We start from the raw sequence: 115343 nt of genomic DNA, 5'->3' as shown, positions 1-115343 counted from the left end.
TTCTAAATCATTTTTCTAACATTCCAATTTTTAATTTTCTATGTATCAACTACGTCCAGCAAAGTAATGCTCAAAAAGTAAAAACGAGTATATTATAATCGATTAATCAACCGTTAGTTTTCAGTTGATGGATGGTAAATTTTTACTTTTTTTTAGAGCATTAGGCTACCTAAAAGTGCTTTTAAAATTTATATTTTTTTAAAAGAAATTGTTTTATACTATATTACAGCAACAATTAAATCTCAAATTTTTCTACGATTCCAATCATCCTATGAAAGTCATTATAATTGATGATGAAGAAAGAGGGCGGCGTGTTTTAAAAAACTTAATTACTACCTTCTTCTCTGATTTGCAAATTGTTGCAGTATGTTCTAACGTACCCGATGCCGTTTTGCAAATTAACAAATTAGAGCCACATGTTGTCTTTTGTGACATCGAAATGCCCCAATATTCAGGGCTAGAATTGCTTTCTTTTTTTAAAGAAGTAAATTTTGAATTGATCTTTGCAACAGCGCATAATGAATACGCCATACAAGCGTTTGAGCTCTCTGCTATTGATTATTTACTCAAGCCTATTGAATTAGAAAAATTAGAAATAGCCGTTGAGAAACTCAGACAAAAAGTTCAAACTTCGACTATGTATGAAAGACTTCAGGCTTTAAAATCTAATTTAACAAAAAATATTATTCACAATATTGCCTTGCCTGTTGCTGAAGGCTTAATTTTTATTGAAACAAAGAAAATTATCTTGATAGAAGCCGATGGCGCTTACACCAAAGTATGGCAAACCAACTCTAAACCAATTTTAATCAGCAAAAGCATTAAGTTTTTTGAAAAACTCACACAAAACCATTTACAATTCTACAAAGTTCATCGCTCCTCTATTGTCAATATCAATCATATAAAAAAATACTTCAAAGGTGAGGGACAACTCACGTTATCCGAAAATATTAATGCGAAAGTTGCTAGAGAAAAAAAGAAAAGTTTTGAAGAACACATCTCTTATCTAAATCTTTTCTAATGCCTTTCCTATGTCCTAACTTAGTCCCCTTATGAAACAATATTACGTCCGTTTATTCTATATTTTTTGCCTATTTTTCTTTATACAACCGTCTACTTCTAAAGCACAAGTTGCCATACTAGATTCTCTCGAAATCGCTTTAGAAACAAGTCCTCATGACACACTTAAATTGGAAATTTTACTTGAATTAAGTACGAAGACGATTCGAAAGGATGCAGAAAAGAGTATTGTCTATATTCTTGAAGGTATTCGACTGGCAAAAGAGTACAAACAATACCATCATTTAATAGGTTTATGTATCTACTACAGCTATTACCTAACCTCTACCAATACCATTGATTCAGCCCTTACGGTTATTGAAGAAGCTTATAGCTATTTGCCTCATGTGTCCGATAAAAAAAAACACTTAGGTGTTTTAACCGAACATGCCTCATTATTACAAATGAAGGGCGACCTATCTGAGGCCACTCAAAAGTATCTAAATGCTTTAAAAATTGCTAAAGAAAACCAATTGACAGAGATTGTAGCTTCTTGTTACATTGGTCTAAGCGGTCTTTTTTATAGTCAAAAAATGTACGCCAAAGCTATTCAGTACAATCAAAAATGTGCGGGTATTTGCGATGACTTACCCTCTTCTAGAACACCTTATTGTTTTGGATTAGTTTATAGTAATTTAGCTACTTTTTTTCTGAAACAAAAGCAAATAGATAGTACGATTTATTATGGATTAAAAGCCATTGAGTTTAAAAAACAAGTGAACAATCTTCACGGCTTGTCTCTTTCTTATAGTGTCGTTGCCAATGCCTACCTCAAGAAAAAAGATACTCTAACAGCCATTCCGTTTTATGAAAAAGCGTTAGAAATAGCTAAGAAGGTAAAAGACATTAAGGTTTTAAGTCAAACACTTACGCTTATAGGAAAAATACATGTTGCTAGGAAAAATGTACTTGAACTGCAAAAAATTGTTGCTGAACTAGATGCCATTGCTCCTAAATTCAAGAACCCCTCCCTTTTGATCAATTATTATCAAGTTAAAAGAAACTTTTTTGAACTAAAAAAAGACTACAAAGGAGCATTGGAACTATTAAAAAACCAATTTAACATGGTAGATAGCCTCCGAAAAGGTAAAAATGCTACCTTGATTGCCTCTCTAGAAACCAAATATAGAACCAATCAGCACAAACTTGAAAAGGAATTAACTCAAAAAGAATTATTACTATCCAACGAAAGGGCTATTCAGAGCAAAAGAAACTTAATGGGAGTGGTTATCTTTACGCTGCTAGTCCTGCTATTATTGCTCTATATCTCATCTCGGCTTAGAATTATTAGGCAACAAAAAATAGCTTTAAATGTTGCTTATGAACAACTTGAACGGCAAAAACAAGATGAAGTAGCCTTGCTTAGTTTAAAAGCCCTTCAAGCACAAATGAATCCTCACTTTATCTTCAATGCACTCAATTCCATTCAGGATTTGGTGCTAATGAAAGACATTAAAAACTCAACCATTTATATAGGAAAATTTAGTGCCTTAATCCGAAAAATTCTCTTGTCTTCCAAAGAACAATTCATTTCTTTGAACAACGAATTGGAAATTTTAAGCCTTTATCTTGATCTTGAAAAATTACGTTTTGGCGAACAATTAAATGTCACCTTTAATTGCCTCGTCTCCCTTGAACAACAAACAGAGATTCAAATACCTGCCATGTTTATTCAACCTTATATCGAGAATGCCATCAAACATGGATTGTTTCACAAAAAAGGGTTAAAAAAGCTCTTGGTTGAGTTTCGTATTGAGGGGGATTTTTTGGTTTGTGTAATTGAGGACAATGGAATTGGACAAGAAAAAGCCAATGAAATGAAAGAAAAAACACTGCATCTTCATACAGGTTTTTCAACAGAAGCTATTCAACATAGAATTCAATTTTTGAATCAAACCATGCAGAAAGAAATTCGGATACAAACAGATGACCTAGGACCAGAACCATCTACAGGAACAAGAATTACCTTATATTTTTCTATTTAGCAAAAACGCCCTATTCTCTTTTGGGATTTTAATTTTTTTTGCCTTAAAAATACGCACACCATGTTGGAATGTTAAGGAATAGCTATTTTTTATAATTCTAAGGTTTTCACTAAACTCTTTTCTAGCAAAATCATTTTAATTGTAGTAAATTTAAAAACGACACCACAAAGCACCGAACGACTAAGCATCCTATTCTGATAGATAGTCGTATTGATTGATAAATTAGCCTTAACAAACAATGCAAGTTAACTATAAACTCTTCTGCTTCTTTCTATTATTGAGCACATCTCTATTCGCCCAAAAACGAGTTACTATGAGCGGCTACATCAAGGACGCTGTAAGTGGAGAAGATTTAATTTATGCCAACATTTATGACGAGAACAACACCTTGGACGGTGTTACATCTAATGTTTATGGTTTTTACTCTTTATCCCTCAAACCGGGTCAATACACTATCGTAGCAAGTTATATTGGTTATGAGGATAAAAAAATAACCATTAATCTAACGCAAGATACGACGTTCAATATTGAACTATCTAGTGGTGCTGTTTTTGATTCTGTTATTGTTGTAACAGACGAACGTGGAAATACCAATGTGGAAAGTACTCAAATGGGAACTGTAGAATTGGAGATGAGCGAGATAAAAAAACTTCCTGCTTTGATGGGAGAAGTGGATTTGCTAAAAACCATCCAACTATTGCCTGGCGTACAATCTGCTGGAGAAGGAACCGCAGGATTTTTTGTTCGTGGCGGTGGTATTGACCAAAACTTAGTTTTGCTAGATGAAGCAGTTGTCTACAATGCGGGGCATTTGTTAGGTTTTTTCTCTGTTTTTAATTCAGATGCAATTAAAAAAGCAACGCTTATCAAAGGAGGAATGCCTGCCAACTATGGAGGAAGATTATCTTCTGTTCTTGACATCCAAATGAAAGATGGTTATGATGATAAATTTGGTATAGAAGGAGGTATTGGAATTATTTCTTCAAGGTTAACCGTTCAAGGTCCTATTGTTCCTAAAAAAGGCTCATTTATTGTTTCAGGTAGACGCACGTATGCTTTTGATGTTGCCCAACCTTTTATTCAAGGAACCGCTTTTGAGGGAACCAACTATTATTTTTATGATTTGAATATCAAAGCAAAGTACCAAATCACCGACAAAGATCGATTGTTTTTAAGTGGTTATTTTGGACGAGATGTTCTAAATTTAAAAAATCCAGATCGAGGTTTTGTATTTGATATGCCTTATGGAAATGCCACGGCAACCCTACGTTGGAATCATATTTTTGATGACAAACTCTTTATGAACTTTATTTTTGTTTACAACGATTATGATTTTTCTGTATCGGGAGGACAAGAACAATTCTCATTTAAGCTAAATTCTGGCATTAGAGATTTTGGAGGAAAAGTTAGCTTTGACTATTATCCCAATCCTCGCCATCAAATCAAATTTGGGGTAGATTATACCTATCATACATTTACTCCCAATAGAGCAGAGGCTTTTTCTGGGGAAGAAGCTTTTATCATTGATCCAGACCGCAAACGCTCGCATGAAGCAGGGCTTTATATTACAGACAATTGGAAAATTAGTAAAATCTTTAGTGTTAATGTAGGAATGCGTTTTTCTATGTTTCAACAGGTGGGTCCTTATACGGGCAAAGTAGATACTACACGTACGTATGGCATGTTAGAGCCCGTCAAAACCTACTTTGGGGTAGAACCTAGATTTAGTGGCAAAGCAACAGTTTCTCCTTTTTCATCCATTAAAGCAGGAGTAACATTGGGACGGCAATATGTCCATTTGGTTAGCAATTCTACAAGTACACTGCCGACTGATTTGTGGGTGCCTAGTACAGAAAAAGTACGTCCTCAATGGGGGCTTCAATATGCCTTAGGATATTTCCACAACTTCTTAGACAATACTTTTGAGGCTTCTATTGAGGTCTTTTATAAAGATTTATTCAATCAGCTGGATTATGCCGAAGATTATACACCTACGCCAGACACAGACCTAGAAGATCAGTTTATCTCTGGGCGTGGTCGAGCTTATGGTTTAGAGTTGTTTTTGCGCAAACAAAAAGGGCGTTTTACAGGTTGGATATCGTATACGCTTTCTCGTTCTGAGCGCACTTTTGATAATATCCGAGGCAAAACATTTCTAGCAGGCTTTGATCGAACCCATGATTTGTCTGTTGTTTTAAGTTATGATATTTTTGACTGGTTTACAGTTAGTTCTACTTTTGTCTATGGCTCTGGTGCTCCGTACACTCCAATCAAGTCTGTGTATATGGTTAATTTTACCCCAACGTTAGAATATGGATTACGCAACTCCGCTCGTTTGCCAGCTTATCATCGAATGGATTTGAGTTTATCTTTCCGATTAACAAAAAAGCAAAAACCGTTTCAAGCCGATATGGTACTATCTGTTTACAACGTCTACAATCGTCAGAATGTATTTTTCACCTATACCACTCCCGAAACAGATGCCCTTTCGGGACAGGTAGAATTAAAGTCTTATCAAGTTTCTCTATTTCCTGTTATTCCTGCGATTACACTTAATTTCAAATGGAAACAGCCTAAGAAAGGTTATTATAAAGAACAAAGGGCAAATAGACAAGCTAAACGCGCTGCCAAGCAACAAGGTTAAACCAATTACAATTGAACTAGCGTAGTTTTTGTTGATAACTAGGCAAGTCTTTGTGATAATAATAATGATACAAATTATACAACAACATATAATCTAACCCTGGCAGTTCGCTATAAATACCATAGGGATTTCCATTTTTAAAATGTGGATGAATCCATCGGTTAAACGACTTCCATCCATTAGGTGCCGTACAATCTTCTAAACCAAAACAGGGACCATCATAGGGCGCAGCGTTTAAGATCAACTCAAAATCGCTGCGTTTTATTTTTTTGAATAACTTTTGATCAAATAAGACAGATCGAATTAAAGGGTAAATAATAACATCGTGCTTGATACTCTTTCGTCCTAATGCTTTGTAACTTCTTTTGGGCAATAGGCTCATACTTGCTAATGCTAAAACGACATTGGTGGGATGTTGAAAAGCCAAAGAAAGTTGTAACAAATCATAAATGGGTCTACCTAAAAGTAAAGCGCCTTTTTTGTGGTAATTTTTTTCATATTCTCCTTTGGTCAACTGATTGGCAATGGTACTAATTGGAAAGCTCAATCCAATTGCATTTCCTCCCCATTTATCAGGAATTGGGGTACCATCGGGCATTTTTAGTTTCCAACGGTCTTTCATCATATAACTAACAATTCGATCAACATTAACACGAACTTTCTCGCCAAAAGTTGGCAAATTATGCCGATATCTTTGATTGGGAATTAATTGATCGATCATACAAAATCCAATAAATAGTCCAATCACTTGATCTTGACTAATAAAAGAACCCGATTCTGCCGAAGGCTGACCGCAACTAATCGCAGAAGACATACAATTGTAGCTCTCATTTTCATTCGAAAAACGCTTATTGGTCGCTGTATTTTTTTTAAAATAAAAATCACCGTCTATATCATCTCGCACAAAAAAACCATCTTTTTTACCAGGCAACCCTAGGACTACTTCTGCCATCGAGTCCAGTCGTTCAAAAGCTTCTAAAGCATACCACAATTCCTGAGCCACAGCATCTGTATTTTGTTTCGCAATTTCTAAGTTCTTATATTCTAATGCCAATATTGCCAAATAAAGTCCATGATAAAGACTTGCATCTCCCCAATGCATTCGCCCTGATCCTTTTGAAAGGTGGCAATCATTGTTTTTGAGATGATGGTTCGTCGCACAATCGGCATCAGGAAACCGCTCAGAAGCTGCCAAGCTCATTCCTCGACCTAAACCAATGTCCAAAAAACCACATTCATTGTTTGTACCAATTAAGCGAGCTCGATAATGCCAATATTTTTCTAAATTTTCATCAACAGTTTGCGCAAAAGAACAATTTATAGCTAAAAAAAATCCAATCATCAATCGAAAGAAGAACATAGAGTTGTTGTTTTAGATTTGAGTTGCGATATGAGGCTGCTACTTATGATTTTTGCTATCCACTTACCAATACATAACTGAATAATATAAGAGCATGTTTAAAAGTAAGCTTTCTTCTTCTGTTTCTAAGTAATCGTTCAAAAAAAACCACAACTAAAATTTAGCTGTGGTGTGCAACAAATCTAGCTTTCCCCCGAAAGCTATCTCTATCTTTCTATATTGTATAATAATGCTTGATGATATAACATTTTGTCTTTCTGCATTTACTGTTTAATAACCTGTTTTTGTTGTGTAAATTGATTGCTACGCAACACTACGGTATAACATCCAGTTTGCCAATCGTCTGCTGTTGCAATATGAATGCGTTCTTGCCCTCCTTGCAATACTTTTTCAGCGGCATATACCTGTTGCCCTAGGGCGTTGTAAACTAGAATAGAAGTTGGTGTCACTTCTGACGAATTGGTATATACCTCTATTCTTAAGGCATCTCCAAAAGGGTTCGGTGCCACACGCATCGTATAAGGTGTTACATCCTCTAGGGATACGACTCTTACGTCCGAATATCTTACCTCCCCTCCTATTTCAACCATTCCTAGACGATAGTAATTTCGTCCTAAATAAGGCACTTCATCTTTCCATGTATAATGATTGGCTTGTCCTTTTGCTTGAGCAGAAGTATGCGCAATTGTTTCAAAATGAACTCCATCAAGGCTACGTTGCAGCTCAAAATGACTCATATTGTATTCATCTTTGGTCTGCCAAGTTAAATCCACACTCTGCGCAACTCGTTTAGCCGAAAAATCCAATAATTTTAAATCCAATAGAATTGCTGTTCCTGTCGTTGTCCCTCCTACTGGCACTACTCCTGTAATTAAACCACCTCCCGAAAAACTATTGATATCATGAATTTCAACATAGTTAGTTCCATTACTAGCAGCTTGATTATCTACAAAATTCGTCAATTCCAAACTATTGTATACACCTTCTGAATGCAAAGATGAAGCAATGCTAAATGGTGCGCCATTGGTTTTAAAGAAGTAAACTGGACTTTGAACACCTCCATTGGTTCCCTGCCAAGCTGCCGCCGCCGCATTCATAGCTGTACGCTCTGCTGCTTGGTAATAAAAACGAACCCAAACAGGATCCACAATATTTCCAGACAGCACATCCACATTCCAATAACGCCCCATTACAAAACGAGCAAGTTGTTGAGGAATATTTTCTCTTGTATAACAATTGGTTGTCGAGTTGTTTCGTACTTGGATATGCGCTTGTGCTGTAAAATTATTATTCCCTAAATTCATAGGATCATGCGCAATCGCAAATAATAAATCATTGGGATTGGCTGTATTGTAATAATAGGTCCAATCAACGCCCGACTCCGTTACAGTACAACTCGCATTAGAACTAGTCAACATATTTGTTGGAGCGTATGTGGGCTCTTTCACATTTGCAGTAACCAATGTCCGAGGGCTAGAACAAGAACCTCCGCCTGTTGAGTAATGAATGGTTCCATTAAAATTTCGAACTGCAAATGTTAATCCAAAAGGATACGATTTGCCAACACCCTCATAAATTGTCAAATTGGCATCTGATGCTAAAAAATTGCCCACAGCAGTCCCATCTGTATAAGATGTACCTCCTCCAAAATCATTCGTAATATAAAAAGAGTACGTTTGCCCTGCGGGGATAGTCACCCCAACAGGAATTGGCAAGGATGTAGGTAGATTATTTCCAGCAGATGTAATTCCTGTTGCTCCACCAAGCAATGTCCAAGCGCCTGCGTTATTCTCGGAACCTACATGTGTGCCTGCTCTATAATATATTTCATAATTGGCGGTCGTTCCTGCATATAAATTAGCATCAAAGCTATTGATGGTAACCGTATTGGCAGCTGTCAAATCAAACATACAGCCTCGCTGCCCATTGTTGGAGTTGTAAGGAGCAACCAAGTTATTGCTTCCTCCTGCCCCTCCTCCAACAACTTCTTCTACCCAATAGTTAGAAGTTGACGTAACCACAGGATTAAATGTTGCCCCTGTTCCTATAGAGGTGCCACCAGAAGCAACGTTATACCAATTAAGAGTACCGCCCGAAGATGCTGTTGCTGTCAAGGTAGCCGTCATTCCTGGGGCGCATAAATTATCCCCCGTAGCAGCAGGGGCGGGAGGTGCTGTTCTTGCATGATTAGGTTGATGCGTATTGACTTGCTGAAGAATGGATAAATCTGTTGCTTGTTGATTGTAGTTTTTTTCTGCTAAATCGTCTATTGTTTGCCCTACTAAATGGGTGCTTATCAAGAAGCTTAAACACACAATGGGGAATGTAAATAAATATTTCATTGGAGTAAATTTGTGTTATTTGAAATAATAAATATTTGGGACGAAAACGGATATTATTTTCATACTCACAAAGTAACAGTACTTCAGACATTCAAAACGGACAATTTTACATTCAAAACGGACAAATGGCTGTTTAAGGCTATTTTGAGCTATTTTAGTCCGTTTTGGAAGCCCCTTTTTCCTCCTTTTTATACTCTATAAGTTTTTATGCGACCATATTTCACTCAAATATCATGGCACAAATTTTGACCAACGAAAGCGTATACTTCTACCTTAAGCCAATCATCTAAATAGGCGTTGGTAGACTTAGTACTTTATAAATTAGCATTCATTTAAAACATACTTATCTATCACAACTAGTAGTTTGTTCATAACTTTCAGTTGCAACGACCACGAAGTAGCAGCGCAGCTAACTATTATCAAATCAAAACATTCCATTTAATGAAACAATTATTTTTAGCAATGACTGTGCTATTGTTTGCCAATAGCAGTTTTGCACAACAGGTTTTTAATGTAAAAGACAAAAATGCCATTCAAATTGACATTCCAAATAGCAACTTTTCTATTCAGCAAAGCAAAACCAAAAACATTGTAGTTGATGTAGAAATTAGTGTCAATTACCCCAAAACCGTTATAGAGCAGCTTCAAAAAGTAAATCGCTATCAGTTGACTACAAAATCACAAGAGGGAACCTTTGTTCTTGAAGCTCCTAACTTAAAACAAGGGGTCACAATTGGCGGTAACGCACTAAAGGAAACCATTAAAGTGACCGTAAAAATACCAACTAGCCTTACATCAAAAGGTAATGTCATTTTAAAAGGAGAACAGTTAAAAGCTATCAACCAAACCATTCAAGTCAACGTTCAGTTTGTTTATCCACGTAAGCACGTTGCAGCTACGGCACCTAAAACATCTAGTAAGCTGGGAGCTGTTCAAAATTCTTCTAAAACCAAAGTGCCTACTGATACCAAGGAGGTTCAAGCCTTGTACGGAGATATTATCATTGGTAATATGCCTATTGATGATTTTTATGATTAAAACACCTTTTCAGTTATATTGATACCGTAAACTATTCGTCTGTTAAAGCAAAATTCTGTTATCTTTGAAATTTTAATAGCCATCATTTTACCAAAAATCAATCCTCACACAATGAAATATTTATTTTTATTCCTAATCTCTAGTTTTTTAATCACTTCATCTGCTTTCGCGCAACAAGAAAAAATTGGCTTTTTTAGTTCTTCTAAATTAGTTTCTCTTTTTCCTGAAGCAAAGACCATCCAAGCTGAAATCGAAAAGATGAGTACCGAAAAACAAGGTGTCGGCACTGCTTTAGAAAATGAACTCAAAGCTAAAGTTGCCGCATTTGAGAAGGAAAAAGCTGGGATGGCTCAAATTCTGCAAGAAACCAGAGTCGAAGAAATTAGAAATCTTGAAGCAAAAATCCAAAATTACTATGCAACGGCTCGCAAAGAGATTGATGGCAAACGACAAGAATTGTTAAAGCCTGTGTTCGAAAAGGTAAATGCTGGTATAAAAAAAGTAGCCGAAAAGCACAAATTTACCGCTATTATAGATTTAGATACAGGGGGACAATTTCTTTTGTACATTGATGAATCTAGAAATATCTTGGACTTGATGAAAACTGAATTGGGTCTTCAATAAAACTACAACTATTCTAAAAAAGCCATGTTTGTTTATATCATCTTAGACGAACATGGCTTTTTTTTGTTTATACCTTAACGTTATCGTTCATCTAATTTCAAGAATAGATGAAAAATCCATCAAAACCTAACCTAACATTATTCAAAATTTAAGTTCATAGTACACTTGGTTTACTTTAACTTAACATTACTTCTGTTTTCTTATTGAGCTTAGGACAATTTGAGTATATTTGCCGTGAAAATATCAATTGTAGTATTTTATTACTATCCTTTATAATCTTATCGGTTTTTTAAACAACTCCAATCATACTATTATTTAATCCTAAAAAATAGGTCCATGGAGCTTAAAACCTTTGCCATTTAACTTAACTAATAGCTCAGTTATTCAAACATGAACATAGAACAACTTGTAGAGAACTTCAACAATTCTATTAACATTTATGCATTTTTGCTCAACCTAATTGTTGCAACTATTTTAAGTATATTACTAGGTCAATTTTACATGCGATTTGGTAACGCTGTGGCTAATCGTAAAAAATTTGCTACCAACTTTATTCCTTTGGCATTGACCACTGTACTTATCATCACAATTATCAAAACATCTATTGCCCTTTCGCTGGGATTGGTTGGAGCATTATCTATCGTTCGTTTTAGAGCTGCCATCAAAGACCCAGAAGAGTTAATTTATTTATTTCTAGTGATTGGTATTGGGTTGGCAACAGGAGCTAACTACCCTATTTTGGCTAGTATTGCAGTCTTATTCATTTTGGTTTTATTATTTATTAATTACAAAATTCAAGATCGCAGCCGATACTCTAAAGAAAATATGCTGTATGTTAATATTGCCTCTGAAACAACCAATATTGACGCTTTTGTAAGTGTGTTAAAAGAAAAAATGGATTATGTAGAATTAAAAAGAATGGATCGTATGTCTACTGGAGTAGATATTACATTTATTTGTAAAGCTTCTAGCTTAGAGTCTATTACTGCTATGCAAGAACAAATTATTACTTCTACACCCAATACAACCGTTTCTATTGTTGATCAACCAGACTTAATTGTCTAAACACATCAACATACCTGTGTTGTAAAGTATTTTAGGTTGGCTTACGAATTCATACAGTTATGCGTTTTGAACGAAAATATAGGGTGGAAAACTTATCCATGCCACACATTAGACAGATTATAAAATCGCATCCCGCTTCTTTTTATAAACTGTATCCCAATAGAACCGTTAACAACATTTATTTTGACACTCCTAATATGGTTTGTCTAAATGAAAATTTAATGGGGATTAATGTTCGCAAAAAATACCGTGCCCGTTGGTATGGAGATGATATTAGAACCATCATTGCTCCTAAACTAGAAATAAAATATAAGGAAAATGAGCTGGGAGGTAAAACTACCTTTCCACTTTCTCCTTTTGAATTATCTGGTATCAAAGGATTGCAAAAAGAGGTTAACAACTTGGTTCCGCAACAATTCGCACTACAAGCTACTTTATTAAATTCTTACGAACGCTCGTATTGGGGAACCAATGATGGTAAATTTAGGATTACAATTGATTCTAATTTGCGATTCCACTCTTTGCTACACTCTCCCAATTTTAAACAGTACTTGCATAGAGATCACGTTGTTATTGTAGAACTCAAGTACGAACGAGAAGATGAAAAAGATTTACGACGTATTACACGTTTCTTGCCATTTCGCTTGTCCAAAAATAGCAAGTACGTCAATGGTATTTTATTAACACAATAAGATAACGTATTACAGTTGTATTACCAGTACTAGTCTGTCAAAAATCGTATTAGATTACGTTGTGAGTGCTTCGCAGTTCATAATCAATACTACAGCCTACAAACACACTAAAACCTAATTATCAACTTAATCTAAGATACTTTTTAGCAAAAAACTAAAAAATTAGCGGACTATTAACCACTATAGCTATGATTATAAAAACAAATTCTGCTAAAAAAAGACAGCAAAGACAAAGCATTCTACTCAGAAAACTAGTCTCTTTATCAATAGTCGTTTTATTGATACTTGGAATAGTAGTGGTTGCTCCTTATGCGTGGAATGCATTTAACAAAAAAGAAATCAAAGGAACCCTTCTAGCAAATGCAGAAAAAAAGGAAGGAGATTTTTTTGTTTTGGATGGGTACAAAGTAGGTGGTGCGGCTGCACAAACTAAGGCAGAAGCATACGAAGGCAGTTATTCTATTGAATTGAGTAAAAACAAAATCACATATGGTTTTTCGACCCAGCTGAATGATGTCTATGTTGGCGATGAAATTACAGTAAAAGTCTGGATGCGTTCTCCTTCTAAACAAGCTGGTCGATTAGTACTAACCAGTCTTGACGGCAAGGCAGTTTATCTTCAAAGTGAGCAATTCGAATTTACAGATCAATGGCAACAAGTAGAAGTGTTTTTGGATGTTACAGAACCATTGCAAGAAAACACACTCAAAATTTACTGTTTTAACTTTAATGAAGATCCTGTCTATTTTGACAACCTTTCGTATTCTAAAAACAGTTCTTATGAAGCGTCTATTGTCAAAAGTTGGCAGCCTGACGATATCCATATTTTTGTCAAAGAAGGAGAATACAACAAACTAAAGCAAAAACGCCATGAAGCCATAGAGCAGGGTATGCTGATTAGTTCTGATGATTCTTGGGTAAAAGGAGCAATCTTTCCCAAAGAGCAAAAGGATGCAAAAATTAGCATCAAAATGCGTTTAAAAGGGGATTGGACAGATCACCTAATGGGAGACAAATGGTCGTTTCGGGTGTCCACTCAAACCGATAAATCTTGGAATCGCTTAAAAACGTTTTCTCTACAAAACCCTTCTACAAGGGGCTATTTGTTTGAATGGGTTTTGCATGAGTTTTTCAAATATGAGGACATCTTAACCACTCGTTACGACTTTGTCAACATGAAACTCAATCACAAAGATTTGGGGTTGTATGTTTATGAAGAACATTTTTTGAAACAATTGCCTGAATTTTCGAAGAAAAAAGAAGGACCCATTATTCGATTTGTAGAAAGTGGTTTTTGGGAAGCTCAATTACAACAATTCAATTTAGATGCGGATTTGGATGGCGAACTTGTTGTTGGTAGCCCTGATATCAAACCATTTTCAGAAGGAAAAACGTTCAAAACGCCCGTATTGGCAGAACAATACAAAATTGCACAAAAATTACTTTACCAATATCAATATGGTTTAAAGCCAGCAGAGGAAATTTTTGATATAGATTTACTTGCCAAGTATTATGCTATTATGGATATTACGGCAGGCTATCATGGTATTGCATGGCACAACCAACGTTATTACTACAATCCAGTTACAGGAAAACTAGAGCCTGTAGGCTTTGATGGCTTTACAGAAATTGGCTTGGATCACACACCAGAAAAGCCATTTTTGGGCATTGATTTATCTGCCATCAAAGGGAATAAAGAATTGCATCGCAAGTTATTTAGAGACAATGGTTTTTTAAGAAAATACCATCAATATTTAGAAAAATTTGCCGAAGAGACTTACTTAAAGGGATTCACAAAATCTATTGCTACGCCTCTTTATGCTCGTTTAAAAGTCGTTCAACAAGAGAAACCAGATTATACGTTTTCTATTAACTATATGTATAAACGAGCTAGCAATATTTTAAACGCCTTATACCCCAATAGCGCCTCTCTTCAAAGCAAAACAGTAGCTCCAGGGCTAATTGCTGTCTGCAATCGCCATCAAATTCCTATTGAAATAGTAGGTACTATGAGTCAATCAGGAGGTGTTATTAATTACTTGGATACAGCTCAAATTCTTTATACGACTAGATTTAGAGATTTGCCAGACTATAGCGTTCGAATCAAGGTTCCTGACAATGCTAAATTTTTCGTATACCGAGTGCTTGGTCTTGATAAAGACTTTTATGTTAGCATCAATCCTTGGCCTATTCCTGAGGGCTTGAGTCCAGTACAAGAACTAAAAAGTACCTTGAGAGAAAATCATCCAGCCTATGTTTATACACCAGGGCAACCTCACATCATCTTTAACAAGAGTGTTGTCATTGATGAGCCCATTGTTATTCCTGCTGGTCATAACATCACATTTAAGCCTGGTATTAAGATTGATATTGTCAATAGCGCTTTTATCCTCTCCTATTCCCCAGTACAGTTCTTAGGAACAGAGTCGGCTCCTATTGTGGTTGAGTCGAGTGATAAATCTGCTCGTGCTTTTTCTGTCATACAAGCAGGTGGGCAATCTCAGGTTAACCATACGCTATTCTCTAAATTAGGAGCATTCTCTTACAAAGGCTGGAACTTGCCTGGCGCAGTTAATTTTTATGAGTCTAATGTCGATATTTATCACACTACATTTACTCAAAATAGTTGCGAGGATATTTTAAACATTGTGCGCTCTGACTTTGATTTTCAATATAACACGATTAGCAATACTTTTGGAGATGGTTTTGATGCTGATTTTTGTCAAGGAACGGTTGCTCATTGTCATTTTAATAATACAGGAAACGATGCCATTGATTTTTCTACCAGTATTGTCACCATTCGAGATTGTACCATTAAAAAGGCAGGAGATAAAGGAATTTCTATGGGAGAGCAAGGAACAGCACGAGTTATCAATACAACCATAGAAGATGCTGTGATAGGGATTGCCTCCAAAGATTTGTCTAAAACAATTATTAGCAACGTTTCGCTCAAAAACTGCAAAACAGGTTTTTCTGCCTATCAAAAGAAACCTGAGTACGGTCATGGATTTATCCGTGTGCATTCTTATACTAGCGAAAACTTAGGCACTTTGCATAAAATTCTCCCTGGTTCTAAACTTATTCTAATTGACCAAGAAATTTTGGGTGATTAATGTTAGGTTGACTAATACGTACTCAAAAAACGATAATGAAGTGGATTCATTATCGTTTTTTATTTTGCTCTATCCTTCCAGAGATGCTTTAAATGCTTGCTTGAGCCTCTTGTTGGTAAATAAAGTATCTAACAAATAGAAATTCTCTATATCAGAGGTATAATAATAAGCAAACTTCACCCATTCCAATCGAATATACTCCACTTCAAACACACGTGCCAGTTTCAACACTTGCATTGTTTTTAAGCAACGATTTTGCACTGTTTTCATAGCAAAGTCATAACGAGCTTGCTCGGTTTCCAAATCGTTTAATCGTTCTTCTATCCTGCTGACCTCTACTTCTGTAATTGCTGTATAAGGACAATCATGATCACTTACATTATTCGTAGGGATGTCTTGTACAATTGGTTGGGGAGTCTCTTTATTATCTACATTAAGTTGTTGTTGTTGACGAGGACTAGGCTTAGCATTGGAGTTTTCTAATACAACGACATTCCCTCCAAAATAATTAGAGACATAAATATATTTGTTATCGGCACTAAAACTAGCCCTATAAGGCGTAGCAATTTGAGGATAATTTTTCTTATGAAATGTTTGAATAAAAGTTAGTGCACCTGTATGAGCGTCTCGCTTAAAAATATGAATACCAGAGTCATCTCCACCTGTTAATACATATAGATATCCCCCACTACCATCCAAACAAATATTTTTGATATTTTCCAATTGGTATTTTACAGCCAACTCATAATAAGCATTTTGCAAAACTAGTTTTCCATTTACCCATCTATAATGCATTATGGCACCACGTCCGCCATTAGAATAACTTTCCGTGCCATCCATATAAACATCTTTTCCATCAGGAGAAAAATTCATATATTCCAAATTTGCGGACACCGTATATTGTTTTTGTTTTCTCCCAAAATAATAGTAAGAACCAGGAATAGGATAATCTTCTCTTAAGTCTCCCACAACATACAATTCTCCAGTTTCGTCATTGAATTTCAGTATTGTTCGACCAAAGTAACTATTATCGCCATAATATGCGATAAAAGCATACTCTCCATCTGTACTAAAATAGATTGTCCCATGAGGACTACCTTTCGAATCATGTTGCCTCAGATAAGTTGCCGTACCATCTTGGAAACGAAGTGTCATTAGGGTTTTATTACCCGCTAAAAATAAATAGCGTCCACTTGGTGACAAAGCAATATCCATCGGCTTGTTGATAGATCCTTTTCCGTCAATGGTTTGTTCATATTTTTTATGTAATGATAATTTTCCATTGGAAGGATCTCGTTTGTATATTAATAATACTCCATCTGAAAAATTGGTTGTGATAACAAACCGATTATCCTTCGTCAAAAGTAATTCACTGGAGCTGCCCGATATTTTTAGCTCTTGAATATTTTCTAACAACTTGGTGGTAGGATTTATACGATATACTCCAACGCCTTTCCCATTTCTAAGATAAAAGTATTTTCCATCATCACTAATAACAGAAGCGCTAGGACTACTAATATACTTTGTTGCTTTGATTTTAAATTGAGCAGAACTACTATCTATTGTTCCTATCAGAAATAATATAAAAAAAAATAATCTCATAAATCTTGGTTTTAAAACAAGAAGCGGCGGATACATCTCCAACTGCTTCTATGAATAAATACAGGCTTTCTCATTTTTTGATTTGTTGAACCAAAAAGACCAAAAGCTATCGCACCAAGAAATACAAAAAATAATCCGAGTTGGTCTCCTATAAATTTACAGAAGTTTCATATTTACCCTACCAAGGGCATATTTTTTTAATGTCATTTCCTACCACACTAAAAATCAATTCATTAAAAAACAAATTAGGCAACTCACACAATTCATCATTTAGCTTGCCTATCTACAAAAAAAGGTTCTCAACAAAATGCTGAGAACCTTTTTGAGCGTAAAGTAACGCACTATACATTCAACGTATTAAGCTGGAGTATCAGAATCTGTAGTATCTGGTTTATCTACTTCAATCTTAATCGTTTCTTCTGCTTTTTCTTTAATTTCAATTTTTTCTTCTGCTGGCAACAACCCCATTTCACGTTTTAAATCGTCCAATGCAGCACTTGAAGTGTAAGATGTATCTCCCAAAGCAGCATCAATTTCCTCATCGATTGTTTTGCTTTCAGCAGCCATATCGCCATAAGCATCAGATAAAGCCTCTTGCTCCTCTACTTTTTCTTTCATTTTTTCTAGCATTGATAATGTTCCACTAGAATCGATGTTGGCCAATTGTTTGTTCAATTTACCAGTTGCTTTACTCACTTTATCACGAGCAATCAATGTTTTCAATTCATTTTCCCACTTAGCAACTTGACCTTTCAGCATACGGATTTTATTTTCCATTTTAGCTACCAAACCTTCAAATTTATCTTGATTGGTTTTAGCCACTTGATACAATTTTAGAGATTCCTCTCTACGAGCCATTGCCTCTGCTGCCAAGCGGTTTGCTTCTGCTTCATCTTTTCGACCATCTAAAGCCATTTGAAGCAAAGCTTTTGCTTTTTTCTTATAATCCTCAGCAGCTTCCTTGTGGTTATTTGCCTCTCGCTTAGAGCGGATAGCAGTTGCCTTTACTTCTGCCAAACTTTTTAAGCTTTCGTCCAAATCTTTTTTCAAATCACGAATACCTTGTTTGGTCATAGTAATTGGACGTTCTAATTTATCTACCGCAGAATTTGCTTCTGCTTTTCCTATTCTAAATAATCGTTTGATAAATTCCCACATAATTTATATTAAGAGTTTACTTGTTTACAAATGAATGATTGAGTTCTAAATAAAAAAGCAATTAAGCTACTGGCTCATGCGCAGCCCACCCTAAAAGCTCGTCTGTATTTTCGACCAATGCAATGGTCAACGCGTTTAGAGAACCTTCTAACTCATTAGAGTCTAAATTGGCCAACTGCAAAGTATCTCTAAACAAAAGTTTGGTTGCATCTTCATTTAACACAAATGCTCCATGAACAACCTCTCTATTAATTTGAAGTAAGCGTTTGTAAGCTTCTGTTTGGTTAGAATCTAGGTTAATAATATGTTGCTCAATTACTAAAATTTCGCCCTCACAATCTAACATTGTGTTCATTAATCCTTTGCTTTCATCTGTCACCACCAACATGCCATCTTGAGCATTTTCATCTACGATTTCGTGTCCCAAATCTAACAGATAGCCTTTTACTTTTTCAAAGTAGTTCAACATCATAATTTTAATTGGATTTTTGTTTATTTTATTATAATAAATATTAATACTCCGTTGATTTGTTTACGGAGTAATTAAATATCGGACTATTGAATGACAACACTTCGCTAGTAGTTTTATCTACTTTAGAGACACCATTTATTTTATAAAACTGCTAACGTTTTCTTATCGCACGCAAAATGAATGGCTAGTAATTTTGTTGAGAAGTGTTGCAATAAAAGTCTACAAATGTATTTAGATGATTAATTAGGTCCAAACCAATTTTTGTTGTCTCAAAATACATACTCCCGAAATTTACAATTTTTTTATTATTAATAGATAGGATAAGACCTCTTTTTTTATTCCACTATAAAAACTTATTGTTGTGAACTTGTTAATAGGTAATAAAACTGCTAATTTCGCCTTCATAGAACAGTCAACTAACATTTATTTGCTTGGCTTTGTTCCATTGTTTTAATAAAAAGTAGAAAAAAGTATACCTTATTTTGGATAATATAACATTGCATATAGAAGCCTTGATTTTTGCTAGCGATAGCCCTATGTCCTTAAAAGAAATCAAACAGTGCTTGGAATCTGTTTTGGACGAAGAGCTAGACAAAACGGTCTTGCAAAATAAAATTACTGCTTTACAGCAAAAATACATGACCAACAATTTTTCTTTTAGTATCATAGAAATTGCCAATGGATATCAATTTCTAAGCAAACCAGCATTTAACGACACTCTCAGCGTACTCATTCAACAAAGAAGCAACAAAAAGTTGAGTAAATCTGCCTTAGAAACGCTTTCTGTTATCGCTTATCGCCAGCCTATTACTAGAGGAGAAATGGAAAAGATAAGAGGTGTAAACTGTGATTATGCTATCCGAAAATTGCTAGAAAAAGAACTCATTACCATAACAGGTCGTTCTACTGATGTAGGGCGCCCCTTGCTCTATGCTACCAGCGAAAAGTTTATGCAGCACTTTGGTCTTAAGTCCATCAAAGAGCTTCCAAAACTCAAAGAATTTAAACATGAAGACAATGAAATTGGAGATGTTGTTGAGGAATAAATAATCAAAAACAATTATAAAATCATGGCAAAAGAAACTTCTCCTACACGACATTATAGCATTGTTAATGCTATTGTTGTTGGTCTTGTTTGTGGCACACTCGCTTTATTAATTGGCTACCTGATTTACGAAGGCAAGATTAAACATGATTTTGATGTTTTGTTTCCATATGCAGCTGTAGGTGTTATGATTAGCTTACTCAATTTCAAACCATTATCTAAATTGGCACTTATCTTACTGCCTCCTGTTTATGCATTAAGTGGCTTTGGAATTGTTTTGGGACCTATTTTGATGGCTTATTTAGGTTGGGAAAAAGACAGTGTTAGCGATGCCTTGGCTTTAATCATTGAAAATGTTCCATTTTTTATCGTTGCCTCCATTTTATACAACTGGTATAGCTCCTTAGCTGGCAAGAAAAAATTCCTAGTTTATGCTGCCTTTGCTACAACAACCGTTGTTGTTAGTATGCTTATTTTTGGAGATAAGTATCCTGTATGGATTGTGCAGGGCTGCTACTTAGGTTGGGGGGCTTTCTTATTCAGCTTATTGCACTTGAAACACCCCATTTAAGCGAATTGGTTACAAGCAAGAAGTGCCTCCAGTCCCTTTTAGACACTGAACGCACTTCTTATTTATAATAGAATTTTATTTTACTCTACAGTGTATTCTATTTCCTCAACTTTAGGCTTACGAAAAACAACCGTACCATCAAATACATCTAAGATCGCTTTGCTATTGGGCGTTATATCTCCTAACAAAAGAGCATCAGAAAGCTTGTTTAATACCCTACGTTGAATGACTCTTTTTAGAGGACGAGCTCCAAATTCGGGATGGAAACCTTCTTTTGCCAACCAATCCATTACATGTTCTGTAAAGTCCAATTGAATTCCTTGTTCTACCATCAATTCTCGCAAATGATTCAATTGTAATTTAGTGATGGTCAGAATATCTTTTCTAGACAATGGTCGGAACATGACCACTTCATCAATTCGGTTAAGAAACTCTGGGCGAACAGATTGCTTTAACACTTCAAAAACCATATTTTGAGTTTTTTCAATGTTTTCCTCCTTATTCTCTTCCGTCATTTTTTCAAAATTCTCTTGAATAATATCCGATCCAATGTTGGAAGTCATAATGATAATCGAATTTTTAAAATTGACAACCCGTCCTTTATTATCTGTCAATCGACCATCTTCCAACACCTGCAACAAGATGTTAAACACGTCGGGATGAGCTTTTTCAATTTCATCCAACAAAACAACAGAATAAGGCTTGCGGCGTACGGCTTCTGTCAATTGCCCCCCTTCATCATAACCTACATATCCTGGAGGCGCACCAACTAGACGACTAACAGAGTGTCTTTCTTGATATTCACTCATATCAATACGCGTCATTAGGTTTTCATCATCAAATAGATACTCTGCCAATGCTTTGGCCAACTCCGTTTTTCCGACCCCTGTTGTACCAAGGAAAAGAAACGAACCAATTGGGCGATTCTTATTAGACAATCCTGTGCGGCTTCTGCGAATAGCATAAGCCACAGCCTCTACCGCTTCATCTTGCCCAACGACACGTTGGTGCAGTTCTTTCTCCAAATGAATTAATTTCTCTTTTTCACTTTGCAACATTCTCGTCACAGGGATTCCTGTCCATTTTGCTACAATGGCAGCAATGTCTTCTGCATCTACTTCTTCCTTGACAAGGAGATTGCCTTTTTCTTGCATTTTTTGCATTTGCTCATTCATAGCTCCCAATTGTTGTTCCAATTCAGGAATACGCCCGTATCGAATTTCCGCAGCCTTACCATAATCACTTTCTCGCTCTGCACGACTACCAGCTAGTTTGAGCTCCTCAATTTCCTCCTTCAACTTTTGGACACCCAATACCACTTCTTTTTCAGCTTCCCACTGCGCTTTTATTTGATTACGTTGATCTTCCAAGTTTGCCAATTGCTCATTGATGAGTTTGACTTTTTCCTTATCTTTTTCTCTCTTCATCGCCTCTCGTTCAATTTCCAATTGGCGAATTTTTCGTTCGGCTTCATCCAATTCTTCTGGCATAGAGTTCATTTCTAAACGCAATCTTGCTGCCGCCTCATCAATCAAATCAATCGCCTTATCAGGCAAATGACGATCGGTAATATATCGGTTAGATAACTGAACCGCCGATACAATTGCCCCATCCGTAATATTGATTTTGTGGTACGTTTCGTAACGCTCTTTCAACCCACGAAGAATTGATATAGCATTTTCCTCGCTAGGCTCATCCACCACCACCATTTGGAAACGACGCTCTAGTGCTTTATCTTTCTCAAAATACTTTTGATATTCATCCAAAGTAGTTGCTCCGATAGCTCTCAACTCCCCTCGTGCCAATGCAGGTTTCAAAATATTGGCGGCATCCATAGCCCCCTGAGTTTTACCAGCGCCAATTAGTGTGTGAATTTCATCAATGAATAAAAAGATATCTCCTTCAGCACTAATTACCTCGTTAACAACGGCTTTAAGCCTTTCTTCAAACTCTCCCTGGTACTTCGCACCAGCAATCAAAGCTCCCATATCCAGTGCATATATTTCTTTGCTGCGCAAATCTTCAGGAACATCACCTTCTACAATTCTATGCGCCAATCCTTCTATAATAGCCGTCTTACCAACTCCAGGTGCCCCAACTAAAATGGGATTATTTTTGGTTCGGCGAGCTAAAATATGCAAAACTCTACGAATTTCTTCATCTCGACCAATGACTGGATCTAGCTTGCCACCCCGAGCTCGTTCATTCAAATTAATCGCATATTTGCCCAAGGCATTATAACTATTTTCAGCACTAGAAGTTGTTACCTTGCTTCCTTTTCTCAAATCTTTGATAGCAGCAATCATACCTTTTTCGGTGACACCATTATCTTTGAGCAATTGAGATACTTGATCTTTAGTTTTTAAAATACTCAGTAAAATATGCTCTATAGAGACATATTCATCTCCAAATTCTTTGAGAAATGAATGCGCTTTTTGAAGCACCTCACTTGCCCCACGAGATAAATACTGGTTCCCACCACTAACTTTTGGATACGATTGTATAACGCTTCCTATTGCTTGCTTAATTAAGTTTAGATTACTCCCTAATTTATTAAAAACATAAGGCGTAACGTTTTCGTCAGTCTCCAAGATTGCTTTCATCAAGTGAGCAGGCTCAATTGCCTGATGTTCATACTCTGTAGCAAGTTGTTGTGCTCGTTGTATAGCTTCCTGAGACTTTATAGTGAATTTTTCTAGATTCATTGTTTTCTAATTTTCATTTTAAAGTTATTGCTTCAAGTATTTTATTAATGTGTTGGCTCTATGTTATTAACATTAAAAATCTTGAGAAGGTTGATCGAAAATATTTTTCATGAGTATTGATACATTAACCTTCGCCTTAGACTATTCAAGTCGTGTGCCACTCAAAAACAACAGACATTTTGTCACAAAAGCACAAACAAATAATGACATTTTGTCTAAAAAATTACATTTACTGTCTCATGCTACTATATTTCCTAATAAATCCCACTTTCTAGCTAGTCTATAAAACATAGGAGTTAGCTACGCTGCTAACTATTGTAAAACAGCAATAGCCCACTAAATACTTTAGTGAGCTATTGCCATACAAATCGTCCATTGACGATGTCTATTATAAAATGATTGCTTTAATCAATTCTTATAGTGCCTGTTCTAAGATAGATAACTTGGTTTTCCCTAATTTAGACGCAGCATAATCCTCTGTTATCTCAAAGGTCTCCACTCCTTCTTGAGAAGGCATTTCAAACATTGCATCCGTCATAATTGCCTCGCATATAGAACGCAACCCTCTTGCTCCTAAACTATATTCTACTGTTTTGTTGACAATCAAGTCCAACGCTTCATCCGAGAACACCAAATCAATGCCTTCCATATCAAACAGTCGCTTATATTGCTTCATCAACGCATTTTTAGGTTCTGTCAAAATTCGACGCAATGCCGATTTATCCAAAGGATCTAAATGTGTCAACACAGGCATACGACCCAACAATTCTGGGATCAAACCAAAAGATTTCAAATCTTGATGAGACACATATTGCAATAGATTCTCTGTATCGACTTCCTCTTCTGCATTACCTCTAAATCCAATTACTTGCGTGTTAATACGCTTTGCAATTTGTTTTTCGATACCAGCAAAAGCTCCTCCACAAATAAACAGAATATTTTTGGTATTTACTTTTACTAATTTTTGTTCGGGGTGTTTGCGTCCCCCTTGTGGCGGTACTAAAATATCGGTTCCTTCCAACATTTTAAGCAAAGCTTGTTGTACTCCTTCTCCAGAAACATCTCTGGTAATCGAAGGATTGTCATTTTTACGAGCAACTTTATCAATTTCGTCAATATACACAATACCTCGTTCTGCTGCGGCAACATCATAGTCACAAGCTTGCAAAAGGCGAGTCAGCATACTCTCTACATCTTCACCAACGTAACCAGCCTCTGTAAATACAGTAGCATCTACAATCGTAAAAGGAACGTTTAATAAACGGGCTATGGTGCGAGCCAACAACGTCTTTCCCGTTCCTGTTCGTCCAACCATTACTACATTTGATTTTTCAATCTCTACATCGTCCTCTTCTTTTTCTTCTATTTGCTGCATAATTCGTTTATAATGATTATAAACAGCAACAGCTAAAATCTTTTTGCTATCGTCCTGACCAATAACATACTCGTCTAAACGCTCTTTAATTTGCATTGGCTTCAGCATCGTAATGTCTTTGCCATCAATAGGATTCACTTGTGCCAAATCTCCATCTTGTTCAAACGGCATAATTTCATCCTCAATGATTGCCTTTGCTTGTTCTACACAAGATTCACAAATATAGGCATCTACACCCGAAATTAAAATTAGTGCTTGGTCTTTGGGCTTGTGACAAAAAGAACATTTTGCTCCTGGCTTCGTCATTCTTAATTGGTTTTATTCTACTTGTAATGATGGACTTACAATTGCACCTTTTTAACAATCTGTCTAATCCATTCTAATTTTCAATTGAGCTGCAAATATACATTTATTCTAAAAAAGAACCAAGTTGAACGAGCAAAACCCATTCAACTTGGTCGTATACTGATCATCTTAAGTTATTTTGGTTCTTTTTTTTACATTTTATATGAAAAATGTAAAAAAAAGAGAGCAACAAAGTTTTATTTTTTGCGAGCCAAAACCTCATCGACTAGCCCATAGGCTTTTGCTTCTTCAGAAGTCATCCAGTTGTCACGCTCACAATCTTCTTGAATTTTATCATAAGGTTGTCCAGTGTGATGTGCCAAAATATCGTACAACTCTTTTTGAAGTTTTTTGATCAACTTGTAAGAGATTTCCATATCTGTCACTTGCCCTTGCATTCCACCCAATGGCTGGTGAATCATAACGCGGCTATGTGGCAAACAGCTACGTTTTCCTTCTGCTCCTGCACAAAGCAATACCGCTCCCATAGAAGCAGCCAAACCAGTACAAATAGTTCCAACATCAGGCGTAACGTATTGCATTGTATCATAAATACCTTGACCAGCAATAACAGAACCACCAGGACTATTAACAAAAATTTGAATATCACGCTTAGGATCTGTAGACTCTAAGAACAACAATTGAGCTTGTACAATATTAGCTACGTAATCATTAATTCCTTGTCCCAAGAAAATAATTCTATCCATCATCAAGCGAGAAAATACATCCATAGAGGCTACATTCAACTGACGCTCTTCAATGATATAAGGTGTTAAACCAGTTATGTTAGGCATTCCCATATTCATTGCTTGCTGTGCTGTTTTCTCAGCATATGTATCTACGTGCATTCCCGTCATTCCCATATGCTTAACAGCATACTTTCTAAATTCACTTTTATTAAACATGTTCGTTTTATTTTGGTTTTATTAATTGTATAAGAGTAGGCACAAGGCTGCTCTAATATATACGGTTTTATTTTGGTTTCCTAATTTTTAAAGCTTGTATTTTACATCAATTTTCATCAAGCAAGTGCCTTAAAAAATCATTAGAAAAACCATTTTCATTTTGATAATTTTCCAAAAGAGTTACCAACTCTAAATGCCCTAGTTTTGTCAATCGGTGATTCAAGCAATATGCACCAACTAAGCTCCACAGCCTTCTTTTATCAAACGCAATTTTTAATACTTTCATGCTTCTAATCAATCAAATGCTTGGACATATCTATAAAATCAGGCTTGTCAAAATCAATATCTCTCAACAAGGTAGCCAATTCATTGTATGAGATTGCCAAGTTTTTGGTTTGAAGTACCATAGGTGTTCCTTGTAGTATTGTTTTGAGGCGCTGAAAAGCTCTCTTTATCAATCTTTTTTCTTTTTGAACAACTGCATGAGGATTTTTTAAAAAGATAGCAATTGTCTTCACCAACAACAACCGTTTGGTTTTAATAGAATCTATCTCATCCCAAGTAACACGCCCTAGACTATACCAATGAATATTATCTACGATTCCACTTTTGTCAATAATTAGAGCAGGTCTTTTTCCCGTTAGTTCTTGCCATCCCCTTCGAGCATTGATTAACAATACAATTCCAATTGGTAATGATATGATTAAGATGCTTGCATCCAACCAAAAGGGCCAACTACTGATAATTATTAAATAAAACAGGTTAATAAAAACTACCAGACCTGAACGCCATTTGCCAAAGTTAACAGTAATTGTTTCCATTTTGTTTATAGTAGTTTAACAACAGTCAATTTTATGCCAGTCTATCTAAAATGCCAATATAGCGCAAAACAGGTAATTCTGGCAGTTACTGATAACATTAGCCCTTTCAAACCACGCAGTAGCAGCGAACCGAGCGATGTGAGCTCACGACCGTAGGGAGCTACCACGAAGTAGCACCACAGATAGCTAACTACTATTATATAGTATAGCGATTTTACTCTCGAAGCAATTTGCGCAAGTAATTTTTAAACGTGATCTGCTCATATTTCTTCATCTCAAATGCCTTGGTCTTATATTCAGGGATTATTTGTTTTAATTCTTTTAAATCCTGCTCTAGTTCTCGATAAGCTTTTTGAACTTTGGGGTGTTTGCTCTTCTTATTATAAGTATGCAATTTAGCTTCCAAATCCTTTATATCTCTAGTAACTTTATCCGCTCTATATTCACAATCTTTGATAATAGACTCATACAAAGCCTTATAATCTTTTAACACCTCTTCCTCTTCTTGTTCATAAGCTGTCTCCAATTCGGTCACATATTCAGTAACCGTTTCATATTGCTCTTGTAGATTGGCAAAGGGCTGTCCCAACACGATCTTTTGAGTTTCAATTTTCACTTTTTCTAACTCACCCCGTTTAAAACGATCTAAGTTTTTTAACTCTATTCGTTTTTTTTCTTCCAAAGCTTTTACCTTTTGTCGGTACTCTTTTTTCAAAAGCGCTTTTTCTTGGTCTAAGATGCTCAACTGATGCTTCGTTTCATCATGCCAATGCTTCAAATTATTTAAAATCAATTTAGAATCTCTAAAATATTTAATATTAAATTTCTGACCATTTTTGAGTGTTATTTCACCTGTCCTAGAATTGATGTTATAAATTTGCAAAATAGAAGATAGCTTAAGTTCTTCAAATTCTTCTTTCAATTCGTCCTTAACCCCTTCTGCAACATTTCGTTTGCCTTTCCACAATCGAGACCAATGATTTTCAATAAAAGTATCTTCCCGAATGTCTTGATACAATAATTTTATTTTTGCCTCTTGTTCATTGTACAAAGCCGTTAATTTAGCGCCAATCAAATCACTAATTTTCAACTTCTTATCCTTTACCAAATTATCCACAGCTATTTTTCCTTCTTTCATAAAAGGATGATTCTCTTGAATAGGTTGATCCTTCACCAATTCATCGACTGCCTTTTTGTGCGCATTATGAATAGCGATTCTAATTTTAGCCAAATTATTATAATGTCCATCTTCTACTCGAGCAATGGCACGATGTTCTTTGGCTTTAGAGACATATTTTTCATTTAAATAATGATACTGCTCTAATGCTTTTTGTTCTAATTCCTTTACTTGGGTATCTTTTTCTTTTAAATAAGTTTTTAAACCCTCTATTTTTGTTTTGACCTCTTCTACCAAACGCTCTATCTTAGGAATAACCCAACGCACACTTTTCTTAAATTTTTTCCGACTTTGACGCAATCGCAGGTTTTGTCGATAGTATTTACGTTGTACTTGCGCTAAATTCTCCTTGATGCGTTGTGCCTGACGAAAAGCACCATCCGTTTTGAAATTTTTCTTAGTTCGATGCAACAAATAAAGACAAAATAGAAACCCTCCAAAAGGAGTTGTAATAATTGAAATCATTACAATCGCAATCATAAATGCTATCTTTTCTCCTTTTTTAAGGCTCTGCACTTGAAAATCTTTCAATTCATGTTGCTGAGGAGTTCGCACTTTAGGATTGGGCAATCTATTATTTTTATGCAACTCCACTAGTTTCGCTGCTGGTGTTGCATATCCAGGCACATCGATTCTCGAAGAAGGCAAAGGAAATCTTGGTTTGGAAGCATAAAAACCTCCTCCTAAAATATGCCCATAGCGCTTGTAAGCCGTTTCATCGTCCAAAGACAACAAAATAGCAGCGCACCACTCCTCTGCACTAGGACGCATTTCTGGATTCTCATGCCCATCAACAAAACAACGGAAAAACAAGTCTTGCAAGCTTTGATCTAATTTGTAAAAAGCCTTATGTGGAGGTGGAATGATTTTAAACGAAGACTTTTTAGCAGGATGATGGACAAATAAGCCATGCTTAATTTTGTCGTGCAAGGTTGTTAATTGCTCATAAGGTGCGCCAGAACTTGCTGCAAAAGGATGAATCCCAAAAAGCAATTTATATAAAATTACTCCCAACCCAAATCGATCCCATGCTTCTCTTTCTGTGGCATCATAATCCAATAATTTATAATGCTCAGGGGGTGTATATTCTGGCGTGGCGACAGGAGCATCAAACAGACTTTTGCCTGACTCTACTACCTCTACCGAATCGGTATCCACAATAGAAACCAAACCATTCGTTTGAATAACGATGTTATCAGGTTTCATATCTACCAAAACATAGCGTTCTATAGAATGCACTTGATGAATAGCAGCACAGATATTAAAGGATAATTTCAAGCGCATTTCCAAAGCTTTGGGCGATTGTTTAAAGTCAAAACGCTTCCACTCTTGCCGCAATTTTCGAGGTATCTTAGGAGTACAAAGTATTTCTAATTTTTCTCCCTCGGTGTAGGGCATTATAAAACCTACAAACTTTTTTTTATCGTACAAAGCATCTTTAACCCAAATAACCGAATTGTGCGCTCCTGCATTCTCTTTGGATTGTATTGGGGGATAGGTTGCTAAGTAATTAATTTTTTCCTCTCGTATGGACGTTAGTTTGTGTAGATGGTACAGCTTGGCAACGTACTTTCTGAATTCTTTGGGCGCTGTTATATTGTATAAATTCCCCTCTCCTCCTCCTGCAAAAGGTTTTGTCGAAAGAGTAATCCAAACACCGCTTTTTTCTAATTTATATCGTTTTGCCACAAAAAAAAGAAATTAATTAATAATGATCGTTTGTTGCATGAGTTAGCGGTCGCTAAGTAATCGTTCAGAATATTGCAAAAACAACATTACTCGATAAGGAACCAGCAACTTCTATGTAAAAGCAGCATCCGCATCACCATCTTGAATTACAAAATCTGGAGTTGCCGCCAATTGCTCTCCCAGAACTTTGCCTATAATATAGTGTCGTTTGAAAGTTCTTTTCTTAAAAAAGGGAGATTGCTTTTCTTGAATCGCCTTAACCAAAGCAGGATGAAAAACGGTTAACATATCCAACTTGGCTGCCAACATGTGCTCATAAACAACGCTTAAAACTTGTTCCTCTGCGCCATTTAGCAAGTAAGCATAAGGTATCTTCATATTTCCACCCCGAATACTTACAATCAAAAAACCAAGCATATTAAAAGCTCGATCATATACCTTTATGTTTAAAAATGCAAAGGAACTATCTGTCGCAGAAAAGTGATACCGTTTGGCGTTGTGATCCTTTAAGTTAGACGATAACAACCAAGGGTTCTTAACCAACCATGTCAAATCGGTTCGACTTCGATTCATTAATTCATTGGCTTTATTTTTTTGAATAAACGCCCAAGCTTCATCATCTATTTCTGATAGATATTCAAACGAAATTCCTTGAGATGCTAAAGTAGTATTTTGATACCACTTTAAACGCAAAGCATTAAACAGATTAAACACACCATCCATACAACTCAAAAAAGGTTTCCATTTGTTCCATTTGTGCTCTTTTTTTGGAAGAAGGTAGGCTAAATTTAGACGAAGATAGCCCCGTACTCCTTGAGGCTTTGCCAAATCTAAGAACTGTTCTGTTCGATTGTACAACCCATGTGCTGCTGGCGTAAACTCTGTCACCAATATCTTGTAATCCCAAGCTTCAAAAACAGTTTGAATTAATTTTTTAGCAATGCCCTTTCCCCTCATGATTGGGTTCACCCACATACAACTCAACCAGCCTACATGTTCTATACCTGTAGAAAAATGCAAATCATCTGCAAAAACGCCCAAGTAAGCGACCATTTCACCTTTCTCATAAATCAAAACCAACACCAAATCATTGGGCTTAACACGAGGATTTCGGATATGCGATAGCGCTCTGTGTTTGCTAATCGCAATATATTTTGCTGCTTTATATTCTGGTGAATCTATATAGCTTTGCAATTGATGTTGTCGAATTTCTCGTATTTCCATAGTTTTTTACCTCCAAATGGTTTGTTCAAATATAAACTATAACTTACAAAAATCAAGTATTTAAATGTTTATTTTAGTTTTTGAAAAACAAAGATGCCCCTTTGAGATATGATTTTCGTGGCAAGTACTTTTTTTTTAGTTTACAACTAAAACTTAGTCTTATTTGCGAGCAATTATTCAAAGAGATTTTTTAACTTTATTTAGCTTATTGATCGATTAATTTTTCTTTAAGTTATTCCCTATTCCATTGAGCTATTGACACTCTGAACATCAATATACTAAGTCTTATTTTTTTATTAACCTGCTTTAACAATACTGTTGATAATCAACAGTATACCCAAAACACAACTAATCACAAAACAATGATTATCAAACAAATGAAAGACATTTTTTTACTAAAAAATTAAAAATAAGTGGGCGATTATAAGTAATAAGAATACAGCTAAATTCATTTTGTAAATAATTTGTTAAAAGACTTGACTTAATATAACTTTTTTGATACATTTGACAAAAATTAAACGCATACTAAAAATATATTCATCACCTAATTAAACACATCATGACATTTTCAAGAAATGCATTTTACTTTAACAAGAAAAAAGTAGTGGATTTTGATATAGAAAAAGGTATCGAAAATCCAGATTTAGCGTATCGTTTTCGTACAGAATATGATGGTCCAGAAGATGAGGTCAAAAATATGCTAACCGCTTTTTTGAATGACCCTAAACTGGGAGAAATAGACAGCTTTGTCATTGGATATTGGGGACCTGAGCACGATGACTCTCCCAAATCTATTCTTCAATTATTGGTTGACAATAAAGATAAATTGCAGCACATCAAAGGCATCTTTACAGGAGACATTACCTATGAAGAAAATGAAGTTTCTTGGATTGAAAACTGTAATCATGGCCCTCTTTTAGCTGCCTTACCTAACTTAGAGTTTTATCAAGTTCGTGGTGGCAACGGCTTGAGTTTTGGAGACATCAATCATCCCAACTTAAAGAAATTAGTCATTCAAACAGGGGGATTAGACAAATCTGTTTATGCTGAGTTATCAAAAGCTAATTTGCCGGCTTTAGAACATTTAGAATTATGGCTAGGTTCTGATTATTATGGCTTCAATGCTACTCCCGAAGAAGTTGCAATTGCTTATCGAGGAGCTGAAGGCAAAACCAACCACCTACCTTCTCTAAAATATCTAGGTCTTAGAAATAGTGAAATTGCGAACGAATTGGCTCAACTCATGAAAGGAGATCCTATTTTAGATCGTATTGAGACATTGGATTTTTCTAGAGGAATAATTGATGATAGAGGTGCAGAAGCATTGGTGGATAATCCTGCTATCAAAAACCTAAAAAAACTAGATTTGCATCACAACTTTATTTCGGATGAATGGGCAGAAAAATTAGAAGATTTGGGAATTAAGGTAGACCTAAAAGAAAGGGAACCTGACGCAGACGAGGACGATCGCTATATTTCTGTATCAGAGTAATTGGATCCATTATACACATGCAATTTACGCTAATCGGGAATCCTGAAAATAGACGTTGTCAATACTTCTTAGAGGCAGTAAAATCCCAAGGTTTTACTGCCCCTTTTGTTGTCTCTTATTTAGATGTTTTACAACAAAAGGTAGATTTACATCCTATACTCGCTCAGACCAACTATTTGAGAATTGAATCCCCTGGTGAAAATTGGGCGGTTCACTGTGCTTTTTTAAAGCTAGGTGCCCATCATCCTGATTTAAGAAATGCCGATTCTATTGATTTGGAATCTGTTGATCAATTGCCTTTTGAAAAAGGACGCATACAGTTTTTGAAACAACACCATCTTGGTTTTGTCACTTTTCTAAATCAATTGCAACAAAAAATTGATCTATATCCTACGGTTCAATTAATTAACAGCATTGAAGGCATTCAACTGATGTTTGATAAAACAAGTTGTCACCAACATTTTGTAGAACATAACATTACTGTTGCGCCAGCTTTATACCATATTAAAAATTATGATGATTTGCTTACTCAAATGCGACAACAACAATGGAGAAGCGTGTTTATCAAACCGATTCATGGTTCTTCTGCATCAGGAGTCATTGCCTTTAGAATTAAAGGAAGTAAAGTACAAGCAATCACTTCTGTAGAGCTGGTTCAAAATGCCACTTCTGCCAAATTATTTAATTCACTAAAAATTCGCACCTACAACAACTCTAAAGAAATTGCCTATTTGGTCAATACTTTAGCCAAAGAAGGGATACTCGTTGAACAATGGATTCCCAAAGCATCTGTAGAAGGAGGCACCTTTGATTTAAGAATGGTTGTTATCGGTGGGAAAACCAAACAAGTAGTAGTGCGACAAAGTCAATCTCCTATGACCAATTTACATTTGGGCAATCAGAGAGGCAGCATTCAAGAAGTCAAGCGCATTATTGGCTTCGATAAATGGCAACAAATGAGCCATTTAGCAGAGAAAGCGGTTGCTACTTTACCCAACACAACTTATGCAGGAATGGATGTCATGATTTCTAATACCTTAAAAAAAAGTTATATCTTAGAAGCCAATGCATTTGGAGATTTATTACCCAATGTATTGATCAACAATATGGATACCTACACAAGTACTATAAACTATATAAAAGAAAAAGAGTATGCTTGATGGGATAAGCACAATATACTTTGACCTAGACAATACTTTAATTGATCGAAATGCTGCTTTTTTGGCTTGTATGCAACAGTTTTTTGATGAAAACATGCCCAACTACTATTTCAATAATGAAGCTTTTGAAATAGAAAATGTCGATCAATCTGGATATACACCTCGAGAAGAATTCGTCGAATGGTTCATTCATTATTACCAGCCTCAAGGTTGGGACGAAACAAGTTTTTGGAACTATGTACACGCTAATATCAGCAGTTATGTGCCACCAATAACTCCAGCTTTAAGAGAATTGCTATACAAGTTAAAACAACAGTATAGAATCGGAATCTTAACCAATGGCTCCATCAGTAATCAAAGCCGAAAAATTCGCAATGCTCAATTAGATTCTATTTTTTCTACAGAAACCATTCACATTGCTCAACAATATCATTTATCTAAACCAGATACACAGTTATTTGAATTAATATTAGAACAATGGAAACTGGAACCGCAACATCTATTATATGTAGGTGATGATCCTATTAATGATATAAAGGGTGCCGCAAAAGTAGGCATCAAAACGGCTTGGGTCAGCCACAAAAGAGAATGGATATACAAGATAAAACCAGATATAACGATAGAGCATATTCTTGAGTTTAATACTCTGTAAACCCAATTAATTATCTGCTAGTTACTACTAAAAAACAGTACACTAACAATCAATTGTACAATACTCGTAAAGTAATGTGCATTGGCATAAATTTCCAAAGTTTAATCTTAAAATTTTTCCTGCATGCTGCATAATATGAACGAAATTATCACCGACAGTGATCTCGTTTTTATAACTTTAGATACTCTACGCTATGATGTTGCTCAAACGCTTTGGGTGCAAGGCAAATTGCCTAATTTTTCTAAGTGGCTTTCTCCCAAAGGCTGGGAACAACGGCATACGCCAGGAAGTTTTACTTATGCTGCTCACCATGCCTTTTTTGCTGGTTTTTTGCCAACTCCTATTGAAACTCCTAAGCAACCTCGTCTCTTTGCAACAAGATTTGAAGGTAGCGAAACGGCTGTTGCAGAGACTTGCACCTTTGATGCCCCTAATATTGTTAAAGGACTACAACAAAAAGGATTTAAGACGATTTGCATAGGTGGCGTTGGCTTTTTCAACAAACAAACTCCATTAAGTAATGTTTTTCCAGACTTATTTGAAGAGAGCTATTGGGAAGAATCATTCGGAGTAACCAACAAGGATTCTACGCAAGTTCAATTTGAAAAAGCAGCTGACTTGCTTAATCAGACGGTTAGCCCTGTTTTCTTATTTATTAATATTTCTGCCATTCATCAGCCCAATTGCTTTTATTTGGATGATAACTTGCAAGACACCATTGAAAGTCATGCGGCTGCTTTGGAATATGTAGATAGCCAATTACCAATATTAATGAACGCACTCCATAAACGCCGCCAACAAAGTTTTGTCATTTGTTCTGCGGATCATGGCACTACTTATGGAGAAGACGGCTACATAGGGCATCGAATTGGGCACTCTAACGTTTGGACTGTTCCTTACTTAGAGGTTTTGTTAAAAAAATAATACTTCATTAGACATTATCACCTATATATTCATACCACACAATGGCAAAATTACAATCTATCATAAATGATAATTTTTTTCAAGGTTATGCTTATTCCTACCCTCACAAATCTAGTTATAGACCTTTTGAGAATCCACTTTCTTTAAAGGAGGTTTGGAGTGAAGAAAACAAAGAGCGACTTTTTTTGTATGTGCACGTTCCATTTTGTGAAATGCGTTGTGGTTTTTGCAACTTGTTCACTATTGCCAATCCCAAAGAGACCCACGAAAGTCCTTTTATACAAAGCTTAGAACGCCAAGCTACAGAAGTAAAGGCAGCCTTGGGAGATGCCAATTTTAATCGATTGGCTATTGGTGGGGGCACACCTACCTTTTTGAGTACAACAGACTTAGAGCGTTTGTTTTTTATCCTTGAAGACATCATGGGAGCAGATCTACTTTCTATTCCTAGTTCTGTGGAAATGTCTCCCAAAACTGCCAGTGTCGAAAAATTAGCTTTATTAAAAGAAAAAGGGACTACTAGAGCTAGTATTGGTGTTCAAAGTTTTTTGCTAGAAGAAACAAAAGCATTGGGTCGCCCACAACAAACGGCTGAAGTACAACAAGCACTACAAACCATCAAAGATTCGGGAATACCTGAAATGAATATTGATTTAATTTACGGGATGGCAGGACAAACACTTTCTTCGTGGCAATATTCTCTGGAACAAAGCATTGCTTTTCAGCCTGAGGAAATTTTCTTATACCCTTTATATGTACGCCCTCTGACAGGTTTAGGACTCAAAGAAAAAGCTTGGAACGATCACCGTTTAAACTTGTATCGTTTTGGTCGGGATTTTTTATTGTCAAAAGGATACGAACAAGTGACCATGCGTATTTTTAGAAATACGAAAGCCCCTACGATGCCCGCTCCTCCTTACAATAGTCCTGAAGATGGCATGGTAGGTTTGGGAGTTGGTGCCCGTTCTTACACCAAAAAGTTACATTATAGCTCGGAATATGCTGTTGGACGAAAAGGGATCAAAAATATTATCCATAATTACAACGAAAAAACAACAGAAGATTTTCAAAAGGTACTTTATGGCACTCGTCTCTCTTTAGAAGAACAACAGCGACGATATGTAATCAAATCCATTTTAGAAGGGCAACACTTAGATTTTGCAGCATACTATCAATTTTTTGGAACCAATGCCTTGGATGATTTGCCAGAGTTACAGGAATTGTATGCGCTTAATTTGGCTCCAAAAGAAAACCATAAACTGCAACTCAACCAAACTGGCTTAGAACTCTCTGATGTCATTGGTCCTTGGCTGTATTCTGATCAAGTTTGTACGATGATGCAAGGATTTGAATTGGCTTAACCTTAAGCAAAAGCCCTACATTCGGTTCAAAATATAATTAAAACGAACGCTGCTTTTTTATCTAAGTAAGTGGGCATAAAAAGTTATAGCAAAAAAATAGCCTTATTTTTATAGAATTTTTTTCTGAACGATTACTTAATATATATTAGACTACTTACTAAACTCTTGCCTTAAATATTATTATTATGAATCATTGGTCGATTTTATACCGTGGTCCCCTATCGAGCTGCAACTATGGGTGCAGCTACTGCCCATTTGCAAAAACTAAAAACACTAGAGCAGAACTAGCAGATGATGCGCAACGTTTACAAAATTTTGTCCAGTGGGTCAAAGGGCGTTCGGAACAAATAAGCATCTTATTTACTCCTTGGGGAGAAGGTTTGATTCGAAAATATTACCAAGAGGCAATGACCGAACTAAGTCATTTGCCACACGTAAAAAAAGTAAGTATTCAAACCAATTTATCTTGTACGACCAATTGGATGGATGCTGTTCGTAGAGACTCTTTTGCCTTATGGACGACTTTCCACCCAACTCAAATTAGCCTAGAAAAATTTGTTAACAAATGCAAACAACTAGATGCTTTAAACATTCAATATAGTGTTGGTTTTGTTGCTTTTAAAGAGGATATTGATATTTTGGAACGCTTGAGAGCGAGTATTAACCCTAATCGTTATGTTTGGGCTAATGCCTACAAACGAATTCCTAACTATTATACAGAAGAAGATATTCTTAGAATCGAAAGAACAGACCCACTGTTTCGCTACAATACTATGCATCACCAAAGTTTAGGAAAATCTTGCCAAGCAGGGTGCACTTCTTTTACAGTAGATGGAAATGGAGATGTTCGCAGTTGCCATTTTATTGATACTGTCTTAGGAAATATTTATACACATGAAATAAGAGATTGCCTAACTCCTAAATCTTGTATCAATGCAACTTGTGGCTGCCATATTGGTTATGTGCATTTGGATGAGTTGAATCTATATCATACATATGCTGATGGAATTCTTGAACGAATTCCATCAACATATCGAGAGTAAACTATTCTTCAATAGTTAGGTGGGCTGCTACAAAGTTATTCTATTATTAGAACACAACCGAAACCTGTCGTAGTAAGGTTACGACTTCTTTTCGACCACGCACAACTTCAATTCCATACTGGCGACCAATAGGCGTATCTCCTAGTCCAATTTCTTTGAAGTTTGGCAATTCGATCAACCGAGTAGGTAATTTTTCAATCGGATTATTAAATAAGCGTATTTCTCGTAGAGCGATCAAGTCCCCCAACGATTCTGGCAACAACTGAATATTATTTTCATCTAAATCAATATAATTTAAACTTGATAATTGTCCAATATCATCGGGTAATGTGGTAAGGTGATTGTTGTGCAAATACAAGCGTTTTAGGTTGGATAAAGCCGTAATTACCGAAGGTAAATGCTTGAGTTGATTGTTGGACAGATGCAATTTTCTCAATTTTTTAAAGGCACTCACCCAATTCGGCAAATCTGCCAGTTGATTGTTGGACAACCACAAAATTTCGAGTTTGGTCAACTGTTGCAAACTTGAAGGCAAACTTTCCAACTGATTATTCCTAGCATCCAATTCAACCAAATTGCTAAAAGCACCAATTTCTTCAGGTAAATGTGTAAGATTATTATCCGAAATATCTAGTTTTACCAATCGCTGAATTTGACCTATTGAAACTGGGATAGCGGTCAATTGATTGTACTCCAAACTCAATTCCTCTAAGCCTATTAATTGCCCTATAGAATCGGGCAATACCTGAAAACTATTCTTCCGCAATTCTAGTGTTTTTAGAGCCGTCAAGTTCCCGATATTTTGAGGTAATGTTTCTAGAACATTTTCTTGTAAATCTAGATGCTCCAAACGAGTCAAATTACAAATAGAATCGGGCAGTACCTTCAATACATTTCTACTGAGGATTAATGTTTTTAATTGAGTTAAATAACCCATCCAGTCAGGTAAACGACTAAAGCAACGATCTCGCAAATTTAAGGTTTGAACAGGAAGTGTTGCCATAATTTCCTTGTCATTTGCGGTTGGTTGCCAACCAGAAGGTCTGTATAAGTAATAACTCTGAAAAGCATCTACCACAGAAACCAGCGTTGTCAACTTGTTGCTGTTATGAGTCAATGTACTTACCAAATGCAGCAAAGAAGCATAGCGTTTTTTTAAAGTAGCTTTTGCCGCAGGAGTATCTTCCGCAGCCCTCAGAACGCCTTGGATTGTTCTCAAATGCCACGATTGTTCTATAATCATATAAGCATCTTGAACAAAAGCTCGCTGCAAAGCAACATCGCCTTTCATAATTTGAATAGCAATATCTACGTTGTTTTCATCTCCAGATTGAATTAATGCAAATAAGCTTGCTTTCTCTTGTTTAAATTCGTCAGTCAAAATGATTTTTTTTAGTTTTTAATTAGGTCAATACTCTAGGTACTTTTTTTGAATAGAAGCCAATTCATTATAATTGAGAATGATGAACTAGTTTTGCTCTTTTCAAAGCAGTTTATAGAGTATAGGATAAGATATTCTTATACTCTTTTTATGACAATTTGTTCCATTCTGATGACAAAAACCAAGCCTCTCCTGTCAAAATAACACAAGCCGAGTCTAACAAACTGCACAAATATGACAGAACGACACAAATATAGACTTGGCACAAGACATGATTATAGTGTGCTATAACTTTTAATCTTATTAATCTAAATAAAACAAAACATTTATTATGAGACCAATTAATGATAGAGTCTTGGTAAAACCTGCAGCAGCAGAAGAAACAACTAAAGGTGGTATCATTATACCAGATACTGCTAAAGAAAAGCCACAACGTGGAACTGTGATAGCTGTTGGACCTGGTAAAGAAGACCGAGCAATGACTGTAAAGGTAAACGATGTTGTACTTTATGGCAAATATGCAGGTCAAGAGGTTTCTCACCAAGGAGAAGATTTCTTGATTATGAAAGAAGATGACATCCTTTTGATTCTAGATTAATGCCTCTCGAATCACTTTATAATTTAACATTCAATTATTTCATTACTTCGTAATAACGTCATCAAATTGCTTATCAGCTAAATTATTAACACCCAAAACTTAAAACTGATAATCCATTTGATATTTATTTTACAATTTTGATTTAAGTTCAAAATTATCAACGAAGTATTATTCTTTAAATAAAAAAACTTCATATAAAAATGGCTAAAAATATTAGCTTCAGCACAGACGCTCGCAACAAATTACAAGAAGGAGTAAATGCTCTTGCAGATGCCGTAAAAGTAACTTTGGGACCTAAAGGTCGTAACGTTGTTCTTCAAAAAAGCTTTGGCGCACCACACATCACTAAAGATGGTGTTTCTGTTGCTAGAGAAATCGAATTGGAGGATCCTATTGCCAACATGGGCGCTCAAATGGTAAAAGAGGTAGCTGCTAAAACTGCTGATTTGGCAGGAGACGGTACGACTACAGCTACTGTTTTGGCTCAAGCTATTGTTAATGCTGGATTAAAAAGTGTTGCTGCGGGTGCCAACCCAATGGATTTGAAACGTGGTATTGACAAAGCTGTCAATAAAGTAATCGAGCACTTAAAAGAAAGTTCTGAGATTATTGGTAGTGATATTGAAAAAATCAAACAAGTAGCTACTATTTCTGCTAATGGTGATGCTGAAATTGGATCATTGATCGCAGAAGCAATGGAAGCTGTAACGATCAACGGTGTTATCACAGTAGAAGAGGCAAAAGGTCGTGAAACTTATGTAGAAAAAGTAATTGGTATGCAATTCGATAGAGGCTATTTGTCTCCTTACTTTGTTACCAATCCTGAGTCAATGGATGTAGAATTTGAAAGTCCATATATCTTGATTCACGATAAAAAAATATCTAACATTCAATCTATTGTTCCTGTTCTTGAAAAAGCACATCAAGCAGGTCGCCCATTGTTGATTATCGCAGAAGATGTAGATAGCCAAGCATTGAGCACATTGGTTGTTAACCGTTTGCGTTTGGGCTTAAAAGTAGCTGCTGTTAAAGCTCCTGGTTTTGGTGATCGTCGCAAAGCAATGCTTCAAGATATTGCAATCCTAACAGGTGGTACTCTAATTGCAGAAGAAACAGGACATAGCTTAGAAGCTGTCGAGTTGGAGCACTTAGGAAGCTGTGAGCGTGTCACAATCGACAAAGACAATACGATTATTGTAAATGGTATTGGTGCAAAAGAAAAAGTAGATTCTCGCATTGCAGAGATTACCAACCAAATTAAAACAACTTCTTCTGATTACGATAAAGAAAAGCTTCAAGAGCGTTTGGCTAAATTGTCAGGTGGTGTTGCTGTTCTTTATGTTGGTGCTTCTACTGAAGTAGAGATGAAAGAAAAGAAAGACCGTGTAGACGATGCATTACATGCTACTCGTGCGGCTGTTGAAGAAGGTATTGTTGCAGGTGGTGGTGTTGCGATGGTTCGTGCCATCAAAACATTGGAAAGCTTTAGTGGTGCTAATGATGATGAAAATACTGGTATCAACATTGTACGTATGTCTCTAGAATTACCACTAAGAACAATCGTTAACAATGCAGGATTAGAAGGTTCTGTTGTTGTCATGAAAGTTCGTGAAGGAGAAGGTTCTTTTGGTTTCAATGCTCGTACAGAAAAATTTGAAGACTTGAAAGAAGCTGGTGTTATTGATCCTACTAAAGTATCTCGTGTAGCGATCGAAAATGCAGGTTCTATTGCTAGCTTGATTTTAACGACAGAGTGTGTTGTTAATGATATCCCTTCTGAAAATGCTGCTCCTGCTGGAATGCCAGGTGGGATGCCAGGTGGAATGCCAGGAATGATGTAAAATTGATTTCTTCGGAAATTCATTTAAAATATGCCCTTTCAGCTCTGCTGAAGGGGCTTTTTTTTGTATTGTGTTGTTCTTTCTAATTAGTCATTATTGTTTTTGCTTGTATATCTCAAAAATTAATTGTAATTTGATTTGATTTTTTCTATCAATGCATATCCCCGTTATGTCCAACTTACTGTTACACACACTATAAAAACCATTATTAATATGAATTTCATTGAGGAACTTGGTCAATTGCAAAAAGATATTGCAAAGTATTTAACCATTCACAACAACCCCCATGACACATCCAAACATGATCCTTATGCCAAAAAGCTAATTGCAGCGAATCCTGTTTTAGAAAAAGCAGCTCCCCCTCCTCCCCGAAAGACAATTAATAACTCGGTAGGTAAAAATGGCAAAAACGAATACAATGATGTTAAACTTGTACAAGAACTATTAGGCATCAAAGCCGATGGACATGCAGGACCTAAAACCAATTTAGCCATACGAAAATTTCAACGTAGCTTAGGTTTCAAAAAAACAGATGGTCGCATTGATCCCAAGGGAATTACTTGGCAAAACTTGAGTAAGAGAATTACTTCTAACCCTTCTGAAGAAACTACAACAGATACTGATTCCAATACAGCTCTAGCATCTAAAGCAACCGAAATTAAAGCTTCAGTTGGTAAAAAAGGAACCAATCAACTGGACGATGTTATCCTCGTTCAACAGTTACTGAAGTTAACACCAGATGGTAAATGTGGTCTTAAAACAATCCGTGCCATCAAAGAATTTCAACAAAGTATTGGTCTCCCAAAACCTGATGGTCGAATTGATCCCAATGGTTTTACTTGGAAAAAGTTAAATGCTCAATCCGTACCACCAGACCAAACAACCTCTGGCTCTGCTAAGTCATTAACAGGCTCTGTTGGAAAGAATGGAGACAACCACGTTAATGATGTGAAATTAGTACAACAATTATTGCACGAAAAAGGAGCTCATCTCGATATTGATGGCGATGCTGGTCCTGGAACTATTGAAGCGATTGAAGCTTTTCAAGCTAAACTAGGTGTCGCTAATCCTGATGGTCGAGTTGATCCTAATGGTTTTACTTGGAAAGAATTAAATAAAGTAACTCCTCATGACAATCCTCATGATGAAAAAATGGTTGTTACGACAGGTGATGCTCCACTTCCAGAAGAATTAAGTGTTACCAGTAAAATAAAAAAATCTGTTGGACACAAAGGTACAAACCTTCCAGAAGATGTTCTTCTTGTCAGAAAACTATTGATTAAATTTAATTACAACTTAAAAGAGGATACCACTGTAGATATTCCTCTAGTAAGTGCTATCAAACGATTCCAAAAGGAGTTTGTGGGTAGCTCTAAACCTGATGGCCGCATTGATGCCAATGGCAAAACATGGAATACACTATTAGGCATCGGTCGTATCAGAGGAGGGATCTATGATGTTGCTAAAAAATATGGTATTGAGGTAGCGGTTATCTTAGCAATTCAGGCTGTAGAATCTGGGGGGAATGGATTTTTGCCCGATGGACGTCCTAAGATTTTGTTTGAAGGGCATATCTTTTGGCGAGAACTAAAAAAAGCAGGCAAGAATCCTGCTGCTCTCCAAAAAGGCAACGAGAATATCATTTATCCAAAATGGGTAAAAACAAACTATAAATGGAACGAGAGAGAATATGACCGCCTAGAATTGGCTAAGAAAATTGATAAAACGGCTGCTCTAAAATCTACTTCTTGGGGAGAGTTCCAAATCATGGGCTTTAATTATGCTAGTGCTGGCTACTCAAATGTGGAGTCATTTGTAGAAGCAATGTACCAACCTGGTATTAATCAATTGGGTGGTTTAATGGGATTCTTGAAAGATAACAACTTAATTAGACACGTTCAAGGTCCGTCTAAAAATTGGGCTGCTTTAGCTAAAGGTTACAATGGGCCTGCTTATGCCAAAAATAAATACGACATAAAACTAGCCAATGCTTACAAACGTTTTTCTCAAATCGTTTAAATTGCTCTCTTAAAAAATTCAAAGCCTGCCTAAATCTTTAATGATATTAGGCGGGCTTTAGTTAGTAACTAACAAGTCACTAAACTCCTTCTTTCCTTAGTCAATTAGGAACTCTACTTCGTTTCTTCATCTTTAATTACTTCAAATATGCCTTTATTATTTTTACTCTGTATTTTAATTATTTCCTGTAATAACAAGAGTAATACATCTTCCCCTCCTACAGCATTGCCAACAGCAACTAAAACACCTGTCGTTTTGACTATTGATTCATTTGTTTTGGATAATCATAGTATCCTTAGTCAAGCAACAACCGACTTTAATGCGGATGGATTTGAGGATGCTGTTCTTATTTTGAAAAAAAACAAAGAAGAAGAAACATCTGACTATGCCAACAACAAACCAACATTGCGCCCTTTATTACTTTTGGCAGCAGACTCCACGGGTTCCTTCCATCTCATTGCAAGAAATGACAAAGCTGTCTATTGCGTTGACTGTGGAGGGCAAATGGGAGATCCTTTTAGTGCCTTAATAGCACATGAACAATATGTCTCTATACAGCATTATGGAGGTAGTCAAAACCGTTGGGCTAGACACCTTACCTTCAAATATGACCGTGAAAAAAAGCAGTGGTTTCTTTATAAAGATGCGGAAGAAACATTCAATGCCTCAACGCCTGTAGATACGTCAAACTTATCTGATAAAAATTATTTTAATACGCCTTTGGACTCTTTTAATATTTATCAATAAAATTAAGAACAAATTTCTTTAAATGCAGCTTGAATGGTCGGATATTCAAATTGAAATCCTTCTTCTTCTAAACGTTTGGAGACAACTTTTCGACTTTTAAGCACCAACTCCGTTTGAGTTTGTAAAAATACAGCGCCAATCTCCAACAACGTTTTGGGGATAGGAAGTCCCCACGAACGCCCCAGCTGTTGACGCAATTCTTTCATGAAGGACTTGTTTGTTACAGGATTTGGGGCAGCACAATTAATCACTCCATCAATATGCGCTTGTTCAATTAAAAATTCTACCACACGACTAAAATCATATAGATGCACCCAACTAATAAACTGATTGCCACCTCCTTGGGTTCCTCCTAACCAGAACTTGGAAAGATTTATTAAATATTCCATGGCTCCTCCTGGCTCTTTTCCTATAACAATAGCTGTTCGAAGTGCAATTCTTCGCACCGAATCAACTGGTGCTGCTCTAAACTCTTTTTCCCAAGCCTTACAGATATTCATAGAAAAATCGGTTCCAATCGTTCCATTGTACTCATCGTTGGCAGGTGCCTGCCCTCTCGTATCTTCATAAATCGTAGCAGAGCTAGAGTTAATCCATACTTTTGGTTTTGTTTGAGCTTGTGCAATGGCTTCTCCTAAAATTCTTGTAGAATTTATTCGAGAATCTAAAATCTGTTTTCTGTTAAGCGCATTGTAACGACAATTAACTGTCCGACCAGCCATATTTACAACGACATCAGCTCCATCTATTACCTTTGTCCAATCTCCCAATGTCTTTCCATCCCATTGTTCAAATTGAATACGTCCTATAGCTGCTTTTTTTTGACGAGAGAGCACACACACGTCCCAACCTTTAGCATCAAAATGTCGTGCTAATTCCAAACCTAAAAAACCAGATCCTCCAGGTATAATTAATTGGGGCATTTGTTAGACTTTATCGTTTACAAAAAAACTACTAATCAACAACTTCAATAGTTGGCTGCGCTGCTACTACAACTTAATAGTCGATTATAAATATTGTGGTAATAAATTTTCGTCATTAATCATCGCCAGTAATTTAAGCAGGTTTTCACGCGGTTTAATGCCTTGTTTGATCGCCAATTCAATTTCTTGTTTGATCAATTTTTTCTTTCCCTTTTCAAATAACAAACGTACCAAAACATATAGTTTTATCTCATCGTTGAGACAATAATAATGTTTTTTATAAAACTGGATAGCTTTGGAATAATCAGAAAAATTGGCATGCAAACGATAAATCAATTCTACCAAGTTGTTGTGTCTCTGTTCTTGTTCGTATTCTTCTTCTTCTGTCCATTTTTGCTCAATTGGACTATCACTTCGATTAAACCCATTTGTTTGTAATAAATGAGTAGCCACTTCGAGAGCTTTTTTATAGTTCCGTTCTGTTTTGATGCTCTTAACAAACTGAATAATCAAATCAGAATACAACGTGTATGTATTTAAGGGATTTTCGATGATTAGAGAAATACCTTTGTTAAGCATCTGTTCGTCGTCTCCTATATTTTGCAGTAATTTCAGAATATTCTTATAAAAAACGACTTGTTTAACTCCGATAGATTGAAAAGCATCGTAAGCAGAAAAATACTCGTAAACACAAGATTCACAAATAATTTGATACAATTGGGTCAACAACTCTGCTTGTTTAGGAAAGTTTAACTCTGTTCTATTTTTCTTTGTCAACGCTTTGCCCCAACGCTTTACTTTAGACCGCCATGCTAAGCGTTCTTTCCGAACAATTGTTTTATTGGGATATAGGTAATCTTGGTTTCGAACATCAATGATAAATTGATTGATTTGCTGCTCTAATTCTGCGAGAGAGATGGAAACAATAGGTTTCTTGTTTTTTTTACGCCCCGATGTCTCTATATAGTCATCCAAAGCCATCACTTCCTTTTGTGCTTTAGGTATCAGTTTATAAAATTCAATAGACAAATTCAATAATTTATCCTTGGGCATTTTAGATAAAATATCTCTCAATTCTTTTACTTTCATTACCTATGGTTTGAAGAATAATACAAAGAGTTTTGGGGGTAAACACTACAATCTATTCGCATTTAAGATAAACCTAAAAAAGCAAAAAAGGTTTAAAATTTCACCATTTTTTTTCAATCTTTCTATAAAAATTTGAAGCTCAATATTAAAGTATCTTGACATTTAATTCTAAACATAGCTTTCACAATGCAAGCAGTCCAAAGTTTTGCTCTAAATCCATTTCTTTGGGCTAAAAAAAATAGCAGCACCAATTAATTGATAGTACTGCTATTTTATTCACTTAACCTAAGCTACGCCATGCAACTATTCTTTTATAAACTTTTGAGCTACACGTTCCTTATTATCAAATTCAATAGAAAGTAAGTACAAACCTGCTGGCAGCTGTGCTACTTCATTAATTTCTAGCAATTGATACGACTGTATATCTGCTGTAAAATTATGTAATACATTGCCACTCGCTGCTGTAATTGTGATTTGTGCGGATGTTACTCCGATAGGCAAAGTATTAAATCGAACTTGTAGTTCGTTTTGTACAGGATTTGGATATATAGACACATCCATGTATTCGTCTCTAGTAGAACGCCCTTCAACTGCTTTGATTTGTGAGTAGGTCGTTGTTCCATCAAAGTCTACTTGTCTCAAACGGTAATAAGACACCCCTGTAAAACTATTTTCATCCAAAAGCTGATAATTGGTAACAGAAGTAGTCTGCCCTTTTCCATCTACAAATGTTACAGATTTGAATTCACTTTCAGTCTCTAACATACGTTCGATAAAGAACCCTTGATTATTAATCTCCGTCTCTGTGACCCAATTTAATGCCACCTTATCTGCATTCAGACGTTTTGCCTCAAACTTTGTCAATTCTACGGGTAGATCGGATGTTCCACCAACATTGGCAATCACGAGTTGTGAAAATGAGTTGACATTGTTTGTAGCATTATACCTTACACTTGCATTCGTTCCTGATGTTGCATTATTGGCACCACCTAGAGTAGCTCCCCAAGTAGCTCCAAAAGCATTATCTGAACGTTTAAACAATTGCAAAGGTGAATTGCCTTGCGGTTCTGCTGCATCAGCCGCAGAAATATAACTCATTCGACCAAATGTTAAATCAATCAAAGGATCAAAAGAGGCATTAGAACCATAGTTATTCACCACAAAATACTCATCATCGACATCTCCTCCAATAGTTTCCCAGCCATGTGGTTTTTCAGTTTCTAATCGAGAAACAACAATCTCTCCATTAGGTGTATTGGCATCAAACTGTATGGTAATATCAGTATTCGGCAAATTGTACACTCCTGGTCCTGGAATAAGAATACGATCAAATGCACCTCCTGCTACTGCTACCTCTGAAGGAACATAAGAGGCTCCTGTCATATTTACAGTTGTACCATCATTTGTTCCTACACCATCTTTTACTCCACCAGCTGTTCCTATAGGGTCATCTGTGTTAAACTGATAATAAGAAACTAATCCAATTTCACTACCTTTTAGGGTTAAATGGCGATTTTCACGAAGTTCTTCTTGCGTACGAGCAACATTCCATATACGTACTTCGTCGATACTTCCTTGATAATTTTCACCAGAAGAAGGCAAAGCAATTGTTCCAATTCTAAGGTTTTGATCGGTTGTATTTAAGTTCGTAGCTGTTGGTACAGCCAAATCTAAGACCCCATCTACATAAAAACGCATGGTTGTTCCATCATAAGTAATGGCAACATGATGCCATGCTCCATCATTAATAACAGTCGTACCATTGTAATCATTAAGTTCTCCTACAAAGCCCAATACATTACCACGAACCGCCATACTATTTCTTTGATTATTGCTTCTTCTTCCCCAACTAACAATATTCCCCAAACCTAACTGGGTAGTTTTAATCCAAGCCTCTATTGTTCTAGGAGCATTTCCTGTTGGCAAGTTGGTAGCCGTAGCAGAGTGATCTATAAAATTCGTACCATCAAACTCGTACATATTACCACGTACATCTGAAACTAGAATTTCGGACTCCCGTACGACCATAAACTGTCCTGTTAAACTTATTTTTCCAAACGTTACCGAATTATTAGTTACAGTATTTGCAACTGCAATTTTAGTCCATGCTCCACCAGAATTCATAGGGCGATAATACAAACCATATTTTGCAGGATTCAAACTAATAAATGTATTTGGGGCAAAATTAAACGTATAATCTACGACCAAGTTAGAAGTATTATTCGATCGGTTCACCGTCCACATTGGATTTTGAATCAAATTAGTGGCATTCACCCCTACAATACTATTTGGGATAAACGCTTGATAAGTAACAGTGATCTCTTCTGTTGCAGAATGCTGAAAGAATCTCATGGTAGCATTAGCCGCTACAAAAGTCTGGGTACTTACTCCCGAAGGAACGTTAATCGTTTGGCTATTGGAACTTCTCAAAGCATCGTTTCCAACATTGACATCCGATGCTGCCCAATCTGTAGCTGGATCCATATTCGTTAATGTCCCAGTATTTCCATTCCCTGTTTTATCGGCTAAGGTAGCAGAGCCTACTCCATCATTCATTTGATAATAAGTCAACAAACCGTTTGCACAAGCATCCAAAGTTAAATGCATATTTTCACGGATTTCATTTGCACTACGTGTCGTTGTCCAGATACGAACTTCATCCAGTTGCCCCGAAAATTCTCTGTCCAAATTATTAGCGTCAAAACCTCTCCCCAATACCATGTTAGAGAAGCTCGCAGGCCAGTTCGCATTGACACTATTGACCACCTCTATTCCATTTAGATAAACAATAACTCTACCATTCGTTTGATCTCCAACAATAGCAATGTGGTGCCATTCATCAGGTAAATTACCGCCTAATGGTACAATCGTATATGGATTAAAAGTACCATTACCAGAAACCGAAACATAAAGCAATCCATTGGCAAAATTATTACTAAGCTCTAACCTTACGCCATCATCTGAAGTTCCTGCTCCAGGAAAAGCGGTATGGAATATATTCTCATAATTATTTAGACCATTTGGACGGAACCACGTTTCAATCGTCCAATCTGTAACATTTCCTAAATTACCAATAGCTACATAATCATCAATTCCATCAAAATCTAGCACATCGCCCCGAACAATATCCGCAGGAATAGCTGTGTTGTCCTCTACAACCATAAACTGTCCTGTCAAACTAATATCGCTAAAGGTAACTGATGTTCCACTAACGGTTGATGCTTTTCGTACCAATGTCCAAGCCCCATCACTCCCTGTTGGTCGATTATAAAGATTGAGTTGACAAATATCAACGGTTGTAATTGTTGCAACAGGGAAATTAAATGTTAAGTCCATCGTTTGAGTAGAAAAAGTTGTTGCTTTATCTATCGTCCACATTGGGTTTTGAATGATATTCGATCCCACAATACCTGTTGTTGCATTGGGGGTAAACCTGTGGTAAGTTACGGTAAAATCCTCTGGTACAGAATGTGCTGTAAAATCAATGCTCAAATTAGCTGTAGCAAAATTTTGCGTACTCACACCAGCTCCTACAGCAAGTGTTTGACTGTTAGAAACATTTCCTGCATCATTCCCTATATTAACTCCTGAATTGACCCAATCTGTCGCAGGGTCCATGTTTGTTAATGTACCAGTATTAGAGTTTCCAGAATGATCTGTCAAAGCACTTGAACCTGTTCCATCATTCATTTGATAATAAGCCACCAAGCCCGTTGGACAATCTTCTAAAGTTAGGTGCATATTTTCACGAACTTCTGTTGCCGTACGGGTAGTATTCCATATGCGAACTTCATCCAATAAGACATTGCTAAATCGTCCTAAAATATCTGTACCTATTCTCAAAATTCCATCATTGGTTGCCCCCATACTAGTGGCTGCTGTAAAAACAGAAGCACCATTCATATAAAAAGTCATTAACCCTGTTCCATTGTCATAAGCCCAACAAACATGCGTCCATTCATTGGCAGTAATAGCCGCAGAAGCATTAACGGCAGTTGTTCCATTATAAAAACCCATTGTGTTAGCAGGACTGTTGATGTAGGGTCTGTAGTTGGCATTGTCAGCTATTTCTGTTTTATCCAAAATAGTATGGAATCCAGTAGCTGCATTTCCTTTTATCAATACCCATGCTTCAAACGTAACATCTCCTGTTATGTCCAGAGAAGCATTATCAGCAACGCTCACCAAATCATCGGTACCATCAAAATCTAGTACATCGCCACGAACAAGATCTTTTGTAGGTGGTGTATACGTACCATTAAAAGGACTTCCCATATCTCCTGTTGTCGAAGTCATTACGTTGGGGTCGGCTGTTGCGTTATTATTTTCATAGCCTAATGTTCCCGTTGCAGGATCATTTCCTGTTCGATCTACTCCTGGACTAGCAGCAGATCCCCAGATTCTATTCGTAAAAGTTGGTGCTTCGGTATAATGTGCTGCAATTCCCGTTACATCATCATTTTGATAAGCAACAGACCAAATAACAATATCGTTATTGTCTTTTATAATAATTTCATCCGCACCATTTCCTAAAGTCAAACCGGCTACCTCAATTACATTCGCAGAAGGGCAACCATTCAACCACTGTGCTTCAAAAATTGCTTTATTTCTAGCTAGAATAACATAACCTCCTGCGGGAATAATAAAACTAGTCGTTGTAATAACATCATCGTCTACGCCTTCATCTTCAATTTCCCAATTCTGAATATCAATTGGAGTAGCTCCAAAGTTATGCAGCTCTACCCACTCATCTGTCAAATCATTGGCCAAAGGGTCGGCGATCCATTCTGTAATTGCAACGGATGGTAATATGCCCGTTCCACGTATTGCAAAACTATATGTTCCTTCGTCTGCATCATCATTATTGACAGTAACTGTTGCATTTCGCACCCCACCTGCTGATGGCGTAAATGTTGCTGTAAAAGTAGCTGTAGCCCCTGCTGCCACACTAGCAGGCAATGTAATTCCACCAATTACAAAGTCCCCTGCATCCGCTCCACTTACCACAATACTAGACACATTCAATACCCCTGTTCCTGCTACATTAGAAATGGTAAATGTTCTTACTGTATTTGCACCAGCATTAACGCTCCCAAAATCGGTATCGTCACCAACACTAGGTGTAATATCTCCATTGACAATAGACAAACCATTTCCTAATATATCTATCTCTGGGTTTGCAACGCCAGTACCTTGAACAGCGTATGCATACGTTCCTTCATCGGCATCATTGTTATTAATCGTTACCGTTGCATTCCGAACGCCAGCTGCTCCAGGCGTAAATGTTAGTGTAAATGTTGTAGTCGCTCCAGCAGCTATATTGGCTGGCAATGTAATACCGCTCACTGCAAAATCGCCTGCATTTGCTCCGCTCAAATTAATACTACTTACATCCAAGGCTGCAGTACCACCTGTGTTTGAAATAGTGAATGTTCGCGCTGTATTTCCTCCGACAGTAACGTTTCCAAAGTCCGTATCGTCGCCAGCACTAGGTGTCACGTCACCATCTACAATAGATAAACCATTTCCTAAGACATCTATTTCTGGTGCCCCCGAAGAAACTGTGCTTTGAACATTTCCTGAGAATGTTGTTATTGATGTATTTCCATTACCTCCACATATACCTAAATTATCAACCCAAGTCCCCAAGGTTAAATCTGGTGGATCAGGAAAAGAGGCTGTCGTATTGAAGTATAAAAGATTTGGGAAAGTGCCAGAACCATCATTGTCATATCTGATTTCCCACTGATTAAGTGTCACATTCCAAATTACTCTGTAGGCACAAGACATGCCGCAAAGAGAATTAGGAAATGGATTATTATAAGTATTTCTTATTGTTCCTCCATCATTAGTCGTTCCTGTTTGATTTAAGGTAAAAGGGTAAGGACCTGCTAAAGCCCCAGTGCACCCTGTATACTGAATCTGTCCACTTCCATAGTTCCAAAAACTACAAAGTAGTAATAGTGTAAATAAAATTTGCTTCATAACATTTAGTTTTAATTTGTGTTAATTTGTTGGTCTATAAGTGTCGTTGCTTAAGAGCTACTTTTAATAAGAATAAGGAACATTCCCAAAATGCTTTTTCAGAACAAATCAACAGAAAGGGTTGATGTCTGTTAAACAAAAAAAAAGTTGTTCTGTTCAAGTGATATTTAGCTACATTACTACTAAGTAGACCTGTCCTTTGGCTTTTGTGTGACTTAGACAGGGCTACTCAACAAGCTCAATTGGCAAAAAGCTTGGCTGGTAAAAACACAAAAAAAGCACCTTATACTACATTGGTTATTAAAGCTTAAAAAAGCTATAATTTCAAAAACATCTTACGAACAACCAATGTGGTACTATTTTCATATAAAATAAGGTTCAAACTAATGCCATAAACTTTAAGGCAATTCGTAAACATTCTGTACGCTCCAAGCTTCTGCTTTTGCAGCAAATTTTGGTTTTGTTTCTTTCCATATTTCACCAAAAAAATCAGAGTGTCGGTAATTATTCAAATCTTCCTCACTATCCCAATAACTATGAGAAAAAATAACATTGGGCTGGTGAATATCTTGAACAATTTGAAGATAGGTACAGCCTTCAAAATTTCGAATCCGTTCTTTTCGTTCGTCAACAGCTTTTAAAAAACCTTCTACATATTGTTCTTGAAAAGTCATTTTTACAAATCTAATAATCATTATATTTCTTATTTTTTAATTGTTTCGTATCCTTCAACCCATTCTAGGGCTTATAAAAAAGACATAACTCACTCTCTTTAAGTCTAAAGAACGCTAATTTTCATTATAAAAATAATAAAATGATTATAATAAAACTATAAGCTATGTATAAAATAACAACTTAAGCTTATACTTTTTATTTTTGAATATATGTCGAATACCGAGTATTGCCCTGCTTTTATCTATTAGGTACTATTTTTTTTAACTTTTGAGATGTTAATCCTTGCCATAAAATGGAATGGAACCCATGTGGTACCAAAAAGGAATAGTATAAACAAAAATAACGTGACTATACATCCAACTGGAACAACTTAATTATAGCCTATATAACGCGATTACTCAAAGAAATTGAGGGCAAAATTAAATCATCAATAACTTATTATTTATTTAGATTAGACACTTATCCACTTAGGAATAATTTTTGATAGCAAATCAGTGATTTTTTGAACTCAAAAAAAGCTGTAGTGATGCTTTGGCTACACTATGATAGTCCTTTATTACCTGGTTTAGAAACTGTCCTTATTCCATAGAATTGTTGGTATCTTTGAAGCCTGTCCTATTCCTTAAAGGTCTTAAATCAGTTTATGAGTGTGTCTATGAAGCTATTTTTTTGAGTTTTATTAAGTTGAAAATTATACATTTAATTTTGAATTGCTAGTTATTTTTTTGTACTTTCAATACCCCGGTTTTGGGCGCTAAAAGATGTAATAATGCAAAATTCCCCACGCTAGCATGCCAAACATTTTTTCTATATATTTAAGATATAGATTACCTTCTCTTTATGGAGAAAAACAAATAAGAAACTCTTTTCGAGTATGGAAACAGAAAATATAAGCTTGCACGATTCGCTGAAAAAATTCTTTGGTTTTAGCAAATTTAAAGGCACTCAACAGGAAGTTATAGAAAGTATCTTGAGTGGGCACGACACCTTTGTTATAATGCCTACTGGTGGTGGAAAATCATTGTGCTATCAACTTCCAGCATTGATGGTAGAGGGAACAGCGCTTGTTATCTCTCCATTGATTGCGTTAATGAAAAATCAAGTAGATTCTATCCGATCTTTTGCCGATTCAGATTCTATTGCACACTTTTTAAATTCTTCTTTGACACGCACACAAATCAAAGCGGTCAAAAAAGATATTACAGAAGGACGTACCAAATTATTATATGTTGCTCCTGAAACATTAACCAAGGAAGAAAACTTAACTTTCTTTGCCAATACCAATATTTCATTTATCGCTATTGATGAGGCGCATTGTATCTCAGAGTGGGGACATGATTTTCGTCCTGAGTATCGTCGCATTCGTTCGATGATTGAAACCATGGAAAAACAAATTCCTATTATTGCCCTAACAGCTACTGCTACTCCTAAGGTTCGCATGGATATTATCAAAACCCTTAGAATGAGCAATCACAACGAATTTGTCTCTTCTTTTAATCGTGACAATTTATACTACGAAGTCCGCCCGAAAGCAAAAAAAGAAGATGTTCTAAAAAATATTGTTCAATTTGTCAAAAGTATGAATGGCAAATCGGGAATCATTTATGTTCAAAGTAGAAAGGCAACAGAAGAAATTGCTCAACTACTTAATGTCAATGACATTAATGCTGCTCCTTATCACGCTGGTTTAGATGCCAAAGTAAGAAGTGATACGCAAGACGCTTTTTTGATGGAAAAAATTGACGTCATTTGTGCTACCATCGCTTTTGGAATGGGAATTGACAAACCTGATGTTCGATTTGTTGTCCATTATGACATTCCTAAAAGTATTGAAAATTATTATCAAGAAACAGGTCGTGCTGGTCGAGATGGTTTAGAAGGCAAATGCATTGCCTATTATTCGCACAAAGATATTTTGCGACTAGAAAAATTCTTGCGAGACAAACCTGTTTCTGAACGAGAAATGGGTAGTCAGTTGCTATCTGAAATTATAGCCTACTCCGAAACGTCTTCTTGCAGACGTCGATTCTTGTTACATTACTTTGGGGAAGAATATACCGATAGTAGTTGTAGTGAAGAAAAAATGTGTGATAATTGCAAGTATCCTCGCGAAACCATCGAAGCCAAACAAGATGTTCAACTAGCCCTAAGAGTAGTAGAGCAACTTTTAGAAAATTGCCATATCAAAGAGATTGTTGATTTTATCGTTGCTAATAAAACCAAAAATATTTTAGATTTTAAATACGACAAATTATCTCTTTTTGGTACTGGAAAAGATAAAGACGCGCATTATTGGAACTCTATATTGAGACAAGCATTGCTTAATAACTTACTTGTCAAAGATATTGAAACGTATGGCATTATAAAACTAACTCCTGCTGGTCGAACGTTTATAGAACAACCTACCTCTTTCAAAATTGCGTTGAATCATGATTTTATCAAAGAAGCAGAGGAAGAAGAAGCTGCTGCTGCTGAAGCCAATACATCTGTTTTGGACAAAGCATTGTTTAATATCTTGATGGCTGTTCGCAAAAAAGTAGCGCAACAAAAAGATGTACCTCCTTTTGTTGTTTTTCAAGAGCCCTCTATCGAGGAAATGGCGACACGTTACCCTCTTTCTATTGAAGAAATGAAAAATATCTCTGGTGTAAGTGAAGGAAAAGCTCGCCGATACGGTCGTGAGTTTATCAAAGCAATTCAGAAATATGTAGATGACAACGATATTATACGCCCTGTTGATTTTGTCATTAAGTCCGTTGCTAAAAAATCTAAAAACAAAGTCACGATCATTCAAAGTATTGATAAAAAAATTCCTTTTGAGGACATTGCCGAGACGTTGGGCTTGTCTATGGAAGACTTATTGCATGAAATGTATATGATTGTTAATTCTGGAACCAAACTAGATATTAACTATTATACAGAAGAAATGCTCGACGAAGAGATTTTTGAGGATATTATGGATTATTTCATGTCAACGGCCACTTCTGATTCGCTTGACGAAGCATTAAAAGAGCTGGAAGAGGATGACATTTCAATGGAAGAAATTGCTTTGGTTCGTTTGACCTTCTTATCGGAGAAAGCCAATTAATATCTAAGCAAAAATAAATCTATTAGAAGCTGCCAGGAAACGTATCCTGACAGCTTCTTTTTTATAAAACATTAGGGTGCTTTTTTTACTCTTTTATCCTCTTAGAGCAAAAAATGCTTACAAAGATTTATCGAACCATCACTTTTCCTGTAGAAGTTATTCAACAATTCGCCATCATCTCTTAATTCGTAGACTCTCTACTTTGATGGTGGTTTCGTAGCTAAATGGATTTGGAAATGTAGTAACTTGATTCTTCCTTACTCTATAAATTCAATTCCCCCAAAAACAACTACTTTTTCCTTTTCCGTATATTCTGTACATTTTTATTCATAGTATGCCGAACTACGTGTTGAAAGACAAATGCTTTCAATTTTCCTAGTTTTTGTTGGTGCTTGGCATAAAACGCATCGGGTGTATCAAAGCGACCAAAATCTTGGTTGATGCCTTTTTTCTGAATGTAGGTGTGATTTAAATTCCAGTCAATAGGAGGGTTTTGAAACGAATCTGTATAAGCTCCATAACCACAAAAAGTAGTTGAACAATCCCGATTTTGCTCTTGCAAAGCTCCTAAATAGGTTTTATCCAAAATAACGCCTTCCAAAAAATACCAGCTTCCATCGATATACACTTCTACCCAACTATGCAGAATATTTTGTGGGGTTAACCAATACCACAAGCCTTGAACGGCTCCTTTTTGCAAAGCTTTATCAATTGTAAAGCCATGAATTCGATTCGGCACTCCAACACCTCTCAACAAAGCCATTAGCAAGCTTGATTTGGTATTGCATTGCCCATAGCCATCTTTCAGAACTTCAGAGGCTTTAATATCGTCACTGGTATTATACCCAAACAGAATTTCATCTCGCACGTAGTTATAAATAGACTTCACTTTGTTGATCGTATCCAATGCATTCCAATTTTGTTGAGCAATTAATGCTTGTATAGATGGGTGATTATAATCCAAAATACGAGTAGGGCGCAATAACGTATTTTGCATTTGAGGTGTCAGTACAACTGTGTATTTCATTTTTTATTCATTTGTTGCTACTTATTCGCCATATCAACAGAATAGAATTCGTTGGGATATTATCACTATGACAATCGTGTAACTTGTGTTATCAAACTATAATTCTTACACAAATATCCGATGAATAAAAAGAGAAAACATGTACAAAATGGCTATTCTCTATTTGGGTATTTCTTCGCGAAGGGCAGTTTTTATAAACTTAGGCGAAAAGCCAAAGTTTTGTTTAAATACTTTGGAATAATGGGCACTATCCGCAAAGCCGTATTGATAAGCAGTATCTGTAATACTATGTTTTTGAAGGTAGGCGAAGGAATGGCAAATTTTAATCCATAGCTGCGCCCTACGATAAGTAATTCCCAAGACATCTTTGAACAGGTGTAGAAACCTACTCGGAGACAAAAAGTTTTCTTTGGCAATTTCGGCAAGAGGAACGACTCTATTCTTATTCGCTTCGAGATACGACAAAGCACGCTCTATCCGCTCATCTACTAAATGTCGTTGCGTCAAACAAGCACCATTAAATTGCTCTAAACGAACCTTAATTAATTCTATAAATTTTTTAAAATCAATTTGACGGCGAACTAATTGGGACAAAAGTAATTGAACTTCCTCTGCAATAGAGTGTTTTAATAAAATTACGTCATCAGCACTCAATTGAGAAAGAAATTGTCCCATAGAAGTAATTGGACTAAATAAAAGGATTAAATGTCGCCCATTACAAACCAGCTGATGCGTCACGTTACTTTTGACCAATGTACAATCATAAATATGCTTATGCCCATCTGTTGTCATCACTTGTACTGGCATTTCTTCGGCAAAGCTCAATTGAATAGCATAATGCTTATGAAACGCATTGTTGATAAAACGCCCCCAAAACACGCCCCAATTTTGCTCTATGTAAAATTTAGGTTCCTCCTCAAACATCTAGTCGTACAGTTCATCTTTTAAAAACTCCTGAAACCAAAGTCCAGAATCTTTTATCGTTCTTTTTTGAGTATCCCAATCGACATGAACCAACCCAAACCGAGGATCAAAACCTTCTGCCCATTCAAAATTATCCATAATCGTCCACGCAAAATATCCTCTTATATCTACCCCTTCATTTTTAGCCTTTAACACTTGTTCTAGATAGCTCTTATAAAACTCAATTCTACGTGTATCGTGTACCCGCCCATTTTCCAATTTATCGGGCATGGCACAGCCATTTTCTGTAATCATAATAGGAGGAAGATTTTCATAAGCAGCATACTGCTTAATAATTTTGTAAATACCTTCTGGGCAAACCTCCCACCCCATTTCTGTAATCATTTCTGGTGGCACCCCTCTATTTTCTGGCTTTTGCTCAAAGGCCCAAACACAAGGCAGCAAAGCATGCCTAGCAACAAATTGTGTATAGTTTTGTAAGCCTATAAAGTCAAAATCAAATTTCAACTTTTCTAAATCGCCCTCTTGAACATAACGGTGAATTTTATCTAAAAACGGGAAGCGTTCCGTTGGGTAACCCAACCCCAAATGAGGTTCAATGCACAATCTATTAAGGAGAATATCCATTCGATGTGCCGCTTCTACGTGTTTCTTTTTTTGGTTTTTAGGGCTTACATATGCACAAGAAAGCGCTGCTCCAACCTGACCATCCTTTACATTCTCTCGCATAATCCGTCCAGAGGATGCTTGGCACATCAAGGCATGATGAATAGCCTTCAAAAATTTTTGAGGGGCAAAATAACCTGGGGCATGATACATCGCCAAATAGCCTCCTAATGTAAAGCCAATTGGTTCATTCTGTCCAAACCAAGTTTTTACCTTATCCCCATATTCTGTGGTTACTTTTTGAGCGTATTCATCAAACCAATTGATGATGTCTCGATTTGCCCAACCTCCTTTGTCTTCTAAAGCTTGGGGCAGATCAAAATGATACATCAACGCCCAAGGCTCAATTCCTTTTTCTAAACAACGATCAATCACTCGATGATAAAAGTCGATTCCTTTTTGATTTACACGTCCGATACCTTCTGGAAATATTCGAGACCAAGAAAATGAAAATCGAAAAACATCAAAATTGAGTGCTTTGATTAGTGCAATATCTTCTTTATAATTATGATAAAAGTTGTACGAAGTATCCGAATTATGTTTGTTTCGTATTTTATGGGGTTTGTTGTGTGTAAAGGTATCCCAAATAGAAGGACCTTTCCCATCCTCGTTCCAAGCGCCTTCTATTTGATAAGCAGAAGCTGCCACTCCCCATTTAAAATCAGGTCCAAAATCTGCTTTGGTAAAACTAGGGGTATTCATTGGCATTCCTAACAAGTCTAAAGGATTAGAGAATAAAGCAGCACTCAAGGCTGTTGAAGACAATTTAAGAAAATTTCTACGATTCATATATAAGGGGATATTACTTCTTTGTTATTGATTGATATGATAATATTTGGGGGCAGTTAGATTCCCGATTGGGATCTAATAAAATATTGATTTTCTGCCTATAAGAAAAAAATTAGGCGTACTATTTTTTTTCTATACAATATATCCATGCAAATGCTATGCCTCATTAACTAGAAATGTAAAAAGCCTTTGTTCTTCGTTCCTCAAATGCCTCCATCTTCCTCTTTGTCAAAAGCATCTAAATCAATTTCGGTGCTATTCCCTGTTGCATAAGGAGAATTATTAGAGTGTCTGCGAAGAAAAATTAAAGAAGATAAAACTCCAAAGATTAAGGTAAACCAAACTAGGAATTCTTTCATTTGCATAAAAATAAAAAAATCATAGGTTCCATGTAGCAAAATGGCACTCACCAAACCAATTACCAAATACAAATTGCCTTTTTCTTCTGAGAATTTTGCCAAACCAACAAAATATCCCATTAGTATCGCAAAAATAGCATGTCCTGGTACGGCGGTGATCATTCTCAACAAACCAATCTGAAAGGCAACTTCTATATTCGCAGCTCGCACAACTACGTAGAGAATATTTTCAAGGGTTGCAAATCCCATACTAATCATCACTGAATAGACAATTCCATCCATGGGTTCGTCAAATTCTTTTTTTGGGAAAATATAATATCGCAAAAAAATATACTTCACAAACTCCTCACTAAAGGCTACTACTGCAAACGTAAAAGTAAAGGTCATAAACGGATCGTTGATAGCATTGTAGATTCCTAAATCTCGCATACCAAACTCTTCCATCTTGATGGCAGGATAAGTACTAAACATCCCAAAAACAAAGCAAATTGTTAGGTATATAATCGGCTCTCTATCGTGTCTATCTCGCCAATAGATATACAATACAATTAATAATCCTGGCAGTATAGATAATAACAACAGTAATGCTTTCATTGATTTCTTGTTTTAGGACAATGTATAGTTTGAGTGCACAATATAAGATTGTGTGTCAGTTATCACTTAGAAACGCCTTAGTACGTTGTTAGCTAATATAAGTAATCGTTCAAAAAAATAACAAGTAAACTATATTTCTTTTTGCACTACTCTTTATCTCTAAAACACAAAAAGAGCCCCATTTAGGGTGCTCTTCGATAAAATTGTTCTTTGACAATTCTTAGAATTTTGTTGGCATTCTAATAAAATCGTCAAAGAACAATTGGTGTAAGGTTTACTATTCGGTAGAAATGTTATTCTAATTTAGATATTTTTCGTTGCCCAACTAAAACTTGCCCTTGACGAATTCTAAGAATATAAATACCTTGCTCTAATGGTTGAGTATTTAATGTGAAGATATTCTGTCCTTTATCTACTGTTTGTAGGCTCGTTTGTACAATTTGTCCTAGAGGATTAATCAGCTCTACCATTAACGGTTGACTTGTTTCTGAAGACAAACGAATGGTTAAGTTATCTTCTCTTATTGGATTCGGATAAACCTCTAAAATTTGAGTTGAAGGAAGGTCAACAACTCGGATAGATGATAAGTAAGAACTTCCATCTGTTTCATAAATACGCAACCTGTAGTAATTATAACCTCCTTGTGGTGCTTTGTCTGTTGTTTGATAATGCAACGCATTGCTTGCCAACACTGTTTCTAAAAATTCAAACTCTTGACCATCAGTACTTTTTAATACCTCAAAATAATCTAAGTCTTGAATTGTTCCTACTTCCCATGTTAAATCGACTTGTTTTTGATCGTTAGCAATGGCATCAAAGCTCAATAAATCTATGGGTAATAAAACAGGCTCTCGAACAGTTAAAATAAAATGAGAAAAAGAAGCTACTTCAAACTCTATTGCTAAAACAGCTGCTGTAGAAGTCAATGCTTTTCGGTTGGCTCCTGTCAATGGAATAACCGTATGTGGAACAATAGTTGGTGCACTAGATCCTATCGCCGCATTAATATGTGGCACTGCATCAAATTTCCAAAGTTCCAAATAAGCATCGCTCGGACCAAATGCCATCCCATTAACTCCATGAAACGTTTTGACATACAACGAATCCAACTCTGCCTGAGTAAAATACAAGCGTACTTTAGCTCCCACATTGTTAGAAGGAGTAATTTTCCAATGGCGAGGCAGATAAGGGCGACCAGCATAGTACTGTACCGATGATTCAAAAAATACAGATACATCTACATTTTGTAACGAGTCTGCATCACCAGCATTTAAAGAATCTTGTATGGATAAAATTGGTTTGGCATCAATATCATCGTAAAAATCAACCCATGTTCCTGCATTGGTTAGATAACAACTTGCAGTTCGGTCTACCTCTACTAAAGTATTCGGTACATTTTTGTACACCCAAGCTGTATCTATCGCTGGAGCAGTTCGGTTGTCACAACGATAAGTCGCAATATCAAAGGCATAAAATCCAGAAGCAACGACAGGACGACGAAGGCTAAAGATATAAGGTGTGCTGGGGTCATTGTCATCATCGTTTACTTGAATGGTATCGGCTCCTGTATTGCCTAAGCTATCGTACCAATTGTAACGAATATCATAAAAATCATTTCCTGTAATAGCAACTGTAATATCAACACTATCTTGTCCATCACACACCGTTACAATTGGTGCTTGTGCAGTATGCGTAGAAAATAACAACGAGAAGTTCCAAATACCTGTAGCCGTTCCATTGATATTGTCACTATTGGTTCCTGTATAGAAAAACAGATCATTATCTGCCGTACCTGTATTAGGGTTGATTCCTCGTGTCGCTTCGTTGTCTTTTATTTTTACAAAATCCAAGCATGAATGATCGCCCCACTCCTTGTGGAAATAAGATTTTCGGCTACTTGGATAGGTTTCTATATTAACAAAATTAGTTCCTGAACCATTGGATATAATTCGTCCATGAGGGGCTTTGAGGTGTTGCTCTGTATTTTGATATAAATAATAAAAATGCCCTCCTGCAAACTCGATGCTATCCATCAAATTATCTCCTCTCAAGTAAACAGTCCCTAAAAAATTGAGGTGTTGATAATCCGCATAACTTGTAATATTAGAAATCTCATTAGCTCCCATAAAGTTAACTACCCCATATTGAATTCTATTGGCATCGTAGCTACCACTGTTTCTTACCGTACGCCAAGTTAAAGAATCGTATCCCATGTACATACGCAAGTTGTAAGCGGTTATATTATTATCATAAAAATTAATCGTACTACTGGCTCCTTTCACATCTATATTGCGGTGACCATTGGGAATAAACCAAACATTGGTATAACCATTATCAGGATTACGTCCCAAACAGTGCATATTTACAGTAGATGTTCCCAAGTCTAATTCTCGCTCTGATTGTCCATAAGAGTAAAATGCATTATACAAATTAAGCGTGTGATTGTTGGTTCTCAAGGTTCCTTCTTTTAACTCTAAGATACCATGCCAAGCTCGGTGAACATTCTGCAGTGTAAAATCATCTACCAAATCCCAAACACCATTTGTTCCTCTAAACGTAAGGTAGCTATTAATCAACATTGTATTACTTGTTTTAACAATACCTCCACTTCCAATAAACGTTATTTTGCCCGTATAATCATACTGCGTCATTGGTAGATCAATCAATAAACTTTCATTGATAAACAGATTGCCTGTTGGTGCGGTAAAACTACGACTCGCCAATCGAATATCGGCTTTAACCCAAATGGTTTTACAAAATGCAGCTCCTTCTATAAAACAACTATTGCTTGTTCCAGAAAATGATAACGCATCAAAAACAACGGTATCAGCACTAGAAGGGATACAAACACTATCCCCTACCAAACTAGCAGGATTACTGGTCCAATGCCCTGGATCACTCCAATCTCCTTCAAAATTAGCAGGATCACCATAATGTGCCCTCCAATATAGCGTTGTAGCTGTCGGAGAAGTCGTAAAATTGATCGCAGAATTTCCACCTCCATCAACAGAATTCACTGCATTGATAACAGGATTACCCGAATTGTCCATTCCTTGGATAAAAGCATACTCTACATTGGAACTTCCCACACTCAATGTCATTGGGTTTCCATTAAATGTTCGAATCGTAATGGGTTCTCTACAATCACCAACTGCATTTAATGTTCCCAAGACCTCTATTTTAGAATTTAAACCTGCATTTGCATGCGTAGGAGCATAATAATTAGAACGATATGAATCAAAGACGTATTCTTTGCCTGCCGTTAAATTCATATCACCATTGTATGGTCCATTGGGCTGATCTCCCAATACTCTTATTTGTGTATAATAAGTAGGATTACTATTCCAATAGTGGAAATTTCCATCCTCCAACATCGTCAAATCACCATGAACAGTCATATGATGCGCCAAACCATATAGTTGGCTATGAAAAACTGTATTTGGAAAATGTGCTGCTGGTTGTGCACCAGTACAATTCCCACAAGAAGATCCATATAGATAGATTCTTCCATCACCATTGGTTACATTGCTACAATTCGAATAATTGTTATTTCCCCAAAAATGAAAGGTAGTTGTCCCTGTATAAGAAACACCATGTTGGTAACCGCCATAATCTCTAAAAGGATAGGCACGGTGGTAAGTCAAATGACATTCCACACTATCAAATTGACGCTGATGAATGTACAACTGTCCTAAGTTCATGGTAATGTTGTCGGCATGGATGTAAGAATTAACCAAGCCTTGCAACAATCGAGCTGCCAAGGTATCTACAACATGATAATTGGCATAAGGTTGTAATTGTAATGTAGGGTATACATAGACTCCTTTTGTAATAATACTATCTGGATCAGCCCCCCACAAATTGAAATTACGACCAATACAACGCACACTCATATCTTCATCTAGCTCAAGCGTTCCAAATATATTTAGTGCTTGTGTCGTTTGATTGGTATATAACTGCGGATACATCTGAATTCGATGGTCTATTCCTGACAGCCAACGCATATCGTGGCAATAAGCCATCGAATCAATTCTCATCCTATGATTGCCTGATACAGGGAAAGAAGCGCCATCAAAATACACATCATCGGCTGGTGTTGGTAGACATCCTGATGCAACCCAAGTTGTCCCATTCCACTCTTGCCAGTTCAAAATGTTGTGCCAATAATGCGTTGAGGCGGTTGCATTGCTATATTGAAAACGCATTCTTCTAGCCGTGGGGCTATTAATTGTCCAATTCGTATTCCCTCCCCCATCAATACTATTATTAGCAACATAACTTTGACCATTACTCACATCTCCCTCTATTCCATTTAGGATTACTTTATCCAATACCAATGTTGTCCCTGGTGTTTTTTTGATAATTTTCCCAGGTGTGCCTTGCCAACTCATTATCACTGCAAAATCGTCGCAATCTGAATCTACAAAAACGTTTTCTACTGTAATTTTAGGTGAGCGATGATTAAAACGATAAAAATGTCCACCATATAGATAAAGATTTTCAATAGTTGCATTTAAGTTGTCATAAAAATAATTGTCATTATGCAAAAATAAATGCTGAATGGTTGGACTACTACGTCTTAAATAAGTATAGTAACGAACATCTGTTGTTATGGTATCATAATTCACATCACCCAACCAAAGTTGTTGTGCATAGGCTAATTCTTGTGGGTCTTTGACCAAAATATGCGATCCTGTTGCATCAAAGAAACTATAATTGGTTCCTGCTGTATTAAAATTACATATCCATACATAATCTGCATGACCAATTAGTTGAATGTGGGAACCTGCTATATTCAATTGTCGCGCTGAAAAACTAGTACGATAAGCATCAAAGCGATCTAATATCGCATCTTGTCCATTAAAATTTAAATACCCCCTATAAAAGTAGCAAAACCCTCCGTCTATATCTAATCGTCGACTGTAGTGGTATTCTTTGGGATCATCTATGTACAAAAAACTTAACAATCGAAATTCTGTGGTATCACTTCCTTCAAATACCACTTGTTTTACCAGTAATTTGTGCCCATTGGTTTGGATTGTTGCTAATTTATCATGAGAACGAAAACGCAAAGAACCGTTGAAATCAAAATCTAATTTCTCTGTAGATGGCAACTGAAAAATTCCATATACGTCTAGATTGATACTTGAAGGACCTGTCACTCCTAAGGTATTGGTCTGAAAGGCAATTTTCTTAGCCAATGTTGGGATATTTGTATCCCAATAAAATGTACCACAGTTGGCATTGTTGCTTACTGTTATTACAACAGAATCTGATCCAGTTAATGTCGTTGGAAAAGCATCTGCCATGAAATACACACTATTATTAGAAATAGGGACTTGCGATGGAATTGCTCCTGTTAAACTGTCTAATCTCCATGAGTTCAAATCGGTCCATTCTCCACTACCTTGCACTGTATTGGAACTAGTTCCGACCCAGTAATAATCATGTCCAGGTTGTGCAAAAAGATTAATGGTGGTGTACAAACAAAAAAGAAGTGTAAATAACTTTTTCATACAAAGGGGGATTGTAAAAAATAATTAAAAGACGTCTGATTGACAAACGTGTTAGCTCTATTAATTGATTAATGAGGTGCAAATTTATGCGAAAGTTCAAACAGATGAAGTGTAGTTCTTGCCAAAAAACAACCATTCTTGCCAAAACAAATTTACCTTGTTGAATCTGTTCTATTTTTCGGGCACAAGATAGAGTAGAAATCCCTTGAACACAAGGCTTTAATATTTTTTTTACAATAAAAAAATGTTTCTATCACAAGTCTAAAAACATATTAAAATTGCTCTATTTTATATAGCTTGAAATTATATTTCCCAATTGTTTTGGTGTATATTTGATAAAAGGTTTAGATTCCTTTTTCGCCAAAGAATCAATGCTTTGTTTCAAATCTAAATTGGCTTGTTGTTGAGTTATAAAAAATCCTTTTTGGGCTAATCTTCTTGCCAAATATTCTTGCTCTGTCTGTCCTGGTGTTGGAATTAATAGAACTTTTGAGCAACCTAAGGTCAATAGATCCATGATGGTACTATAACCTGAACGAGCAATAACTATTCTACTCTCTTCAATTGCAATTTGTAAGGCATCCGAATCTAAAAAAGATTGCCATCGAATATTAACAGCCAATTGTTTTTCCTCTACTGATTTGGGTTTTCCTCCAACAATCAAAAACTGATATGGCAATTGAGTGGCTTGTTTTATAACTTTCTCTTCCAAATACGTGCGTTGTGGCTCGGGACCTGATAAAACAACAATTACATCTTGACGGGCAGGGCGTTTTGACATCTTAGACAATCTAGACAATGGTCCCAAATAGGCGATATTTTTTAAACTAGTTTTGTGTGCTAAATCCCCTGCTATATTAGGTTCTAATTCATAATCTGGCACCCAACAAGCATTAAATTTTTGAATAAAAAAATGATTGCACTTTGCTACAAACGCTTCTATATATCGATTGGGAACCTGAATATTAAGTTGATGTGTTATAAAAATAGACTGAATTTTATGATGATACATTCCATAACGATTATCAGAAATAATTGTCGTAATTTTATATTCCTTGATAATAGAATTCAACTTTCTACGTTCTAAACGTATTGCTCTTAGAATTTTGGGTACCTGAGGTAAGATGTTTAAAAACATATTGCTCCCCTTGTAGTGAATACCGTAAGTAGGTAATTCAATCGTATTCAAATGGGGATATTGCTGACGAAGAAGGATCAATGCTTCTCCATCAGAAGCTAAAACAACATTGGCGCCTTGTTGTTCTAATTCATCAATAATTGGAATGCAACGAGTGGCATGTCCTAATCCCCAATTCAAAACAGCAACAAGTATATTTTTAGATGTTTCCAAAAGATTTAATTATAATAATAGTTCAATAGCACTTCGTGTAGAGGACAAAGTGGGATACTTTTTGTTGGTAATATTACGAACATTTAGCATTAGGTGCTTGTTAGGGCAGACACAATCATTGATAACAAATAACAAGACACAACAGCTTCGCAATAAAGAGTAACTACTTATCATAACTAGATTAACTCATCATTACAACTGTGTAATTTTACAGCAATCATTTGGATTCTACACCACAAAACCTGCCTTTTTAATAAAAAAAATTTAACTTAGTTGTTCAAAATGTTATTTCATGCAGCTAAGTGTATAAAATTGTAAAGACTATGAAAAATACAAAAAAGCTTTTAGTTCTATTTGTTGCCTTGGTGCTTGTTGTTGGAATGACAGGCTGTAAAGCTGGTTGCGGTTGTCCTCATTGGTAGCCCATCTCCAACACTTCGTTAAAACCATTCCCAGACAAATCAATTAACACAATAAATAAAATAGTTCAAGTATGAAATTAGCTGCAAAGAAAATAGTTGTGGTTTTATTAGCAATCGCCATGGTAGTAGGTATGAGCAGTTGTAGAACCCAGCAAGGATGTCCTAGTAACTTTTCACTAGAAATTAGTAAGTAAGTAACACGACAAGTAATCCATTATTAAAATATAATTTAGGTTCTTACAGGTTCGCAGCACATTCCCTACTTTAGTTTGTTTTAATTTACGAATGTACTTTTTTATCTTTTTGGTAAAAATCAACGAACTAGCAATACTATATAGTATTTGCATGTATTGAATACACTGTGTCCTGTTTAGTAATTACTTAAATTTTTTGTTTACAAGAAAATTGATACCTTTTAGAAATGTCTAAAATATTGGTAACTGGTGGGTGTGGTTATATTGGTAGTCACACCATTATTGATTTAGTAGAAAATGGTTTTGATGTAATTTCTATCGACAACAATGTCCGATCTAATCCTGAAATTTTGGATGTTGTTGCCCAAATTACAGGTAAAACGATTCCTAACTATGCTGTTGACCTTTGCAATTTAGAAGCCATTAAAACGGTCTTCGAATCACATCAAGATATTGTCGGCATCATACATTTTGCAGCATACAAAAGTGTGCCTGAATCGGTTCAAGAACCATTAAAATACTATCAGAACAACCTAAACAGTTTGCTCAATGTATTAACTTGCATTCATCAGTATCAGATTCCTAACTTTATATTCTCTTCTTCTTGTTCTATTTATGGCAACACCTCTGTTCTACCTGTAACGGAAGACACTCCTATGTCAAGAGCAGAAAGTCCTTATGCTAGTACCAAACAAATGGCGGAGAGAATTATTGAAGATTTTTCTGTTGCCAATCCTAACATTAATAGCATCTTATTGCGTTATTTCAACCCTGCGGGTGCCCATCCTAGTGGTTTGATGGGAGAAATTCCTCAAGCGGGAGCCTACAATGTTGTTCCAATTTTGATGGAAGCATTAACAGGAGCTAGAGATCAGTTTACGGTTACAGGCAATGATCACGACACTAGAGATGGTAGCTGCATCCGAGACTATATCCATGTTATGGATGTTGGTAATGCGCATACAAAATCCTTACAATATTTGCTTAACAATAAAAATAATGCTAATTGTGAAGCCTTTAATGTAGGCATAGGGAAAGGTATTTCTGTCTTAGAATTAATTACCGCCTTTGACAAAGCGACTGGGCAAAAATTAGATTACAAAATTGGTCCTCGTAGAGCAGGTGACGTTTCGGCCATCTATTCTGACTACTCAAAAGCAAACAAACTGTTGGGCTGGACGCCAAAATATAATGTTGACGACATCCTGTCTACTGCTTGGCAATGGTTTCAAAATGGATCTACTTTTGTAAAACAATAGCTCTTTTATTACTTTCCACCATTTCATTCTAGCTGGCAAGCACTTGCTTTCCCATTATGGCTAAATTCAACCTTATTGATTGATCAATAAGGTTGAATACTTAAAGACAATAGCTAACAGTGCAATTACTACAAACAATCATCCTTCAATAAAATATCGACTTACTAAAACGATAGGAATAAAATTTGTGTTATTGGCTATGTATTAATGATTATCACGAATGTAATTCTTATTAAGAATAAAACAATTGGTTTGCTATAGCCTTTTTTCCTTTGTCTAACCTATCATCAAAAGACGCGTAACCTCTGTTTTGCTTTTTTGATGAAGAAAAAAAGCAGCATAGTTCGCTTCTCATACATTCCGTTCAATCATTGTTATGATAATATCTTAAAATTTAGTCCACCATAAAAATACCAATGAAAACTTTTTTTTGTATCTTTTTGTTTAGTTTTATATTAATGAATACTGGTTTGCAGGCTCAAATCAAACGCAATTTATACACTTATCAAGCTGCTCAAGTCGAATTTTGGTATCCCAGTGAGTGGCAAATAGACGAGGAGGATAAAGTAGCAACATTGCAAAATGATGATGGTTCTCTATCGATTACGTTTTCTATCATGGAAGCTGATCAAATAGAAGAAGCCCTAATTGAGTTGGAAGCAATTATTCAGACTCAATTGACACAGCCTAATATTACGACAGAACCCGAAATTATAGAGTTAAATGGGATGATGGGAGTTGTATCTGAATTAGAAGGTAGCATTAATGGTAGTCCAGTCCAATTGGGAGTGTTTATTATAGATAGTCCACAAAATGTATTATTGGTCTTGGGGATGGGACATGAGCAAACCTTACAAAAAAATAATAAGGTGCTAGACAAAATTATAAAAAGTATTAAACCGATTTAAATAAGAATGGAAGTAGGATTTTTTGTACTGGGCTTGATTGCTATACTAGGGACTTTTTCGTTGTATAGAAATGGTCAAAAAAATAAACTTATTCATGCTGTAATCAATGATTTCCTGGACAAAAAAAATGGTTTATTGGTCGGCGTAGATAGACCCAATAATTCGGGTCCTTTTGAAGACGAGTATTATGACCATCAAGGGGATAATTTATACCAAAACCTAGGCTACCAAAACAATGAAACAGTCTATAGAAAAGTTGCTTACCAGACTAGTGATGGTTCGAACAAACAGGCTTGGGTTCAAATTCGTATTGAAAACTTGAAGGTTACCTATATTGAATGGAAAGAATAGTACTTCGTACAAAATTGGCGTTCCATTGTTTTTAGAGCAATTCATTCCTAGTTTAAGTTTTTAGTTTTAACTTTGTTCTTGAATTATTTTTCATTTATTCAAGGTATAGAAGACCATTCAATAGCTATAAAAATCGATACCTTGTTCTTTATTTATAATACACTTCACTTTGTACAACTTCATTGATCTCCAAGACACTATAGTTGCCTTAGCTACTCCTGCTGGTAGTGGCGCTATTGGAATTGTCCGCCTTTCTGGCAACCAAGCTATCTCAATTACCAATGAAGTCTTTCAAGCTAAAGACTTACAACAAGTTGATTCTCACACGATTCATTTGGGATATATTCGCGATGAACAAAATAAAATCATTGATCAAGCTTTAGTTTCTGTTTTTAAAAACCCACATTCTTACACAAAGGAGGATGTTATAGAGGTTTCTTGTCATGGTTCTCGTTATATTCAGCAACAACTGATTGAACTGTTTATTCGCAAAGGTGCTAGAATGGCTAGAGAAGGGGAATTTACATTGCGTGCTTTTTTGAATGGTCAAATGGACTTGTCTCAAGCTGAAGCTGTGGCTGATTTAATTGCTGCCGAATCTGAATCAGCACACCAATTGGCTTTGTCTCAAATGCGGGGAGGTTTTTCGGATCAAATTAAGGAGCTCCGAAGCGAATTAATTCATTTTGCCTCCATGATAGAACTAGAATTGGATTTTGGTGAGGAAGATGTAGAATTTGCCAATAGAGAAAAACTGCAAGAACTCGTTCAACAAATTGTTCGGATTATCAAGCGCCTTTTAGATTCCTTTCAATTGGGCAATGCCATCAAACATGGCGTCCATACGGTATTGGCTGGTCGCCCCAATGCAGGAAAATCAACGCTTCTAAACGCTCTGCTCAATGAAGAACGAGCCATTGTTTCTGACATTGCGGGAACAACAAGGGATACCATCGAAGAAATACTCAATATTCAAGGGGTTCAATATCGCTTAATTGATACCGCAGGCATTCGAGAAGCAACCGACCAAATAGAGGCTATTGGGGTCGAAAAAACGTTGGAACAGGTTGCCAAATCTGCCATTCTAATTTACGTCTACGACCAAACGACATTAAGCCCTTTAGAGGCACAAGCTGATCTTCAAAAATTGGCGACAGCGGATATGAATATCATTGTTGTTGCCAACAAAGCAGATTTGCATTCTCAAAATCAAGCTCCATCCTCTCTTGAAGAGAACGATACTCTAGAAAAAGTTACACAAAATTTGACGACGCCATACACTACTCTATCGCTTTCTGCCAAGGACAAAACGCAAATTGATCAGCTCAAACAATTGCTTTTTGACTTGGTCGCTTCTGGGCAATTGCAACAGGATAGTAGCATTGTCTCTAATTCTCGCCACTACGAAGCGCTTCAATCTGCTCTACAGTCTTTGGATGCTGTTTTGGAAGGATTGGAAATTGGCATTTCTAACGATTTTTTAGCCATGGACATTCGCCACGCTTTAAATTACTTGGGTGAAATTACTGGCGAAATCTCTACGGATGATTTGTTGGGGAATATTTTTTCTTCTTTCTGTATCGGAAAGTAATTGCTGCAAAATAAAGTCAAATCTGGCGTGAATAAAGTTATTCTATTATCTAAGACATAACGCAGTTGTTCACTTAATCATCAGATAGCACTTTTCTAACTTGTAATATAGTAGAAAAACAGGTTCATATTTGAGCCTTGCTTTTTCCTTTTTGTCGTTTCAATTGATTGGCTTGTTTTTATAATTGGAATATTATTGTATTTTGTGATTTAAGCTTATTTCTTCTAAGGATTTAGGTTATTTTCTTCTCATAAAACAAAAAGATTATAAATTTTGTACTAAGAGTACAACTTGTAAGCTTTGCAACTTTAAGTAAAATATTGCGTAAAGGTAAAGCCCTAGATAAGTTTCGTTTATAATTTCCCAAAGTAGAAGTTTTAAAAGCACTCAATTAATGATAGATAGCATCGAAATCAATAACTTCAAATCTATAAGAGAATTAGATCTCACATTAAAACCTATCAATGTTTTAATAGGTGCTAATGGTGTAGGTAAGACTAATTTTATAGGTTTTTTTAAGTTGCTTAATGTTTTGTATAAAGATGAACTCCAAAAATATATTGCAACTCATGGCAAAGCGGATAGTTTTTTGCATTTTGGACGTAAAGTTTCAGATCATTTAAAAGGGGAAATTTATTTCAAACAATTTAATAACATTAACAGTTATGCTTTTGAATTAATTCCTAATCAAGCCTCCAACTTAATTATAAATAAGGAAGATAGTGGCTATGGTTCTAAGTACTCAAATATAAGTTACTATAACTATTGGGATTTAGAATACAATAGTCATGTATTAACAAATAGTACCTCCTATAGAGATAAGTATTTACGTGACCATTTTAGAAGTTTCAAAATATATCATTTCCATGACACAAGTCGTACAGCAGCATTACGCACTCCCTGTAATTTGAAAGATAATAGATTATTGAAAGAAGATGGTTCAAATCTTGCCGCTTTTTTATACTTATTACAAGAAAAACACCCTAAGAGTTTTAAATTCATTACTCGTACTGTACAATCTATAGCTCCTTTTTTTAAAGGTTTTTCATTAGAACCTGATGAACTTAGCCCTGATATGATAGAGTTAGTTTGGGAAGAAAAAGGTTCAGATATGTACCTAAATGCCCAAAACTTATCAGATGGAACAATACGTTTCATAGCTTTAGCAACCTTGCTATTACAACCAGAACCTCCTAGTACTATCATCATAGATGAACCTGAACTTGGCTTGCATCCTTTTGCCATTAACAAACTCGCAGGTTTAATCAAAAAAGCTTCTGTCAAAAGTCAAATTATCTTATCAACTCAATCTGTTAACTTAGTTAGTAACTTTGAACCTGAAAGCGTAATAACGGTAGATAGAGCAGATGGACAGTCTGTTTTTAAACGACTAGATAGTCAAGATTTAAAGAATTGGTTAGAGGATTATTCTTTAGGTGATTTGTGGACAAAAAGTGTTATAGGGGGGCAACCATGAAAAGATTAGTATTTATTGTTGAAGGGTATAGCGAATTAGAATTTATAGATAAATTAGTACGCCCTTATTTTGCCGAGCACTACCAATTTTATCAAATAGAAGCATTTTGTCTCCAAACAAGTACAGGAAACAAAGGTGGTTTTGGTAAGTATAAACAGCTAAAAGATGACATTCAGAGAATCATTAGGGGAGGTAATACTAATGTAATTGTTACAACATTTTTAGATTTTTTTAGATTACCAAATTCTGTCCCTGAATATCAGAAGATGCTCAAAGAATCAAATATTGATAAAAAAATATCAATACTAGAGGATGGATTTTCAAAAGATATAAAGAGTAATAAATTTATACCCTACATTCAAAAACATGAATTTGAAGCCTTACTTTTTTCTGACAATTGTGGATTTGAAGAGCTTTACGAAAAAAAAATCTATACTAAAACACAAGCAATCATTGAATCATATCCTAATCCAGAAGAAATAAATAATAACCCAGATACTTCTCCATCTAAGAGATTGATTCGTATTCTTAATGAATATGGTGATACATACGATAAAGTAACAGAAGGAAATTTAATTGCAGAGGATGTAGGTATCAACAAAATGTTAGAAAAATGTCCACGATTTAAGGCATGGATAGAAACATTAGTGGAGCGAGTGATAGAAGACAAAGAATAGTAACTATTGCAAAAAATGCAACAGTTCAAAAATACATAATGAAAAGAAACCTCAAATAGCCTATTTCTCTAAAGATTTAGGTTATTTTTGAATGAATAGGATCAATAAGCAATCCAAGCAATGAACCCAAATTACAAAATACAATCCTTACCATTATCCTCTGACTTAGAAACAAAGGCAATTCTAAAACAGGCGATTAAAGCCAACAAAGCATTAGCCGAACTCAAAGGAGTTGCTAGAACAATTCCTAATGAAAGTATCTTAGTGAATACCTTGATCTTAACAGAAGCAAAAGAAAGTTCAGCTATTGAAAACATTGTTACCACACACGATGAACTATTCAAAGCGGATGTTTTAGAGGAAAAGGTAAAGAATTTGAACACCAAAGAAGTAATGAACTATGCAAGTGCTTTGCGTCAAGGATTCAATTTAGTACGTAGTAATGACTTATTGATTAATCGTTATATTCTTTCTATCCAAGAAGAACTAGAAGGCAATGCAGCAGGGTTCAGAACTCAAGCAGGTACAACCCTAAAAGATGGAGAAGGAAACGTTGTTTATACGCCACCACAAGACATTCAAGAAATTGAACGTTTAATGGAAAATTTAGAACAGTATATCAACGATGATTCTTTAGATGATTTAGATCATTTGGTAAAAATGGCAATCATTCATTTTCAATTTGAAAGTATCCATCCTTTTTATGATGGCAATGGTAGAACGGGGCGTATTATCAATATCTTATACCTGTGCTTAAAAGGCTTATTGGATAATCCTATTTTGTATTTAAGTCGCTTTATCATACAAAATAAGGCTAAATACTACGAGCTATTGCAAGATGTTAGAGACAATGATAATTGGGAGGAATGGATTTTGTACATTCTAAAAGGCGTTGAAGAAACTGCTTTAGAATCTATTCAAATTATTAAGTCTATTAGTGCTTTAATGTTGAAATTCAAGCAAGAAATTAGAACCAAACTGCCTAAAATTTATAGTAAGGACTTATTAGAGAACTTGTTTAAGCATCCTTACACTAAGATTGAGTTTTTGCAACAAGACATTGACAAAGTCAGGCAAACAGCAGCTATCTATTTAGATGCACTTGTTGATATTGGTCTAATGGAAAAAATAAAGCATGGAAAAAGTAATTATTATATCAATAAAGAGCTATTTGCTTTGTTTACTCAATAGTCATGTTAAAAAAACACTCCTTTTCTAACATGAAACAATAACGTGTTAGAAAAAAGTGATTTTTCTAACATGAGAAATAAACGTGTTAAGAAAACTGCATTTTTCTAACACGTTCTTATTTTCTCTAAAGATTTAGGTTATTCTAAACCCTTTCAAATGCCTAATAGCATCATTATTCGCATTATAATACTTCTCTTCTAACTTCTTTAACTTTTGATATTTGGGTGTGGGTTTGCCTCTGTAATGCGTCTTTTGATACTTAGGACGATTATAGTATAATTCGTTTCGTAGGTTATCCAAGCGGCAACTTATACCAAAGGAACTATTACTGATAGCCCTGTACAGTTTTGATTCCTTCTGCTTTTCGTAGTAGAGGTTTTTAAATGCTGTACGATGTACAAAGTGTGCGTTCCCAAAAGGGCGTATTAATTTAGTACAACGTTTCCCCGTATGCCCACAAACAAAATAATATCTATATCCATTCTTTAGATTCGTTTTTAATCTTGTGATGCCTATTTTTTGATCGTAACGTTTCCCTTCTCTAAAGAAGCACAGCTCTAAAATGTGGGTTTCTGCCTTGTATTTAAGAAAAATTAGATTATCTGTTAGTTCCCAATATTTAGATACTTCTAAAGTTGCGCTTAAATTCTTGTTTAGAGCAAAGCTTTTAGAGGGATTTAGCATTCTTATATCTAATGTGTGGCAACCTTCGTAAGAGGGTGCAAAATTGCCTATTCTACCCATTAAATGTACTGATTTAAGGTTTGTGTTTTAGAGGGGGGCTTCTGTTGTGGGTTCGGTTGGTTTCGCCTTGGGTAAAACGTATTCCATTATCTTTAAATAAAACTTGATACGGTCTGAACGCCTTGACGCTTGTACGTCCTCTAAGATCGTTTCAAAGTTTTCCTCAATGTAGTTGCTTAGTTTTTCTTTGAGCAGTCCGTTTACTTTGTTGGGCGTTCCTTTTGTGCGTCCGCCTGTTTTTGTTTTTCCTTTTTGGAATTGTCCTTTAGTCTCGTTCATTCCTCTACTTTTCCCTACTTTAGAGGCAATGTACCTCTATACACAAAATACGATTTTTAGGCGATAGAATGCATTTTAAAAGTTCTTTTCCAAGAATATTAAACAAAGTTTTATGTATATTCATCAATAATATTAAATTTCAAAAAATATTAATTTCATACTAAAACTAAAATTATGGAAATCTTACACCTTGTATTGGCTCTAGTTATAACTTTTGTCTTTATGCTAATTATGAGAGAACTCGTTATGTGGTACTGGAAAATTAATAGACTTGTAAAAGGAATTGAAGAAATTAAAGAGCTTGCATTTTTAGTCTTACAAAAAGATTTAGAAGAGAAAAAAGTAACCGTTATTAATATAGGAACAAATAAGGAGATTGAATTTACAATTAAAGAATATTTAAATCATCCAAACAAAAATTCTTATAAACCTAAGTAGTTTTGTCCTTTATAGACAACGCTTTTTAAGCTTTTAGATCATTTTTGTATCTTATTTGTACCTCATTAATCATAAACATTTAATAATCAACAAAAATCACTTTCTGTATCGGAAAGTAAAAGCAACCATATACTTCCTGTAAGACACGTTAAAAAGTCCTAGAGAGGTCATTATTTTAGAGAAACATCAAATTTCAATAACACCTATTCCATATCTGGAGTTCCTATCAAAACAGGAGCATCAGTAACCACCACCCGTTCTTTACCAAACCACTGCTGAAGTTGTTTTTTTAGCCCATCAGGTAGATCCCTACTAATGCGAATTTCTTTTATTTGCTTCAAATTTTGTATCTCTTTGGGAAGTGTTTGGATAGGATTTTGAACTAACGAAAGGTATTCCAAATTGCTCAATTTTGCAATAGTGGTAGGCAAATTTATCAAGCAATTAAACGATAAATCCAAACGCTTCAAATGCTTTATTTTCTCTATTGAACAAGGCAATTTTTGCAAATAATTTTTCGCCAATACTAGCTCCTTTAATTCCCGCAGTTGAGCAACTTTAACTGGCAATTTTCCTTTCAATTGGTTATCACTCAAATCTAAATACTTCAAATTTTCACTAATAAAAACTTGCTGCGGTATCTTCTCCAAATTATTCTTAGCTAAAGAAATACTTTCCACCCATTCAAATTCTTTTAATGGTAGTTTATTGTCCCATTTTTGATTCGAAAAATCTCTTTTAAGCGAATTTTTAAGCTCTAAAAAATGATCACTCATCCAGCCAGTCCCTTGATTATCATAAAGTTTAGTTTTTGATTCTATCAACTTTTCTCCCAATTGCTCTTTTAGGGCTATAATTGCAGATAAAGACGTTCTATCATCTACTAAAACTCTTTTTAAAGAAGGCATTTTTTCTATTCCTTTCGGCAAACCTAGTATTGGATTCCCTCTCAAATCAAGTTCTTCTAAATGAATTAATTTTGTAATAGAATTTGGCAAGGTCGTCAAATAATTATACGACAAATTCAACTGTTTTAAAGCAGCAGCCTCCCCCGCCTCTATCTTTATGTTTGACAAGCGATTCAAACTCAAATCTAGTATTTGTAATTGGGGCAAATAGGTGCTATTAAAAGCAAAATTGGATAGGGAACAATCCTTTAAAGATAATTGGGTTAACTGAGGAAAAATTGTGGTTGTTAGTATAGATTTTTCTTCCTCATTCTGCCACTCTTTTTCTGCATCTATAGAGAGCGTTTTCCCCCTCAAATGAGGTCTATAAAATGTCTGGTATCGGTAAGTATTCGTCGTTAAAAATAATTCTTGAAGTGTTGAACTATTCGACCTTAAAGCCTCCAAACAAGCATCAACAAAATGATCTACTTTATGATTCGTTGACAGACCAAAAGAAGTTAAGCCACTCAAACCAGATAGCGATTCGATATCTTTTGTATTTAAAGTCGTTGCATATAGACGAACCTTTTCTAAGTTTATTAGCTCTTTCCATGTAGTAGAAATAGGTAAAACGGTTTTGCTTGAACGATGATTTTCAAGATGCAATTCTAAATATCGCAAACGATTTAATTGTTGAATTCCAACTGGCAATTGTGTTGTATAGATGGTTAACTCTTCTAATGTTTTTGTGTTCCACAAAGCAGTAGGGATTAAAGGCAGTTTGGTATAAAAGTACTGGTTAGATGTTAAAGATTCAAAAGGATATTGAACGACCTTCTTTAAGCTTTTTAATGCATTGACATGTTTAGGAAACTGGCTTACTAAGGGCAATTTTAACACTTCAATTTCTGGCAAATCTTGTACAAAATTAGGCGCAATCGTATCCAATTGAAAATCTGTTGAGCAGCAAGCAGCACAATCTTCTATAAATAAAAAGTTGCTGATATCAACTACTTTTTGATGCTTATAAGAAGGCATTTTTTCCTTATAATAACAAGCGTTAAACTCCCAAGAACAAGGCTCATAAGGAATATCTGAGGCACAGTCTTGACTATAACCTATTTGTATTATAAACACACTAATAATAGTGATCAGTTGTTTCATATTTTACCTATTAAGAAGGATAATAACATCCTTATCATTGTCACTTCTGCTGCATAAAAATCAAAGTAGTATCATCATAAATCCATTCCAAAAAATCCGTCATCAACAATTGATTAAAAACAATAGGGCTATCAAATAGGTCCTTTCTATTGAGACAATTCTCAAAAGCTTTTTTTGCTGTCAATGACTCCAATATATCCTGAAGACCATCGGTTGCAATTAATATTCTTTGAATAGGATTGGCTTGATAAAACGTCTTAAACTGTAAGCCTAATTGAGATTTCAACAAGTTATAACATAAATAATTGGGCTTATTATTGGTAGACAAATCCACCCAAGTAGTATCGTGCAAAATAACTCCATCTCCCATAGAAAAAAAGGTAACTCCTGCGCTATTCGCAACAAAACCTACTATTGTAAATAGAAAATAGTCCCGAAGAACTTCTTTCCAATCATCTTGCGAATCATCGGCTAGTTGTTGGGCTATTCTAAGCATAAAGGCTTCCAATGCGGTCTGTAGTTGACTTATTTCAAAACTTGGATTCGAAGCATTTTTAAGTAGATAATTGGTAATAAATCTAGCTCCTAATTTTGCCCCTACTTCACTATTCGGTCGAGAGCCACAGCCGTCGCAAACGACTCCTACTGTCAGAGAAGCATTACTTCCCCAACTAAAAGCATCTTGATTGTTGTATAACAATCGTTGATGGCTTTTACCAATGATATGAGCGTCTGTAATGTTGAATGAATCTATATAGCGCATCGTTTTTATGTCTTGTAATGTTATTTTCTTGTGTAGTTGTTGTCCTCCAACAACTATTCTATGGAGCCCTTTGGGGTTTAATTAGTCCATATCCTCTTGATGAATTTTCCAGATATTAGGGTAGAATAACTTTTCCTTTACGGGCAATTCATCGTCATCATTTTCATAAATAGACTCATTGTATTGAGACAATTGATAGTTTTTATCAAATAAAAGTGATACTACTTCTTGTTGAGTCCTATTAAATTTGAGAATTTGAAACGATTCTAACTCAAAAGAAACATAAGATTCCAAGAAAAAAACGCCTGTCGATTTTTTCTTGCAGAAGTACTAGTTTTTGAATCTTATAATTTTCTTCGTGAAAGTCTCGTACTTTTTTTATGTCCTTACATTCGTGATAATACACCTCTGTCACTACTCCAGCACAGACACGTTCCGACAAGCTTAAATTTAATGCTTCATTAAAAAATTTTCTTACAAAAAAATCTTTTTGATGCCCTACTGGTAAAACATCCTCTTTCTTTTGAAAAAAAGGAAACTCATATTCTTTCATAGCTATTTACATCACTCCGTTAAAAAGTCATATCAATTTAATTGCCAACAATATACATCTTTATTGATTTCCTATACCCAAATTAATAATCAACAACTAAGCCCTCACACGGTACCACGAAGTAGCAGCGAAGCTAACTAAAAGCAAAGCGCTCATGTAATAAACTAATGCAAGATGATTTTTTACGTTTTTCTTTCATAAGCCTGCGGGTTCGTGGAAAAACTAAAAAACTAAGCTTGCCGAGTAGGCTTGTGCTAGTAGCACAAAAGCCCAAGCTCATGACCAGAGGGAACTAGCCTTGCGCTCTCATGAGCGTAGCGAATAATAATCAACGGAGTATTATATTTATAAGTTGCATCATCATAACCAACTATTAAAAATTATTGGTTAGTCCATATCCTCTTCCTCTATTTGCCAAAGTTTTGGATAAAATGTTTTTTCCTTTACAGGCAATTCATCGTCATCATTTTCATAAATAGACTCATTGTATTGAGACAAACTAAAATCTTTAAGAAAAAGCAAGGCTTCTATTTCTCGACCAAACGCATCAAATCTAAAAATTTCTAAGGATTGAAATTCAAAATTTTTATAATTTTCCACAAAAAATGTATGGCTATTTTTGATTTGAAACAAACTAAAAGGTAAGGTCGCATAATGTGCTTTATGAAAAGAATGAACCTGTTTTATATGGTTAATTTCATGATAAAATACTTTTATCACCTTTCCATTCGACCAACTTTCTGTCACCTTTGTATCCAAAGATGCATCAAAATAGGCTCTAACAAATCTTTTTTTCTGATGTTCTTTGGATAACTCTGTAACATCATTTTGAAAAAATATACTTTTATACTCTTTATAATTTCGGAACAAACTCACTGATGGATAATTAACGATTTAGGCCTTGATTAAATGGTATATTTTGATGCCTAAAATAGGATCTCTTGGTAACGTACTTAGTTTTTTCGGTGTTGCATTTTTGTAATAATGGCGTCCAGTACTTTTTCTGTTACCTGTGTATCGCCATTGCGGTTTATATCATAAGGCTCTAGTAACTTAATTTCATTTTCCTGATTAACCAAAAATTGCACATCTAGAATATCAACTCCATCTTGCCTTAGAGCTTCTTTTATTTGCTTCAAATAATCTATATTTTTTAAGGTAGCAATAGAATTATTTAATGCTCCGACATATATTTTGCCCTTCTTATCTAAATCATATTCAATCAAATTCTCACACAATAACCCCTCATATCCTAAGTCACTAACACCCACTATTTCATATCCTAATCCATTCAATTCGTCGTCCCCTCCTAGTTGAATTCCAGCCTTACCTTGATTGCCCAAAATTAAGGATGATTGGTTCTTAAAATCAATTTGAAGTCCCACATCTGCATTTTCTTTCTTTATTAACTTAAGCCCTACTATGGGCACCTCTAAACAGTCTGCTAAGTGCCGCTCGCTTTCTGTTAAAGACAATGCATAGTCGCTGATAAACAAACCTTCCAATCCAAGATGAAAGACTCCGTTATTATTGACACGAGCAATTACATCTCTTGTATAAGAAAAATACGAAAATGTAATTGTAAGTTTATTATTTAAAACAATAGAAATAGGCGCATCGTTATAATTGGCAAAAAAATCCTTCGATACATTGTATTTAGCAAATTGAGTGCGACTTTCTTCAAAAGCAGTTTTAGATTTAAAGTGCCTTTGAATATTTGTAATTTTCGCCCCTATCAAAAACTGAAATAATTTTATTCTATTTGATAACTTAAGTTGGGCAAAGTATTTTTCTACTTTCATTATTGTTATTCAGGTTTTAAAGTGTAATGAGATCCAGATTTTGACAGAAAACCAACTCTAGGATGTGCAGCCATTTCTAAGAATTCGTCAAAAGATTCTCGAGAGACCGTATTGCCTAGTAAGTTGAATAAATCATCGGAGGTATAGTTAACATTTTTACTAATATTGGACGTGATAATATTTGTCATAGCGTCTTCTATTGCTGTATTAACAATTTGAATGCTAGGGGTTTCAGAACTTGCTTTCACTCCTAAAGGATCTGCTACAACCAATCGACCATCTTTCTGTATTAAAAACTGTAGATCATCTATAAAGAGCTCCTCTTTAGTTATAATGCGTTTGATTTCTTCAAGGCTCTTTATACTTTCTAAATTAAGCAAATGGCTATCTTGTGTACCAAAAGCAGTTGGTTTCCAAGAACCAGCATAACGTTTCATCACCATAGCAGGTTTTCCATTAACCGATGTAATTCCTAGAATTTCTCCAATTGGCATATTATAACCTTTTAAAGTTTCCATATACTGGATTTCTTTAATAATAACACTTGGGTCTGTTTCTTTCAACACACTAATAACACGATCCGTGCCCAGAGCATACGTTATTTTGTCCTGTCCTTCTCCCAAAGCAGAAGGCAAGGTCATATTTTCCAAATCGTCAAAATAGTGCATAGAAGGTAGAGATTCCACCAATTGATTTTTGGTCACAGCAGACTCCAACGCTTCTCTCAAAGCCTTTGTTTCGTCTGGTGTTAGATCGCCAAGACTTTTCTTTAAGCCATTTTTTTTCAACAAATTAAAGAAATCTTCTACTCGAGTAATGCCACTTTTCACAGCATAAACAGCCAAATCTAGCAATTCTTTAGATCCAGGGACTAGTTGCATTTGAGCCATATTGGTAGAGCGAATCTTTTTCCAAAACTCACTCTTATGCTCTGCCCGCTTCAAAATATTAGCCTTTAACTTATCATCTATCCCATCTATTTTGGCTAATTTTGCTTCTAACTCAGACAAAGCCTTGGCGGGATCCGTTTTTGCCAATTCGTTAAACCCTTCAACAGGTGCTTTCAGAGGCTTGAGCAGCTTGGCAACTGCTGCAAAATCCAATCCTACTCCTACCATAGCCAAGATTACCCAAGCAAAACTAGGATCTTTAGACATCAAACCAACATCGTGCGCTGCTTTTTCATCGGCATATTTACCAAATTCTCTAGTGACATCATAAACACTCAAACCAACCCCACCAACTGCTGCCATAACACCAACGGTACCACCACCGCCACTAACCAAGCCCAAACTAATTGCCAGCAAGGCAATACCAATACTAATTAAAGCATCTTTGAGTTTAATATCTCCAATATGATCTTGAATTACCTTATCTTGAATAGAGCCTTTAGAAATGCCCTCTTGCTCGTACATTTTCTTCATCAAGTTGTCCAAGGTAAAGACAAATTCCTTGTCCTCTTGCATTTTGGCTTTTGTATTGGCAATATTTTCTCTTTGCTTTTGTATATAAGCCAACAAAAATGCCTTGGTCTCCTCAGGAGATTGTTGGCTTAGTTTTTTTAGATCAAAAGCCGGATCTTTGAGTAAGGGATGGTCTTTCCCAAACCCTTCCATGGTAGCCGTTGCTTCCGCTTTTTGTTGTTTGGATTTATCTCTATAACCTTGAATATTTTTCTCTACTTGCTCACTAGACCTCGTAGTTGTCCCCATTGCCATGCTAGCCATAGAAGCATAAGAGGCATTTTTATCAGACTCTGCATATTTCTTTTTGGCACCACTTTGAGCCACCTGATCCCCCAACTTCTTAGCATCTACTGTTGATAAGTAGCGTTGCTCTTCTTTATACAAAAAGTGCTCATATTGTTGCAATAGACCAACTCCTGTAGCTACTGCTTCTTGCTGAAAAGAAGCTAAATATTCCTTTGTTTTATTTTCATAATCGGTTAGATCCTTAAACCCATGCTTTTTAGCAGCATCATTAGCTTTATTATAGAACGTCAAAGAAGCTTGTGCACCACCTCCCATTGCCCCTGCGATAGAGAGCGATTCAAAAGTTTGCATATCACTAAAAATTCCTTCGGTAGCAAATAGCTCATTCTCAATATCCGTCCGTTTCTTTTTGTTTTGACCTCGCTCCTCTTGCTCTTTAACAAATACATCCAAACTTTTTTCCATTTGCTCTATAGAAGTCGCTTTGCCCGTCACTCGGCTAGCATATTCGGCAACCAAAGCATCATTTAAGCCCTCTATTTTTTGAATCAAGGCAATTGCTTTGGGATAATCCTTAGGACTTAAAACGATGCCTCCATTGTCTTCTCCTATTGTAATGAGTTGTTTTGCTTTTTCAGAGAGGTTCATAATTTTCTCTCGTTGCGCCAATACCTCATCCCTATAGACATTCCACAAAGCCTCATCACCAGCTTCTTTCTTAGCCTTGCCCGAAGCCTCTTGAAATCTACGGTTAATTTCTTCTATTAAGGCATCTTTTGTTCCTTTCGGAAGTCCTTCCAATTCTTTGCTTCTATCAGAAGCTCCTTTAACAGCTCCTTTGTCATCTACCTCAACCCCAGCTCCTGTTGTACTCTGTGATCGATAGCGTCGGTATTCTGCGGCGGGAACCGTTACATGATATCGGATCGTTTTGCCCTCTTCTCCTATCGTTGCCGTTGGGTCGACACTGACGCCATTAATTTTCCAACTAGAATTAACTACTTGACCATAAATTTGATTTTCAATCAATATCATCCATTCTTTACCGCTCAGTTTTCCCTTTACGACGACAAGAAAGGTTAGTTCATCATCATTCTTTTGGATAACTTCCTGTTCTTTTTCATCCTTTTTATTCAGCCCTATAGGAGCTTGACCACTTTTTGCCAAACGTTCTAAATCTGGAGCATTATTAACTGGCTCACCATTTTCCATCCCCGTAGGCTTGACCAAACCTTGTTTTTGCTGTACAACATGCCACAATTCCTCACTTAAATACTTTTCTTGTCCTGGAGCTAAGAAAATTTCGTTTCCTCTTGTAAATGCATTCGCATGAAACTTAAAAGGTTCTAAAGAATTGTAATGAATGATAACATCATCCAACAAGACTCCAGATTCTTGTTCTATTTTATTTTTTAATCCTTGAGGAACATTACCTTTGCTTGAAGACTGGTGCTTGCGTAAAGAATCTAAGTCAATCTGCTCGCCTTCAGTTTCTTGAGGATCGGTATTTTCTGAAGAATGTAAAAGACTCTTTAGGTCAATTAACTGCTCTTTGTTTCCTTCTTCTTTTTGAGGGTCGTTTTTTGAAATATCTTTTGTCTTGGGCAAGGCACCGTGCCAAGCTTCATATTTCAGTACAAACAACATTTTTTGAGTTTCTGTGATAAGAGACTTAGAAACTAAGTCATCTAACTCGTCATGCGAACTAGGTGTAAATATCTCAGACTCCCCTACTTGAATAAATTTTGTGTGAACACGAACAGATTCTCCATTATTATTCAACTCTGGTGGCGGTGGATTATTGTTGACGGGATTGGTATCAGTTGGATTGGTATTTGAAGTATCTTGTCTATCGTTGATATTTTGACTAGATTGTTGTTCTTTTATTTGTTCCTCTTCAAAAGCCATAATTTTAGGTTTTTAATAGGGTGATGATGTGACTAACAATTGGTTACAAGTGAACAGCACCCAACAAAAGGACAAGTCTTATATGAATCAAGTCATGTGGTGATATTCGAGCTTAAATATAGACTTTTTTTTCTATAAAAACTATGGATATTTCCTTTTTCTACAACAAAACAAGTTTCCTTAACATTCATTTAATAATTTCTACCCTATCACAAAGCAACCTCCTATAAACAGGCTACTTCAAGCGAAATATCTTTTTTCGAATACAAGATCAAGGAATAATTTTTCTCATCTCTCACTCCTTGCGTTCAGCCAGTTCTATGTTATATGCAAAATACTTCTATTTTATTCTTATTTAGAGGTAACAATTTGCTATTTATAGTCATAAATAACTAAAGTAATCATACCGCACGTCCTTAATCTATTTGCAAAAACCTCCCTAATCTATTTAGGTATAAAAAAGAAAAAATGAAACTTTTAAACATCATTCCCCTTTTGTTTTTTCTGTGTTTTTTTGCAGAAATGCGTGGACAGGCGAGTAATAAGACATCTCAAATAGCGATTTTACCAACAGGAGTTACCAAAATCAGGATCAATGCACCTAGCAATCGTATACAAGTGTTAAAGACAAAAGGAACGCGTATTTCTATTGAAACAGCTATTCGAATTAATGCAGGAACACTACCATTACTTGATTATCTTATCAAAAGTGGTCGTTATGAATTGGATGTCATTGTAGATGGTCAAACCAATATATTAACATTGTCTCCCCCAAAAAGCAACAAAGTACTTTTGGTCAAGGGAGAAGAATGTCAAGAAGCCGTTACTTACAAAATTCATATTCCCGAAACAGTTGATTATATTGAAACGTTAAATACTAATCAAGAAAATTTCGTTCCACACCAATAAAATAAGACTCTAATTTTCAAGCAACTACATTCAAGTTGCTATATTTTTTCAAATAAAACGATGTATAAATTTGCATTTACAAAATAAAAGTTATACATTTGTACTCACAAAACGCAGAGTGGAGCAGCGGTAGCTCGGCGGGCTCATAACCCGTAGGTCGTAGGTTCGAGTCCTACCTCTGCAACTATTTTAAAGTCTCAAAACTACAATTGGTTTTGAGACTTTTTTGTTTCTTGCTCTTTATTTACTAAAAATTAATATTTTTTTATTCATAAATTTGCATTTACAAAATAAAAGTTATACATTTGTATTCACAAAACGCAGAGTGGAGCAGCGGTAGCTCGGCGGGCTCATAACCCGTAGGTCGTAGGTTCGAGTCCTACCTCTGCAACTATTTCAAAGTCTCAAAACCACAATTGGTTTTGAGGCTTTTTTGTTTCTTGCCTCTATAAGCTCAACCCTACCAATAAAAAAACCTTTGCAAGACTATATTCTGCAAAGGCTTTTCAAAACAATATCTTTATATTTACTTTTAGTTTAAATCTCCTCCAAAGTGTCGCTCTTCTAGGATATCTGCTACTTCAGCCACCTCCCACAAAATGTATAAAAACTCCTCTTTCGTCAAAAACTCATGAACAGGGCTAGCTTGCACCACTACAGTTTCACAAGGATTCCCGTCCTTATCTTTATCTGGTACAATTGTAACCGTACTATATACGCCATATCCAGATTCTTTCATCAACTGGTATAAGTTAACATTTGGCGTATATGTTCCTGCCCTACTGGTAAAATACACACAATCTTTCCCTTTTCCTCTACCTGGAACAACCCAAAGCCATACAAACTGATATCTAAAACTACCATCTTGCAACTTCATGGCTATATCAATTCCTAACTTGCCGTCATCTAGTTCTTTTAGCTTGTATTTTTTTGCCTCTGCGTATTCTTTTAACACTTCTTTTAAATCAATCATGGAGCGATTTTTTTTGTGAGATAATTGGTTAATTCTAAATCTATTGGTCAACAAATAAGAATTAAAAACCAATGAAAAAAAAGTAATTCTTATTAATTGACTATCTAAACAAGATACAATTTTTGAATTACACAACAAATAAATAATCGCCTTATTTTATATCCTAAAAATTAAACTAAAAGTTTAGAAAACAGTTGATTTTCTTCAAAGTTAGACGAGACATATAACACAGCATTTTAACTATTCTCCTTCCAACTTTTGAACAAGAGTTCTAGTTAGGACTATTAGCTTTTTGTGGCAATTTTATAAATATATAAAGTCAAGATGAAGATCTTTGCAATATTTTATGACCTATGGCACACGACAAACAACGCTTGGCTCGACAGTATTTATTTTTTAGCTGAATAAGCCCCTGTGTGTCATAAGCTGAATGAGGCTTCATGCCCAAATTCTGCCATTGTGCAACAACCATATTTACTTCTGGCTTCACCAATTGCAGCAACTCCAATGCTCGTTTTTTATATCTATCTTCGCCCTTATAAACACCATAAACAAAAAGAAAAGGGGCAATGGTATTTATTAAAATCAAATCGATTGTTTTGCTGCCCAGTCTTTTCTTACGGTGGCTAGAAGATTCTCCTAATCTATAATGGGTATCCCAATAACCATTCAGTTCCAAATGAAACATTTTTTTGCAGTCTACCACATGTTGTGTGGCTAAAATTTTGGAGAATAAGTGGCTTGATTGATGAATCAGAACCGCAAATTGAGCCAAACGAATCGTTGGAAAATTAGCAGGGCGCATTCTTCCAAATTTCCAACTAGAAGCATTCAAAGCTATTAATTCGTATTTATGCGCTAAGTACTGGTACTCTTTTTCTAGCTTCTGGAGATATTTGTCTTCTACCTCTTCCCCATTCAATTCAAACAAAAAACCTGCTTGTCCGAATAGCAAAGCCTCTAATTGAAACAGATCCTGTTTATGTTTCGCTAGCACCATCAATGGCAGTGATTGCGCCAAAGCCTCAAAAGCACTAGTATTTTGCTTCATTCCAAAATTTCGAGCCAAGAATTGATAAAATACGACTTCCCAATTGTACTGCGTTTGTTCTAAACAAGTTATAATTTCTGCTGTTTTATCTTCTAGTCGTTCGACAACCAAACGATCCAACCACATTTTTTTTAAATGAATAGAGACCTCAAAAAATTGCTGTTCGCAAGGTATGCTTTGTTGATTGGTCTCCAATGCCCAGTAGCGTTCTATGTATTGATTGGGAATTTTATTTTTTAGTATTAACGTAGGAACTGTGGTGCCATCTGCTCTATAAATAGACTGATCGTGCTCATAAACGACATGTAATATGGTATTCTTATAAGCCTTGTCTTTTTGATGCTGGTGCACCAACCAATCGGAGGATTTTTTATGAATTTCTACACTTCCAGCCCATAAAGTTCCTCCTATTCGAATACGAGCATCACTAAAATCAGGTCCCGCATGATCGTTTTGTCTGCCTACCCGAATTAATTCAATCGACTCTCCATCAACCGTCTTAAGATCTTTAAAATCAAACAATTTAAATTGCCAGATATAGTGTAAAAAAGCTTCTGAAAATGGGATTGGGGTAGTCATGCTAATTCGTTTTTATTGGTGAAATAATTTGGAATTAGCTGAAACGGGAAAGTTATTTGGAATGTTTCAATTCTTGCATGATAAAATTAAGGCTTAGATATCTTGCTTCGCAAGTTTTTTCAAAATTTCATGCATTTTATAAGTATAATCATCGGTCATAAAATTAGAGGCGACAAAGGTTCTACCAGCTTTTCCCATCCTTTTTCGTTTTTCAGGATATCGAACCATATCTTCCATAGCTGCCAATAACTCTCCTTCCTTTTTGTTATCAAATAATAAACCTCTCTTACCATGCTCTACTAATTCGGGGGTCGCACCACTTCTCACACCGATAATTGGTTTTTCATAAGCCATACCCTCAACAGTAGATCGCCCTAATCCTTCGTATAAAGAAGCTGTAATCACAATATCTGTTTCTCGATAAATTTCTTTTAGATTAGGAAGATACCCTAGCAATTGCACACTATCTTTCAAGTTTAAATATTGTACTAATATTTTAAGGTACAATGTATATAAATACTGACCGTCACCTACCACTAAAAGCTTGGTATTCGGGAATTTTTTAATTAATTTTGCAAACGCTTTAATAATTTTAGCTTGTTGCTTAGATGGATGTAACATTCCAACAACTGTAAAAATAACGGTATCATCCTTTGAGCTCTTGACGGTATCTAAAGCATTGAACTGTTCTCTTGAAAAAACCGCATTATAGACTATATTGTAATCAACAATACCATTTTCTTCTAAAACTCTTTGTCCTATTGCCTTTGATATAGCAACAACTAAATCTGTTTTTTTCAAAGCTGTTACAAAAGCTGCTTTATTAGGATAGAATTTATAATTATAATGTAATTCTGCCATTTCTCGAATGTGCCATACATGTGGCAATTCTTCTATTTTTGCCAACTTAAAACCAATATCAAAGACAGAACTATTACTATAGATACACTGCGCTTGAAATTCTTTGGCAATATGCCTCATTTGTATCAAAGCTTGTTTATTCTTTTGAGCTCTTTTTTTTCTACGAAAAAAACTAGGTCTACCCTCCCTATAAACAAAAGGGTAAAAAGCTACTACTTCGTATGCACAATTAATTTGTTCCAAAACATTGGTAATTTCACCAATTCCTGGTACAATTACTTTTATAGAATAATCCAACTTTGCAAACCCTTCTATCATATTAACTAAAGACCGGTTTGCTCCGTAATATTGTGTATAATGCGTTATAAATAGTATTTTCATTTGGTTGTCTATTAACATTATTAACATTACTCCGCTAAAAAATCGCACCATTTTGATTATCAGCAAGATACACCTTAGCCAATCTTTGTACTAAAAGAGTGATAATCAACGGCGAAGCCCTCACACGGTACCACGGAGTAGCAGCGAACCGAGCTGTGCGAGCTCACGACCGAAGGAAGTAACAAAGCTAAACTAATGCAAGATGCTTTTTACGTTTTTACTTCGTGCGCCTACGGGTTCGTAGAAAAACTAAAAAACCAACAGAGTATTATATTAACTAAGCAGTTAATTTATAGCAATTAACTCCTGCCTTGCATGAACTCATTAATATACTGAATTGCCAATGCACCGCTTTTTCCTTCATTTTCCGTTCCTAAAACAGCGTTATAATAAGCCGCTTTTTTGTAGACCTCCGTATCTTTGGCTTCTATTTCTTTTTTTATTAGTTCCAAAAGGTGTTCATAATCTAAGGCATGACTAGCCAATCCATTTTTGCAATAACGATACATATCTCGTATATCCTCCTCAAAAGGGATAAACTCATAATAAATACTAACAACGTTTAACAGTACGGCTTCTAAATGAATGGACGTATTTCCTGCTATAATCAAATCTTGTTTTTTTAGAAAGTCAAATGCATTTTCTTCTTTCGTAGATCTTAAAACTTTGTTAGGTATATTAAAGCTTGTATCATCAGCAGGATGCGGTCTAAATGTAATTGTGATAGTAGGAAAAGTATTGCTAAGCTCTCTCAAAAAAGTTTCTACGACTACTTGCTCATCCATTTTATTGGAACAAACACCTATGTTTTGTACACGAATCTTAGTATTACGGCAATTGATATAGGAATCAAATTTTGGCATCCCAACAAATTTCACCAAGCCATTAACCCGCCCATTCGATTGATATTGGTCTAATGTTGCTTGCCCTTCTAATAAACTTAAATCAAAGTCCAAAGGAGGGAAATAGGGTGTAACACTCGCATGTTGAATGTAAATAGTTGGTATTTCTAATGTCTTAGCGGCCATAAGAAGTGCCCGAGGAAAAATACTGTGATCATTTGCCCAAACAATATATCTAGGTTTATACTTTTCTAAAAATTGTAAACAAGCCTCATACTGCCCCACTCCCTTAAAAACATAATCCATATAACTCAACGCTTGCTTGCCATAATATTTATAAAAATGCCAAAGCATCCAAGGATATAAATATATTCTAAACCATATAACCCTGTGCAATAATACAACAATATCGTCTTTGCTAGACACATACCCCTCACTAGCTAAATAAACAGCCTCTTTTTCTTGCTGTTTTATAAAATTTAATGTGTTCCTATTGTTTTCACTAGTAATAAGCAAACATGGTTTCCCTATTATTTTAGTATAAGATATTTGTTTTGAATACTTAAAACGATAATAAATTTCTTTTATTGGAAGTAAAAAAAAACGACCTATAATATTTATCCATTTCTTCCAAATTGTTTTAGCTGTAAAAATGGCTCGAACATTTGGTGTAGTTGCTTCTAATAAACCACTAAAGCCAAACTTCAAGATTGAAATATAGACCTCAATTTTGGGGGATATTTTTATTTTAGAAATAGACTTCTTTCTATTGTTCATTTTTATACAACTTAAATGATAGACCAGCCACCGTCAACCATAATATTGTGTCCTGTTATATATTTGGCTTCTTCTGACAATAGAAAAGAAACTGCTGGTGCAATATCCTCAGGCATCCCCATTCTTTGCAAAGGGACTTTTTTTTCATAATTCTCAACAAACGTAGTAGGTTGATGATTAAATATTCCTCCTGGAGAAACACAATTTACTCGAATCTGTTGAGGTCCATAATAAGACGCAAGGTATTTAGTAAAATTAACAATTCCTCCTTTAATGGCTGCATATGCAGCAGGAGATGTTAAATTAGTTCCTTCATAAACAGTAAAATCATTTCCTAAAACTCCATAAATAGATGCAATATTAACAATAGCCCCTTTATTTTTTTGTGTCACCATTTTAGATAAGACCAACTGAGTAATTTCAAAAACACTATTTAACTGAATGTCTACATTTTTACGCCAGCTCTCTATTGTAACATCTTCAAATTTATTGCTCCAATCTTTTGTTCTAGGGTAAGCATTGTTAACTAAACCATCAATTCTTCCATAATAATCTATTATTGTATCAACACATTTTTTGATAGATGCAAAATTTGTTACATCAAGTGACAACACCCCATTTTGAATATCATCTGTTGCCGATACATCACCGTTTATTGCTATTCCTCCATTTTCTACAATGTGCTTTAACATTGCTTTCCCTAACAATCCACTTCCTCCAGTTACCAAAATTATCTTTCCTTCTAATTTATTCATCATCTAAACACATTTGTAAAACTTCGAATGCTTCGGAAAAAGTATTCATCGTTTTTTCATTACTTTTAATACAATTTACAAAGTATCGCATTTGTTTAAAATAAGTATCCAATATAGATTGATCTGTTTGAAAAATCAATTCTTGTTTAAAAAAAACCTTTCCCTTCTCGACTTCAATTAGAAGCGTCCCTTCTTCTGCAACGATTTCAAAAGTACGTTTTCTATCTTTTCGATAGTAATTCAGGACAACAGAAGCCACAAATTCATTATATACATAGCTATAATTAGCATAATCTATTGCTGAGATTTCAAGGGAGGAATTATTCCTCAAAATACTATGTTGCATTTTAGGCTTACCAAAAAACCAATATAAATAATCAATTTCATGGATAAAATCAAGATGAATTCCTCCCCCCATTTTTGCATTGGCACTATAAACCTCTCTAAAGTTTTGGCTGGGACGCCAACTCGGCAAATAAGACCCTGCATAGATATTGACTTCATTAATTCTCAAGTTTTTCTTTCTAAGAAAATCTTTTGAAAAGGTCAAAACTTCCAAAAACCTAAGATTGCACCCTACATAATTTAAAATATTTTTTTTCCTAAGAATAGGTTCAATAATAGCTGCTTCTTTCAAAAGCATAACAGCAGGTTTCTCAATTAACAAAGGCTTTTCAAATAAAATTAATGTTTGCAACGTTTGAAAATGAAGAAATGTAGGATTAGAGATAATAAAAAAATCAGGCTCAAAAGGTAGTACTTCTAAAGAGTAAATGTTGTTAACATTTTTATACGTTTTTGTTTTGTTCATGGAACTTCGAAGTGCATATATATCAAAGTTATGCTCCTCTATTTGCATCAGAGCATCAACATGTTTTTTCCCAATACTCCCTAAACCAATTATCACAACCTTCATTAGAACTCCCATTTGCCTGTAGTAATCAAGTATTCCATGTATTCAAAATCATCTAAACTATCGACATCAAAACAAGCATGTGGCATTTTGTATACCAATGTTCTATCTGTCAAAGATCCATTATAATTATTCTCAAAATAATGCCGTTTAAAGATATAAAAAGACGAGTTCATGTCATATACGATGGGAGCACCTTGACGAGAGTAAAAAGGAGTAGCAGTTTTTTTGGATACGCCAAAATAACCATCTTCCTTTTCTTCCAACATATTAAAATAAGGGTTTCGATGGGCAGTATTTACGGTTACTAGATTTACTGCATTACGATCATTTTCAATAATTTTAATGGCTGTCTCTATATCTTCTATTGTTCTCATTGGAGAAGTGATATCAAAATCTATAAGCAAGTCAAACTTTATTTGATTTCTTTCTTCTTCATATTTTAATATATCTTTTAACGCAGGCGTTTTACTAATTTTATCTGTTGCCAATGCAGCAGGTCGAATATAATCAGTTACCAAACCATGCTCAGAAGCTATTGTTCGTATTTCTTTGCTATCTGTACTTAGTGTTATGATAACTTTTCCCCCATAACTTTTAGCAAACTTATTTGCTGTTGCGATAGAATAAGCAATCAGTGGTTTCCCTGCAATTTCTTTAACATTCTTGCCTGGCAATCCTTTTGACCCTCCTCTAGCACAGATTGTTATTAATACATTCATATTATTCATTGTCAATTTTTTTTAATGACATCTATTATACTTTTTTATACTATACCGTATCAACACAATTTTAACTAAGCCATAATGATCTCATGAAATAAAGTTAATGAAGTAAATAAGACACGCCCCAGTAGCAACACGGCTAACTACTATTACCTAATATTAGTAGTTCGTTGATTATTCCCTGCGGTCATGAGGTCGCAAGCTTAGTTACTTGCGGTGCTACTACGTGGTAGTTTAGCTTTGTTACTCCCTTCGGTCGTGAGCTCGCACAGCTCGGTTTGCTGCTACTTCGTGGTTTCAACGAACTATTGTATTATATAATTCAAAGATTACTTCCTTCCATCCTTACTTATGAGTACATCGAAACAAACTCATTAAGACAATCACAAATATAATCAACCTCTAAGGCAGATAAATTGACCGCAGAAGGCAAACTCATCCCAGCTTTAGAAACACGTTCAGAAATATCAAAAGTATTATTTTGAGCATACTCAACGTATGGAGGCATTACATTCAAAGGAAAAAAGATGGGTCTTGTTTCTACTCCTTTTTCATTCAAAAAGTCCATTAAATCTTTTCGTGTAAAAGGAGCTGTTTCATTTATTAAGAAAGTATACAACCAATAAGAGTTCGTAACATTTTCTTTTTCAATAGGAGTTTGGAAGAAATCATACTTAGAAAGAACTTCATTGTATTTTTGAGCCAATGTTTTTTTGGCATTAACAAACTCATCCAATCGCTCAAATTGAGCAACTCCTATCGCTGCTTGTAGGTTTGTTAATCGGTAATTAAACCCAACATAATCGTGCCAGTAGCGTTTTTCTTTGCTCATTCCATGATCACGCAAAACAGCTCCTTTATCTGCAATGTCAAAGTTCTTAAACAAAACCATCCCTCCTTCTCCAGTTGTAATGGTTTTGTTGCCATAAAAACTAAACGTTGCCGCATCTCCAAATGCCCCTAGAGGCTTTCCCTCGTAAGTAGAGCCCAAGGCCTCTGCACAGTCCTCTACTACCAATAAGTCATGCTTTTCTGCAATTCGCATAATTTCATTCATGTCACAAGCCTGCCCATACAAATGAACGGGCATAATAGCCTTGGTTCTATCGGTAATCAACTCCTCAATTTTACGAGCATCTATGTTCAAAGTATCCGCTTCAATTTCAGCCAATACAGGCGTGGCACCGGTATAAATAATTGCATTGATAGAAGCAGCAAAAGTCATATTAGGCACAATTACCTCATCTCCTTTGCCTATATCCAAAGCGGCTAAAGCTAAGTGCAAAGCTACGGTTCCATTACTTACCGCCAAGGCCTCATAATTTTCATGATATTCTTTAAACAAAGCTTCAAATTTTCGAACATATTTTCCTTGAGAAGAAATCCAGTTCGTTTTGATGCACTCTGTTAAATAAGTCAACTCGTTTCCCTCCAATAATGGAGAGGCAATTGAAATGCGTCGCAATCGATTCAGAGAAGCATAATCAACGACTTCTCCTCTGTCATTCAATAATGGGATAATCTTAATTCTATTATTTAAACATTCCAAAATTTTTGAATTATCAGCATTCGAAGGCAAGGATACAAAATTAGCATTCATTACATTGGTCACAGCTGTCTCTAAATTCACTTCTGAAAGTAAAAATCGACGAACATCGCCATCGGTTAATATACCCAATAACTTATTGGTATCATTATCATCTACGATGAATAAAACTCCAGAGCCTTTATTATCTAAATGGTGAAGGGCTTCTCTTAAATTAGAGTTTTTATTGATGATTAAATCTTTAATTTCCATCTCCTGTCAATAATTTTATTTGTGCTTTAATTTCGAATAGTTCTAAAGACTTAACTTCTAAAACATGCACATAATTTCTAAATTCATCAAAATATTCTAAAAACCAATAATCTTTCGGCAAGGGTAAATTATTATCTTTCGTTCCATCATTATCACTATGGTGAAATGCTTTTATAAATGGCTTAATTTTCTGAAACTCCTGCTTTAGATCCAAACCAAGCGTTTGACAGCTTACTTTTAGGTGCGCGGTATCTAACAACAAGCCCAATCGATCGTGTTCTATCATCTCAAACAACCAATTAATCTCCTCATATTCTGTGCATAGCAGAAAATTCACCTTATTATCATAGTTAAATGGAGCAATTACATTGTTCTCTATGAGAAAATCTATATCTAACTCCTCTGCAAGCACCAATAACTCGTTCACAGAATCCAGAAAATGCTGCTTACTTAACTTTTTATCTAAATTAGCTGGAACTTTTATTTTCTGACCTAATTCTGCTGGATTTGGATCCACACAAAAACCTGCATGAGCAGCAAAGAAGGGAGATGAACTCGATTTTGCCAAATGCAAGCCATTCTTACAATGCTCTATAGACATTCGCCTGATTGTTTCATCTGTACTTGCCAAGTTCAAAACAAAGGGAATTTGGGGTGCAGGAAAGTAATTATGCGGCATTCTTGGAAAACGACAGGCTTTATAGATTAATTCCATGTCTTGGCGATATGGCATTCCTGAACTAAATTCCAAGTTAATGGTTTCTTTTTCACAGCACTTAACAACAGCTTCAACAGGTTGTCCTAAAAAAGCTAACGAGCTAACATATATATTAGAATTCATTTATTGTTTCAATCTTTTCATGATAAGAACAGCATTATTGAGCTCTTTAACTTGTTCAAAATTCAATTGATTATACAAGGATACCGCTGCCATATTATCTTTATCTACCGATAAGTAGATTTCGGGCAAATGATGTGTATCTGCATAATTCAGTAAATAATTCATGATTTGTTTTCCAAAACCTTTTCCTGTATACCCCTCTATCATGGCAATTCCCAACCATGTCCGCCCATCTTCATAATCTAAATGGCCATACCCAACGGGCTTGCTGCCAATAAAAGCAAGCAAAGTCAATTGATGATTATCTAGTACATCAATTGAGCGCTTATCAAAGTATCGAAATGTTTTTGCCGAATTACCAGCACTATCAATAAACTCTTGCAATACTGAGCCGTCTGATTTATTGATTTCTTTAATCGATAGTTTTTCTACCATAGAATGCAATTGTAATCAATAGTTTCATCTAATGACAATGACTTAGAGACTTTTTTCCCTATAATTTCATCCAACATATTAATAGGAATGCCTTGCAAAGGTCTTTTAAAACCAATGTGAGCTGGGGTCAATACTTCACCTTCTTTAATATCTTTAATAATAACCATACCTCGCTTCATTCCTAAACTATTATCTAGTTCTATCTTCGAAGGTCTTTTAACTTTGCTCCCCAAAGACAATTCTATATTTCGAATACCATCAACTAAGTCTCGAAACTCCGAAGGTGTCAAAGAACAAGAATGGTCAGGACCGTCCATATTCTTATCTAAGGTAAAATGTTTTTCTACTACTTCTGCCCCCAACGCTACCGAAGCAAAGCAAGCAAAATTATTGGTTACATGATCAGAATACCCTACTCTGACACCACAAGCATCTCGAATAGATGTCATAGCTAAAATATTAGCATCTTCTATTTTTGAAGGGTAATTGGTTGTACATTGCAACACAATAATGTCCTCATTACCTTCTTCTCGAATTGCCTCTACTGCTTCAAAAACATTGCTCAAGGTTGCCATCCCTGTAGAAACTAACATTGTTTTTTGTTTCTTAGCTACCGCCCTCAAGAAGGGCAGTTCTGTTAATTGCCCTGAAGCTATTTTGTAAGCACCTACATCTAGTTTTTCTAAAAAGTCTAAATCTTCAATATTGTAAGGTGTTGACAAAAAATCAATGTCTACTTCTTCACAATAACGGATAAGCTCTTGGTAAACCTGAAAATCTAATTCTAGCTTTTTGAGCATCTCATATTGGCTTTCAGACTTGTCAGTCACTTCCAGTTGGTACTTCGCTTTTGGAGAAGTTCGAGTAACAATTTGAGAAGCTTTAAATGTCTGAAATTTAACACAATCAGCACCTGCATTTTTTGCCTCTTTTATTAATTTCTTAGCCAAAGCTGGATCTCCATTATGGTTGACACCTACTTCAGCAATAATATACGTTTTGCCATTATTTTTTATCATCATTAATTGGGTGTTTTTTGGTTTTCCTATCCATTTAAAATTAGTGCCTTACGAAATATTTTCAGAATAGATTTGTTCTGCGTTATTAGCGGCAAACGACTTACTCAAAATAATTCATGGTGATATAGCCCCCCTCTTTTAGGTATTGTTCTTTACGCATTAATTTAAGGTCACTCGTCATCATATCTTTGACCAAAGACTGCAAATCATGCTCTGGAATCCATCCTAGTTTTTCATTTGCTTTGGTAGGATCACCAATCAATAAATCAACTTCTGTTGGTCGGAAATATTTAGGATCCACTGCCAACACCTCTTTTCCTATTTCCAATTGATAATCAGGATTATTACAGGATTTGACATAAGCTTTCTCATCAACACCTTCTCCTTTAAATTCTAACTCAACTCCGACCTCTTGGAAACTCATGCGAACAAAATCTCTTACCGTAGTTGTTTTGCCTGTTGCTATTACCCAATCTTCTGCTTCATTCGCTTGTAGAATCATCCACATCATGCGTACATAATCCTTGGCATGTCCCCAATCTCTCTTAGCATCTAGATTTCCTAAATAAAGCTTATCTTGCAACCCTAAGGCAATTTTAGAAGTTGCTCTAGTAATTTTTCTAGTTACAAATGTCTCTCCACGAAGGGGAGATTCATGGTTGAAAAGAATGCCATTGCAAGCATACATACCATAAGCTTCTCTATAATTGACGGTAATCCAATAAGCATACATTTTCGCAACAGCATAAGGCGACCTAGGATAAAAAGGAGTTGTTTCTGATTGTGGTACTTCTTGAACTTTTCCATACAATTCAGAAGTTGAAGCTTGATAAATTCTAACTTTCTTTTCCATGCCCAACAACCGCACTGCATCTAAGATTCTCAGTGTTCCTAAACCATCAACATTACCTGTATACTCGGGTGTTTCAAAAGAAACATGTACATGGCTCATTGCGGCTAAATTATAAATCTCATCTGGTTGGATTTCTTTGATCAAACGAGTAATATTAGTGCTATCCGTCATATCCCCATAATGCAAAAAGAAATTGCGATTATCAATATGAGGATCTTGATAAAGATGATCAATTCTATCGGTGTTAAAAAGAGACGATCGACGCTTCATGCCGTGCACTTGGTATCCCTTTTTTAATAAAAATTCGCTCAAATAGGCTCCATCCTGCCCCGTTACTCCAGTAATTAATGCTACTTTCATAAAATGTGTTTGTCTGCTTGTTTTGTTCTGTTAATACGTTGTGTATATCTACCTACGTTGTTCCCTTATAGTGATGGTGCTTTTTCTTCTGTTAAAAAGCCTATCGTTCCTTTATTCAATTAGCAATTTTTCGAGACACAACAGCACCTGATTTTTTATACAAGTCATTGCCATCAGTATAGGTAAAACTAGTCTTTTCCTTAGTGAAATCCAAATAATCTTCTGACAGAAAGATAGCCTCTTGTATTTTAGAATCGAATACAAGCATTAGCTCATTTTCAATCTGCAATATATCTTTATAGGCAGGCAATTTTATTAAAAACATCTTTTACACAAACTCAAGTGCTAGGTAAATATATACTTCAAAGTATAAACATTATACCTTTCATATACAATAAAGGAAAGTAATTTTTCTCTGACAACCATCGCTTCATAGAACTTTCAAAACAAATTAGTATAGATTACAAAACAGGTCTATAAACTTAGATTTAGTATCTTTTAAGATGATTGTAAATATAATGTACTTCGTAGATTATTCCCTGCTCTTATGAGGCACTATTACTCAATTAGTTCTCTAGTATCATTTTTATAACAAAAACAATACTTTCATACCGACTCCCCCCCCTTAAATGATAAGAAAAAAATTCAATTTTGCTCACAATCTCCTTTACCATACTCACGAAGTACATGGATACGATTTTACCTCTAGATATTAGATTAATCTTATGAGTCTAATAACTATGTTTTTACAAATACAAAACCGTACAGATTTTATTTTTTAAGAATAAAAACAGCGTCTATCCCCAAAAAGAGCTCATGCCCTACTTGGAAGGGCATATCGAAGCTTCGAAAATCGGATGTCTTGTACTAGCAGTATAAAAGAATAAGCCTACGAAGAATGCGTCCACATTTGTCAGTTGTAAAGAAGGAACAATCATTTGACAAATGCAGTATTCGAGTAGCGCCCCCCCAAGTGCACCACGAAGTAGCAGCACAGCTAAATTAAGCCCCTGAATAGTAGTGAACTGCAACTGCTATTTGTTGTCTTCAACAAACTATTGATAACAACAACCGAAAAGCTATAATTATTAATTTTCTACCAATAAATTTAAAATATGCTTAGGTAGCCCACTTCCTCCTATTTTTTTAGGTAAAGCATAATAATTTGTTAGTGCATAACGCTCTCCTTCTTCTATAGGCATTCCACGATGAATTCCTGATGTATCTACGACTAGTAAAGTACCTGCTTTGCCAACAGGAGTAATCAAGTTATATTTTCCTGTTTTTAAATAGTTATCAATATCTATATCTTTTAATCTATTATGATTATAGTCAAAATTGTATTCTAAAATTCCATCTAAAACAGATTGTTTTTTATGTGAACCTTTTAAATATTGAAATGCTCCATTCTTTTCTCCTACATCTGTTACGTAAAGAATCACCTTAAACTGTGATTCGTTTACTGTATCTCGATGCCAGCCTAACCCTGAGCCTAAATTATTTTCTTTAACAACTAGCTTATTAGCCATCGAAAATCCTAAAATGCGCTCATCTTTTTGAGCAAGAAATGCTTCCCTCAAAGCAACTATTCTAGGCTCATTATAAAAATGCACATCAATAAATTTAGATAGCCGATTAATTCCAAAACATCGAGTATCTGACCCAAGAGAGTCTTTCCAAATTTTGGGATTTTCCTTTTCAAGAACAGCATCTATTTCCTTCTTAAACATCTCACACTTTTCTTTCGATAAAAAATTTTCATAGACATACACCCCTTCCTTTCGCACCACTCCCAAAATCTCGTTAACCAAATGATTATCAACTTGTTGCTTTTTAGAAAATAAGAATTCTTTAATTTTATTAATTCCTAATCTCCTTACTGTCCTTGCCCAATTAATATATTTTCCCATTAATTATTTTTATATTTTTATGAATAACATTTCTAAGGAAAAGTATTTTTGCTTCTCTCTTGGCAATAAAAATTCTTCATACCCTTTTTCACGAAGTATATTACGAACAAATGTAATTTTTTTAAAAAACTCGTCAATCTTAGAATCCTCTGTTTCATAACGCTCAAACTCAACAATAAGCTGTCTAGGTATAATATCCAATTCAATCATTTGTAACAAAATAGGAAGTGCTGCCCCTTCTATATCTGCTTTAAAAAGATCAATATGGCTATGACCGTTATCTTCCATTAATTTTGATATCGTTCGTGCTTCAGCATAGAAAAAATCATTGGTTTCAATAAAAGAAGAAGAAGACCCTCCAAAACTTGGTGTTGAAAATTTCAATGTAGTATTCTCTATCCATACAGCAATAGGAAAAAACTTGAATAACTCATTCTTTTGTTTAGCCATATATTCTATAGAAGCAGGAGTAGGATCATACATGTAGACTTCACATCCATAATTTTTTGTTAAAAACTCATCAAATGAAGAGTCTACAGAAATTCCCAAAGAATAAACAACACTTTTATCATTGAGTGGCATGCGAGTATCTATAAAGTAATTAGCAGCTTGAAGGTGATTCCGATTAATGGGAGGAATATCACTTATATAAGCTTTTGTTTTTCGTCTTGGTTTACTAAACACGTAAAACAAATCCGTATGCAAAATCCACTTTGTAAATCTTCTTTTTAGAACTTTATATCCATATTTAATCAAGTTTTCTCCTTGACTATTTTTTCGCATATTTACTAATCTATTTCTCATCAATTCACTATTAAAACCTCTTATCCTCTCTTTAGAAAAGATAATAATTAATTTATAAAATAAATTCTTAAAATCCAAACAGCATCACCAATAGAGGCATTAATACGCAGTTTGTTAGCTTTCTAGCAGTAGAGAATAATTTTACCATCCTACTGTTCCTTTTACTTTGAAATAGATGCTTAAAATAAGAACCAAATTATGACAAATGGTATTATATTAGTAGCAATATAGCTAATATGTAACTACTAATTCTTAGCAATTTTATCATCTTTTTTTACCCTAATCGAGTAGATAGCTCCTAAAAAAAGCAGTAATATCATGCAGTTCGCAATAAGGCCAATCTTTGCTCCTAAAAAGACAGATTTAGGCTCATAAATCATTTTGATTTCATGCTTACCTGCTGGAATTTTTAGCCCTCTAAGGATATAGTTTGTCTTGATGAAAGGAGCCACTTTTTCCCCATCTATATACACATTCCAACCTTTGGGATAATACATTTCAGAAAAAACAGCAAATCGATCTTTAGCAGTTTCGGACTGATACACCATTGTATCAGGATGATATGATTTTAAGCTAATCTTATCTCCTGCTTGATAATCGGTTTCTAAACCCTTTACATAATCTGCATATTTTTCTTGTACAACAGCATTCAACGTAGGATTTAGATCATCCAAAGCAGCTAATTCTGCATCGGCATTTTTGACTTGTTGAATATTTTGTACAAACCAAACATTTCCTAAAGCAGTTGGATTATCCATAAATCGGTCAGGACTCACAATGATGTATTTCACATTCATCATGTTCATCAAATTGCTGTGTTGTTTTAGGGCAACATTTCCATTATCCAATTGATAATAATTCCAAAATTCTTGATACAACAAAGGCTTAGCCGCAGAATACCCTCCTAAACTTTTATGAATCCCCGAAGTAGCCGCCGTCTGACTAGGCGCTCCTCTAGAATAATCGACCACCTTATAAATGGACTTATCTTTTAAGATATCACGATCTGATTTTTGAAGTACTTGTTCTTTACTGGCTACTTGATAATTTTTTGCTGTATAACTATTCTTATTCAAATAATCAGAATTTATCATTCCTAAGTCTATAACAGCAATTAAGGCGACTACAATTCCAGCAATTTCTATAGATAATTTTTCTTTCGTATAAGCGTATAAAACGCCTGTTGTTACCAAAATAAACCCAATTGCTCTCAAAACATCTGCTTTTGCCAATGCTGCTCGGTCAGCTTCTAATGCAGCAACCAACTTAGGGCTAATCATTGCCAAACCAGCATCAGTAGGTGCTGATATTGCTCCCATACTTAGATATAGATAAGCCAATACACAAATCCCCAAACCAATCAAACCAGCTAACAAAACATAACCTTCTTTAGATACTGTTTGCTTTATCTTTGGCAATACTTTAGCTGACCAAGTATTAGCATATTCTTCTGCATTAAAACGCACTAATTTCATCAAACCTAACCCTATTGCCAAAATTACGATAGGCTGAGCAACTAAAAGTGTCATCTTGGTATCTCTAAACTTAGAGTACAATGGGAAATAGTAATACATCAAATCATTAAAAGCAGCAAAATGTTTTCCCCATGCTAATAGGATAAAAAAGGCAAAGGTGCTGATAAAAGCCCATTTCACCGCGCCTCGTAATAGTAATAAAGCTAAGAAAAGCAATAGGCAAGTGACCACACCATAATAGATAGGACCACCACTCATAGTTTGACTTCCTCGATACTGTCGAGTATACTGATTGATCAATTGATTCATAAATTGATTGGGATCCTTGATGCCATTCTTTCTAGCAGCAGCTATCAACTCTTGTTGTATGGCAGGATTGTTAAAGGCAGCATAAGTCTCTGATTTGGGGTCAGAATAAAATGATTTTCCTTGTGTTCCACCGTGGAAATTTGGAAACATCAAGCTAGCAACTTCCATTTTTTCCATACTCAATCCAAAGACATAATCGTAAGGCAAACCGCTCGATGCATTTGGTTTTTCTGCTTTATTTCTTGGATCAGCAACAGGTGCCTCTTTCTTGACGGTCAGCTCTGACTTTCCTCGTGTAGAAGCTTGACCATATTCGTAAATAGCCCATAAGCTTCCTAAGTTGGAGGCGATTCCCAACAAAGTTCCCACAAGCATGCTTAAAGCAAACTTACCAAAATGAGGAATTTGTTGTTTTTTGATAGCGTCAATTAAAAACAAAAGCCCTATAATTCCTAGTGCGAAATAGGTGTAGTAAGTCATTTGCACGTGATTTCTCATAATGCTATAACTGATGCCTATTGTGAAAAAGGTTGTTCCTAACAACATATTTTTACGGTAAGCATAAATAAATGCTCCTACAATAACTGGGGTAATGGCCAAAACATCCATTTTTCCAGTATGTCCTGCGGCAATATATAACGTATTGGCTGTAAAAAAGCCTAGCATAATAGACAAACACAAACTCAAGACCCAATTGACGCCCACTAGCACAAGACCTATGTATCCGCAAATCATAATTAGAAAAAGCGTCCTAAGCTCGCTTTTTTGCGTAAACACAGTAATCGCTTTGCCCACATAAGTTCCTGCATAATTATAATTATTGCTTCTCATCATAGCCGTTGGCATCCCACCAAACATATGGTTCGTCCACCGAATAACAGAGCCTTGCTTTTCTTGATAATCGTTAATTTCTTTCTGTTGGTACACTGCCTGAACATTATCATGCTGTTGCAAAGACATACCATCAAAAGCCACTGGTTTTAAATACAACATTGTTGCTGCAATCAAAACAAAATAAGCGACAAGATGTTTTCCAAATCGAGCTAACAAGCTATTTGTATTTGTTGAAGAACCTCTATTAGATTCCTTTGCTTTTTTAGTATTGTTATTTTTGGCCATTAGATAGGTTATAATATTGAAAGTGTACTGTTGATTTTTATTACTCCTCTTGCATCACAAATTGTAAACTCTAAAATTATGCTTGTATTGGTTCTTTTGTCCGACAAAGTAAAAACAAAACAAGCATAATTCCATTACTTACAAAGCATTAATTTTTTAAAGCAATGTATTCAAATAGTAGTTCGTTGATTATTCCCTGCGGTCATGAGATCGCTATCGCTTAGTTGTTTACTTTTTCACCAAAAAGACAAAAAAGCACGTTTATATTAGTTTAATAATCAATATTTTAACACAAGACACAACAAATTCACGACTAATTGACTATCAACTGCGCAGCACTTACGAAGTAAACTAATAAAGTTTAGTTGCGCTGCTACTACGTGGTTTCAACGAACTATTGTTCAAAAAAATAATTTTATAATTATTTCTAATTCCACCCAAAATATAGTTTTTTCGTGTAAAAGTCAAAAAACTCTTTTGTTATGCAATCACACAAAATCAAATTTCCTAAAACCGCTCATTATTACACCTTAGGAACTCCTTCTTCCTCTACGAAGAAGTTTTTTATTGTCTGTCATGGTTATGGTCAGTTGGCCAGCCAAATCATTCATAAATTCAATCAATTAGGAGACGATTGTTTTATCGTTGCCCCTGAAGGATTTTCTCGCTTTTATTGGAACGAAAAGAAGGGCAGCGTAGGAGCTTCTTGGATGACCAAAGCAGATCGTTTGTCTGAAATTGAGGATTATTGTAATTATATAGAACATCTTTATTACAAATACAAAAACCAACTTCCTGAAAACGTAGAGATTAACATTCTGGGCTTTTCGCAAGGAGGGGCAACTGTCGTGCGTTGGATAGAACGCAATCGACCTTTCTTTCATAATCTTATTTTGTGGGGTGCTGCCTTTCCTACGGATTTAAGCTATTTGCCTATGAAAGATTACTTGGCACAAAAGAAGCTGTATGTTGTCTATGGAAAGGAAGACGAGTATTTAAGTGCCGAAAAAATTCAGATGCATGATATGTTTACTCAACAACAAGGCATTCAATTTGAAATGATTTGGTTCGAAGGCAAACACGTCATAGATCGAACTGTCTTACATGAGTTGGTAGCAAAATTGTAAAGTCGCAGCCATTCAAGTCAAATCGCCCTCTAAAAAAACAGTAGGTTGGTTATTAGTATCTTTATTTGTAATTTACAAACATAGAACAACTGACAACCAACCTAATATCTTATATTTTCAAAAAGGCAGCAAAATACTGCTACATTATTTTTAGTACCTAAACAATGACGGAAATAGTTTATCTAAAACTCCAATCGTATTGATCCATTTCTAGGAGGCATTTTTTAAGCAAATCAATACCATTTCGAATATCGCTTTTATCCGCCATTTCAATAACTTGATGCACATTCCGACAAGGAATAGAAACACATCCTGCGATGGCGCCATTAATTCCTCTACGTTGAATACCAGCCGTATCGGTTCCTCCTCCTGTTAACACTTCAGGTTGCCATTGAATTTTGTAATTATCAGCCGTTTGCTTCATAAAATTAACCATTCTATAGTCGCAAATTGTCGAGCTATCCATGATTTTAATAGCACAGCCCTTACCCAAAGAAGTAATGCGTTCATGTGCTTGTGAACCAGGCACATCAAAAGCAATCGTTACATCAATTCCAAATCCAAAATCAGGATTAACCTGTTGAGCAGCAACATTAGCCCCCCTAATTCCTACTTCTTCTTGTACCGTAAATACGCCGTATACATCGTACGGGACAGGAGTATCTTTTAATTCTCTCAAAGTTTCGTAAAGCATATAAACAGCCAAACGATTGTCCAAAGATTTTGAATTAACACAATTTCCCATTTCTATCAACTCTCGCTCTCTAGTAATTGGATCACCAACACTAACCAACAACTCCACTTCTTCTTGTGTCATTCCTGTATCAATGAAATAATCTTTAATTCCCAATGGCTTACCTCGTTCAGCAGCACTTAACAAGTGAATAGGTTTACACCCCATACAACCTACAATGTCTTTCTTTCCGTGGATAATAACACGTTGAGCGGTCAAAGTTTTGGGATCAAACCCTCCTAAGGTGTGAAAACGAATGAACCCACCTTCTTCTATATGCGTTACAATGAAGCCAATTTCATCCATATGCGCTCCAATCATTACCTTTTTGGCATCTTTCCCCTTCTTCGTTCCCTTTTTCACTGCATATACATTTCCCATTGCGTCGGTAGACACCTCATCCACTAAAGGAGCAATCATTTCCATTATTACAGCTCGCAATCGCTGCTCAAAGCCAGGTGCAGCAGGGATTTTACAAAATTCGCTTAATAAAGCAATATCAATCATTTTATTTTATATTTATTTGGTAATTTATAGATTGTAGTCTACGTTTACTTCTCTCACTATCCTATAGCATTGTTTTTTTGATATTTTACAAATCTAAATCAACACAAAACAACTGTATCACAAAATAATTTTACACCTAGTTTAACGTACATTCCAGCTAGGTTATTATTAGGTTCTATACAGCTAATCCCAATAGCAATAACACTAATTAGTCAACATCAAAGAAGGTCTTTTTAGTTTCTAAATAAAAAACACAAAAGCATTATTACGTATAAAAACATCCTAATTTTGTTGGCTATCGCAGTGTATCAAAGGCACACGATATAAGAAATGAAAAACCTATGATTACCAATAATGATTATCTATTGTTTTATAAGATTGAGAGCGAGCAAAATAGTCATTTTTAATACAAGAACTGTTGGGCAATCATTTAAGAGTCGAGAAGAATAAAAGTAGGTTTATTATTCAAACAAAAAGATTCTTTTTAAGAAAAACAAATTAAACAAAAAAACGACGCTCCAAAGAATTATAATTCATCTCTTTTGTTTTTATTTTGTTAAAACTAACGATTCTAAACGTTTCAAAAATCACAGGTTTCTGTTTCAATTTTCAATCATTTTAGTAACATCAATCGCCTGTAGCTGCTTTTACACCATCTCCAGTCGTAACTGCTCGTCGAGTAGGATAAGCGAAATCCATATCAACATTGGCTGGATCGTTAAATTGATCTAAGATTTTTTCCCACAAATAGCTTGTCGTATTTCGTCGTCGTTTGGGCTCGCACAAATAACGCATTGTTAACAAAACACCACTAGCTTCGACACTTGTATAAACAATTGGTGTTACCTTATGATAATAAATCAAATACTGTCCAGAAGCTGACTGTAGTTCTTTTCTAGCATGCTCACTGACCTTAGGTGCGTGTTCGTTCAATGTTTCCTGCAATACCTCTTTGCACTTTCTCCAATTGCTTTCGAATGTCACCAAAACCTGAATTTCATTCCAAATGTAATCCAACCCCTCATTGTAATTTGCCAAAGGAGCTTTAAAAATTTTAGAATTAGGAATGTGTATAATCCGACCTGTACTTTGCTCGTCTCCTACCCAATTGCCAACTTCTACAATCGAAAACTGAAACAAGTTGATGTCTACAACATCACCAATTTGATTCTCGACTTGAATCCGATCTCCTACCTTAAATGGCTTTTGTACCAAGATAAAATACCATCCTGCCATGTTGACAATAGGGTCTTGAAAAGCAATTGCTAGACCTGCGGATAGCAAACCCAAATAAGTAGCAAAATCACCAAAGTGATTCGCCCAAACTAAGGCAATACCAATAATTCCAATTACATAAATACCATACGTTGCACTCTTTCGCCAAGTATAACGAACCGCTAAATCGCTCTGTAGTTTCATAATAGAGCGTGTCACAATTCGTTGTATTACCCACAAAAGAATCACCAACACAAAAGTTGTTAAAGCTTTGCTTTCTGTTTCTGTTAGTCCATCAGAAAATCGATGAAACCATTCTATTATCGTATCCATTTTTTAAGCTTAATCACAAGTACAATTGTATTTATTTCCCAAGTCAATTACAGTGATAATAATAGGATCACGCTCACAATCCCCAACAATAACACGCACATGTTGCTGATCTCTAGTTGTCCCCTCATAAGCAATAGATGGGCATTTTCCAGGCTGCGCTGGTCTTGTCTTTTTATAATTAATATGATCTTGATCAATCACTTCTTGAATTTCAAAAGCATCAATTTCTCGGCATCCCATTCGGCAACGAGCGTGTCGTGTAATAACAATTGGTTTTCCTTTAAACTTCAAATCTCTTTCGGTAAATTCTTTGGGCGCAACAGGAACGGAAGGTTCTTCGATCGACTCATTTCTTGATGCGCCATTGGTTCCATGATCATCAGCTGTTTCAGGTGCAGTATTTTTGTTCGCTGTGACCGTAGGATTTTGAGCCACATTGCCTTGCTCCAGTCCATATTCACAACTGTTCAACAAAAGTAGTACGATAGTTGCCACCAATATTATTCTAAAATAAGGATGCAACAGATATTTTTTCATTGTCATTATTGATAATTAGTATGTTTCGTTTGTAGTTAATGGCGCTGCTACTATGTGCTACAAAACAATGTTATAAAAAACGCCAATTATTTTTGCCCAAGCATCTCCCAAGGTATTACTTATCAAAGATAACAAGTACTTCCTTGATTTTTTGTTTTTCCAACCAAAAATCCCTAATCCTTTTGTTTTTTATGGAACTACTATCTCGCTATAGAATAATACAATTCTCTATAAATTAAATAAGGCTATTAAGAAAAACCCTTGCTTTTTTGGGTATTTTTTTGTATTATTGCTGTTTGTTTTTCTAGCTAAAATTAATTTAAAATTCTGAAACAGTAACCATGCCATTCAAACACAAAAAGAAAATTCATGAAATTCTAGAGATGGATTTTGAAACTTATGCTAAGTTTCTAAAAAAAGAAATTTTGCGGGCTGCAAAACTCGGTGAATTGGACGCTGTTATTTGTGGCAACCACAAATTTGCTGATGGCAAAGAATCGGCTCTTATTTTAATGGGAGCTTTTGTGGGAGATTTGGCAAATTTTTTTAAAAAGAATAAAGCTCAAGTTGGCTTTGCCAAAGGGAAATGTTTTTTTGAAACAACGGACAGTGGTACCAAAATGCACATTGCAATTAATGCAGGAAAAGGGAAGCCTGACCGAATCTCTAAAGCAGGTAAAAAGTTGTGGGCAAAAGCAGCTATAACACCACATTTTCACGACAAAAAGCTTCCTTTTTTAGATGCCGCTTTAGATCAGGTTAATGTTGGTGAAACGGAGTTGTTAAAATTAGCCGATACAGAAAATAATACGCAAGCCATCAAGTTGGTAAAAAACAATTATCTTAAATCCAGAAAAGTCTTGCAAGATCGTGTTTTGCCCTTGGTTAGTAATAAAGAAACCTTGGATAGTGCTTACACCAATCAACATTTTAAAATTGCCAAAGTTTGCCTAAAAAGTGCCGCAAGTTTTTTGAATAAGTTTGATGAAGTAAATGAAAAAACGCAAACGCTGTATCAAAAAGATATTCAAACCGTTCGTTCAGAATATCCAAAACTCAAACGCATTGCAGCTAAAATCAAACAAGCTTTGATGGCTAGTAATGTTGTAGATATTGAGATAGATAATACTGACTCGTCTCAAGAACAAACAGATGATCTCAAAAAATCACTGCACGTACTAGATAAAGAGTTTGAGAAATTAAATTCGCTAAAAATACAAGCAGAAAAAGCATTAAAATATTTAGATTCTTTGTTGTAATCTAAGTCTATTGTAACATAAATTGTCAAAAGTAATCCCTAAATTAGGTTACCATGAATAAGTATAAAATTATTGCTATTTATCAAGAAATGCTTGCCAGCATTCATAAAATCAAAAATAGTGGCCATACCTTATCGGAAGGAGAAGCAATTCAACTGGCTCAATTAGAAACCATCACGACTCAACTCAAACAAAAAGCAGATGCTGCTGGTTTTGGAGAAGAAATGGTGGCTGACTATACGGTTCCTGTTAATTCTGCCGATGATTTATTCCAACTTATTGATACTTCTGCTTGTAGTGCTGATATTCGTCAAGCATTGACAGATGTTGTTGCTAAGAATTATGTAGCCGATGGGTTAAGCCGTAAAAAGTTATGGGACGTCCTTCAAGTTTTTGACAAATACTATGTGGCGAATGTAGATAATGTTTCTGCTGTTACTGTTAATAGTAGAATGCAGGGGGAATGGGAAAAAATATTTGGAGAGGGAAAATATGATCTCAACCTTTTAGCAACCGCTTATCAAAATTCTGCGAAAGAGGCTTTGTTAAAAGAAATAAAAGTCCTTTCTGCTAATGGTTGGAGTACTAAGGCCAATAATTTACACGTTTCTTTTGATAAAATTTTCAAAGGCAAAAAATCATGGCTTGATTCAGCTAATGATATCAAAACAGCTCCTAGCCAACTCAAAATAGATGTTTATGAATTTCCCCTAATTCCAGATCATTTTAATGGAAAATACGTTAATTTTACTGGAGGAAAAGGTCAGATTAGTGGCAAACTTGCCTTAATTGATCCTATTACAATTACCAATCAACAAAAATTTCTAAATGGTTTTATTGTTGATTTTGAACAGGTTCTAAAAAGCAGTATCAACCTCAAAATGCTTCGCTCCAAAATGCCATCTATGGGCGCTGGTTCTACTACATTATTTAGCAAAGGGCTTACCTTGGATTTGGGATTTGTATTATTAACGTTAAAAACAGATGTTGCCAAATATAGCTTTACCCCAGGTCTATCAGAGAGTGATGTAACAATAGATGAAAATGGAAATGAAAAGAAAGCAGGTATAATTCAAAAAATAAAAAATCGTTCCAAATTTAATCCTATTTCGATCCGCTTTCAAGGAGCTATCAATTGTGTCAAATTAATGGATAGTCTTGGTAGTGACTTTAATTTCCCTGGTGTTGATTTTGCAGCCTGTAATATTAGTATTAGCATTGGCTTTAATGTTACCATCAATCCTCCTAAAGCTAAGCCTAAAGTAGATGGTAAAAAAACGTCCCCTACACCTGATGATGTGGACAAGCCTTCCTTGGAAAAAGACAATAAGAGACTTCGTCAAATTCAAGAAAAAAATAAAGATTTAGTAAAAAAGGCAGATCAATTAGCAGATGCGGTTGACAAAAAGGATTTAGACCGACTAAAAAAAGCAGCTGGTGAATTCCAAAATACGGCGCAAGAGGCGTATGAACTACTAGAAGATCATAATTGGAAGGATAAATCTATTAAAAATAAGGCCGCTGATTTATTGAATGAAACAGCCGAAAAGGTCTATAAAAAAGTAGCTGGTCCAGTTAGCAAGTTGACCAAAGCACTAAAATATGCGAAGCCTTTGGCTCGTTTAATGCCTGGTGTCAATGCGATCTTAACAGTTGTTGAAGTGAGCACTTATATTTATGACTTTATAACTTGGTTCAATAGTGTGGACGCTACTGTCTGGCAAGATTATTTTATTGCCTTTGGAAGTAGTATGGAGAAAAGTACGTTTGGGCAGTGGTTCAAGCGATTTGATCGGTATATGAAAAGCTAAGTGTATTTATGAGCACAGAGAATTGGCAACCACATACTATTATTACTCTATCGTATCGCCCACTTGCGGATACATTTCCAACTTATATAACAATTATCGGGTTTGGAATGTACGTAATTTATTTTCTGGTAACGTTTTATTTAGGTCTAATAGACCCTACTACTGTTTTGGATACAATAATTTGGGTAGGCACCTACATCACACCCTATATTTTGCACTTTTGGCTAACCTGTGCATTTTTTCTTTTTATCGGTCTTTTTATCAAAGATTACATCATAGGGTATCGGCAAATTAAATTAGAACTCCATCAAATTACCTTTTATCCCAAGCAAAAACGCAAACCACTCAATGTGATAAGGTGGGAGTTTCCGATACAAAAAATCTTTTTTTCTAAAGAACATAAGGTGCCTTATTTGGACAATGTCAACCAAGTATTAATACTCCCTGCTTATATGTATACGAACGCCATCCTCCAATTTTATAATATTCCTTATAATAAGAAACAACCAACCAACACATCCAAACTCAAGCATGAAGACTAGACACTGGAATTCAGACATCGAAACATATCAGGACGATAGTTCTTTTAGTATCGTCTGTGCCAACAAACACACGGGTTGGTTTCTGACATTGGGCTATTTTTTATTAACCGTAACTTGGATTGCACTTTATTTTGGTCTTAAATTGATTTCGTTGGAATATTTTGTTCATGCTTCTATATTTTTCATTATTATATTATACAGTTTTTTACTCAAAACAATACTTAGTGTCCCCATCGGAACAGACTGTTTTTTATCTCTAACCGACCAAGAACTTACTTATAAATTTTATCACCTAGGCTATACCCAAATTACACATCCCATAAGGGCCATTAATAAAGTTCGTTTATCTACTAACAATGATTTTTTGGTCTTTCATCTGTACAATAATCGAGTAACTGAACCTGTCCCAATTACTATTGAATTCCCCAAAGAAGCTGCTCGAATATTAGTAGAAGTCCACACTTTTCTAGAACAACAAGGTCTGCATCTCTCTCCGCCTATTGCCAATCCTTAAAATAAATTGACTTTTTGGAACTTAGTACAGCAAGATAGAGTTTAGATAATCAATGCAAAACGTACACTTCTATTTTAAAACCATTCTATCTTATATAAAGATAGTTATGGCATTTATAGTGTGGTAGTTGTTTCAACCAACACGATATTGTCAAGGAATTACAGGTTATGAAAAAAGAAAAACTTAGAGGAAAAGATTTAGTAGCTATAGGTTACCAAGATACTGCTATTAGAAGTTTGGCAATGTTACTTGTTGGCAAAGGTTATAAGCATACTTCCAAAAAAGAAAAATTGGAGTTGCTTCAACAAGTCGCACAGCAACCCAAGGATTATACGCAACATACTGTCTTAGGACCTGTAGCCATCAAGCTATTGGACGAACAAGCAAAAGTCGAAAACTATGCTTTTTCTGATAAGCCTTTTACTATTTATGGTGCTAATGGAATCGACGAGAGTGCCAAAGAGCAAATGAAACAAGCCATGAGCCTTCCTATTACAGCCGATGGTGCTTTAATGCCAGATGCGCATTATGGTTATGGATTGCCTATTGGTGGCGTTTTGGCTACTAAAGATGCTATTATTCCTTACGGAGTTGGGGTTGATATTGGTTGTCGAATGTGTTTGAGTATCTTTGATGCTCAAGGGAGTTATATCAAGGACAATACCTCTCAGTTAAAAAGAATCATTCAAGACAATTCTAGATTTGGTAAAACTACGTTTGATGACAACAAGAGAAACGATGCTATTTTTGATCGATCTGAATTTAAAGAAATCGGTTTGTTGCGTTCTTTAATTGACAAAGCTTATCAACAAATTGGTTCTTCTGGTGGGGGCAATCATTTTGTGGAATTTGGTTGGGTTGAAATTAAGGAAGCGAATAATGACTTGAATTTGCCAATTGGCAACTATCTAGCCTTGTTGAGCCATTCAGGTTCAAGAGGTTTGGGTGCTAAAATAGCCAATACTTATACCAATATTGCTATGAAAAAACGCAATTTGCCTAAGTCTACGGCTCATTTATCATGGTTGCATATGAATGAACATGAAGGACAAGAGTATTGGATTGCCATGAATCTGGCTGGTGACTATGCTTCTGCATGCCACCATCATATTCATCGTCGCATCCAAAAGGCATTAGGTATCAAACAATTGCATCAAATTGAAAACCATCATAACTTTGCCTGGAAGGAACAACTAGCAGATGGCTCTGCGGTTTTTGTACATCGAAAAGGAGCTACCCCCGCACACAAAGGCGCTTGGGGTATTATTCCTGGTTCTATGACTGCTCCTGCTTTTATTGTTCGAGGGTTAGGCAATCCGCAATCCATCAACTCTGCTTCTCATGGTGCTGGTCGCGCTTTTTCTAGACGAAAAGCCAAAGAGTCCTTCACTAAAAAAATGCTCCGAGAAGTTTTAAAAAGCAACCAAGTAGAATTAATTGGTGCGGGATTAGATGAAGCCCCTTTCGCTTACAAAGACATTCATACAGTCATGCAAGCACAACAAGAACTAGTAGATATTGTTGCTCCATTTTATCCT

The 115343-nt window shown here is 35.5% G+C and carries 86 protein-coding genes and 2 tRNA genes (1 of these 88 running past the window's edge); 38 read left to right on the top strand and 50 right to left on the bottom strand.

Going from position 1 to position 115343, the window contains the following annotated elements; genetic code table 11:
• The first annotated feature begins 271 nt into the window (after nt 1–271).
• The 3 genes from QP953_RS06875 to QP953_RS06865 all read left to right on the top strand — a co-directional run bounded on the left by QP953_RS06875 (nt 272) and on the right by QP953_RS06865 (nt 5688).
• The gene (locus tag QP953_RS06875; RefSeq protein ID WP_052592338.1) at nt 272–1021 is read left to right on the top strand and encodes a LytTR family DNA-binding domain-containing protein; all 750 of its coding nucleotides are present in this window, start codon (nt 272–274) and stop codon (nt 1019–1021) included.
• 31 nt (nt 1022–1052) lie between these two features.
• The gene (locus QP953_RS06870) at nt 1053–3044 is read left to right on the top strand and encodes a histidine kinase (RefSeq protein ID WP_309554419.1); all 1992 of its coding nucleotides are present in this window, start codon (nt 1053–1055) and stop codon (nt 3042–3044) included.
• A gap of 313 nt (nt 3045–3357) precedes the next feature.
• Nucleotides 3358–5688, top strand: coding sequence for a TonB-dependent receptor (locus QP953_RS06865; RefSeq protein WP_063832982.1), 2331 nt, complete (start codon nt 3358–3360; stop codon nt 5686–5688).
• A 16-nt stretch (nt 5689–5704) separates the two neighbouring features.
• On the opposite strand, the gene QP953_RS06860 is transcribed toward QP953_RS06865, so the two are convergent.
• On the bottom strand, nt 5705–7048 hold the full coding sequence (locus QP953_RS06860) for a hypothetical protein (RefSeq protein ID WP_309554418.1): 1344 nt from the start codon (nt 7046–7048) through the stop codon (nt 5705–5707).
• A 263-nt stretch (nt 7049–7311) separates the two neighbouring features.
• The gene (locus QP953_RS06855; protein WP_309554417.1) at nt 7312–9390 is read right to left on the bottom strand and encodes a T9SS type A sorting domain-containing protein; all 2079 of its coding nucleotides are present in this window, start codon (nt 9388–9390) and stop codon (nt 7312–7314) included.
• 441 nt (nt 9391–9831) lie between these two features.
• Here QP953_RS06855 and QP953_RS06850 point away from each other — a divergent pair, with 441 nt between their 5' ends.
• The 5 genes from QP953_RS06850 (at nt 9832) to QP953_RS06830 (ending at nt 15922) form a co-directional block, all read left to right on the top strand.
• Nucleotides 9832–10428 carry a hypothetical protein gene (locus QP953_RS06850; RefSeq protein WP_052592330.1) on the top strand — a complete coding sequence of 199 codons (597 nt, stop codon included), beginning with the start codon at nt 9832–9834 and terminating at the stop codon, nt 10426–10428.
• Between the two features lie 111 nt (nt 10429–10539).
• Nucleotides 10540–11052 carry an OmpH family outer membrane protein gene (locus QP953_RS06845; protein ID WP_052592328.1) on the top strand — a complete coding sequence of 171 codons (513 nt, stop codon included), beginning with the start codon at nt 10540–10542 and terminating at the stop codon, nt 11050–11052.
• A gap of 390 nt (nt 11053–11442) precedes the next feature.
• Nucleotides 11443–12117: a DUF4956 domain-containing protein gene (locus QP953_RS06840; RefSeq protein ID WP_052592326.1), complete on the top strand. Its 675-nt coding sequence runs from the start codon at nt 11443–11445 to the stop codon at nt 12115–12117.
• Between the two features lie 59 nt (nt 12118–12176).
• Nucleotides 12177–12809 (top strand): polyphosphate polymerase domain-containing protein, encoded by a 633-nt coding sequence (locus QP953_RS06835; RefSeq protein WP_309554416.1) that lies wholly within the window; start codon nt 12177–12179, stop codon nt 12807–12809.
• 188 nt (nt 12810–12997) lie between these two features.
• The gene (locus QP953_RS06830) at nt 12998–15922 is read left to right on the top strand and encodes a right-handed parallel beta-helix repeat-containing protein (protein ID WP_309554415.1); all 2925 of its coding nucleotides are present in this window, start codon (nt 12998–13000) and stop codon (nt 15920–15922) included.
• Between the two features lie 69 nt (nt 15923–15991).
• Here the strand turns inward: QP953_RS06830 and QP953_RS06825 are convergent, their stop codons facing one another.
• The 3 genes from QP953_RS06825 to QP953_RS06815 all read right to left on the bottom strand — a co-directional run bounded on the left by QP953_RS06825 (nt 15992) and on the right by QP953_RS06815 (nt 19154).
• Nucleotides 15992–17524 (bottom strand): beta-propeller fold lactonase family protein, encoded by a 1533-nt coding sequence (locus QP953_RS06825; protein ID WP_309554414.1) that lies wholly within the window; start codon nt 17522–17524, stop codon nt 15992–15994.
• Between the two features lie 357 nt (nt 17525–17881).
• Complete coding sequence (locus QP953_RS06820; protein ID WP_052592317.1) at nt 17882–18682, bottom strand: PspA/IM30 family protein; 801 nt, start codon at nt 18680–18682, stop codon at nt 17882–17884.
• A gap of 61 nt (nt 18683–18743) precedes the next feature.
• Nucleotides 18744–19154 (bottom strand): YbjN domain-containing protein, encoded by a 411-nt coding sequence (locus QP953_RS06815; RefSeq protein ID WP_231512747.1) that lies wholly within the window; start codon nt 19152–19154, stop codon nt 18744–18746.
• 482 nt (nt 19155–19636) lie between these two features.
• Between QP953_RS06815 and scpB the strand changes: the two genes are divergently transcribed.
• Nucleotides 19637–20200, top strand: a complete 564-nt coding sequence (gene scpB, locus QP953_RS06810; protein ID WP_231512746.1) for an SMC-Scp complex subunit ScpB — start codon at nt 19637–19639, stop codon at nt 20198–20200.
• Nucleotides 20201–20224: 24 nt separating this feature from the next.
• A complete protein-coding gene (locus tag QP953_RS06805; RefSeq protein ID WP_309554413.1) occupies nt 20225–20770 on the top strand; it encodes a hypothetical protein in 546 nt (181 codons plus the stop codon).
• Nucleotides 20771–20850: 80 nt separating this feature from the next.
• Here the strand turns inward: QP953_RS06805 and clpB are convergent, their stop codons facing one another.
• The 7 genes from clpB to QP953_RS06770 all read right to left on the bottom strand — a co-directional run bounded on the left by clpB (nt 20851) and on the right by QP953_RS06770 (nt 31011).
• A complete protein-coding gene (clpB, locus tag QP953_RS06800; RefSeq protein ID WP_309554412.1) occupies nt 20851–23475 on the bottom strand; it encodes an ATP-dependent chaperone ClpB in 2625 nt (874 codons plus the stop codon).
• 415 nt (nt 23476–23890) lie between these two features.
• On the bottom strand, nt 23891–25156 hold the full coding sequence (clpX, locus tag QP953_RS06795; RefSeq protein WP_052592310.1) for an ATP-dependent Clp protease ATP-binding subunit ClpX: 1266 nt from the start codon (nt 25154–25156) through the stop codon (nt 23891–23893).
• Between the two features lie 236 nt (nt 25157–25392).
• The gene (locus QP953_RS06790) at nt 25393–26100 is read right to left on the bottom strand and encodes an ATP-dependent Clp protease proteolytic subunit (protein WP_052592309.1); all 708 of its coding nucleotides are present in this window, start codon (nt 26098–26100) and stop codon (nt 25393–25395) included.
• A gap of 106 nt (nt 26101–26206) precedes the next feature.
• A complete protein-coding gene (locus QP953_RS06785; RefSeq protein ID WP_309554410.1) occupies nt 26207–26386 on the bottom strand; it encodes a hypothetical protein in 180 nt (59 codons plus the stop codon).
• A 4-nt stretch (nt 26387–26390) separates the two neighbouring features.
• Nucleotides 26391–26921, bottom strand: a complete 531-nt coding sequence (locus QP953_RS06780; RefSeq protein ID WP_309554409.1) for an STM3941 family protein — start codon at nt 26919–26921, stop codon at nt 26391–26393.
• A gap of 214 nt (nt 26922–27135) precedes the next feature.
• Nucleotides 27136–29787 (bottom strand): protein kinase domain-containing protein, encoded by a 2652-nt coding sequence (locus QP953_RS06775; protein WP_309554408.1) that lies wholly within the window; start codon nt 29785–29787, stop codon nt 27136–27138.
• A gap of 111 nt (nt 29788–29898) precedes the next feature.
• Nucleotides 29899–31011, bottom strand: coding sequence for a GNAT family N-acetyltransferase (locus QP953_RS06770; RefSeq protein WP_309554407.1), 1113 nt, complete (start codon nt 31009–31011; stop codon nt 29899–29901).
• Between the two features lie 559 nt (nt 31012–31570).
• Between QP953_RS06770 and QP953_RS06765 the strand changes: the two genes are divergently transcribed.
• The 6 genes from QP953_RS06765 to QP953_RS06740 all read left to right on the top strand — a co-directional run bounded on the left by QP953_RS06765 (nt 31571) and on the right by QP953_RS06740 (nt 37643).
• Nucleotides 31571–32503 (top strand): STM4015 family protein, encoded by a 933-nt coding sequence (locus tag QP953_RS06765; protein ID WP_052592300.1) that lies wholly within the window; start codon nt 31571–31573, stop codon nt 32501–32503.
• 17 nt (nt 32504–32520) lie between these two features.
• Nucleotides 32521–33663, top strand: coding sequence for an STM4014 family protein (locus tag QP953_RS06760; protein WP_309554406.1), 1143 nt, complete (start codon nt 32521–32523; stop codon nt 33661–33663).
• Nucleotides 33656–34315, top strand: coding sequence for an HAD family hydrolase (locus tag QP953_RS06755; RefSeq protein ID WP_052592297.1), 660 nt, complete (start codon nt 33656–33658; stop codon nt 34313–34315). Before QP953_RS06760 ends, QP953_RS06755 begins: the two co-directional genes overlap by 8 nt.
• Nucleotides 34316–34438: 123 nt before the next feature.
• Nucleotides 34439–35239 carry an STM4013/SEN3800 family hydrolase gene (locus QP953_RS06750; protein WP_309554405.1) on the top strand — a complete coding sequence of 267 codons (801 nt, stop codon included), beginning with the start codon at nt 34439–34441 and terminating at the stop codon, nt 35237–35239.
• A 41-nt stretch (nt 35240–35280) separates the two neighbouring features.
• A complete protein-coding gene (locus QP953_RS06745; RefSeq protein ID WP_052592293.1) occupies nt 35281–36600 on the top strand; it encodes an STM4012 family radical SAM protein in 1320 nt (439 codons plus the stop codon).
• A 185-nt stretch (nt 36601–36785) separates the two neighbouring features.
• Nucleotides 36786–37643, top strand: a complete 858-nt coding sequence (locus QP953_RS06740; protein WP_309554403.1) for an STM4011 family radical SAM protein — start codon at nt 36786–36788, stop codon at nt 37641–37643.
• Between the two features lie 46 nt (nt 37644–37689).
• Here QP953_RS06740 and QP953_RS06735 read toward each other — a convergent pair whose 3' ends face one another.
• Complete coding sequence (locus tag QP953_RS06735) at nt 37690–39024, bottom strand: leucine-rich repeat domain-containing protein (protein WP_309554401.1); 1335 nt, start codon at nt 39022–39024, stop codon at nt 37690–37692.
• Between the two features lie 331 nt (nt 39025–39355).
• Between QP953_RS06735 and groES the strand changes: the two genes are divergently transcribed.
• The 4 genes from groES to QP953_RS06715 all read left to right on the top strand — a co-directional run bounded on the left by groES (nt 39356) and on the right by QP953_RS06715 (nt 44229).
• Nucleotides 39356–39622 carry a co-chaperone GroES gene (groES, locus tag QP953_RS06730; protein WP_052592286.1) on the top strand — a complete coding sequence of 89 codons (267 nt, stop codon included), beginning with the start codon at nt 39356–39358 and terminating at the stop codon, nt 39620–39622.
• 200 nt (nt 39623–39822) lie between these two features.
• Nucleotides 39823–41463 carry a chaperonin GroEL gene (gene groL / locus QP953_RS06725; protein ID WP_052592284.1) on the top strand — a complete coding sequence of 547 codons (1641 nt, stop codon included), beginning with the start codon at nt 39823–39825 and terminating at the stop codon, nt 41461–41463.
• Between the two features lie 213 nt (nt 41464–41676).
• On the top strand, nt 41677–43482 hold the full coding sequence (locus QP953_RS06720) for an N-acetylmuramidase domain-containing protein (RefSeq protein ID WP_309554399.1): 1806 nt from the start codon (nt 41677–41679) through the stop codon (nt 43480–43482).
• A gap of 147 nt (nt 43483–43629) precedes the next feature.
• Nucleotides 43630–44229, top strand: a complete 600-nt coding sequence (locus tag QP953_RS06715; protein WP_052592282.1) for a hypothetical protein — start codon at nt 43630–43632, stop codon at nt 44227–44229.
• Between the two features lie 2 nt (nt 44230–44231).
• Here QP953_RS06715 and QP953_RS06710 read toward each other — a convergent pair whose 3' ends face one another.
• The 4 genes from QP953_RS06710 to QP953_RS06695 form a co-directional block, all read right to left on the bottom strand.
• Complete coding sequence (locus QP953_RS06710) at nt 44232–45152, bottom strand: TIGR01777 family oxidoreductase (protein WP_309554397.1); 921 nt, start codon at nt 45150–45152, stop codon at nt 44232–44234.
• An 84-nt stretch (nt 45153–45236) separates the two neighbouring features.
• Nucleotides 45237–46241 (bottom strand): hypothetical protein, encoded by a 1005-nt coding sequence (locus QP953_RS06705; RefSeq protein WP_309554396.1) that lies wholly within the window; start codon nt 46239–46241, stop codon nt 45237–45239.
• 303 nt (nt 46242–46544) lie between these two features.
• Nucleotides 46545–52226 carry a LamG-like jellyroll fold domain-containing protein gene (locus tag QP953_RS06700; protein WP_309554395.1) on the bottom strand — a complete coding sequence of 1894 codons (5682 nt, stop codon included), beginning with the start codon at nt 52224–52226 and terminating at the stop codon, nt 46545–46547.
• Between the two features lie 398 nt (nt 52227–52624).
• Nucleotides 52625–52921 (bottom strand): putative quinol monooxygenase, encoded by a 297-nt coding sequence (locus QP953_RS06695; protein WP_052592277.1) that lies wholly within the window; start codon nt 52919–52921, stop codon nt 52625–52627.
• Between the two features lie 854 nt (nt 52922–53775).
• Between QP953_RS06695 and recQ the strand changes: the two genes are divergently transcribed.
• Complete coding sequence (gene recQ, locus QP953_RS06690; RefSeq protein ID WP_052592275.1) at nt 53776–55989, top strand: DNA helicase RecQ; 2214 nt, start codon at nt 53776–53778, stop codon at nt 55987–55989.
• Nucleotides 55990–56278: 289 nt separating this feature from the next.
• Here recQ and QP953_RS06685 read toward each other — a convergent pair whose 3' ends face one another.
• The 6 genes from QP953_RS06685 to QP953_RS06660 all read right to left on the bottom strand — a co-directional run bounded on the left by QP953_RS06685 (nt 56279) and on the right by QP953_RS06660 (nt 67215).
• Nucleotides 56279–57016 carry a transglutaminase family protein gene (locus QP953_RS06685; RefSeq protein ID WP_309554394.1) on the bottom strand — a complete coding sequence of 246 codons (738 nt, stop codon included), beginning with the start codon at nt 57014–57016 and terminating at the stop codon, nt 56279–56281.
• A gap of 159 nt (nt 57017–57175) precedes the next feature.
• On the bottom strand, nt 57176–57940 hold the full coding sequence (locus tag QP953_RS06680) for an AraC family transcriptional regulator (protein WP_309554393.1): 765 nt from the start codon (nt 57938–57940) through the stop codon (nt 57176–57178).
• A complete protein-coding gene (locus tag QP953_RS06675; RefSeq protein ID WP_197043754.1) occupies nt 57941–59395 on the bottom strand; it encodes a GH1 family beta-glucosidase in 1455 nt (484 codons plus the stop codon).
• Between the two features lie 203 nt (nt 59396–59598).
• Nucleotides 59599–60348, bottom strand: coding sequence for a PrsW family intramembrane metalloprotease (locus QP953_RS06670; protein ID WP_063832981.1), 750 nt, complete (start codon nt 60346–60348; stop codon nt 59599–59601).
• Between the two features lie 293 nt (nt 60349–60641).
• On the bottom strand, nt 60642–65864 hold the full coding sequence (locus QP953_RS06665) for a T9SS type A sorting domain-containing protein (RefSeq protein WP_309554392.1): 5223 nt from the start codon (nt 65862–65864) through the stop codon (nt 60642–60644).
• A gap of 283 nt (nt 65865–66147) precedes the next feature.
• Nucleotides 66148–67215 (bottom strand): glycosyltransferase, encoded by a 1068-nt coding sequence (locus QP953_RS06660; RefSeq protein ID WP_052592269.1) that lies wholly within the window; start codon nt 67213–67215, stop codon nt 66148–66150.
• 843 nt (nt 67216–68058) lie between these two features.
• Here QP953_RS06660 and galE point away from each other — a divergent pair.
• From galE to QP953_RS06625, 7 genes are all read left to right on the top strand, one after another.
• A complete protein-coding gene (gene galE, locus QP953_RS06655) occupies nt 68059–69090 on the top strand; it encodes a UDP-glucose 4-epimerase GalE (protein ID WP_052592267.1) in 1032 nt (343 codons plus the stop codon).
• A gap of 416 nt (nt 69091–69506) precedes the next feature.
• Nucleotides 69507–69998: a hypothetical protein gene (locus QP953_RS06650; RefSeq protein ID WP_309554391.1), complete on the top strand. Its 492-nt coding sequence runs from the start codon at nt 69507–69509 to the stop codon at nt 69996–69998.
• A 6-nt stretch (nt 69999–70004) separates the two neighbouring features.
• Nucleotides 70005–70349: a hypothetical protein gene (locus QP953_RS06645; RefSeq protein WP_052592263.1), complete on the top strand. Its 345-nt coding sequence runs from the start codon at nt 70005–70007 to the stop codon at nt 70347–70349.
• Between the two features lie 169 nt (nt 70350–70518).
• Entirely contained in the window at nt 70519–71940 is a 1422-nt protein-coding gene (mnmE, locus tag QP953_RS06640) for a tRNA uridine-5-carboxymethylaminomethyl(34) synthesis GTPase MnmE (RefSeq protein ID WP_309554390.1), read from the top strand.
• A gap of 394 nt (nt 71941–72334) precedes the next feature.
• Nucleotides 72335–73417, top strand: coding sequence for an AAA family ATPase (locus QP953_RS06635; protein WP_309554388.1), 1083 nt, complete (start codon nt 72335–72337; stop codon nt 73415–73417).
• A complete protein-coding gene (locus QP953_RS06630) occupies nt 73414–74094 on the top strand; it encodes a DUF4276 family protein (RefSeq protein WP_309554386.1) in 681 nt (226 codons plus the stop codon). The genes QP953_RS06635 and QP953_RS06630 overlap by 4 nt, the downstream gene beginning before the upstream one ends.
• Nucleotides 74095–74214: 120 nt before the next feature.
• Nucleotides 74215–75285 carry a Fic/DOC family N-terminal domain-containing protein gene (locus QP953_RS06625; protein WP_309554384.1) on the top strand — a complete coding sequence of 357 codons (1071 nt, stop codon included), beginning with the start codon at nt 74215–74217 and terminating at the stop codon, nt 75283–75285.
• 132 nt (nt 75286–75417) lie between these two features.
• Here QP953_RS06625 and QP953_RS06620 read toward each other — a convergent pair whose 3' ends face one another.
• Together QP953_RS06620 and QP953_RS06615 are read right to left on the bottom strand one after the other, a co-directional pair.
• On the bottom strand, nt 75418–76029 hold the full coding sequence (locus QP953_RS06620) for a hypothetical protein (protein ID WP_309554383.1): 612 nt from the start codon (nt 76027–76029) through the stop codon (nt 75418–75420).
• A 27-nt stretch (nt 76030–76056) separates the two neighbouring features.
• Nucleotides 76057–76308 carry a hypothetical protein gene (locus tag QP953_RS06615; protein WP_309554381.1) on the bottom strand — a complete coding sequence of 84 codons (252 nt, stop codon included), beginning with the start codon at nt 76306–76308 and terminating at the stop codon, nt 76057–76059.
• Nucleotides 76309–76482: 174 nt separating this feature from the next.
• Here QP953_RS06615 and QP953_RS06610 point away from each other — a divergent pair, with 174 nt between their 5' ends.
• Nucleotides 76483–76746, top strand: coding sequence for a hypothetical protein (locus tag QP953_RS06610; RefSeq protein WP_309554379.1), 264 nt, complete (start codon nt 76483–76485; stop codon nt 76744–76746).
• A 203-nt stretch (nt 76747–76949) separates the two neighbouring features.
• Here QP953_RS06610 and QP953_RS06605 read toward each other — a convergent pair whose 3' ends face one another.
• The 6 genes from QP953_RS06605 to QP953_RS06580 all read right to left on the bottom strand — a co-directional run bounded on the left by QP953_RS06605 (nt 76950) and on the right by QP953_RS06580 (nt 85538).
• A complete protein-coding gene (locus QP953_RS06605) occupies nt 76950–78800 on the bottom strand; it encodes a hypothetical protein (RefSeq protein ID WP_309554378.1) in 1851 nt (616 codons plus the stop codon).
• Nucleotides 78801–78840: 40 nt separating this feature from the next.
• Nucleotides 78841–79563, bottom strand: coding sequence for a protein phosphatase 2C domain-containing protein (locus QP953_RS06600; RefSeq protein ID WP_052592257.1), 723 nt, complete (start codon nt 79561–79563; stop codon nt 78841–78843).
• Nucleotides 79564–79834: 271 nt separating this feature from the next.
• Nucleotides 79835–80116 carry a hypothetical protein gene (locus tag QP953_RS06595; RefSeq protein WP_309554376.1) on the bottom strand — a complete coding sequence of 94 codons (282 nt, stop codon included), beginning with the start codon at nt 80114–80116 and terminating at the stop codon, nt 79835–79837.
• A 387-nt stretch (nt 80117–80503) separates the two neighbouring features.
• On the bottom strand, nt 80504–80992 hold the full coding sequence (locus QP953_RS06590; protein ID WP_309554375.1) for a hypothetical protein: 489 nt from the start codon (nt 80990–80992) through the stop codon (nt 80504–80506).
• Between the two features lie 77 nt (nt 80993–81069).
• Complete coding sequence (locus QP953_RS06585; RefSeq protein ID WP_309554374.1) at nt 81070–81918, bottom strand: hypothetical protein; 849 nt, start codon at nt 81916–81918, stop codon at nt 81070–81072.
• 5 nt (nt 81919–81923) lie between these two features.
• A complete protein-coding gene (locus QP953_RS06580; RefSeq protein WP_309554373.1) occupies nt 81924–85538 on the bottom strand; it encodes a DUF4157 domain-containing protein in 3615 nt (1204 codons plus the stop codon).
• A gap of 468 nt (nt 85539–86006) precedes the next feature.
• Between QP953_RS06580 and QP953_RS06575 the strand changes: the two genes are divergently transcribed.
• From QP953_RS06575 to QP953_RS06565, 3 genes are all read left to right on the top strand, one after another.
• A complete protein-coding gene (locus tag QP953_RS06575; RefSeq protein ID WP_052592250.1) occupies nt 86007–86447 on the top strand; it encodes a hypothetical protein in 441 nt (146 codons plus the stop codon).
• Between the two features lie 112 nt (nt 86448–86559).
• Nucleotides 86560–86631 (top strand) — tRNA-Met (locus QP953_RS06570).
• Nucleotides 86632–86766: 135 nt separating this feature from the next.
• Nucleotides 86767–86838, top strand: a tRNA-Met gene (locus tag QP953_RS06565).
• Between the two features lie 141 nt (nt 86839–86979).
• Here QP953_RS06565 and QP953_RS06560 read toward each other — a convergent pair.
• From QP953_RS06560 to QP953_RS06485, 16 genes are all read right to left on the bottom strand, one after another.
• The gene (locus QP953_RS06560; protein WP_309554372.1) at nt 86980–87420 is read right to left on the bottom strand and encodes a hypothetical protein; all 441 of its coding nucleotides are present in this window, start codon (nt 87418–87420) and stop codon (nt 86980–86982) included.
• 319 nt (nt 87421–87739) lie between these two features.
• Entirely contained in the window at nt 87740–89050 is a 1311-nt protein-coding gene (locus tag QP953_RS06555; RefSeq protein WP_309554371.1) for a DUF2851 family protein, read from the bottom strand.
• A gap of 93 nt (nt 89051–89143) precedes the next feature.
• Nucleotides 89144–90292, bottom strand: a complete 1149-nt coding sequence (locus tag QP953_RS06550) for a glycosyltransferase family 4 protein (RefSeq protein ID WP_309554369.1) — start codon at nt 90290–90292, stop codon at nt 89144–89146.
• A gap of 299 nt (nt 90293–90591) precedes the next feature.
• The gene (locus QP953_RS06545; protein WP_309554368.1) at nt 90592–91911 is read right to left on the bottom strand and encodes a hypothetical protein; all 1320 of its coding nucleotides are present in this window, start codon (nt 91909–91911) and stop codon (nt 90592–90594) included.
• An 11-nt stretch (nt 91912–91922) separates the two neighbouring features.
• Complete coding sequence (locus QP953_RS06540; RefSeq protein WP_309554366.1) at nt 91923–92669, bottom strand: SDR family oxidoreductase; 747 nt, start codon at nt 92667–92669, stop codon at nt 91923–91925.
• Nucleotides 92659–93582 (bottom strand): Gfo/Idh/MocA family oxidoreductase, encoded by a 924-nt coding sequence (locus QP953_RS06535; RefSeq protein ID WP_309554364.1) that lies wholly within the window; start codon nt 93580–93582, stop codon nt 92659–92661. The genes QP953_RS06540 and QP953_RS06535 overlap by 11 nt, the downstream gene beginning before the upstream one ends.
• On the bottom strand, nt 93582–94310 hold the full coding sequence (locus QP953_RS06530) for an acylneuraminate cytidylyltransferase family protein (RefSeq protein WP_309554363.1): 729 nt from the start codon (nt 94308–94310) through the stop codon (nt 93582–93584). Before QP953_RS06530 ends, QP953_RS06535 begins: the two co-directional genes overlap by 1 nt.
• Nucleotides 94311–94653: 343 nt before the next feature.
• Nucleotides 94654–96102 carry an aminotransferase class I/II-fold pyridoxal phosphate-dependent enzyme gene (locus tag QP953_RS06525; protein ID WP_052592240.1) on the bottom strand — a complete coding sequence of 483 codons (1449 nt, stop codon included), beginning with the start codon at nt 96100–96102 and terminating at the stop codon, nt 94654–94656.
• A complete protein-coding gene (locus QP953_RS06520) occupies nt 96092–96943 on the bottom strand; it encodes a sugar phosphate isomerase/epimerase (protein ID WP_052592238.1) in 852 nt (283 codons plus the stop codon). The genes QP953_RS06525 and QP953_RS06520 overlap by 11 nt, the downstream gene beginning before the upstream one ends.
• The gene (locus QP953_RS06515; RefSeq protein ID WP_052592237.1) at nt 96944–97378 is read right to left on the bottom strand and encodes a GNAT family N-acetyltransferase; all 435 of its coding nucleotides are present in this window, start codon (nt 97376–97378) and stop codon (nt 96944–96946) included.
• Nucleotides 97372–98400, bottom strand: coding sequence for an N-acetylneuraminate synthase (gene neuB / locus QP953_RS06510; protein WP_052592235.1), 1029 nt, complete (start codon nt 98398–98400; stop codon nt 97372–97374). The genes QP953_RS06515 and neuB overlap by 7 nt, the downstream gene beginning before the upstream one ends.
• A gap of 97 nt (nt 98401–98497) precedes the next feature.
• Nucleotides 98498–99610, bottom strand: a complete 1113-nt coding sequence (gene gmd, locus QP953_RS06505; protein ID WP_309554361.1) for a GDP-mannose 4,6-dehydratase — start codon at nt 99608–99610, stop codon at nt 98498–98500.
• Between the two features lie 115 nt (nt 99611–99725).
• On the bottom strand, nt 99726–99935 hold the full coding sequence (locus QP953_RS06500; protein ID WP_309554360.1) for a hypothetical protein: 210 nt from the start codon (nt 99933–99935) through the stop codon (nt 99726–99728).
• 763 nt (nt 99936–100698) lie between these two features.
• Nucleotides 100699–101520 (bottom strand): phytanoyl-CoA dioxygenase family protein, encoded by an 822-nt coding sequence (locus tag QP953_RS06495; RefSeq protein ID WP_309554359.1) that lies wholly within the window; start codon nt 101518–101520, stop codon nt 100699–100701.
• A 9-nt stretch (nt 101521–101529) separates the two neighbouring features.
• Nucleotides 101530–102324, bottom strand: coding sequence for an FkbM family methyltransferase (locus QP953_RS06490; protein WP_309554358.1), 795 nt, complete (start codon nt 102322–102324; stop codon nt 101530–101532).
• A 245-nt stretch (nt 102325–102569) separates the two neighbouring features.
• Nucleotides 102570–105227 carry a hypothetical protein gene (locus QP953_RS06485; RefSeq protein WP_309554356.1) on the bottom strand — a complete coding sequence of 886 codons (2658 nt, stop codon included), beginning with the start codon at nt 105225–105227 and terminating at the stop codon, nt 102570–102572.
• Between the two features lie 482 nt (nt 105228–105709).
• Here QP953_RS06485 and QP953_RS06480 point away from each other — a divergent pair, with 482 nt between their 5' ends.
• On the top strand, nt 105710–106354 hold the full coding sequence (locus QP953_RS06480) for a serine aminopeptidase domain-containing protein (protein ID WP_309554354.1): 645 nt from the start codon (nt 105710–105712) through the stop codon (nt 106352–106354).
• Between the two features lie 178 nt (nt 106355–106532).
• Here QP953_RS06480 and QP953_RS06475 read toward each other — a convergent pair whose 3' ends face one another.
• From QP953_RS06475 to QP953_RS06465, 3 genes are all read right to left on the bottom strand, one after another.
• Nucleotides 106533–107594 carry a M42 family metallopeptidase gene (locus QP953_RS06475; RefSeq protein WP_052592219.1) on the bottom strand — a complete coding sequence of 354 codons (1062 nt, stop codon included), beginning with the start codon at nt 107592–107594 and terminating at the stop codon, nt 106533–106535.
• A 627-nt stretch (nt 107595–108221) separates the two neighbouring features.
• Nucleotides 108222–109142 carry a mechanosensitive ion channel family protein gene (locus QP953_RS06470; protein ID WP_052592217.1) on the bottom strand — a complete coding sequence of 307 codons (921 nt, stop codon included), beginning with the start codon at nt 109140–109142 and terminating at the stop codon, nt 108222–108224.
• 9 nt (nt 109143–109151) lie between these two features.
• Complete coding sequence (locus QP953_RS06465) at nt 109152–109679, bottom strand: DUF4258 domain-containing protein (protein WP_052592215.1); 528 nt, start codon at nt 109677–109679, stop codon at nt 109152–109154.
• Nucleotides 109680–110020: 341 nt separating this feature from the next.
• Here QP953_RS06465 and QP953_RS06460 point away from each other — a divergent pair, with 341 nt between their 5' ends.
• The 5 genes from QP953_RS06460 to QP953_RS06440 form a co-directional block, all read left to right on the top strand.
• Nucleotides 110021–110938: a hypothetical protein gene (locus QP953_RS06460; RefSeq protein WP_309554353.1), complete on the top strand. Its 918-nt coding sequence runs from the start codon at nt 110021–110023 to the stop codon at nt 110936–110938.
• A 53-nt stretch (nt 110939–110991) separates the two neighbouring features.
• Nucleotides 110992–112749, top strand: a complete 1758-nt coding sequence (locus QP953_RS06455) for a hypothetical protein (RefSeq protein WP_309554352.1) — start codon at nt 110992–110994, stop codon at nt 112747–112749.
• Between the two features lie 8 nt (nt 112750–112757).
• Entirely contained in the window at nt 112758–113291 is a 534-nt protein-coding gene (locus tag QP953_RS06450; RefSeq protein ID WP_309554351.1) for a hypothetical protein, read from the top strand.
• Nucleotides 113281–113805 carry a hypothetical protein gene (locus QP953_RS06445; protein WP_309554350.1) on the top strand — a complete coding sequence of 175 codons (525 nt, stop codon included), beginning with the start codon at nt 113281–113283 and terminating at the stop codon, nt 113803–113805. Before QP953_RS06450 ends, QP953_RS06445 begins: the two co-directional genes overlap by 11 nt.
• Nucleotides 113806–113972: 167 nt before the next feature.
• Nucleotides 113973–115343 carry the 5' portion of an RtcB family protein gene (locus tag QP953_RS06440; protein WP_309554348.1) on the top strand. The gene runs 30 nt beyond the window's last position, so the window shows 1371 of its 1401 coding nt (coding positions 1–1371); it begins with the start codon at nt 113973–113975; the stop codon falls past the right edge of the window.

The sequence above is a fragment of the Aureispira sp. CCB-E genome (assembly GCF_031326345.1).
Classification (GTDB): domain Bacteria; phylum Bacteroidota; class Bacteroidia; order Chitinophagales; family Saprospiraceae; genus Aureispira.
Note: the sequence above shows the minus strand (reverse complement) of the source record. Positions and strands in the feature narration are given on the sequence as shown.

Coding starts and splice junctions, on each gene's coding strand:
- QP953_RS06850 (WP_052592330.1), top strand. CDS start 9,832: ATGAAACAATTATTTTTAGCAATGACTGTGCTATTGTTTGCCAATAGC.
- QP953_RS06670 (WP_063832981.1), bottom strand. CDS start 60,348: ATGAAAGCATTACTGTTGTTATTATCTATACTGCCAGGATTATTAATT.
- QP953_RS06500 (WP_309554360.1), bottom strand. CDS start 99,935: ATGTTTTTAATAAAATTGCCTGCCTATAAAGATATATTGCAGATTGAA.
- QP953_RS06535 (WP_309554364.1), bottom strand. CDS start 93,582: ATGAAGGTTGTGATAATTGGTTTAGGGAGTATTGGGAAAAAACATGTT.
- QP953_RS06760 (WP_309554406.1), top strand. CDS start 32,521: ATGCAATTTACGCTAATCGGGAATCCTGAAAATAGACGTTGTCAATAC.
- QP953_RS06780 (WP_309554409.1), bottom strand. CDS start 26,921: ATGGAAACAATTACTGTTAACTTTGGCAAATGGCGTTCAGGTCTGGTA.
- QP953_RS06710 (WP_309554397.1), bottom strand. CDS start 45,152: ATGCCCCAATTAATTATACCTGGAGGATCTGGTTTTTTAGGTTTGGAA.
- QP953_RS06490 (WP_309554358.1), bottom strand. CDS start 102,324: ATGAGAAATAGATTAGTAAATATGCGAAAAAATAGTCAAGGAGAAAAC.
- QP953_RS06875 (WP_052592338.1), top strand. CDS start 272: ATGAAAGTCATTATAATTGATGATGAAGAAAGAGGGCGGCGTGTTTTA.
- QP953_RS06600 (WP_052592257.1), bottom strand. CDS start 79,563: ATGCGCTATATAGATTCATTCAACATTACAGACGCTCATATCATTGGT.
- QP953_RS06835 (WP_309554416.1), top strand. CDS start 12,177: ATGCGTTTTGAACGAAAATATAGGGTGGAAAACTTATCCATGCCACAC.
- QP953_RS06855 (WP_309554417.1), bottom strand. CDS start 9,390: ATGAAATATTTATTTACATTCCCCATTGTGTGTTTAAGCTTCTTGATA.
- QP953_RS06550 (WP_309554369.1), bottom strand. CDS start 90,292: ATGAAAATACTATTTATAACGCATTATACACAATATTACGGAGCAAAC.
- recQ (WP_052592275.1), top strand. CDS start 53,776: ATGGAAACAGAAAATATAAGCTTGCACGATTCGCTGAAAAAATTCTTT.
- QP953_RS06860 (WP_309554418.1), bottom strand. CDS start 7,048: ATGTTCTTCTTTCGATTGATGATTGGATTTTTTTTAGCTATAAATTGT.
- QP953_RS06595 (WP_309554376.1), bottom strand. CDS start 80,116: ATGAAAGAATATGAGTTTCCTTTTTTTCAAAAGAAAGAGGATGTTTTA.
- galE (WP_052592267.1), top strand. CDS start 68,059: ATGTCTAAAATATTGGTAACTGGTGGGTGTGGTTATATTGGTAGTCAC.
- QP953_RS06610 (WP_309554379.1), top strand. CDS start 76,483: ATGGAAATCTTACACCTTGTATTGGCTCTAGTTATAACTTTTGTCTTT.
- neuB (WP_052592235.1), bottom strand. CDS start 98,400: ATGATGATAAAAAATAATGGCAAAACGTATATTATTGCTGAAGTAGGT.
- QP953_RS06645 (WP_052592263.1), top strand. CDS start 70,005: ATGGAAGTAGGATTTTTTGTACTGGGCTTGATTGCTATACTAGGGACT.
- QP953_RS06715 (WP_052592282.1), top strand. CDS start 43,630: ATGCCTTTATTATTTTTACTCTGTATTTTAATTATTTCCTGTAATAAC.
- QP953_RS06495 (WP_309554359.1), bottom strand. CDS start 101,520: ATGGGAAAATATATTAATTGGGCAAGGACAGTAAGGAGATTAGGAATT.
- QP953_RS06755 (WP_052592297.1), top strand. CDS start 33,656: ATGCTTGATGGGATAAGCACAATATACTTTGACCTAGACAATACTTTA.
- QP953_RS06815 (WP_231512747.1), bottom strand. CDS start 19,154: ATGATGTTGAACTACTTTGAAAAAGTAAAAGGCTATCTGTTAGATTTG.
- QP953_RS06870 (WP_309554419.1), top strand. CDS start 1,053: ATGAAACAATATTACGTCCGTTTATTCTATATTTTTTGCCTATTTTTC.
- QP953_RS06865 (WP_063832982.1), top strand. CDS start 3,358: ATGAGCGGCTACATCAAGGACGCTGTAAGTGGAGAAGATTTAATTTAT.
- QP953_RS06785 (WP_309554410.1), bottom strand. CDS start 26,386: ATGAAAGTATTAAAAATTGCGTTTGATAAAAGAAGGCTGTGGAGCTTA.
- QP953_RS06555 (WP_309554371.1), bottom strand. CDS start 89,050: ATGACTACCCCAATCCCATTTTCAGAAGCTTTTTTACACTATATCTGG.
- QP953_RS06770 (WP_309554407.1), bottom strand. CDS start 31,011: ATGGAAATACGAGAAATTCGACAACATCAATTGCAAAGCTATATAGAT.
- QP953_RS06700 (WP_309554395.1), bottom strand. CDS start 52,226: ATGAAGCAAATTTTATTTACACTATTACTACTTTGTAGTTTTTGGAAC.
- QP953_RS06665 (WP_309554392.1), bottom strand. CDS start 65,864: ATGAAAAAGTTATTTACACTTCTTTTTTGTTTGTACACCACCATTAAT.
- clpB (WP_309554412.1), bottom strand. CDS start 23,475: ATGAATCTAGAAAAATTCACTATAAAGTCTCAGGAAGCTATACAACGA.
- QP953_RS06805 (WP_309554413.1), top strand. CDS start 20,225: ATGGCAAAAGAAACTTCTCCTACACGACATTATAGCATTGTTAATGCT.
- QP953_RS06485 (WP_309554356.1), bottom strand. CDS start 105,227: ATGGCCAAAAATAACAATACTAAAAAAGCAAAGGAATCTAATAGAGGT.
- groES (WP_052592286.1), top strand. CDS start 39,356: ATGAGACCAATTAATGATAGAGTCTTGGTAAAACCTGCAGCAGCAGAA.
- QP953_RS06845 (WP_052592328.1), top strand. CDS start 10,540: ATGAAATATTTATTTTTATTCCTAATCTCTAGTTTTTTAATCACTTCA.
- QP953_RS06675 (WP_197043754.1), bottom strand. CDS start 59,395: ATGAATCGTAGAAATTTTCTTAAATTGTCTTCAACAGCCTTGAGTGCT.
- QP953_RS06820 (WP_052592317.1), bottom strand. CDS start 18,682: ATGTGGGAATTTATCAAACGATTATTTAGAATAGGAAAAGCAGAAGCA.
- QP953_RS06740 (WP_309554403.1), top strand. CDS start 36,786: ATGAATCATTGGTCGATTTTATACCGTGGTCCCCTATCGAGCTGCAAC.
- QP953_RS06650 (WP_309554391.1), top strand. CDS start 69,507: ATGAAAACTTTTTTTTGTATCTTTTTGTTTAGTTTTATATTAATGAAT.
- QP953_RS06765 (WP_052592300.1), top strand. CDS start 31,571: ATGACATTTTCAAGAAATGCATTTTACTTTAACAAGAAAAAAGTAGTG.
- QP953_RS06685 (WP_309554394.1), bottom strand. CDS start 57,016: ATGAAATACACAGTTGTACTGACACCTCAAATGCAAAATACGTTATTG.
- QP953_RS06465 (WP_052592215.1), bottom strand. CDS start 109,679: ATGAAAAAATATCTGTTGCATCCTTATTTTAGAATAATATTGGTGGCA.
- QP953_RS06515 (WP_052592237.1), bottom strand. CDS start 97,378: ATGGTAGAAAAACTATCGATTAAAGAAATCAATAAATCAGACGGCTCA.
- QP953_RS06825 (WP_309554414.1), bottom strand. CDS start 17,524: ATGAGATTATTTTTTTTTATATTATTTCTGATAGGAACAATAGATAGT.
- QP953_RS06575 (WP_052592250.1), top strand. CDS start 86,007: ATGAAACTTTTAAACATCATTCCCCTTTTGTTTTTTCTGTGTTTTTTT.
- QP953_RS06580 (WP_309554373.1), bottom strand. CDS start 85,538: ATGGCTTTTGAAGAGGAACAAATAAAAGAACAACAATCTAGTCAAAAT.
- QP953_RS06750 (WP_309554405.1), top strand. CDS start 34,439: ATGCTGCATAATATGAACGAAATTATCACCGACAGTGATCTCGTTTTT.
- QP953_RS06630 (WP_309554386.1), top strand. CDS start 73,414: ATGAAAAGATTAGTATTTATTGTTGAAGGGTATAGCGAATTAGAATTT.
- QP953_RS06745 (WP_052592293.1), top strand. CDS start 35,281: ATGGCAAAATTACAATCTATCATAAATGATAATTTTTTTCAAGGTTAT.
- QP953_RS06585 (WP_309554374.1), bottom strand. CDS start 81,918: ATGAAAGTAGAAAAATACTTTGCCCAACTTAAGTTATCAAATAGAATA.
- QP953_RS06470 (WP_052592217.1), bottom strand. CDS start 109,142: ATGGATACGATAATAGAATGGTTTCATCGATTTTCTGATGGACTAACA.
- gmd (WP_309554361.1), bottom strand. CDS start 99,610: ATGAAAGTAGCATTAATTACTGGAGTAACGGGGCAGGATGGAGCCTAT.
- QP953_RS06680 (WP_309554393.1), bottom strand. CDS start 57,940: ATGTTTGAGGAGGAACCTAAATTTTACATAGAGCAAAATTGGGGCGTG.
- groL (WP_052592284.1), top strand. CDS start 39,823: ATGGCTAAAAATATTAGCTTCAGCACAGACGCTCGCAACAAATTACAA.
- QP953_RS06720 (WP_309554399.1), top strand. CDS start 41,677: ATGAATTTCATTGAGGAACTTGGTCAATTGCAAAAAGATATTGCAAAG.
- QP953_RS06605 (WP_309554378.1), bottom strand. CDS start 78,800: ATGAAACAACTGATCACTATTATTAGTGTGTTTATAATACAAATAGGT.
- QP953_RS06445 (WP_309554350.1), top strand. CDS start 113,281: ATGAAGACTAGACACTGGAATTCAGACATCGAAACATATCAGGACGAT.
- QP953_RS06455 (WP_309554352.1), top strand. CDS start 110,992: ATGAATAAGTATAAAATTATTGCTATTTATCAAGAAATGCTTGCCAGC.
- clpX (WP_052592310.1), bottom strand. CDS start 25,156: ATGACGAAGCCAGGAGCAAAATGTTCTTTTTGTCACAAGCCCAAAGAC.
- QP953_RS06450 (WP_309554351.1), top strand. CDS start 112,758: ATGAGCACAGAGAATTGGCAACCACATACTATTATTACTCTATCGTAT.
- QP953_RS06520 (WP_052592238.1), bottom strand. CDS start 96,943: ATGAATTCTAATATATATGTTAGCTCGTTAGCTTTTTTAGGACAACCT.
- QP953_RS06840 (WP_052592326.1), top strand. CDS start 11,443: ATGAACATAGAACAACTTGTAGAGAACTTCAACAATTCTATTAACATT.
- QP953_RS06460 (WP_309554353.1), top strand. CDS start 110,021: ATGCCATTCAAACACAAAAAGAAAATTCATGAAATTCTAGAGATGGAT.
- QP953_RS06790 (WP_052592309.1), bottom strand. CDS start 26,100: ATGTTTAATAAAAGTGAATTTAGAAAGTATGCTGTTAAGCATATGGGA.
- QP953_RS06635 (WP_309554388.1), top strand. CDS start 72,335: ATGATAGATAGCATCGAAATCAATAACTTCAAATCTATAAGAGAATTA.
- QP953_RS06475 (WP_052592219.1), bottom strand. CDS start 107,594: ATGATTGATATTGCTTTATTAAGCGAATTTTGTAAAATCCCTGCTGCA.
- QP953_RS06530 (WP_309554363.1), bottom strand. CDS start 94,310: ATGAATAATATGAATGTATTAATAACAATCTGTGCTAGAGGAGGGTCA.
- QP953_RS06830 (WP_309554415.1), top strand. CDS start 12,998: ATGATTATAAAAACAAATTCTGCTAAAAAAAGACAGCAAAGACAAAGC.
- QP953_RS06705 (WP_309554396.1), bottom strand. CDS start 46,241: ATGAAAGTAAAAGAATTGAGAGATATTTTATCTAAAATGCCCAAGGAT.
- QP953_RS06540 (WP_309554366.1), bottom strand. CDS start 92,669: ATGATGAATAAATTAGAAGGAAAGATAATTTTGGTAACTGGAGGAAGT.
- QP953_RS06620 (WP_309554383.1), bottom strand. CDS start 76,029: ATGGGTAGAATAGGCAATTTTGCACCCTCTTACGAAGGTTGCCACACA.
- QP953_RS06525 (WP_052592240.1), bottom strand. CDS start 96,102: ATGGAAATTAAAGATTTAATCATCAATAAAAACTCTAATTTAAGAGAA.
- QP953_RS06480 (WP_309554354.1), top strand. CDS start 105,710: ATGCAATCACACAAAATCAAATTTCCTAAAACCGCTCATTATTACACC.
- QP953_RS06625 (WP_309554384.1), top strand. CDS start 74,215: ATGAACCCAAATTACAAAATACAATCCTTACCATTATCCTCTGACTTA.
- QP953_RS06560 (WP_309554372.1), bottom strand. CDS start 87,420: ATGATTGATTTAAAAGAAGTGTTAAAAGAATACGCAGAGGCAAAAAAA.
- QP953_RS06695 (WP_052592277.1), bottom strand. CDS start 52,921: ATGATTATTAGATTTGTAAAAATGACTTTTCAAGAACAATATGTAGAA.
- QP953_RS06545 (WP_309554368.1), bottom strand. CDS start 91,911: ATGAACAATAGAAAGAAGTCTATTTCTAAAATAAAAATATCCCCCAAA.
- QP953_RS06615 (WP_309554381.1), bottom strand. CDS start 76,308: ATGAACGAGACTAAAGGACAATTCCAAAAAGGAAAAACAAAAACAGGC.